Source organism: Butyricicoccus sp. AM05-1, from assembly GCF_003474415.1.
GTDB classification, from domain to species: Bacteria; Bacillota; Clostridia; order Oscillospirales; family Butyricicoccaceae; genus Agathobaculum; species Agathobaculum butyriciproducens.
The window spans coordinates 57475-148935 of record NZ_QUDG01000007.1 but is presented as its reverse complement, the minus strand read 5'-3'; the positions used below and the strand labels follow the sequence as shown (position 1 = coordinate 148935).

The 91461-nt window shown below is 56.1% G+C and carries 84 protein-coding genes, 3 tRNA genes, 1 other RNA gene and 1 pseudogene (1 of these 89 only partly in view); 24 read left to right on the top strand and 65 right to left on the bottom strand.

All coding sequences use genetic code 11. The features are described from left to right. The 6 genes from DW088_RS11015 to DW088_RS10990 all read right to left on the bottom strand — a co-directional run. Positions 1-755: 4-hydroxyphenylacetate 3-hydroxylase N-terminal domain-containing protein (locus tag DW088_RS11015; protein WP_279217337.1), on the bottom strand; the 755-nt coding region annotated here is incomplete at its 3' end. 294 nt (positions 756-1049) lie between these two features. Beyond that, positions 1050-2357 carry an acetyl-CoA hydrolase/transferase family protein gene (locus tag DW088_RS11010; protein ID WP_118360749.1) on the bottom strand — a complete coding sequence of 436 codons (1308 nt, stop codon included), beginning with the start codon at positions 2355-2357 and terminating at the stop codon, positions 1050-1052. Between the two features lie 18 nt (positions 2358-2375). Beyond that, a complete protein-coding gene (locus tag DW088_RS11005; RefSeq protein ID WP_118360748.1) occupies positions 2376-3497 on the bottom strand; it encodes a 4-hydroxybutyrate dehydrogenase in 1122 nt (373 codons plus the stop codon). A gap of 14 nt (positions 3498-3511) precedes the next feature. Continuing rightward, the gene (locus DW088_RS11000) at positions 3512-4303 is read right to left on the bottom strand and encodes a 5-deoxy-glucuronate isomerase (RefSeq protein ID WP_118360747.1); all 792 of its coding nucleotides are present in this window, start codon (positions 4301-4303) and stop codon (positions 3512-3514) included. A gap of 93 nt (positions 4304-4396) precedes the next feature. After that, on the bottom strand, positions 4397-6349 hold the full coding sequence (iolD, locus tag DW088_RS10995; RefSeq protein ID WP_118360746.1) for a 3D-(3,5/4)-trihydroxycyclohexane-1,2-dione acylhydrolase (decyclizing): 1953 nt from the start codon (positions 6347-6349) through the stop codon (positions 4397-4399). Between the two features lie 866 nt (positions 6350-7215). Further along, positions 7216-8088 carry an AraC family transcriptional regulator gene (locus DW088_RS10990; RefSeq protein WP_118360745.1) on the bottom strand — a complete coding sequence of 291 codons (873 nt, stop codon included), beginning with the start codon at positions 8086-8088 and terminating at the stop codon, positions 7216-7218. Between the two features lie 317 nt (positions 8089-8405). On the opposite strand from DW088_RS10990, the gene iolG reads away from it, so the two are divergent. From iolG to DW088_RS10975, 3 genes are all read left to right on the top strand, one after another. Continuing rightward, complete coding sequence (iolG, locus tag DW088_RS10985; protein ID WP_118360744.1) at positions 8406-9425, top strand: inositol 2-dehydrogenase; 1020 nt, start codon at positions 8406-8408, stop codon at positions 9423-9425. Positions 9426-9533: 108 nt separating this feature from the next. Beyond that, positions 9534-10919: an MFS transporter gene (locus DW088_RS10980; RefSeq protein WP_118360743.1), complete on the top strand. Its 1386-nt coding sequence runs from the start codon at positions 9534-9536 to the stop codon at positions 10917-10919. A 13-nt stretch (positions 10920-10932) separates the two neighbouring features. Then, complete coding sequence (locus DW088_RS10975) at positions 10933-11766, top strand: sugar phosphate isomerase/epimerase family protein (protein WP_243029887.1); 834 nt, start codon at positions 10933-10935, stop codon at positions 11764-11766. Positions 11767-12005: 239 nt separating this feature from the next. Here the strand turns inward: DW088_RS10975 and DW088_RS10970 are convergent, their stop codons facing one another. The 4 genes from DW088_RS10970 to DW088_RS10955 form a co-directional block, all read right to left on the bottom strand. After that, on the bottom strand, positions 12006-12413 hold the full coding sequence (locus DW088_RS10970) for a TRASH domain-containing protein (RefSeq protein WP_118360742.1): 408 nt from the start codon (positions 12411-12413) through the stop codon (positions 12006-12008). 21 nt (positions 12414-12434) lie between these two features. Continuing rightward, a complete protein-coding gene (locus DW088_RS10965; RefSeq protein WP_118360741.1) occupies positions 12435-13079 on the bottom strand; it encodes an L-fuculose-phosphate aldolase in 645 nt (214 codons plus the stop codon). A gap of 12 nt (positions 13080-13091) precedes the next feature. After that, complete coding sequence (locus tag DW088_RS10960) at positions 13092-14177, bottom strand: 2-hydroxyacid dehydrogenase (RefSeq protein ID WP_118360757.1); 1086 nt, start codon at positions 14175-14177, stop codon at positions 13092-13094. Positions 14178-14253: 76 nt separating this feature from the next. After that, a complete protein-coding gene (locus DW088_RS10955; protein WP_158574674.1) occupies positions 14254-16095 on the bottom strand; it encodes a response regulator in 1842 nt (613 codons plus the stop codon). 282 nt (positions 16096-16377) lie between these two features. On the opposite strand from DW088_RS10955, the gene DW088_RS15905 reads away from it, so the two are divergent. Both DW088_RS15905 and DW088_RS10950 read left to right on the top strand, forming a co-directional pair. Continuing rightward, positions 16378-16527 (top strand): hypothetical protein, encoded by a 150-nt coding sequence (locus DW088_RS15905; protein WP_158574371.1) that lies wholly within the window; start codon positions 16378-16380, stop codon positions 16525-16527. Positions 16528-16539: 12 nt separating this feature from the next. Continuing rightward, the gene (locus DW088_RS10950; protein WP_118360739.1) at positions 16540-18237 is read left to right on the top strand and encodes a recombinase family protein; all 1698 of its coding nucleotides are present in this window, start codon (positions 16540-16542) and stop codon (positions 18235-18237) included. A 54-nt stretch (positions 18238-18291) separates the two neighbouring features. Here DW088_RS10950 and ptsP read toward each other — a convergent pair whose 3' ends face one another. From ptsP to DW088_RS10875, 15 genes are all read right to left on the bottom strand, one after another. Further along, positions 18292-19941 carry a phosphoenolpyruvate--protein phosphotransferase gene (ptsP, locus tag DW088_RS10945; protein ID WP_118360738.1) on the bottom strand — a complete coding sequence of 550 codons (1650 nt, stop codon included), beginning with the start codon at positions 19939-19941 and terminating at the stop codon, positions 18292-18294. A 12-nt stretch (positions 19942-19953) separates the two neighbouring features. Continuing rightward, the gene (locus tag DW088_RS10940) at positions 19954-20211 is read right to left on the bottom strand and encodes an HPr family phosphocarrier protein (protein WP_118360737.1); all 258 of its coding nucleotides are present in this window, start codon (positions 20209-20211) and stop codon (positions 19954-19956) included. After that, the gene (locus tag DW088_RS10935) at positions 20198-20845 is read right to left on the bottom strand and encodes a PHP domain-containing protein (protein WP_118360736.1); all 648 of its coding nucleotides are present in this window, start codon (positions 20843-20845) and stop codon (positions 20198-20200) included. Before DW088_RS10935 ends, DW088_RS10940 begins: the two co-directional genes overlap by 14 nt. A gap of 33 nt (positions 20846-20878) precedes the next feature. Next, a complete protein-coding gene (locus DW088_RS10930; protein WP_118360735.1) occupies positions 20879-21046 on the bottom strand; it encodes a helix-turn-helix domain-containing protein in 168 nt (55 codons plus the stop codon). A gap of 18 nt (positions 21047-21064) precedes the next feature. Next, the gene (locus DW088_RS10925) at positions 21065-21871 is read right to left on the bottom strand and encodes a Cof-type HAD-IIB family hydrolase (protein ID WP_118360734.1); all 807 of its coding nucleotides are present in this window, start codon (positions 21869-21871) and stop codon (positions 21065-21067) included. Beyond that, a complete protein-coding gene (locus DW088_RS10920) occupies positions 21868-22683 on the bottom strand; it encodes a Cof-type HAD-IIB family hydrolase (protein ID WP_158574673.1) in 816 nt (271 codons plus the stop codon). The genes DW088_RS10925 and DW088_RS10920 overlap by 4 nt, the downstream gene beginning before the upstream one ends. A 13-nt stretch (positions 22684-22696) precedes the next feature. After that, positions 22697-22969, bottom strand: coding sequence for a hypothetical protein (locus tag DW088_RS10915; protein WP_118360732.1), 273 nt, complete (start codon positions 22967-22969; stop codon positions 22697-22699). A gap of 92 nt (positions 22970-23061) precedes the next feature. Next, entirely contained in the window at positions 23062-23883 is an 822-nt protein-coding gene (locus tag DW088_RS10910; RefSeq protein ID WP_118360731.1) for a PTS system mannose/fructose/sorbose family transporter subunit IID, read from the bottom strand. Positions 23884-23885: 2 nt separating this feature from the next. Further along, a complete protein-coding gene (locus DW088_RS10905) occupies positions 23886-24743 on the bottom strand; it encodes a PTS mannose/fructose/sorbose/N-acetylgalactosamine transporter subunit IIC (RefSeq protein ID WP_118360730.1) in 858 nt (285 codons plus the stop codon). Positions 24744-24783: 40 nt separating this feature from the next. Next, positions 24784-25278: a PTS system mannose/fructose/N-acetylgalactosamine-transporter subunit IIB gene (locus tag DW088_RS10900; protein ID WP_117489526.1), complete on the bottom strand. Its 495-nt coding sequence runs from the start codon at positions 25276-25278 to the stop codon at positions 24784-24786. Positions 25279-25316: 38 nt separating this feature from the next. Continuing rightward, positions 25317-25742 carry a PTS sugar transporter subunit IIA gene (locus DW088_RS10895; protein WP_118360729.1) on the bottom strand — a complete coding sequence of 142 codons (426 nt, stop codon included), beginning with the start codon at positions 25740-25742 and terminating at the stop codon, positions 25317-25319. Positions 25743-25943: 201 nt separating this feature from the next. Beyond that, positions 25944-27251, bottom strand: coding sequence for an extracellular solute-binding protein (locus tag DW088_RS10890; protein ID WP_118360728.1), 1308 nt, complete (start codon positions 27249-27251; stop codon positions 25944-25946). Further along, positions 27248-27925 carry a response regulator transcription factor gene (locus DW088_RS10885; protein WP_118360727.1) on the bottom strand — a complete coding sequence of 226 codons (678 nt, stop codon included), beginning with the start codon at positions 27923-27925 and terminating at the stop codon, positions 27248-27250. The genes DW088_RS10890 and DW088_RS10885 overlap by 4 nt, the downstream gene beginning before the upstream one ends. Beyond that, positions 27918-29210, bottom strand: coding sequence for a sensor histidine kinase (locus tag DW088_RS16345; protein ID WP_243029886.1), 1293 nt, complete (start codon positions 29208-29210; stop codon positions 27918-27920). Before DW088_RS16345 ends, DW088_RS10885 begins: the two co-directional genes overlap by 8 nt. 11 nt (positions 29211-29221) lie before the next feature. Further along, complete coding sequence (locus DW088_RS10875; protein WP_243029885.1) at positions 29222-30166, bottom strand: sugar ABC transporter substrate-binding protein; 945 nt, start codon at positions 30164-30166, stop codon at positions 29222-29224. Between the two features lie 295 nt (positions 30167-30461). Here DW088_RS10875 and DW088_RS15670 point away from each other — a divergent pair, with 295 nt between their 5' ends. Beyond that, positions 30462-30740: a hypothetical protein gene (locus tag DW088_RS15670; RefSeq protein ID WP_147356563.1), complete on the top strand. Its 279-nt coding sequence runs from the start codon at positions 30462-30464 to the stop codon at positions 30738-30740. Positions 30741-30846: 106 nt separating this feature from the next. Here the strand turns inward: DW088_RS15670 and DW088_RS10870 are convergent. From DW088_RS10870 to DW088_RS10860, 3 genes and pseudogenes are all read right to left on the bottom strand, one after another. Further along, positions 30847-31524 (bottom strand): annotated as a pseudogene (locus DW088_RS10870) (DNA/RNA non-specific endonuclease); the annotation flags it as partial. Further along, positions 31512-31928, bottom strand: a complete 417-nt coding sequence (locus DW088_RS10865) for a ribonuclease Z (RefSeq protein ID WP_118360724.1) — start codon at positions 31926-31928, stop codon at positions 31512-31514. The gene DW088_RS10865 and the pseudogene DW088_RS10870, both read right to left, overlap by 13 nt. A 12-nt stretch (positions 31929-31940) precedes the next feature. Next, positions 31941-33137, bottom strand: a complete 1197-nt coding sequence (locus DW088_RS10860) for a polysaccharide deacetylase family protein (protein ID WP_118360723.1) — start codon at positions 33135-33137, stop codon at positions 31941-31943. A 146-nt stretch (positions 33138-33283) separates the two neighbouring features. Between DW088_RS10860 and DW088_RS10855 the strand changes: the two genes are divergently transcribed. Beyond that, positions 33284-34351, top strand: a complete 1068-nt coding sequence (locus DW088_RS10855; RefSeq protein ID WP_118360722.1) for a branched-chain amino acid aminotransferase — start codon at positions 33284-33286, stop codon at positions 34349-34351. Positions 34352-34519: 168 nt separating this feature from the next. On the opposite strand, the gene yfcE is transcribed toward DW088_RS10855, so the two are convergent. From yfcE to nifJ, 16 genes are all read right to left on the bottom strand, one after another. After that, positions 34520-35065, bottom strand: a complete 546-nt coding sequence (yfcE, locus tag DW088_RS10850; protein WP_118360721.1) for a phosphodiesterase — start codon at positions 35063-35065, stop codon at positions 34520-34522. Between the two features lie 8 nt (positions 35066-35073). Further along, entirely contained in the window at positions 35074-36183 is a 1110-nt protein-coding gene (gene mnmA / locus DW088_RS10845) for a tRNA 2-thiouridine(34) synthase MnmA (protein WP_118360720.1), read from the bottom strand. Positions 36184-36278: 95 nt separating this feature from the next. After that, positions 36279-36355: transfer RNA gene (locus DW088_RS10840), tRNA-Pro, on the bottom strand. 27 nt (positions 36356-36382) lie between these two features. Next, a tRNA-Pro gene (locus tag DW088_RS10835) sits at positions 36383-36459 on the bottom strand. 86 nt (positions 36460-36545) lie between these two features. Continuing rightward, on the bottom strand, positions 36546-37364 hold the full coding sequence (locus tag DW088_RS10830; protein ID WP_118360719.1) for a purine-nucleoside phosphorylase: 819 nt from the start codon (positions 37362-37364) through the stop codon (positions 36546-36548). A gap of 12 nt (positions 37365-37376) precedes the next feature. Beyond that, complete coding sequence (locus tag DW088_RS10825) at positions 37377-38663, bottom strand: amidohydrolase (RefSeq protein WP_118360718.1); 1287 nt, start codon at positions 38661-38663, stop codon at positions 37377-37379. A gap of 18 nt (positions 38664-38681) precedes the next feature. After that, the gene (locus tag DW088_RS10820; RefSeq protein ID WP_117492218.1) at positions 38682-39173 is read right to left on the bottom strand and encodes a GNAT family N-acetyltransferase; all 492 of its coding nucleotides are present in this window, start codon (positions 39171-39173) and stop codon (positions 38682-38684) included. Positions 39174-39722: 549 nt separating this feature from the next. Beyond that, on the bottom strand, positions 39723-40427 hold the full coding sequence (sigE, locus tag DW088_RS10815; RefSeq protein WP_118360717.1) for an RNA polymerase sporulation sigma factor SigE: 705 nt from the start codon (positions 40425-40427) through the stop codon (positions 39723-39725). 13 nt (positions 40428-40440) lie between these two features. Continuing rightward, on the bottom strand, positions 40441-41265 hold the full coding sequence (locus DW088_RS10810) for a sigma-E processing peptidase SpoIIGA (RefSeq protein WP_118360716.1): 825 nt from the start codon (positions 41263-41265) through the stop codon (positions 40441-40443). A gap of 283 nt (positions 41266-41548) precedes the next feature. Beyond that, positions 41549-42553, bottom strand: coding sequence for a M42 family metallopeptidase (locus DW088_RS10805; RefSeq protein ID WP_118360715.1), 1005 nt, complete (start codon positions 42551-42553; stop codon positions 41549-41551). Continuing rightward, a complete protein-coding gene (locus tag DW088_RS10800; RefSeq protein ID WP_118360714.1) occupies positions 42550-43572 on the bottom strand; it encodes a M42 family metallopeptidase in 1023 nt (340 codons plus the stop codon). The genes DW088_RS10805 and DW088_RS10800 overlap by 4 nt, the downstream gene beginning before the upstream one ends. After that, positions 43569-44606 (bottom strand): M42 family metallopeptidase, encoded by a 1038-nt coding sequence (locus DW088_RS10795; protein WP_118360713.1) that lies wholly within the window; start codon positions 44604-44606, stop codon positions 43569-43571. Before DW088_RS10795 ends, DW088_RS10800 begins: the two co-directional genes overlap by 4 nt. Before the next feature lie 116 nt (positions 44607-44722). Next, positions 44723-46372: an S-layer homology domain-containing protein gene (locus DW088_RS10790; RefSeq protein ID WP_158574671.1), complete on the bottom strand. Its 1650-nt coding sequence runs from the start codon at positions 46370-46372 to the stop codon at positions 44723-44725. Positions 46373-46463: 91 nt separating this feature from the next. Continuing rightward, on the bottom strand, positions 46464-47300 hold the full coding sequence (locus DW088_RS10785; protein ID WP_118360711.1) for a hypothetical protein: 837 nt from the start codon (positions 47298-47300) through the stop codon (positions 46464-46466). A gap of 12 nt (positions 47301-47312) precedes the next feature. After that, on the bottom strand, positions 47313-48146 hold the full coding sequence (locus DW088_RS10780) for a hypothetical protein (RefSeq protein WP_118360710.1): 834 nt from the start codon (positions 48144-48146) through the stop codon (positions 47313-47315). A 425-nt stretch (positions 48147-48571) separates the two neighbouring features. Next, positions 48572-52132: a pyruvate:ferredoxin (flavodoxin) oxidoreductase gene (gene nifJ / locus DW088_RS10775; protein WP_118360709.1), complete on the bottom strand. Its 3561-nt coding sequence runs from the start codon at positions 52130-52132 to the stop codon at positions 48572-48574. Between the two features lie 318 nt (positions 52133-52450). Between nifJ and DW088_RS10770 the strand changes: the two genes are divergently transcribed. Next, the gene (locus DW088_RS10770; RefSeq protein WP_118360708.1) at positions 52451-53974 is read left to right on the top strand and encodes a YifB family Mg chelatase-like AAA ATPase; all 1524 of its coding nucleotides are present in this window, start codon (positions 52451-52453) and stop codon (positions 53972-53974) included. 304 nt (positions 53975-54278) lie between these two features. Beyond that, a complete protein-coding gene (locus DW088_RS10765) occupies positions 54279-55511 on the top strand; it encodes an S-layer homology domain-containing protein (RefSeq protein ID WP_118360707.1) in 1233 nt (410 codons plus the stop codon). A 946-nt stretch (positions 55512-56457) separates the two neighbouring features. On the opposite strand, the gene ssrS is transcribed toward DW088_RS10765, so the two are convergent. Beyond that, positions 56458-56652: non-coding RNA, 6S RNA (gene ssrS, locus DW088_RS10760), on the bottom strand. A 74-nt stretch (positions 56653-56726) separates the two neighbouring features. Further along, entirely contained in the window at positions 56727-56999 is a 273-nt protein-coding gene (locus DW088_RS10755) for a DUF1292 domain-containing protein (RefSeq protein WP_117492244.1), read from the bottom strand. Between the two features lie 395 nt (positions 57000-57394). On the opposite strand from DW088_RS10755, the gene infC reads away from it, so the two are divergent. From infC to DW088_RS10735, 4 genes are all read left to right on the top strand, one after another. Further along, complete coding sequence (gene infC / locus DW088_RS10750; protein WP_118360706.1) at positions 57395-57904, top strand: translation initiation factor IF-3; 510 nt, start codon at positions 57395-57397, stop codon at positions 57902-57904. 46 nt (positions 57905-57950) lie between these two features. Then, positions 57951-58154 (top strand): 50S ribosomal protein L35, encoded by a 204-nt coding sequence (gene rpmI / locus DW088_RS10745; protein ID WP_054327617.1) that lies wholly within the window; start codon positions 57951-57953, stop codon positions 58152-58154. A gap of 38 nt (positions 58155-58192) precedes the next feature. Next, entirely contained in the window at positions 58193-58546 is a 354-nt protein-coding gene (gene rplT, locus DW088_RS10740; RefSeq protein ID WP_110436155.1) for a 50S ribosomal protein L20, read from the top strand. A gap of 125 nt (positions 58547-58671) precedes the next feature. Continuing rightward, a complete protein-coding gene (locus DW088_RS10735) occupies positions 58672-59931 on the top strand; it encodes a hypothetical protein (RefSeq protein ID WP_118360705.1) in 1260 nt (419 codons plus the stop codon). 509 nt (positions 59932-60440) lie between these two features. Here DW088_RS10735 and DW088_RS10730 read toward each other — a convergent pair. The 6 genes from DW088_RS10730 to DW088_RS10705 all read right to left on the bottom strand — a co-directional run bounded on the left by DW088_RS10730 (position 60441) and on the right by DW088_RS10705 (position 64734). Continuing rightward, positions 60441-60516 (bottom strand) — tRNA-Gly (locus tag DW088_RS10730). Between the two features lie 167 nt (positions 60517-60683). Further along, entirely contained in the window at positions 60684-61697 is a 1014-nt protein-coding gene (locus tag DW088_RS10725) for an NAD(P)H-dependent glycerol-3-phosphate dehydrogenase (protein ID WP_118284960.1), read from the bottom strand. Position 61698: 1 nt separating this feature from the next. Then, on the bottom strand, positions 61699-62334 hold the full coding sequence (plsY, locus tag DW088_RS10720; RefSeq protein WP_118360704.1) for a glycerol-3-phosphate 1-O-acyltransferase PlsY: 636 nt from the start codon (positions 62332-62334) through the stop codon (positions 61699-61701). A gap of 12 nt (positions 62335-62346) precedes the next feature. Beyond that, entirely contained in the window at positions 62347-63675 is a 1329-nt protein-coding gene (der, locus tag DW088_RS10715) for a ribosome biogenesis GTPase Der (protein ID WP_118360703.1), read from the bottom strand. A 318-nt stretch (positions 63676-63993) separates the two neighbouring features. Continuing rightward, on the bottom strand, positions 63994-64179 hold the full coding sequence (rpmF, locus tag DW088_RS10710) for a 50S ribosomal protein L32 (RefSeq protein ID WP_110436149.1): 186 nt from the start codon (positions 64177-64179) through the stop codon (positions 63994-63996). Positions 64180-64224: 45 nt separating this feature from the next. After that, positions 64225-64734 (bottom strand): YceD family protein, encoded by a 510-nt coding sequence (locus DW088_RS10705; protein WP_110436148.1) that lies wholly within the window; start codon positions 64732-64734, stop codon positions 64225-64227. 175 nt (positions 64735-64909) lie between these two features. Here DW088_RS10705 and DW088_RS10700 point away from each other — a divergent pair, with 175 nt between their 5' ends. Continuing rightward, positions 64910-65878 carry an RluA family pseudouridine synthase gene (locus DW088_RS10700; protein WP_118284962.1) on the top strand — a complete coding sequence of 323 codons (969 nt, stop codon included), beginning with the start codon at positions 64910-64912 and terminating at the stop codon, positions 65876-65878. Between the two features lie 54 nt (positions 65879-65932). Here DW088_RS10700 and DW088_RS16550 read toward each other — a convergent pair whose 3' ends face one another. Together DW088_RS16550 and DW088_RS10690 are read right to left on the bottom strand one after the other, a co-directional pair. Beyond that, on the bottom strand, positions 65933-67669 hold the full coding sequence (locus DW088_RS16550; RefSeq protein ID WP_442861186.1) for an ammonium transporter: 1737 nt from the start codon (positions 67667-67669) through the stop codon (positions 65933-65935). 124 nt (positions 67670-67793) lie between these two features. Further along, positions 67794-69872, bottom strand: a complete 2079-nt coding sequence (locus DW088_RS10690) for a glutamine synthetase III family protein (protein WP_118360754.1) — start codon at positions 69870-69872, stop codon at positions 67794-67796. A gap of 475 nt (positions 69873-70347) precedes the next feature. Between DW088_RS10690 and DW088_RS10680 the strand changes: the two genes are divergently transcribed. The 9 genes from DW088_RS10680 (at position 70348) to DW088_RS10640 (ending at position 80428) form a co-directional block, all read left to right on the top strand. Then, positions 70348-71445, top strand: coding sequence for a class II glutamine amidotransferase (locus DW088_RS10680; protein ID WP_118360701.1), 1098 nt, complete (start codon positions 70348-70350; stop codon positions 71443-71445). Then, entirely contained in the window at positions 71445-72950 is a 1506-nt protein-coding gene (locus DW088_RS10675; protein WP_110436144.1) for a glutamate synthase-related protein, read from the top strand. The genes DW088_RS10680 and DW088_RS10675 overlap by 1 nt, the downstream gene beginning before the upstream one ends. Positions 72951-72969: 19 nt before the next feature. Next, complete coding sequence (locus DW088_RS10670; protein WP_110436143.1) at positions 72970-73698, top strand: glutamate synthase; 729 nt, start codon at positions 72970-72972, stop codon at positions 73696-73698. 275 nt (positions 73699-73973) lie between these two features. Continuing rightward, positions 73974-75293 carry a glutamine synthetase family protein gene (locus tag DW088_RS10665; RefSeq protein WP_118360700.1) on the top strand — a complete coding sequence of 440 codons (1320 nt, stop codon included), beginning with the start codon at positions 73974-73976 and terminating at the stop codon, positions 75291-75293. A gap of 37 nt (positions 75294-75330) precedes the next feature. After that, positions 75331-75903 carry an ANTAR domain-containing response regulator gene (locus DW088_RS10660; protein ID WP_118360699.1) on the top strand — a complete coding sequence of 191 codons (573 nt, stop codon included), beginning with the start codon at positions 75331-75333 and terminating at the stop codon, positions 75901-75903. A gap of 175 nt (positions 75904-76078) precedes the next feature. Continuing rightward, positions 76079-76924, top strand: a complete 846-nt coding sequence (gene dapF, locus DW088_RS10655) for a diaminopimelate epimerase (RefSeq protein WP_243029884.1) — start codon at positions 76079-76081, stop codon at positions 76922-76924. Next, positions 76921-78537, top strand: coding sequence for a CTP synthase (locus DW088_RS10650; protein ID WP_117489902.1), 1617 nt, complete (start codon positions 76921-76923; stop codon positions 78535-78537). The genes dapF and DW088_RS10650 overlap by 4 nt, the downstream gene beginning before the upstream one ends. Beyond that, positions 78527-79705 carry an LL-diaminopimelate aminotransferase gene (locus tag DW088_RS10645; protein ID WP_118360697.1) on the top strand — a complete coding sequence of 393 codons (1179 nt, stop codon included), beginning with the start codon at positions 78527-78529 and terminating at the stop codon, positions 79703-79705. Before DW088_RS10650 ends, DW088_RS10645 begins: the two co-directional genes overlap by 11 nt. A 72-nt stretch (positions 79706-79777) precedes the next feature. Further along, complete coding sequence (locus tag DW088_RS10640) at positions 79778-80428, top strand: ComF family protein (protein WP_118360696.1); 651 nt, start codon at positions 79778-79780, stop codon at positions 80426-80428. Positions 80429-80457: 29 nt separating this feature from the next. Here the strand turns inward: DW088_RS10640 and DW088_RS10635 are convergent, their stop codons facing one another. The 5 genes from DW088_RS10635 to DW088_RS10615 all read right to left on the bottom strand — a co-directional run bounded on the left by DW088_RS10635 (position 80458) and on the right by DW088_RS10615 (position 85730). Continuing rightward, positions 80458-81519: a helix-turn-helix domain-containing protein gene (locus tag DW088_RS10635; protein ID WP_158574670.1), complete on the bottom strand. Its 1062-nt coding sequence runs from the start codon at positions 81517-81519 to the stop codon at positions 80458-80460. 337 nt (positions 81520-81856) lie between these two features. Beyond that, on the bottom strand, positions 81857-83065 hold the full coding sequence (locus tag DW088_RS10630) for an aspartate kinase (protein ID WP_118360694.1): 1209 nt from the start codon (positions 83063-83065) through the stop codon (positions 81857-81859). Positions 83066-83119: 54 nt separating this feature from the next. Then, a complete protein-coding gene (gene thrB, locus DW088_RS10625; protein WP_118360693.1) occupies positions 83120-84010 on the bottom strand; it encodes a homoserine kinase in 891 nt (296 codons plus the stop codon). A gap of 15 nt (positions 84011-84025) precedes the next feature. Beyond that, positions 84026-85237 carry a homoserine dehydrogenase gene (locus DW088_RS10620; RefSeq protein WP_118360692.1) on the bottom strand — a complete coding sequence of 404 codons (1212 nt, stop codon included), beginning with the start codon at positions 85235-85237 and terminating at the stop codon, positions 84026-84028. Between the two features lie 52 nt (positions 85238-85289). Then, positions 85290-85730, bottom strand: coding sequence for an ACT domain-containing protein (locus DW088_RS10615; RefSeq protein ID WP_117489913.1), 441 nt, complete (start codon positions 85728-85730; stop codon positions 85290-85292). A gap of 229 nt (positions 85731-85959) precedes the next feature. Between DW088_RS10615 and DW088_RS10610 the strand changes: the two genes are divergently transcribed. Beyond that, complete coding sequence (locus tag DW088_RS10610; RefSeq protein WP_118360691.1) at positions 85960-87285, top strand: sodium-dependent transporter; 1326 nt, start codon at positions 85960-85962, stop codon at positions 87283-87285. A 360-nt stretch (positions 87286-87645) separates the two neighbouring features. Here the strand turns inward: DW088_RS10610 and DW088_RS10605 are convergent, their stop codons facing one another. From DW088_RS10605 to hpt, 6 genes are all read right to left on the bottom strand, one after another. Then, positions 87646-87846, bottom strand: a complete 201-nt coding sequence (locus tag DW088_RS10605; RefSeq protein ID WP_117490013.1) for a helix-turn-helix transcriptional regulator — start codon at positions 87844-87846, stop codon at positions 87646-87648. 2 nt (positions 87847-87848) lie between these two features. After that, positions 87849-88301 carry a hypothetical protein gene (locus DW088_RS10600; RefSeq protein WP_118360690.1) on the bottom strand — a complete coding sequence of 151 codons (453 nt, stop codon included), beginning with the start codon at positions 88299-88301 and terminating at the stop codon, positions 87849-87851. Between the two features lie 12 nt (positions 88302-88313). Beyond that, entirely contained in the window at positions 88314-88769 is a 456-nt protein-coding gene (locus tag DW088_RS10595) for a hypothetical protein (RefSeq protein WP_118360689.1), read from the bottom strand. A gap of 11 nt (positions 88770-88780) precedes the next feature. After that, on the bottom strand, positions 88781-89248 hold the full coding sequence (locus tag DW088_RS10590) for a hypothetical protein (RefSeq protein WP_118360688.1): 468 nt from the start codon (positions 89246-89248) through the stop codon (positions 88781-88783). Between the two features lie 151 nt (positions 89249-89399). Continuing rightward, positions 89400-91358 (bottom strand): ATP-dependent zinc metalloprotease FtsH, encoded by a 1959-nt coding sequence (gene ftsH, locus DW088_RS10585; protein ID WP_118360753.1) that lies wholly within the window; start codon positions 91356-91358, stop codon positions 89400-89402. A 37-nt stretch (positions 91359-91395) separates the two neighbouring features. Next, positions 91396-91461 carry the end of a hypoxanthine phosphoribosyltransferase gene (gene hpt / locus DW088_RS10580; protein ID WP_243022094.1) on the bottom strand. The gene runs 489 nt beyond the window's last position, so 66 of the gene's 555 nt are visible here — the last part of the coding sequence; the start codon falls outside the window, past its right edge; the stop codon is at positions 91396-91398.

The window sequence follows — 91461 nt, the reverse complement described above, 5'->3', positions numbered from 1 at the left end:
TAAACCTTGTTGCCGACATCAATGTCGTTGTATTCCTCGGTCTTGCGAGTGTCGCAGGACTGACGGCCCAGAATCAGGGTGATGCCTTCCGCATCGGTCGGGCATGCGAAGGAAATCGCGTAATCTTCGTCGCCTTCACGCATGGAAATGGTCGGCATGACGAGAACGTAGTGGCTGTTCAGATAGCCGGTTTGGTGCGCCTTCGCGCCGGTAACGTAAACGCCGTCAGCGGTGCGCTCGACAACGTGCAGGAACAGGTCGGGATCCGCCTGCTTGGACGGAGACAGACCGCGGTCGCCCTTGACGTCGGTCATGGCGCCGTCAACACCCCAGTCGTTATTCTGTACATCGGTCCAGAACTTGACAAAATTCTCGTGGTACTTGGTGCCGCACGCTTCATCGGTCTCGAACGTAGTCGAATAAACCGCATTTGCTGCGTCCATGCCGACACAGCGCTGGAAGCACGCTGCGGTCTTCTGACCGAGCAGACGCTGCATCTTTACCTTCTTAATGAGATCGTCCGTAGACTGGTGCAGATGGGTAAAACGGTTTACCTTTTTGCCGGTCAGGTTGGACGTTGCCGTCATCAGATCTTCGTACTGCGGGTCCTCTGCCAGCTCGTACGTTGCCGCAAACGAGTTGAGTGACGGACGAACGATCGGGTTGTCCACTACGTTCTCGACCTTCTTGCCGAAGCTGTACAGATTGAGGTGCAGCTTTCGCAGGGATTCGATGTACTGGTCTTTTGTCATCATGATATCATCTTCCTTGTCCTTTTTCTTTCTTTTCAATAGGAAAAAGCGCCGATTCACCGATTTTTATAACATATTTGAGGAGACATGAAGGGAATAGTCTTTGTAATGGAAAAGTTCGGTTTCTCGGCGCATATCCACAGAATTTATACGCCCATGAGCAGATGTGTGAGGTAAACACAGCAGCCGGAGAGCACGATCAGCAGCAGCAAAATCACATGAATATAGATGATTTGAAAACGCGAGAATGTCTTTTTCATCGTTATGACCTCCTGCTGTATGTTGCATTTTAATTGGTTACACCTTGAGTTTTTCACCGAAGCGCTTCTCGAATTCCTCGGCAAGTTCTTCTCGGAATTTTGGATGCGCAATGGCAATCAGACGCTTTGCGCGCTCGCGGAGCGTTTGACCGCGAAGCTGCGCCACGCCGTACTCGGTGACAATGTAATTGACATCGCAGCGGCTGGTAGTAACCGGACCGCCGGTGGTAATGGTTGTAACAATCTTAGACGCAGACTCGTCCTTGGTGGTTGAGTGCAGTGCAATGATGGAGCGACCGCCCTTGGACAAGTTTGCGCCGCGCACAAAGTCCATCTGGCCGCCAATACCGGAAATCTGGCGCAGACCGATTGCCTCGGCGCAGACCTGACCCTGCAGATCAACCTCAACGCACGAGTTAATGGAAACCACGTTGTCGTTCTCCGCGATAACCGCCGGATTGTTGCAGACATCCACCGGAAGCATGTTGATAATTGGGTTATTATCCACAAAATCATACAGCTTGCGCGTGCCCATCAGGAAGGTTACGCTCACCTTGCCGACGTCGCGCTGCTTGCGCTTACCGTTGATGTTTCCATTTTCAAGCAGCGGCAGCACGCCGTCCGAAATCATCTCGGTATGCAGACCAAGGTCGTGCTTGTCGCCGAGGAACGAGCAGACCGCATCCGGCACCGCACCGATGCCCAGCTGCAGGCAGTCACCATCACGCACGAGTTCAGCGATATATTTGCCGATTGCACGGTCTTCCTCACCGATTTTCGGCGGCGCGGACTCCGGCAGCGGCTCCCACGAGCACAGGAAGCCGTCAATCTCGGATACATGAACGAAGCTCTCGCCATAGGTGCGCGGCATGTTCGGGTTGACCTCGGCAATGACCGTTTTCGCGGATTTGACCGCCTGTGCGCCGTAGTCGCAGGACAGACCGAGCGACACATAGCCGCGCTCGTCCGGAGGCGAGCAGGTAAACGCAAAAACATCAACCGGCAGCGTGTTGTCGCGGAACATACGCGGCACGTCCGAGAAAAACGCCGGAGTGTAGTCTGCACGGTTTTCCGCGATCGGCTTGCGGGCCGGACCGCCGACAAACAACGCGTTGTGGCGGAAATGACTTTCCATGCCCGGCTGCAGATACTCGCCCGAGCCAAGGTATACCATGTGTGCAACTTCCACGTTATGGAACTGCTCTGCCATTCGCGCCATCGTGCGCTGGAATACAATGGGTTCGCCAACCGCGTGACCGAACACAACGCGGTCGCCGTCATGGATCACACCAACCGCCTGCTCAGGCGTCATCGTGTGCTCTTTATAGTATGCTCTCCAATCCATTTCTCGTCCCTCCCGCGCTCAAAATGCCTTGCGGTAGATGTCGAGCAGGTCGTCCTCGGTCAGCTCCACATAGTTGTTGCCGAGCAGGCGCTGCTGGGTTTCGATGACATTCTTTGCAAAGACCGGCAATTCATCAGCAGTTACCCCGTGTTCGTGCAGGGGATCCTTTTTCAGTACCTCGTCCATCAATTCGTACAGATTTTCGAGTGCAAATACCGGTTCAACATCCAGTTCTGCGCTCAGAAGTTCTTCCAGCTGATTCAACTTGCCGATGGGCTTCTTTTCCTGATACCTGCGCATTACGTCCGCGAACATCAGCTGATTTGCCTGACCGTGCGGAATGTGGTGCACGCCGCCGAGCGGATACGCCATCGCGTGAACAGCCGCACAGCCCGCGTGACCAAACGCGATGCCTGCATAGTTGGAGGCGCGCAGGAACTCAAGTGCATGCTTCTTCCACGCATCCTTGCCGCCGCTTGCTACCGCATCCTTCCAGCAGGACAGGATCAGGTGCAGCGCCTTTTCGGAGAACAGCTCGCTCAGTGCGCAGGCGTTCGGAGAAAGGTAGCTTTCGACCGCGTGGACCATAGCGTCAATGGAAGAAGTTGCAAAAACCGGATACGGCAGGCTGAGCAGCATGCCCGGCACGAGCGCCGCTTCGTCCGCAAACATCGCCGGAGACACCAGACCAACCTTGACGCCCTTAGTCGTACGGTTGATGATGGAAATGTTGGTAACCTCAGAGCCGGTGCCACAGGTAGTCGGCACGATGATCAGCTCATGCTCCTTCTCGAGGTTTGCCATGCGGTCGTACAGATCGTCCACACGGTCGGTGGACTTGGCAACGGTCAGCACCTTTGCGATGTCGATTACTGTGCCACCGCCGACCGCGATAATGCGGTCAAACTCCTTGCCGCGCAGGTCGTCGAGGATGGCGTCAACCATGACGTCGGTCGGCTCACCGCCGCCGAACTTTTCCTGAAAACAGGTGTGGCAGCCGAGGTTCAGCGCCGCGATTGTCGGATTGTAAATATATTCATTTGTCAGAATCAGGTCTTTCGCGCCGAGGCTTAATTCCTTCGCCAGCGTGCGAAAATCGACGTATTCTGCAATAGAAGGTACGATTTTGAAGGCTTTCATGTTATTTCACCGCCTTAAATATCCGGAAAATACTTCGCGTCGGCCTTAGTTACCCACTCATACTCGGGCACAACGGTCGTCACGATGTTCTTGTCGTCCTGCAGGCGGATGCACCACAGGTAATACTCCGCGTAGCCGGGAGCCGCAGCCTGAGAATGGGTCACGTTTTCCGGCATGCCGGTCAGGTCGTTGTTCTTTACCTTAAAGGCATCGTCGCCATATTCTGCCAGACCATAGCCGTTTTCCGGCAGGAACTTGTAGTAGTACAGCTCCGGTTCAACGTGCTGATGCGGCGGATAAGAGGACCACTTTCCGGGGAAATGCACCACTTCGCCGATGAAAAAGTTAGTCTCCGGGCAGTTGGAGCGGTCAAAGAAGGTGCGTACCAGACGGGTCGAACACTCGTTCATCTGACCGGCACCGCGCTCCTCATTCGCGCACAGGCAGTCCTCCGGACGCAGCAGACGAGCTGCGAAATCACGCTTATTTTCCGTGCGGGAAACGGCGATTTCCACGTCGCTTACGGCAGAAATTGTCACTTGGGTGTTCTGCGGAACGTGCAGCAGGATCGCACCCTCGTGGAACACGTCACGGCGGGTAACGGTCTCGGACTTGCCGTTCCACTCGAAGGTCACGCTGCCGCTCATCAGGTCGTAAACGACCTCCTGCGCGTAATCGAAGTGCATCACGTCGCCCGCTGCCATCTTGACAACACCGAACTCCATGCCCATCATTTCCGGGTTCTCGACTGCGGAGACCATGCCGTTGTAGCCCTTATCGAAGGGGGCCTTGTGCGTATATTTCATAATTCTTGCTCCTCTTTTCTTTGCTCGATACCTTATTATATAAGCGAAGCCGCTCGTCCGAAAACGGGCGGCTCATATTGAATCTGCGTTTAATTAGTACATGCGTGCTTCTGCAAGGTGATCGTCGATGCGCTTGCGTGCAGCCTTTACCTCGTCAGACTTGGAGGTGGACGCTACGCCGATGTGCCACCAGGACTCGTAGCCCTCAGCCATGGTCTTGGGCAGAACCTTTGCGTCGATGATGCAGGAAACACTTTCCTTCTTGGCGTCCTGAACGGCCTTGCGGAATTCGTCCGGGGTCTTGGCGTAGAACGCCTTCATGCCGAAGCCTTCACCGATCTTGCCGAAGTCGGTGTAGCAGTAATCGCCGTCCAGCTTGCCGGTGGTCTCGTTGCGGTGACGCATTTCGGTCGCCAGAGAGCCAACGCCGTTGCCCATCTGCAGGTTGTTGATGCAGCCGAACGCGCAGTTGTCGAATACAACAACGGTGATCTTCGCGTTCTCCTGCATTGCGGTCGGAATCTCGGAGTTGAGCATCATAAACGAGCCATCGCCAACGAGTGCGTATACTTCCTTATCCGGCTCAGCCAGCTTGGCGCCGAATGCACCTGCGATCTCATAGCCCATGCAGGATGCGCCGTATTCCATGTTGTAGGAGTTCGGTGCGTCGGTGACCCACAGACGCTCGAGGTCTGCCGGCAGCGAGCCTGCTGCTGCAACCACGATTGCGTCGTCGTCTGCCTCCTCGCGGAGAATGCCGACCGCGTTGGACTCAGTGATGGTGCCGCCGATCTGGGAAACGAAATCGTTCATGATCTTCTCGGTCCAGCTGGGAACGCACGGCACAAACTTGCCTTCACCAAAGCCTTCGCCCTTGTACTGAACGCCCAGAACACGCAGACGCTCCTCTTCCCAAACCTTGCGGATATCCTGAATTTCGGTGGTGTAGCCGGACTTATAGCCGTCTGCCTTGAGTTTTTCCATGATAGCCTCGAGCGTTACCTTTGCGTCACCGATGCAGCGGGTCGCGTCCAGCTTTTCCGCGTGGAACTCGGAAGTATTGATTGCCAGAACCTTAATATCCGGATTGCGGAACAGCACCCACTTGGAGCCGGTTACGAAGTCGTTGAAACGAGTGCCGACACCGATAACGAGGTCGCAGTCCTTGCAGAGTGCGTTCGCCGCCAGACCGCCGGTTACGCCGATGCCGCCGACAGCCAGTTCAAACGAATCCGGCAGGCAGGAGTGGCCGGCCTGTGTCTGAGAAACCGGAATGTTGAACGCCTTGCAGAAGTCCATTGCGGTCTGACCGGCCTCGGAGTAACGAACGCCGCCGCCTGCAATGAACATCGGCTTCTTGGAAGCCTTGATCATCTCAACTGCCTTCTCGATATCGTAGTCATCCGCTACGCGGCGTGCAACGTGATGTACGCGCTTCTGGAAGAAGTAATCCGGGAAGTCGAAGCTCTCACCCTGTACATCCTGCGGAAGCGAGATAACAGCGGTGCCGCAGTTTGCGGTGTCGGTCAGGACGCGCATTGCGTTGACCATCGCGCTCATCAGCTGCTCCGGACGAGAAATGCGGTCCCAGTACTTGGCAACCGGCTTGAAGCAGTCCGAAGCGGACATGGACAGGTCGTTCGGAACCTCAAGCTGCTGGAGAACCGGATCCGGCTGACGGGTTGCAAAGTAATCGGACGGGAACAGCAGCAGCGGGATGTTATTGATGGTAGCGGTCAGTGCTGCGGTTACCATGTTTGCTGCGCCAACGCCGATGGACGAGGTGCACGCGATGATCTTGCGGCGGTTGTGCTGCTTTGCGTAGCTGATGGCGGCGTGTGCCATGCCCTGCTCGTTGCGGCCCTGGTAAACTCTCAGGTGGCCCGGATCCTCTTCCAGCGCCTGACCGAGACCGACTACCATACCGTGACCGAAGATCGTGAACATACCGTCTACGAAGGGTTCCTCTTTGCCGTCCATCTCGATGTACTGCTGATTCAGGAACTTTACGATTGCCTGACCGACTGTCATTCTGGTTTTGCTCATTGTGTTTTCCTCCTCAAATGCTTTACTCTTTTTCCCTGCCGAGGCTCTTTCTTTTCGCTCCCGGCGGTGTTCTCTTTTGATGATTTAAGTTTAGCATTTGAGGGGTTGCTTTTCTTCTAACATCTTGAGAAATCGCCTTTTTTCTTATATTTTTACGCTACATACGAATATTTTCACATTTTATTATAGAATCCAGAACTTTTCTCTCTCCTACCGCATTGTTTTCCGTGTCTGCCGCTCCCGCCTGCGGCCTGCGTTTTGCACCTGTTTTTTTAATATCTCGCTATCGTGCGGAAAACGCGGCATACTGTCATTACAGAATTTCGCATTTTCCGTCCTAAACAACAAGCAAAAAAGCATATATCTCAATATTTTATAAAAATACGCAATCTTTCTCCCGCCTTTATTTTTCACTCACAGGCTGCATTTTCACCACTTTTTATAGGTTGTTGCTGCCGTTTTCCGCGTATGCTGACCGTCTGTGCCGGTCAAATTATAGATTCTTGCTCAACTCTATGAAATACAAGAAGTTAGAAGAAAAACCGCGTCCAAGGGACTACAATAGAATCATCAAAGGAAAGCCGAACGCAAACGGCGAAAGAACGGATAACGGAGGAATAAATATGTTATTCACCATTTTTCTGTAGTAGTTATCCTTGCAAACATGGTCTTTACGCAGACCGTGCTGTATAAATAAGATAATTATGCTCCGGCAAACGATCATCACACACACTCTCTAATTTCACACACATCCCCATTTCACCGGCGCAGCCGCTCTCTCTCGGCTGCGCCATTCTTCTATTTGTAAGTAAGATAGAAAAACACCGTGCCAAGCGTTACTGCTCTGCACGGTGTTTTCCGTTTTACTATTCCTCTTCTTCACTTTTTCCTTTTTCGCTGTGCGTGATGCTCTGCTTGAACGACTGCCGGAACTTACCGGGCGGTGTGCCGGTGTACTTCTTAAACATGGTGTTGAAGTGACAGATACTGCTGAAGCCGAGTGTGTCCGCAATCTCGGCGATCGGGATGCCGGTATTCATCAGAAAACCCTGCGCCTCACCAATCCGGCGCTTCATCACATACTGCATAGGCGGCACGCCGAACTCCTGCTTAAACACATGCGCCAGATAATACTCGCTCACGCGCAGTCGCTCCGCCACCATACGCAGCGTGATCGGCTCACAGTGGTGTGCATCCAGATAGCGCCGCACGCGGTGCGCCAGTACAGACGGCATTTCACGCTGCTGCTCCTGCTGGTGGATACGACTGCGGAGCAGGGAATCGGTCAGATTCAGCATTGCCTCTGCCAGACTGCAGCACACGGCATGCAGGTTTCCCGCATCGGCGCTGAGCAGATACAGCAGGTGCATGGTCTCGCCTACCTGCCTGGCAAGCTGTCCGCACGAGACGACCGGACACTCCCCTTCCGCGATCAGGCAGTTGGGCGGCAGACCTTCTACATTGACATCGGTAATTGCTACGCTGTACGACCGGATCTGCCGCACCTGATCAGGTTCCTCGCCGTGCAGCACACCCTGATTACAGATAACAATGTCGCCCTCTCCAATCGGATAATACCGGTTATCCACCATGTACTGTCCTTGTCCGCTGCACACATAGAACAGCTCCAGACGGTTGTCGTGCATATGCGGAAGTATAGACTGCTGGTTGTTGTAATTGCGATCGATCGAAATGCAGTTGAAGAATGTTCCGCTCAGTTTACAAGGCTTGTTTCCCATGTATGCTCCCTCCCAAGAATCGCAAGATTACGAAAGCCTTCCCTCGATTTTCTTTCTTACCCTCGGAAAATCCTGCTGTTTTTTCCACAAGAACACGATAACGCTCTCACGGACTTTGTTTGTATAATAATCACAAGAAAAGCGCAAATGATTCAAAAACAGCAGTTTATATCGTTATTATATTCGATATTTCAACGTTGTTCTTCTCTGTGTGCAATTATTATATCATAGAAGCACAGAAAAAAACTTCTAACATACTGCTTTTTGAGCAAACGCGTCAATTCAGGTTTCAGAGTAAAAAAGGAGTGCAAGAAAAAATGGCAAACAAGGTAAGAATCGGTCTGCTGGGTGCAGGCAGAATCGGCAAGCTTCACGGCGAAAATCTGGCACATGCAGTGCCGAACGCAGACCTCTACGCAGTGGCTGATCCGTTCATGAACGATGCGACCTGTGCATGGGCAGCGGACATGGGTATCGAGAAGTGCTACGATGATCCCGAGATGATCTTTGGCGATCCGACCATCGAGGCCGTGTTCATCTGCTCCTCCACCGCAACGCATGCAGACTTCATCATGCGCGCTGCGCAGACCGGCAAGCACATCTTCTGCGAGAAGCCGATCGACACCAAGCTGGCAAAGATCGAGGAAGCACTCGCTGCAGTAAAGAAGGCAGGCGTTAAGCTGCAGGTCGGCTTCGTGCGTCGCTTTGACCACAACCACAAGGCCGTCCGCGATACGGTCGCTTCCGGCAAGCTGGGCAAGCCTAATCTCATCAAGGTCACCTCCCGTGATCCCGATCACCAGCCGATGAGCTATATCAAGGTTTCCGGCGGCATCTTCATGGATATGACCATCCATGATTTCGACATGGTCCGCTATCTGGCAGGCAGCGAGGTTACCGAGGTTACCGCTTACGGTGCAGCGCTCTCCGGTGCAGGCTACGAGGAGTACGGCGACGTGGATACCGCAATCGTCATGCTGAAGTTTGAGAACGGCGCACTCGGCGTGATCGACAACTCCCGTGCCGCTCACTATGGCTACGACCAGCGCACCGAGGTTCACTGCGACCAGGGCTGCGTGCAGGTTGCAAACGATCTGAACAACACCGCCATGATCTCCTCCGCCGCAGGCGTCGAGGTTGCAAAGCCGACCTGGTTCTTCCTCGAGCGCTACAACAACGCATTCATCGCAGAGGCAAAGGCGTTCACCGATGCCGTTCTGAACGACACCGACACGCTGGTTACCGGCTTTGACGGTCTGCAGCCGGTCAAGATCGCAATGGCAGCAAACCTGTCCATGAAGGAAGGCCGTCCGGTCAAGCTGAGCGAAATCGAGTAATTTATCCCCGCATATCACAGGAAAAGAGAAGAAAAAGAGTTATTCGGCAAGCCGCCGCACTCGGCGGCGGCTTCCGTTTTTTGAGAAAAGAAAGAGGGGTTGCTCCTTATGAGTGAAAAGAACAACACTGCCTCCCTTGGCTGGGGAACCCGTATCTCCTATGGTTTAGGCGATACCGCCTGCAACATTGTGTTCGGTATGATCACCGCGCTGCTCACCCTGTTCTATACGGATTACTGCGGTATTCCGGTCGTTACCGTCGGTCTGGTCATGCTGATCTCGCGTATTTTTGATGGCTCGTCCGACGTTATCATGGGCATCATCGTAAGCAAGACCAAATCCAAATGGGGCAAGGCCCGTCCGTGGATCTTGTGGATGAGCGTACCGTATGTTCTGTGCGCGGTTGCGATGTTCTGTGTGCCGCACAGCAGCAGCACGACCGTTCAATTCTGGTACATTTTTGTTACTTATAACCTGTGCACCACCGTATGCTACACCGCAATCAACGTGCCCTACGGCACCCTGTCCACCATGATGACCCGCTCCTCGCACGAGCGCGACCTGCTGTCCGTTGTGCGTATGTCACTGTCTCCGATTGGCAAGATCATTGCCGTAACCTTCACCATGCCGGTCGTCAAGCTGTTCGGCAACGATCAGGCCGCCTGGATCAAGACCATGAGCATCTGGTGCGCCATCGCACTTGTTCTGCTTGTCATCTGCTTTGTCCGCTGCAAGGAAACCGTCAATTTCGAGGCCGCGCAGCAGGAGCAGCCCAAGGTTCCCACTTCCCGTGCGCTGAAAGCCCTGCTGGGCAACCCGTATTTCTGGGCAACGCTCATTCTGTGGACTGTCACCTGCGTACATACCACCATCATCGGCACCGATCTGCCGTATTACTGCAAATATGTTCTCGGCAACGATGAATGGTATTACAGCGTCATTTACACCTCCGAGATCGTCGCACTGATCGTTGGCGCGCTGCTGTGTCCAATACTGCTGCAGAAATTCAACAAGCGCAACCTGTCGCTCGCCGGCTGTATCGTAGTTGTTATCGCCCATGCACTCATTATGGTAAACCCGATGAGCTTCCGGTGGATTCTGGTAATGACCATCATCCGCTCGCTCGGTCAGGCTCCGCTGACCTCTCTGGTATTCGGCATGATGGGCGACGTTGTAGAGTACGGTCAGTGGAAGAGCCATCTGCGTCAGGAAAGCCTGATCTTCGGCGGCGGTTCGCTCGGCTTTAAGATCGGCACCGGTATCACCAGTGCGGTTATGACTGCCATGCTCGAGGGCGCAGGCTTCCTCAGCTCGGTTACCGGCGGTGCTATGCAGCCGACTTCCGCCCAGCAAATGATTTCCTCTATCTTTAAGTTCGGTCCGATTCTGGTCTGGATCGTTGCCATTATCGTCCTGCTGTTCTACAAGCTGGATAAGATTTACCCCACTATTATGAAGGAACTCACCGAGCGTGAAGCACGCGGTGAAATGTAAAGGAGACTGTCTTATGCTGAAACTCGGATATAACGAAGCAACCTGCAAGGAAAATTCCACAGTTGAAAACGACCTGCTGCTGTGTGAAAAGTACGGCTATGACTATATCGAGCTGCGTCTCGATATGCTGCAGGACTACCTCAAGACCCACACCACAGACGATCTCAAGGCGTTTTTTGCAAAGAGCCATATCAAGCCGTTTGCATTCAACTCCATTGAAAACATCAACTTCTGCACGCCGGAGGAGTGGGAAAAGCTTGTAGAGCTGTTCACCTTCGGCTGCAAGGTGGCTCAGCAGATCGGCAATCCGTACATTATTGTTGTGCCGACTGTTACCAACGAGATCTGCACCAAGAACGAGAAGGAGATCTTCGACGACTCGGTGAAGGTGCTGAACGAACTCGCTGACATTGCTGAGCCGTACGGCGTCAAGCTGTCCTTCGAGCCGATCGGTGACAAGAAATGGTGCGTCAACAGCGTTCGTCAGGCGCTCGAGATCGTAAACGCCGTCAACCGCGACAGTGTTGGCCTGACCGTGGACTGCATCAATGTTTACCTGCACGACAAGTGCGCGGACGTTGATTTCATCCGCAAAATTCCCAAGGGGAAGCTGTTCGTGTTCCACATCAACGACTGCGAGGACCTGCCGCTCGGCATCCTCGACCACTGCCACCGTCTGATGCCCGGTCTGGGTGCCATTCCGGTGCAGGAGGTTGCTGATGCGGTACAGGCAGTCGGCTACGACGGCCCTGCGTGCCTCGAACTGTTCCGTCCGGAATACTGGAGAATGCCTGCTGAGGATGTGATCCGCATGGGCGCGGAAACCACCCGTCCGTTCCTCGGTTAATTTTCCCGAATCGCAGATCAAATTCCACATTCAATTTATTCTCTCTTATTTATATTCAAGTCTCCAAACAGAATACAAATATAATTTTCTCCACAAAAGGACGGAAGGTACTTGGACCCTTCCGTCCTTTTGCTTTCCATCACATCAGACAATCCTGCAAAACCCCAAAGGGCGCTCCTTCGAGCGCCCTTTGGGGTTATGGAAAGATCTGACTTTCGCCAGACCGATCGCACTTGTCTTTACCGCAGCGTGAGCACCATCAGCACAACTGCCGACACGCTCAGCACAAGGCCGATACTGCGCGTCAGCCGCGTTACACCGCGGATGCTCATCGCGTGAAAGCTCTCAAACGAGGCGACCGGATACGGAAACGCGATAAACGCCAGTCCCGCAACAAGCTGACCGGCATACGCACCGATCATGCGCAGCGAACTGTCACCGCCGAAAAATGCACTGATAACAAATCCGATGCCGCCCAGAAAGACCAGAAGATACAGTGCGGTCTTGAATCGCTTATCCAGCTTGATATACTGTTCGGTCTTTGCCGCACAATCCGCGCAGCACACATCGAACGAGCGCGTGCGCACCTTTACCTTAGTCGGCTTTTCCGGCAGATCACCGCCGCAGTATACGCATTTTTCCTCCATAATGGTCCCCTCCTGCAAAATTTATTTCTGTCGGTAGGTCTGGAATGCCTCCAGCACCGAGTTGATCTGCTCGTCATTCAACAGCTTCGGCTCCTGACCGGCTGCCTTACAATTATAATAGAGCTGTGCGCAGAATTCGATCTGCTCGGACACATCCAGCGTGTAGCTGATATTGCCGCCGACGCACAGCAGACCGTGATTTCCGAGAATGCAGGCGTAATTATCGCCCATGCCGTCCAGCGCCGCCTGTGCCAGTTCATAAGTGCCGAACGGCACATACGGAATGCACGGCACCTCTCTGCCCGAATACGCCACCAGATAGTGCAGCGGCGGAATGCTCCAGCCGAGACACGCCAGCGTAGTAGCGTAGCGCGGATGCGTGTGCACGACCGACTTGATGCCCGGGCGCTTCTGGTAGAAAATACGGTGCATGTCCACCTCGGAAGATGGCTTGCGGTCGCCGTCCGCCTTTTCGCCGTCGAGCGTCATAACGACCACATCGCTTGCGTCGGTCTTAAAATAGTCCATACCGCTCGGACTGATGGCAAACAGGTTCTCCTTTTCGTTGTAAATGCTCAGGTTGCCGAAGGTGCCTGCGGTCAGACCGCGCTTGAGCATTTCCTGTCCGTATACAACGATTTTCTCTCTTTCTTCCTGCAAAAGCATTGCGTTTCCTCCTTACTCCAGTGTGATGGACACATGATTTACCACCCGATCGGTCACTCCGTCAGCCAGAAACCGATCAACCTCACGCATGAGCAAAAACGGCGCCCGCGGGATCGCGTCTACCGTGGTGCCCGCAATGTGCGGCGTGAGCAGCACGTTGTCCATCTGCAGCAGCGGATCGTCCACGGCGAGCGGCTCGCTGTCGTACACATCCAGTGCCGCGCCTGCCATGCAGCCCTGCTGCAGCGCCTCGACCAGTGCCGGCTGATCGACCAGACCGCCGCGCGCGGTGTTGATAAAGTACGCCGTTTTTTTCATGCGGGAAAAATACTGCATACCGATCATATGCTCGGTATCCGGTGTCAGCCGCAGGTGCAGCGATACAATATCGCCCTGTTCAAACAGGGTTTCAAGTGAATCGACCAGCTTGATTGCACCGAGACCGGCCTTTTCCAGCTTTTCCGGACTGGTGTATGCGTCATACGCGATCACCGGCACGCCGAGTGCCAGCAGACGGCGCGCCAGCGCGCTGCCGACGTTGCCGATACCGGCCAGCGCCACCGTGTGGCTGGAAAGCGTCATCAAATGGTCCGAGTTGTAAAAGCTCTTCATCCATACACCTTCGCGCATTTTGCGGTGCGATAGCGCGATATCGCGCGTCAGATCAAGCATCATGCCGAGGGCAAAGTCCGCGACCGGCTCTGCATTGCGGATAACGTTGAGCACCGGAATATTGCGCTCACTTGCAGCTGCAAGGTCAATGTGCTCCATGCCGCCGCGGCAGGTCAGGATGACCTTGAGGTTAGGCGCTTTCTCTATCAGCGCACGCGGCACCGGATTGAAATGCACGAGCAGAACCTCTGCCTCGCCGATCACCTCGTCCAGACCCTCCGCATACGGTACGGCTTCCGGACCGTTCCGCTCGAGTTTGAGCTGCCGCGAGGTGAATTCCTGCTTGTCGGAGCCGCCCCACATCAGCTTGGTGATCCTGCCGCAGCAGAGTGTGCTTTGCTGCACCGCCTGCTCCATCGTGTCCGGCGAAACAAAAGCATCACCGACCAGTACGATATTCTGCGGCTTTTGTGTCAGTTCCTTCATCTTTTCCTCCTCTTCGGAATAAAACAACAGCCGGTTGCGCTGCATTTGTTTGCAGCAGCAGCCGGCTGTTTTCAGTTTAGAAGCAATCGCTTAGTATGCCGAGTAAGCAGCAGCAGCGTTCTCCAGATAGCCAACGAAACGTTCCTTGTTCTTCTTGAACAGGAAGTACAGTACGAAGTATGCAATGACAACCGCACCGATGATGATCGGATTCTGAGACCAGAATGCGTAGAACAGACCGGCGATCAGCGGATGGCACATAATACCGCCGCAAAACCTGATACAGCCCGTCCGGCCGCACCGGCTTGGTAATGCAGTCGTTCATACCGGCATCCAGTGCCCGCTCGCGGATACCTCCCACCGCATCAGCGGTCAGCGCCAGCAGCGGCACGGCGCGATAGGTTTCCAACCGCCGCAGACGTTTTGCCAGCTCGTAGCCGTCCATATCCGGCATGCGAATGTCCAACAGCACCAGATCGTACACGCGCTGCTCCGCCAGCCGCAGCGCGTCTCCTGCACTTGCCGCCGTGTCCACCTGCAGGCCGAAGCTGCGCAGCAGCTCGCACTCCATCACAAGGTTGATCTCGCTGTCATCCACGAGCAGCACCGTCTTTTCCTCGTCCATCTCGGGTAAGCGTTCGCATTCCGACTCAAGAACCGGCTCTGCCAATGCAAGATCCATTGCAAACCGGAATGTCGAACCGAGGCCTTCCCTGCTCTCAAGTGTCAGCTTGTGCGTGCCCCTGCTTGCCGTTTCCACAATGCGCCGCGCGGCGTGCAGCAGTGCCGTCGGGTCGAACACGACCGCCTCAAACGTCAGCGCGCCTGCTTCGATCTTGGAAAAGTCCAAAATCTGATTGATCAGCTCCATCAGCGCCTCGGAGGAGGTGTACATGCTGCTGCAGTACCGCTTCTGCTGGGCGTTCAGCGGCGTACGCTCAAGCAGATACAGATACCCGGTCACCGCGCCGAGCGGTGTACGCAGTTCATGGCTCATCTGCGCGAGAAATTCACTTTTTGCCCGATTGGCACTGTCCGCTTCATCACGCGCCTGCCGCATCTGCTCCTCTGCTGTCCGGCGGTTTTCCAGTTCGCGTTCCAGTGTCGCCCGCAGGCGATTGAACATCTGTCCGAACCGGTACGGTTCGCTCGCGCCACACGGCATAACGCGCACCCGCATCCGGTCTGCTGCCGCACTGGAGAGCGCATCCGTGTACCGGCGCAGCGGCACGATATACAGCCGCATCAGCAGCCACAGCACCGCTGCAATCAGCACCAGTGAGCACAGCAGGCAGAAAATCTGCACCTCGGAGGCGGTGTGGCGTCCGACGGTTGCGCGTGCGACTTCGTTTTCTAAACGATCTGAGGTCTGCTGCCGGAACTGCTCGATGGGCGACATAATTTCATACTTGGCCCGCTCATACGCCGCATCGTACAGGATTTGACGGGCGGTTTCGCGCTTTTGCGCGGCAGAGAGCGCTGTATCTGCACCGGAAAGCGGTGTTTCCGTCACACGGGTGACGTAGCTGTGCAGCGGCCCGTCCGGAAAATCATCTGCATTTTGCCCTGCCGCGGCGAGAATCAGGTGCATGGAACGGGTCTCGGTGTCGATGAGCAGATCCGAGCAGCGCTTGGCCTGCGCCAGAAGCGCGGCTTCTTCATCCGGCAGCTGATCGTTTTCCAGTGTCTGAATTACCGCGTCTCGCTGTCTGGTGGCAAGAACCTCGGTCCAGTAGTTGTTCAAATGGGTGATATCCTCGGTTTCGGCATACGCGCGGACCTCATTTGTCAGCAGGTCGGATGCGTCGGCAAGCTGCTGCCCCAGCGCAATGAGAGACGCCAGTTCGTCCTTCGCCTGCGCCTCCTGCTGCACGCAGTCCGCCATGTAGCGATTGCTGCCCAGCAGAATGCAGAGCACCGCCGCAAACGCACAAATAAAAAGAGCAAAGGCACTGTGAAGCACCTTTGCTCGATTGCTGCATATCATAACCATATCTATGTGAAAAAGTCAAGTGCGTGCACAGTCACACAGTCCGCGCCGAAAACGGTTCTGCATAAGCCGAACAAGGTGAAAAACAGTGTCATGAAATACTTTCGAGACGTTTATCCATCGCGCCTTGTATTGATATATTATTTATGCATATTTATGGTTAAACCGCCCGCATCACGGCAATCCTAACTACCAGAAGGAGGAATTTCCATGACCAACAACTTTCAGTGTGCACAGATCTACCAGATTCTTGCGCTCAACGACGAAATGCTGAAGAGCGGCTGCATCACCCGCGACGAGCACGACTTTGTCCGCCATGTGCAGACGGACAAGCTGACCCGGCTGCACAGCACGCCGTAAGGAGGCCGCCCGATGGACGTCCGCAGACTGGACGAAATGCAGGCGCAGGGCCGCAGCATCTTCGATACCGAGCTTGCCGTGGCGTACTACGCCCGCGTTTCGACCGACAAAGACGAGCAGATCAACAGTCTCGGCAACCAGAAACGCTATTTTGAGGACTATATCGCCGCAAATCCGCACTGGAGGTTTGCTGGCGGCTACGTCGATGAGGGCATCAGCGGCACGTCTGTCGAGGGACGTGAGCAGTTTCTCAAGATGATCGAGGACGCGAAACGCGGCCGCTTTGACCTCATCGTCACCAAGGAGATCAGCCGTTTCGCCAGAAATACACTCGACAGCCTGCGCTACACGCGCGAGCTGCTGCGCTGCGGCGTGGGCGTGTACTTTCAAAACGACAACATCAACACCTTTGACAAGGATGCCGAACTGCGGCTCACCATCATGTCCTCCATCGCACAGGACGAGGTGCGCAAGCTGTCCGAGCGCACGCGCTTCGGCTTTAAGCGTGCACAGGAGAACAGCGTGCTGCTCGGTCAGAACAATCTGTTCGGGTACAACAAGGTTGACGGGCGATTGGAGATTGTCGAGCCGGAAGCCGCCGTCGTCCGTGAGGTGTTCGAGCGCTACGCTGCCGGAGACCTCGGTCTCCGCGCCATTGCCAACGACCTGGACAGCCGCGGTGTACGCGGACGGCAGGGCAAGCCGCTCACCTACTCCACGCTGTACGGCATGATACGCAACCCAAAATACAAGGGCTGCTATGCCGGTCGGCGGTACGCCTCGCGCGACTACCGCGACAAGCGCAGCTACCGCCTGAGTGCAGACAAATGGCTCGTGCATGAGGACGACCGTGTGCCTGCCATCGTGCCCGAAGCACTGTGGGAGCAGGCTAACCGTCTGCTTGCCTCACGCGGCAAGACCATGAAGGCGCACGCGCAGGCATCCCAGAATCGCTACGCCTACAGCGGCAAGCTGATCTGTGCTAGGCACGGCACAACTTTCCACAGGCATGTGTATAAAAGCAAAAGCCGCGGCGAAATGGAGTGCTGGAACTGCAGGCTGTACCGTGAAAAGGGCAAAACCGGCGGCTGCAATTCCCCGACGGTTTACAGCCACGAGCTGGACCGCATTTTGGAGCGCGTGTTCGAGCAGGTGACGGACGAGCGCTCAGCCGCCGTGCAGGAGTACATCGACAATCTCCGCGCCTTTGCCGCCCGGCAGGACAACGCGCCTGCGCTTGCTCAAGTCGAGCAGGAAATCGAAACGGTCACCCGCCGCAAGGACAAGCTGCTCGACCTCGCGCTTGCGGGTGCGCTCTCCAACGACGAGTTCAAGCAGCGCAATGAGACCTGCAACGAGCAGCTTGCCGCCCTCGAGCAGCAGCGAACAGAACTACAGAACGCAGACAAGAAACTGGAAGAACGTATCCGACGGGTGGAAAATCTGCGCCGCATCATCGAGGAACGGTGGCAGATGAGCTGCGGATTCTCGCGCGAGATGTCCAAGGCGCTCGTTGACCATATCATCGTGGACTCGGACGAGAGCAAAACCCATATCTCGCTCGATATTTTCCTCACCACCGGTGCAGAGCCGATCGTATCTGAAACGCAAACCTCTAACTCACAGCTGCAAATGAGCTTTCAGCGGGCGCGGTCCGGTTATCAGGGTGAGTATACGGCGACGTATCTCGTGCGCTGGCATTTGGAATAAAAAAGCAGTGATGCTGCCTTCAAAAATGAAGCGCATCACTGCTTTTATCCTTTTTTACAATTCCAGCGGAGCCAGTGTTGTCGTATCAATCGAGCGAATCGCCGACCGCAGCGGCAGCACCGCCGACGGCGAAACCGAAAGCTCGTCGATACCCATCGACAGGAAGGTTTCGGTCAACTCCGCGTCTGCGCCGAGTTCGCCGCAAATGCCGATCCAGATTCCGGCCTTGTGCGCGTTCTCGGCTGCCATGCGGAGCATACGCAGCACCGCCGGATGGTGCGCGTCAAAAAAACGGTCGAGACCCACACCCTGCCGGTCAACCGCCAGCGTGTACTGCGTCAGATCGTTCGTGCCGACCGAGAAAAAGTCCACCTCACGCGCCAGCTCTGCGCTCATCATGACGGCGGCCGGTGTCTCGATCATAATGCCGAGCTCGACCTTGTCCGCCATCGGTACACCTTCTTCCGCGAGTTCCGCACGGATGTTGCGGCAGATACGCTTGATCTCCTGCACCTCCCAGACCGAGGTGATCATCGGGAACATAATCGCGATTTTGCCGTAAGCCGATGCGCGGTACAGCGCCCGCAGCTGTGTGCGGAACACCTCCGGACGGGTCAGGCAGATGCGGATGGCGCGCAGACCCATCGCCGGGTTTTCCTCTTTGTCGAGGTGGAAATAGTCCGCCTGCTTGTCCGCGCCGATGTCCAGCGTGCGGATGATAACACGTTTGCCGCCCATGCGCTCCGCGACCGTCTTATAAGCCTTGAACTGCTCGTCCTCGGTCGGATAGTCGCTGCCCTGCAGGTACAGAAATTCCGAGCGGAACAGGCCGATGCCGCCGCCGTCATTCTGCAGAACCGCATCAATATCTGCCGGAGAGCCGATATTGCAGTAGACCATCACATTCCGGCCGTCCTTGGTCACATTCGGCTTGCCCTTGAGTTGATCGAGCAGTTCTTTCAGCGCCTTCTCCTTGGCCTGCTTTTTGAGCAGACGCTCGCGCTCGGCGTCATCCGGTTCCACGACCGCCTCGCCGGTCTGGCCGTCAATGATGGCGTACTTGCCCTCCATTTCCAGCTGCAGCGCATCTCCTGCACCGATAATGGCCGGAATGCCCATCGTGCGGGCCAGAATCGCCGTGTGTGAGTTCGCCGAGCCGCCTGCCGTGATGAATCCCAGAATAAGAGCCTTATCCAGCTGCACGGTCTCGCTCGGCGCAAGATCATCTGCCGCCACGATACACGGCACATCGGACACGATGCCGCTTTCGCCTTCGCCGGTCAGAATACCGATCACCCGCGCGGAAATATCGCGGATATCCGCTGCACGCGCCTGCATGTAGCTGTCGTCCATCGCAGCAAACATTTCCGCGAACTGTGCACCGGTGTCGCTGACGGCGGCCTCGGCGTTTACACGGTCGTTCTCAATCATACCCTCGATGCTCTCCACGAAATCCAGATCGTCCAGCATCATCTGGTGCGCCTCGAACAGCATTGCCGCGTCCTCACCGACTTCGGCGAGTGCCTTGTCATACAGCTTTGCGAGCTGCTCCTTTGCCGTCTCCCGCGCTGTGCGGAATCGCTCCAGCTCTGCCGCGGTGTCGCTCACCTCATGGCGCGGAATGACGCCGCTTGCTCTGCGGTAAAAGCTGATCGGGCCTGCCGCTACGCCTTTGGATACGCCTTTGCCGAAAATCTGCTCCATCTCGCTCACTCCTTACAGGTTCGCCTTGAAAAATGCCTCAATCTGCGCTGCCGCTTCCGCTTCGTCCTCGCCTTCCACTTCCACGCAAACGGTGTTGCCGTGCTTGATGCCCATGCCCATGATGGCGATCAGACGGCGTGCATCCGCTTTTTTATCGCCGAAATGCAGGAAAACCTTGCTCTTGAACTTCGCGGCCTCCTTCGCCAGCAGGCCTGCCGGACGTGCATGAATGCCAATGGAATCCGTAATGGTGTACTCAAATGCTGTCATGATGAAAACTCCTTTTTTCTTCATTCAAATGGTGGATTGCGGCGAGAAACGCCGCTGCAACCTGCGGTTCGTGTCCATAAAAATCCACTGCACCCGGTCGATACGGCGGCTTGTCCTCGCTGAGAAATCCGCTGCCGCCGGTGACGATCAAACCGTGTCTGCGTGCCAGTGTGTGATACCGCGCGGTATCTTCTCGGCTGTGACTGCCGTATGCTGCAATGCCGTCGAATGCCGCCACCGGAAAGGTGTCGTCCATCTCATTCGGCGGCACGAGCACGGCCAGTCCGCCTGCTTCGTGAATCGTGTGAATCGCCTGCTCGGCTGCAAACGACTGCACCGAATCGTTCCGCGTCCGCTCAATCTCGAGCAGCGCCGGACAGGTGATGTCAATGCCGATGCCGAGCGTGAGGAAATCCCGTTCCCGCCAGCGGCAGTCGAGTTCAATGCCGGGCACAATGCGCACACCGAGCTGTGCGCCGCGCCAGATACATTCCGGCACACCGCTGACCGCCCGCCGGTCGGTCAAAGCCGCCAGCGTCAGCCGTTCCTCACAGCAGCGTTCGGCCAGTGCACGCGGCGAGAGCTCACCGCCTGCGGTCAGGCTGCTGTGTATATGCAAGTCGGTTTGTGCCATGGAAAGACCTCCTGTTCAGGCGGTGCGGGATATTCAGGATACGGGAACCGTGTCCGGCGGACACGCCGCATCCTCCGGGATGAACCAGCGCTGATGCACGCGCACCGCGCCGAGTACCTCGTGCTTTTCGCAGAGCTCGCGCAGCTCGGCGGTGGGAATGTGCCACAGCACTGCGGCTTCGGGAATGGTCATAAACGGCATCGTGCATCCTCCTTTTTGTTATCCAAACAAATGATAGACCGCCTGTGCTACGCCGTCATGGTCACAGTCGGCAGTAACGTACTTTGCCAGCGCCTTGAGCGCCGGGTCTGCGTTGCCCATCGCGACCGGCATACCGACTGCGCGGAGCATTTCTGCGTCATTGTCGCTGTCACCGACGGCGGCCATCTCCGCTGGAGTTACGCCAAGCATCTCGCCCAGACGGGTCAGCGCGCGGCCCTTATCCGCACCAGCGGGAAGTATCTCGAAGTTGTCCGCGCCGGAACTCGTAATCGTGATGCCCGGCAGCGGCCGAATCTCTGCGAGCGCCTGCTCGAGCACCTCGCGTTCACCGAGAGCGTACACCTTGGTAACGCACAGGTGATTTTTGCGAATCTCCCCGGCAATGTCCTCGGTGACGATCTTGTTCGCGTGAAAGCCCTCCACACGGTAGTTTACGACAAAATCGCGGTTGGAATATTCGTTGATGTAAATTTTGCTGCCGACGTAGATCATCACGCGCACCGGGCGGCTCTGCACCGCCTCGACTACCTTTGCGCCGATCTCGCACGGCATCTCCCAGCTTTGCAGGATACGCTCGTCCGAGGCCGCCGCGATGGCTGTACCTCCCGCCGTGACCATCAGGTCATCGCAGGGCAGTTCGCGGGCGAACTCCGCCGCCTCGCCGACGATGCGGCCGGTCGAGAGCACAACGTGAACGCCGCGCTCCCTGACCCACTCAAGGGCCCGCTTGACGGCGGGCGTTACTTCCTTGCGGGAGTTGAGCAGCGTGCCGTCAAGGTCGAGCGCGAGTAAACGGTATTTCATGCCTGCACCTCCTCGATATGTCGGTAAATAGCGTGTGCCACGCCGTCCTCATCGCACGAATCCGTCACTTCGTCAGCCGCTGCCCGCGCCTCTGCCGAGGCGTTTCCCATCGCGATGCCCAATCCGGCGGCACGCAGCAGCGGCGCGTCAATATCGTGATCACCGAGTGCCATCACCTCATTGGGCGAGATGTGCAGCGAATCGCACAGCACATGCATGGCCGTGTTCTTGCCCGCCCCTGCCGGTACGACTTCAAGATATTCGTTCTTGGAGCGCACGAGCGTCATCGGCAGGTGCTTTGCCTCCAGTACCGGAAGCATTTCGTCAATCTGCGATTTCTCGCCCATGCAGAGCAGTTTGTGCGCGCTTGCGTCGCCCCAGTCTGCAAACAGAGTCTCCAACGGCGCGACGGTCGGCTGTACGCCGGTTATCTGCGCCTCGGCACGGCTCCACTCGTCCTCGGCGGCAATGAGCCAGTCGAGGTCGCGGTAAACGCTCAAGTGGATACCTCTCGCCTGCGTTTCCTGCAGGACAGCCTGCGCACATGCGCGGGTCAGGCGGCTGTCCGCCAGCCGGTTTTCGCCCGAGAGAATAAGTCCTCCGCCGCAGCACACCAGCGGTCCATCCACGCCGAGCGCATCCCGAATCGGGAACACCGCCCGCGGCGGTCGTGCGCTCATCAGGCAGATGGTCACGCCGTTCTTCGCCGCAAACTGCACAGCCTCGCGGTTGGCGAGCGGCAGCTTGTGCGCGGAATTCAGAAGCGTGCCGTCAATATCCATGCACAGCAACCGATATTGTTGTTGATTCATTGCATTTCTTCCTTTATGACTGCTCTGCCGCCGACAAAATGTTGGCGACATTGCGGTTTCCGTTGCGGATGCCCAGTCCGATCACAGCCGCGCAGACCGCGCACACCAGCGCGATAATTACGCCGCATACGCCGCCCGCAAAGCGCAATCCGCTGCCCGCGATGCCCCACCATGCCAGCACCGCCGCGCAGGAGGAGAGCAGCATAGCGATTCGCTTCCAGAGGGAAAGCTGCCGAAGGGCCTGCTGCTGCTGTCTGGCCTCGTGCAGTAATGCGGTCTTGTTCATTGAGAAAACTCCTTTCCTGTCCGGCGGCCGCTTAACGATTTCGTTCAGCGGCCAGAGGGGTGAAAGTGTGATATAGTCTGAGTGAAACGATTTTAGTATGCGAGCTGCGGATCAAAGAATCCAACCAGCACGCCGACCAGCGCAATGCCGACCAGCACGAGCATAACGGTCGTCGGTGCCATTTTCTTCTTACTCATCAGCCAATAACAGAGCATAACGGTAGCCAGCGGCAGCATCTTGGGGAATATGGTATCCAGCACATCCTTTTGGAGAGAAATATCACCGGGCAGGACAAGCGGCGTTGTAATCGAAATCCAGCTTGCGGCGACTGCGCCGATAACGACCGTGCCGAGCATGATGATGCTCTCGCGGATGGCGTTCGCCTTTTCGCCGACGATCATTTCAACCGCCTTGCCGCCGAGCTCATAGCCCTTGAAATACAGCAGGCGCATGCCGAGCGTCAGAATGACATTGTACGCGATGATGTAGAAGATCGCGCCGAGCGGAGAACCGCCAGAGGATAAACCGAGCGCAACGCCCAGCAGAATCGGAATCAGTGTGCCAACCAGCAGGCTGTCACCGATACCGGCCACCGGTCCCATCAGACCGGCGCGAATGCCGTTGATCATCTCACCGTCGATGTCCTCGCCGTTGGCCTTGGCTTCTTCCAGACCGGCGGTCATGCCGACGATGACGATGCCCAGCTGCGGCTCGGTGTTGAAGAATGCGGAATACGTCTTGAGGGCTTCGGTCTGCTCCTCCTTGGTGTCGTACAGCTCCTCTACCAGCGGCAGCATGGCGCACAGGTAGCCGAAGGTCTGCATATGCTCCTGCGAAAAGCAGGTCAGATGGCCGTAAAACCAGTTGCGGAACGATTTGTTCAGCGCTTTCTTGGAAAGTTTCTTTTCTGCCATGATCAAATCTCCTCCTCATCGTCGTCAAATTCCGCTGCGGCAGCAGATGCAGCTGCGGGAGCGGCTTTCTGCAAAGCAAGGATCTTGATGCGGTAGTTGATGACCGCAAAGAAACCGCCGACGATAGATGCCGCGATCAGGTTAAGGCCCATGCACGCGGCCAGCGTGAAGCCGAATACGAATACCAGAATATCAACCGGCTTGGTCGCAACCTGCTTGAGCAGGATGGCGATACCGACTGCCGGAAGCAGCGAGCCGACGGTGAACAGTGTTTTCATTGCAACGCCGTCCATTGGCAGGTAGGCCTTCATCAGATCTACCATGCTGGTGCCGACCTTGGTGATGATAAACGTCGGAATAAACGAGCACAGGATGTGGGAAATCCACGGGAGACCCATATCGACCACATACAGCTTGCGCAGATCACCCTTTTCCAGAGCGCGCCAGCCCATATGCTGCCAAACGAGGTTTACGGTAGCTGTTCCGTAAAACAGCACGGTGCCGATGGTGCCGACAGCCGAACCGAGCGTTACCGCCATTGCCTGTCCCTCAGCGGATGCGGGATTGAGACCCATGGAATGCACGGCAACCATGGAAAGCGGAATGCCGATGTAAGAGATCGCGCGAACGTCAGCGGAAACCGTGCCGCCCGGCGTTACCAGTGCGATGTATACGACCTGAATGGCCGCGCCGAGATAAATGCCCGTCTGTACGTCACCCATGATGAGGCCGACGATCAGACCCGCTACCAGCGGACGGCCCAGCGTGTAGTTGCCGAGCACCGTACCGCCCAGACCGGGCATGGATGCCAGACATGCGAGCAATCCGAACAATGCAGCCTGCCAAACTTGAACTTGCATAAGTTCTCCCTCTTTTCTTTTTTATTTTGTGAAATAGAATTTAGTAGCCGAACTGACCGCGGAACTTCTTCCAGTTGCCGATGGCGGCCTCCTTGATGAGCGCGAACTCTACTTCGTAGCCCTTCTGCATAATGGCCTCGAGTGCGTCCGCCTCCGGCTGGGTGATCGCCTGATTGTTGCCCAGCTTGGTCGCGCCCGGGCGGTCGTTGCACGGTCCGATGATAACCGTCTTTACCTCACCGGGATCAAAGCCGTCGTCCACGAGGATGCTCTTCATCGTGATCGGGTCCTTGGTGATGAGGAAGTAGCGATCCTTGCTGGCGAGCACCTTGCCGCACTTGGCGCGCCACTCGTCGAGCGTCCACACGAAGGTCTTTTTGTCGCTGGCGTTCTTGTACGCCGCCTTGAGCACCGGCGTGGTAGCCGCCTTGTCGTTTACGGCAATAAGGCCGTCGCACGGATACTCGAGCGCCCAGCGCGTGCAGGTCTGACCGTGGATCATACGATCGTCAACACGAATGAAAGAGATTGACATAACTTTTTCCTCCTTAATACTGCTCTTTACTATTTTTATTAAATATCGTCGTCTTCATCGCCGCCGAGGTCAAACCGCTTGATCTGGTCCTTGGCCTCGCCGGTCAGCTCCTGTTCCAGCTCATCGAGCGGTGTCTCCGCATCCGCGAAGGCCGCCGTCAGTACGAGCGGCAGGTTCATGCCGCCGATGGCAAGCGTTTTGCCCAGCAGACCCTTTTCGGTGAGCACATCGAGTGCAGTTGTCAGCGGCGAGCCGCCAATGATGTCCGCCGTGAGGATGATCTCGTCCTCTGCGGTAATGTCCTTAACCAGCTCTGCGAAGTTGCCACGGAAGGTGTCAACGTCCATGCCGTCGAGCAGGCTGGTCGAGCGGATGTCCTCGCGATCGCTGCCTGCCATCATGCCGAGTGCGTTGTGCAGACCCGGTGCAAAGGTGCCGTGACTGACCAAAATCAGATATCTCATTTTCCGTTCCCTCTTTCCTGTTTGTTGAGCATAGTATACCGGATTTGAGGGAGCGTGAAATCTGTATTTTGTCATGACCCTCGTGTGATAATCGTCCTGTTTTTCTATGACAAATGTCATGCTGATTATCAAAATATGCAAATAAAATACGCTCTGTCTGTGCGTGTTGCACAAACAGAGCGCGTATCGCGTTCGATATCGTCAGTTTTTCTGTAGATATTCCTGCACTTCGTGCTGTACTCTTTGCAGCTGGAGTGACAAATTATGCTCATCCTCCATCGCGGTCTGTACCAGCCCTTCGGTCAACAGCAGCGCCTGATCGTAATTACGGAACCGCGGCGCCGCCACCGCCTGCTCCATGACATCCGACAGCATTTCCACGCCGGACCGGCTTTCGCCTGGTGTGTCCTGCCGGAGAATTTGACGGGTTTTTTCCGAGTCAGTCACGCTCCGCAACGCGGACACGCTGTGCGAATCCGTAAACAGCATGGACTGATTGTCCGCATTGGCGGTCAGCTCGCGCAGAAACTGCCACGCGAGCGTTGTATGTGCCGAGCGGCTGCTGATGCCGGCCAGCACGGTGCTCAGCTCCGAGCTGTTGCTGCCCGCCGGACCGTGCGGCATCGGAATGCAGTCCCACGAGAAATCCGAGTAGCGCTTGATGCGCCACGGATACGGCTGATATGTCCGGTAATCCGAGAACAGGAACGGCCGGAACGCCACCCTGCCCTCGTCAAAGTCCCGCGCAGAAGGCGCGGTCTCTGCGGTGAGCTTGTCCAGCCGCTGTGCAAACGCCACCGCCTGCACGGCTCTCGGCAGAGAGATCAGACAGCTGCTGCCGCCCTCAGTGAACAGCGATGTGCCGTTCGCGATCAGCGCATCCTGCCAGGTATATCCATAGCAGCCAAACTGATCGATTTCGCCGTCACTATCCGTGTCGTGCGTGACCTTGGCGCAGATGTTGTAAAAATCCTCCCACGTCCAGTCACCGGACGGCACAGCAATGCCTTCGCTTTCGAGCAGCGTCTTGTTGACGCACATCAGCGTCGGTACGCACTCATACGGCAGCGCGTACTGCACGCCGTTCTCCGCGCCGCTCTGCAGCGCCGCCGGATAGAAATCCGTGTCGGACACCGCCTCATCCTGCGCAAGATAGCCGTCCAGCGGCGCGAGTGCACCGAGTTCGCACAGCTCACCGAAATCCTCCGGCAGCACGAGGAACACATCCGGCTCACTGCCGAGCAGGTACTGGTCGATAAGCCATTCCGAGTAATCCCGTTTGAGGATGCCGCTTGTGTAGGTGACGTGCACATTTGGGTGCTCCCGCTCGAACCGCTCGATCGCCGCGTCGATGACGGCATAGCAGTTTCCGTTCGGCGCGTCCCAGTAGCTTCCTGCCATAAAGCCGAGCCGCAGCTCGACCGAACGTGTGCGGCTGTACACGGTCGCAGTCAGGCACACCGCCGTGAGCAGGATAGCCGCCGTCAGACGCTTCGTCAGCCCCTTCACTGCGGACCTCCGAACGGCCGTCCGGCTACGCCGGTCTGCACCGCCCAGATGGCAAGCTGCGTGCGGTCGCGCAGCTCGAGCTTACTCAGGATGCTGCTCAGATAGTTTCGCACCGTGCCTTCGGACAGACACAGCGCCGCCGCAATCTCCTTGTTGGACAGTCCCGCGCCCACCTCGCGGATGATGCGCCACTCATTGTCCTGCAAATCCTCGGTCTGCTTTTCGTCCACGCCGATGGTGAGGTTGCCCTTGGCCATGCGCGCGAACATCTGCAAGGCTTTGCTTGCCACGTCCGGCGCGATAATGGAGCCGCCGCGCACGACCTCGCGCACCGCATTGGTCAAATCCGCGACAGATACGCCCTTGAGCAGATATCCGGACGCGCCGAACCGCAGAGCGTTGAACACATACTCGTCATCGTCGAACGTGGTCAGCACAATCACCTTGATATTCGGATGCGCCGACTTGATCAGCCGCGTACACTCTACGCCGTCCACCTCGGGCATGCGGATGTCCATCAGCACAACATCCGGCTTTTCGCTGCGCACCAGTTCGATGGCCTCACGGCCGTTTTTCGCCATGCCGACAATGGTAATATCGCTCTGTGCGTTCAAAACAAAGCCTAAACTTTCCCGAATCAGCTCCTGATCGTCTGCCAGCAGCACTTTAATCATATACATCACCCCATCTTAACGGAATTTCCGCGTGCAGCTCAAATCCGTTTTCACTCTTCACCTTTAACGTGCCATTTAACAGCTTAAGCCGCTCGCGCATGTGCCGCAGACCAAATCCCGGCTCAATTTTCGTGCAGCCGCAGCCGTTGTCCGTTACCGTTATGCCAAGCCGACGCTCCTCCGCTGCAATGCGCACACGCACCGCGGTTGCGTGTCCGTGCCGGATAGCATTCGTGATGCTCTCCTGCACGATGCGGTACACCGCGTCCTCCTCGTCCGGCGACAGCCGCAGATCCTCAGCCTGCAGATCGAGCATAATCTCCGCCTGCGAAGTCGCCTGCATTTCGGTGCACAGCTTCGCTATCGCATCTGTTAATTGCATGCGCTCAAGTGCATCCGGCCGCAGTGCCCGCACCGAACGGCGCACCTCATTCATGCCCTCACGAGCGGTAGCCGCAATGCGTTCCATCTGCTTTTTCGCCATCTCGGGCGAGATTTCCAGCATTTGCAGACATGCGTCCGCACCGGCGGTAATGCCGGTCAGCGCGTGGCCGAGCGTGTCGTGAATCTCGCGGGCAAGGCGGTTGCGCTCGCGCGTTTCGGCCATGCGTTCACTCTCGGCGGCGTAAGCCTTGAGCTGCTCGTTCATAACCGAAAGCCGATCGTTCGCCTGTTCCAGTTCGCCGTTGAGACGGCGTATTGCCGAATTTTCCTCGGTCCTCTGCCCGATGAGCACCACCATGTACACCACGAACAGGATAAGGTGCAGTGCGCCCAGCAAATCCACCGTGCTCTGCAAAAGCTGCCGCGTGTGCATGTCAAAATACAGCAGATATTCCGAAAACGGAACCGTGTGCAGCGCTCCCTGCAGGGCACCCAAACCGGTCAGCAGAAACAGCGCCGTCATGACGCCGAGAAACCGGCGGCGCGTTCTGCCGTGCAGGCCGTCGATCAAATCCACGACCACATACAGCAGCAGGCCGTTGTAGGCCAGATGCAGCGCAAAAATCACGCATAATGCGAACAGCGGCTCGGTCCAGCCGATGAAATTCTGTCCGCGCCGGCGCAGCACACCGGCCAGAATGAGCGCCGCCATGCCGAGCACGGCGATAACCAGCGTCCACGGTTTAGCCGGCAGCGCGCTCAAATTCTGTGCAAACGCTACGCCGTCCGACTGCCGCGCCGCCAGTACCGGCGTCATGCCGAACACCCACACAAGGAATGCGCCCACGGTCACGTTCAGCAGCAGCATGATGCGGCGGAAAAACTGCAAACTCTGTACCATACCGTCCCCTCCTACTGCCAGCCGTCCATGTCGTAGCCGTTTACGTTGTCCTTCGTTATCAGTTCGACCGGAACCGTAATCTCTTTTTCGTAGTCCTCGCCGTTCAGAATCGCGTAGACCGTCTGCGCGGTAATCTGCCCCAGCCGAATGGGGGACTGGGCCGCTGTCGCCGTCATAGCACCCTCGCTGATCATGCTTTTCGCTTCGGGAGCACCATCCACGCCGTAAACCGCCGTATCCTGCAGCATGCCATGCTCCTGCAGAGCCGCCATCGCGCCGAGTGCGCTCGGGTCGTTAAGTGACATCACGGCGTCCGGCACAATGCCCTGTTCAAGCAGCTTGTCCATCTCCGGCATGGCGACTTCAAGCTGACCGGCGCTGTCCGCGCGACCGATGATTTGATAGTTGACGTCGGATGCCAGCGTATCGCAAAAGCCCTGGATACGGTCTCGGCCGGACTTGGTAGATGCGTGCTCAAGCAGCACGACCTTCGCGGAATCACGCGTGTTCATCAGGTGCTCCGCGCAGAGCACACCCGCACCGTAGTTGTCGGACGCGATCGTGCACGCTACCAAATCCGGGTTGCTGACCTGCGAGTCGATAACCACGACCGGTACGCCCGCCTTCTGTGCCTCCTGCAGTGCCGGCTCGATCTCACGATAGTCCACCGGATTGAGCACCAGCAGGTCGATATCTTCATGCAGCAGATCGCGTATCTCCCCGTTCTGCCGCTCCTGATCGAGCGCCGGATCACGCGTCAGCAGAATATCGCCGCGGCTTTCGATCACCAACCGCAGTTCCTCGTCAATGACGCTGTAAAACGGGTTGTTCATCGTCATGTACGTCGTGCCAATGCGGAGCGGCTCGTCCGCCTGCGATACGGCCTGATGCGTCACGGCGGCAAGTCCGGCCGCCAACAGCAGCGCCGCTGCCGCAAGGATTGGTCTTGTGCGCAACGGTATCCCGCCTTTCCCCTTAGTAGTTGATACCATTATAGCATAAATTTTTCCGGTGAAAAAGACGGATGTGATGGGTTTCTTACGGCTTTGCTGCTCTATTGGTCAATCGCTTGATTTTCCCGGCCCATCTTGACAAATCCGTACTTTTACCGTACGATAAGCGCAGAAATTATCCTGAAAATCACATCCTTTCGTTTGACGAGATACACATCTCACAGGCGCAGGTATCCCGTTTGGAGAAGGGCGCACTGGAGCATATCCGCAAGCAAATTTAACAAATGGAGGATGGAGAATGAAAGAAACTGCCCAAAGGGCGGTTACAGCTTGTCGAAAAGTCAGATTTCTATTTTGTGCTTCGTGCGACAGCACGCATAAAATAGAATTTGCGCAGCAAATTCATAAAAACCGGGGGCGTGTACCTCGGCTTTTATACAAGGGAAGAAAAAATGTGTCCGGAGGACGCGGGTTTTCTTCAGCATTCGATCGAAAGCGTGGTTTCGATCGAGAGGCTGCTCGAAAAACGATAGTTTTTCGACAGCCTCAAACCGCCCAAAGGGCGGTTATTGAATAAACGCGCTTTGCGCGTTACCGAAATTCTCAATTTTCAATTCTCCATTCTCAATGAAAGAAAAAACAGCAAGTCCAACTGAACTTGCTGTTTTTCTTTACGCTGCCTGACTTTCGCCGGTGGCATAATCAATTTCCACGCCTGGCTGGACGTTATAGCAGTACACGTTGAAGCAAATGCCTTCGCCGTCGTCCTCGACCGACCATGCCTCCATCTGCACGCCCGAGGCAACAAGATTGCTGCCCTCAAACACCGGCGTAACCCGATAGAGCACATGGTTGCCGGTTTCCTTCACATAGTCAGCGACCATATTCTCAAACGGCAGCATACCCTCAATATTGAGGTATCGCGTGCCGGTGATCAGATTCTGCTTGTTGGCATTCTCAGCTGTAAGCTGCCAGCCGATCAGGTGACAGCGGTTATACAGGTATTTGCCGTCCACACAGTCATACTTGACGGTATGCCATCCGGTTGGCTTGACCTGACCGATCGAACCGCGTTTTTCTCCATCTGCGGGCATCAGATCCTGTCCGACATTGGCGTATGCCGTGCCGCACCGTCCGAGATAATCCAAATCCGAATATTCCTCAAACGCTTCGGTCTCCTGCTTGTCTGCGTCGGTGAAGAATGGCTGGTTGCCGTCGATCTCGACATAAGCAGAATCCGAGTAGGCGGGCAGCTCGTCCATCGAAACCATACTGCTCGACGGCATGGGCAGTGCACAGCCGGAAAGCAGCAGGCTGAGCACGAATACAATCGGCGCAAACGCGCGGGTCAATTTTCGCATTTAACAAATACTTCCTCTGTTATTTTTTCATGCGAGGAACCGGCAAATTCGGTCTCGCTCTGCTTTGTCCATCCGGTTTCCGGCAGGGTGAAATACCGGTCAGCGGGATAGACACGATTCCAGTGATATAATATCACCTGCTGTACCCTGTTTAAGTAGGGTGCAGGATCGTGCACCTCAGCGAAGCAGTAATCGTCCTCTGCCGCCCGCTCGAGGCAATCCTCAGCGATACAAAGCCGTACTGCCGTATCCGCTCCGAACAGCTTTGCGGTGTACGGACTTATCCACAGCCTGTGCATACCGCAGTGCATAAGAATGCGCTCATTCAGCACACGATCGCGGCTCTGGCGGCGATGGTTAAAGGCCAGGCCGCCTTTATCATCCACACATAAGATCAGCTTCATAGAGTCCTCCCTTCATCGGGTATCGGATGCACTGTTGACCGGCGTAACGCTGTATGTAATGCGTCCTGCCGAAATACCCTGCCGTCCGATATACGAGCACAGTGCTTCGGTCAGCCTCGGGGTTGCCTTGCTGTGGTGCAGCCGCACGACTACCACGCCGGACGTGGAGGCGAAATACTGTACGGTCTGCGTATACGCTTCCGCCGCATTTTTCTCGACATCGCCGCTGTCCAGACCGGCATCCCACAGGCGGTAGCCTGCACCGATGAGCACGCTGCGCTGTGCTTCGGTGAGTGCGTCGCTGCCGCTCTGGTTGGCGGCTATGCGGGCTGCCACACCGGTCAGCAGTGTCAGGCGCTCGTTCGCAGCGGCAAGGTCGGCCAGCATGTCTGCTCCTGTGGTTTTGCTGTCCGCCTGCAGCAGAAAGGCTACCGTATGTCCCTCCGCTGCGATTCGGCGAACCAGATCATCGTCCCATTCGGAGGTATCCGTCGGCAGGAAAAACGCCGCCTGCCTGCCTGCGTCATGCAGATTGTCCAGAACAGCCGCCGTGTTTTCGTTCGGCGCGCCGTAATAGGCAAGATACACGCGGACCGGCTTCTTCGCCGGCTTTTCCTCTACCTTCGGTATTTCGATGGTATCGTTGTCCACCGGCTTTGCCGGTGCCGGATTGGTATTCGTGTTATTGCTGCGGTCCGACCCGGAAGTGCTGCCCTTGTAGTTGTCGATCGTGTTTTCAATCACCCTGGTATGCGCTGCAATAAACGCCGAATCGCTCTGTGCCGAACCGTCCGCGACACGCAGCACATTTTCCCCCTGCAGGGTCAGTGAAGAATAGGTAAAGCCAAACTTCGCACAGCACAGCTTGACCGGCACATAAACCGTTCCGTTCATCTCATACGCGGGTGTGGAATAGCTGTTCAGATTCTGATCGTACACATAGCCTTCCGCAGTCGAAAAGCTGAGCGTTTCGCCGTTTGCGGAAAGATCGAGCACGCCGTCATTCTCCGAGGCAGACACACCGAGCGTGGTAAACACACTGTACGGCACATAGGTTTCGCCGCCGAGACGTGCAGGCATGGTGCTCTCGTCGAGCGGCAGGATGGAGTCGTTTACCGCTGTCAGCGTCACCGCATGCGCCGGTGCAGGCAGAAACGTCAGCAGCAGCGCGGCACACAGCACACAGCTGATGATTTTTTTGATACGCACTCACTCCTTTCAGCAATTCGTACGAACATATTATACCAAAGCACAGCGGGTTTGTCACCCTTTCTGCCGAAAAACACCTTGCGTTGTGAGAATCGAGTGCTATAATAAAAGAGTACAAATTCTTATAAAGAAAGAGTGAATCAACCATGCTGCAGATCACAACACAGCGCACCACTACTCCTAAGGCAAAGCCGGACGAAAGCAGCCTCGGCTTTGGTGTTCATTATACCGATCACATGCTGATCATTGATCACGATGAGGAACAGGGCTGGCACGATGCCCGCATCGTACCGTATCAGCCGCTTGAGCTTGATCCGGCAGCGATGGTTTTCCATTACGCAATGGAGTCCTTTGAGGGTCTGAAGGCTTACCGCACCCCGGACGGCTCCATTCAGCTGTTCCGCCCGGACAAGAATGCACAGCGCATGATCAACACCAACCATCGTATGTGCCTGCCGAGCCTGCCGGTAGAGGATTTCGTTCAGGCTGTCAAGGCCATTGTTTCCTTCGATCAGGACTGGGTTCCGCACGCTGAGGGCACCAGCCTGTACATCCGTCCGTTTGTCATCGCTACCGAGCCGCATCTGGGCGTTCGCACCTCCCGCACTCACAAGTTCATCATCGTATGCTCTCCGGTCGGCGCTTACTACTCCACCGGCATCAATCCGGTTAAGATCTTCGTCGAGGATGAGTATACCCGTGCCTGCCCGGGCGGCACCGGCTTCACCAAGTGCGGCGGCAACTACGCTGCATCCCTGATCTCTCAGGTAAAGGCACACGAGCTGGGCTACGAGCAGACCCTGTGGCTGGACGGCGTTGAGCACAAGTACGTTGAGGAAGTCGGCTCCATGAACTGCTTCTTCAAGATCGACGGCACCGTTTACACCGCTCCGACCGTCGGCACCGTTCTGCCGGGCGTTACCCGTATGAGCTGCATCGAGCTGCTCAAGCACTGGGGCATTCCGGTATCCGAGGAGCGCCTGCCGATCGCTGACGTTATGAAGGCTTCCCACGACGGCAAGCTGGAAGAGGTATTCGGCACCGGTACCGCTGCTGTTATCTCTCCGGTTGGCGAGCTGCGCTATGAGGGCGATGTTGCTTACATCAACAACGGTGAGATCGGCGAAGTTACCCATAAGCTGTACAACACCCTGACCGGCATCCAGTGGGGCAAGCTGCCGGATGAGCTGGGCTGGACTGTAAAAATCGACTGATTTCGATAAAAAGGCAAAGCCTTTTCATCGAGAGGGACGTACCGAGCCACAGGCTCGGATACGTCCTTACGGGATTCTGTACGAAATCCCGCCATGCGGACGCGGTTTGCAAGCAAACCGACATTCAATAAAAAAGAGGCTGACAGCTGTGAACTGTCAGCCTCTTTTTTACAATGCAAGCGTGTGATATGGTTCACCGCTCAGCGTTTTCCATGTAAAAACGCCGTTTTCGAGTGTCATATAGCCATGTGCGGTATCATTTTTCGGGATGGACACTGAACCCGGGTTCAGATACAGGTTTTCCCTGCCAAACGGCTCCCATGCCGGAATATGCGTATGTCCGTGCAGCAGCACATCGCCCTGACACAACGGAGGCGGTGTTTTCGTGTTGAATTGATGTCCGTGCGTGACATACACCAGCCGCTCCCCTGCCGGCAGGACGGCATAGTCCGCGAGGATCGGGAACGCGAGTACCATCTGGTCCACCTCGGTGTCACAGTTGCCGCGCACACATAGGATTATATCCGCCATGCCGTTCAGCATGGCAATCACCTTCTTTGGCGCATAATCGCGCGGCAGATCGTTTCTCGGACCGTGGTAAAGAATATCGCCGAGCAGCAGCAGACGCGCAGCCTGCTCGCGCTCGAACGCCTGCAACAGCTGTTCGCAGTAGTACGCCGAACCGTGAATATCGGATGCAATGAGAAATTTCATGCCGCGCCTCACCTGCCTGCCTGTCCCGGCACATCCACGATGGTGCCGCCGCCGACAACTACATCGCCGTCGTACAGCACCGCCGCCTGACCGATCGCTGCGGCTCTTTGCGGCTCATCAAACACCAGCTTGACACGGCCGTCCTCCATCGGAGAAACCGTCACCGGCTGCTCCGCATGGCGGTAGCGAATCTTCGCCTTGATGTGGATCGGCTCGGTCAGCTCCGGAATCGAAATCCAGTTCATGTCATCTACGATCACAGTGTCCGAGAACAGCGCTGCCTCCGGTCCGACCGAAACCGTGTTCTTCTCCATATCCTTGCCGCAGACGTACACCGGCTCTCCCATCGCAAGACCGAGGCCGCGTCTCTGGCCGACGGTATAGCGGACAGCACCCTTGTGCTTTCCCACCGGCTTGCCGTCTAAATCGAGGAAATCGCCTGCCGGATAGTGCTTGCCCGTGTACTGCTCCATGAACTTGACGTAATCGCCGTCCGGCACAAAGCAAATATCCTGGCTGTCGTGCTTGCGTGCGTTGCAGAAGCTGAGCTGCTCCGCCAGCTCGCGGATCTCCGTCTTGTTGCGGTCGCCCAGAGGAAATTTGGTGTGCGCAAGCTGCCGCTGTGTCATCGTGTACAGCACATAGCTCTGGTCCTTGCCCACGTCCACGCCCTTTTTGAGCAGCCAGCGACCGGTCTGTTCGTCCTGCTCAATGCGGGCATAGTGACCCGTGACAACATAATACAGGCCGTGCTGCTCGGCAAAATCCAGCAGCTTGTCGAACTTCATAAATCGGTTGCAGTCAATACAGGGATTGGGCGTGCCGCCTGCCTCATAAGTGCGGACAAACTTGCCGATGATCTTCTCCTGAAAATCCAGTGTAAAATCCAGTACCTCATACGGAATATCCAGCTGAAATGCAACCTCACTTGCGTCCTCGATATCCTTTTCCGAACAGCAGGTGCGGAAATTACATGCGCCGAGATCCTCGTTGCGGTACAGCCGCATGGTCGTGCCCATGCAGCGGAAGTCCGCCTGCCGCATCAGGTAAGCCGCGATCGAGCTGTCTACGCCGCCGCTCATCGCAATGAGTGCGGTCTTCTGTTCTGCGTTCTGCATCTGTGCCGTCCTCTCTTTCGATATATTAAGTGGTAAGTATAATTTTCATCAGATAGCAAAAAACTCCGAAAACCATGTGGTTTTCAGAGTTTTTGTGGTCGAGGTGACAGGATTTGAACCTGCGGCCTCTTCGTCCCGAACGAAGCGCTCTACCAAGCTGAGCCACACCTCGAAATATTGTTATTTGATTTGAAAAAAGTGGTCGAGGTGACAGGATTTGAACCTGCGGCCTCTTCGTCCCGAACGAAGCGCTCTACCAAGCTGAGCCACACCTCGAAATCAAGCTGCCAACGCTTTTCCGTGACAGCTTTATTAGTATATCGCAGAAATCGCTTTCTGTCAACACTTTTTTGAAATTTTCCTTAAATTTTCTCGAGCAGCTTTGCCACCAGACGGCGCAGCTCTGCGCCGCGGCGCTCGGCAGTCTCGTTGACCTCAGCGCCCGAGAGCGGCTGCATAAGCACGCCCGCCGCCATATTGGTGATCATGGCAATACCGACGAGCGGCAGACCGCAGTGCGCGGCCGCAATGACCTCGAACACGGTGGACATGCCGACCGCATCCGCGCCGAGCGTGCGGAACATGCGAATCTCCGCCGGTGTCTCAAACTGCGGGCCGTTTACGCCGCAGTATACACCCTGATGCAGCTTAAGACCGCAGTCCGCAGCGGCCTGCATGGCTTTTTCTTCCAGTTCGTGGCTGTACGCGAACGTCATATCCGGAAAACGAGTACCGAGTTCAGGATCGTTTTTGCCGGTCAGCGGACTTTTGCCGGTCATGTTGATGTGGTCAGTGATCAGCATAAAATCGCCCGCATGATAGCCGGTGTTGATGCCGCCGGAGGCATTCGTCACGACAAGCGCCTTCACACCCAACTCTTTCAGCACATAAACCGGATATGCCACCTCGTCCGGCGCATAACCCTCGTAGCCGTGCAGACGGCCCTGCATACAGATAACGCGGCGTCCGGCCAGCGTGCCGCATACCATGCGTCCTGCGTGGTCAGGTGCGGTGGAGACCTTGAAGTGCGGAATCTCGCCGTAAGGTACATACGTCGGGTTCTCCACCTCATCAGCCAGCGGGCCGATGCCCGAGCCGAGCACCAGTGCGATTTCGGGCACAAACGGCAGCTTTTCTTTAAGATATGCTGCAGATTCCGCTACATTTGCTTTTGTCAGCATAGGTCTCCCTCCTTACAGCCGGCGCAGGATAGCGTCCGTGCGCTTCTGCGTTTCCGCCTTTACCTTTTCAATGTCGATGGTCTTGAATTCACCATCGCGGTACAGCACCTCGCCGTCTACCATGGTCAGGCGAACGTCCGCGCCCTGAGCCGCATAGACCACGTTGCAGGCGGCGTCGGTCATCGGTGTAAACTGCGGTGTATCGGTGTCGATGACGCACAGGTCGGCCTTATATCCAACCGCCAGCTTGCCGCAGTCCGTGCGTCCCTGCGAAAGCGCACCGGCGCGCGTTGCCGTGTGCAGCACCTGTGCAGGCGTCAGCAGCGTAGAATCGTGATAGAAACCCTTGTAAACCACACCGAACAGGTAAATATCCTGCAGAATATTCAGGTTGTTGTTGGAGGCTGCGCCGTCTGTGCCGAGCGCGATATTGATGCCCTTCTCCAGCATTTTCGGGATGTTCGCGTAGCCGGATGCCAGCTTGAGATTACTTGCCGGACAGCAGGCGACCGAAACATTGTGCTTCTTGAGGATATCGAAATCCTCGTCCTCCAGCCAGACGCAGTGCGCCGCCGTGGTCGGAGAATCGAAAATGCCGTGCGCCTCCATATACGCCGCCGGCGTCAGGCCATGACGCTGCTTGCACTCCTCGTGCTCGGTCTGCGTCTCGGACAGGTGGATGTGGATACGCGCACCCGCGTCCTTCGCGTGAGCGGCTACCGCCTCGACCACCTTGGGTGTCGAGGTATACTCGCCGTGGATACACAGATCACCGATCAGACGGCCGCCCAGCTCGCCGTTCCACTCGTTCAGCAGGCGCAGATTGTCCTTGTAGGCGGCAAGGCTCTCGTAGTCGCTGTCGTCAAATACGGTCAGACCGCGGCTGAGGTTGCACTTGATGCCGCTCTCGCGTATCGCGGGCATCATGCCGTCGAAGAAGAAATACATATCCGAGAACGAAACCGTACCGCTCGCCAGCATTTCCGCGATGGAAAGCTGCGTGCCGTAGTACGCCGCTTCGTCATCGATCTTGTCCTCAAACGGAAATACCTTCTCGCCCAGCCAGCGCTGCAGTGGCAGATTCTCCGCGTAGCCGCGCAGCAGCGTCATCGGCGCGTGGCTGTGGACGTTGTAGAAGCCGCTCATCAGCAGACGGTGTCTGCCATCGTAGCGTTCGCCGTAGTCCTCCTGCGGCTCGGTGTCACCGATATAGGCGATCTTGCCGTCCTTCACGCCAACGTACTGCCCGCGTTTGAGCGCAAAATTCTCATCCAACAGATCAATGTTGCAAAAAAGCATTGTTTTCTCCTTTTCTCTTTACAGAACATGGTAATGCGGGATAATATCCTCGTATTCGCCATCCTTGTTCAAAAATCCGCCCGGAATCACACCAAGCTGTGTGAATCCCAGCCTTTTGTACAGCGCAAGCGCACCCGTGTTGCTCTTGACGACTGCGTTGAACTGCAGCACGCGGAATCCGCACGTTTTCCCCTGTTTCAGGCAGTGCGTAACGAGTTTTTCACCGATATGCTGTCCGCGCACGGTCTTTTTGACGGCGTAGCTAGCGTTGCAGATATGGCCGCAGCGGCCCACGTTATTCGGGTGCAGAATATACAGACCGACCAGCTCGCCGGTTGCCGCGTCGTACGCTACGCCGGTATAGGTCTGCTCAGTGAAAAAGGCATGACCGGTCACCTCGTCCAGCTTTTCCATCTGCGGAAAGGCTTTACCGTCCTCAACGACCTCGTTCCAAATTTCTGCTGCCTGTGCAGCATCACGCTGCTCGTACTGCCGAATTTCGATCTGCATGGTATCTCATCCCTTGGGTTTTCTCTTATTATAGCATAGTGCAGGAGAAAAGAAAACTGCTGCATCGGCTGCAAACCGAGGAAACGCGCTGACGCCGCGCGGGCGCATGTGCGCCCATTTCTCTACCTCTATGCAACGTCAGATACCTTACCGCTACACATGCGGGTTACTCTCCGCAAGCGCGGCATGCATGACAGTGTCGCGCAACTCGTTGGCCTGGAGAATATTCTGCACAGCATTTGTGAATTATCTGCGACTTGCCGAACGATACCCCATTGCGTTCTCTCCCCTCTCAACTTTTCACTCCTCACTCTTTCTTAAGGCAACACCGCACAATTAAAGCGGCGGCTCCTTGCGCAGGCTCCGGTCGCGCTGCCGCGGTGCTTTGCGGAAATTTTGTGTCCTGACTTTGGCTTCGGTTCCTTGCGCGAGTTCCGTCCGCGCTGCCGAAGTTTCACGGTAATACATCAAGTATTACCGCAAAACTGTGCCTCGTCAGTACGCAAAATTTACTCGCAAATCACTCTTGTTCAATTATGCGGTATTGCCTTAAAACGCCGAATACTTCAAAATATCTTTTCGCATTCGCGCGATAATCCGCTTTTCCAGCCTTGAAATATAGCTTTGCGAGATACCCAGCAAATCCGCGACCTCCTTCTGCGTCAGCGCCTTCGGCGTGCCGATGCCGAACCGCAGCGAGATGATCTGCCGCTCTCTCGGCGGCAGATGACCCAGTGCACGATGCAGCAGCATTTTGTCCACATCATCCTCGAGCGGCCGCATGACGCTGTCCGGCTCGGTGCCGAGAATATCACTCAGCAGCAGCTCGTTGCCATCCCAGTCCGAGGACAGCGGCTCGTCGATGGAAACCTCGCTCCGCCGTCCGGCAATCTTGCGCAGGTGCATGAGGATCTCGTTTTCGATACACCGCGATGCATATGTCGCCAGCTTGACGTTTTTGTCGCTCCGGTAGGTGCTCACCGCCTTGATGAGTCCGATCGTTCCAATAGAAATTAAATCTTCTGTTCCCACACCGCTCGACTCAAACTTGCGCGCCAGAAACACCACCAGCCGCAGATTGTGCTCGATAAGACAGTTGCGCGCCGCAACATCGCCCCCGCTGTTCGCCTCCACGGCAGCGGCCTCCTCCTCCGGAGACAACGGCGGCGGCAGAACATCGCTGCCGCCGATATAATGTACACCTTGCGCTCGAAACCGTCGTAAAATCGTCTTTAACCACTGCAGAAGCTTCATTTCACTCTCCCTTTCACACCCCGATAAGTCCCTCGTACGCGCCCTGTCCGATGGAGACCGCACCGACTGCACACACACAGTCGAGTGCCGCGCCGTCTGCTCTCAGCACGCTGTCCGGCCGGAAATACAGCAGCAGACCGCCATCCGTGCCGACCGCGTGAAACGGCAGCAGACCGCAGCGTGCAGCCAGATTTTCCGGCAGAGCCGCCAGCTGCGCGGACGCACTGCCGAACGGCAGTTTCGTGTCCAGCAGGCACTCGGCGGCCTTGCGCTCGAGCACCACGACCGGCTTTCCGGATACCGGTTCGATCAGGTCGTTGCCCGTGTCGTGCAGCACACGCACGGCGGTCTGCCGATTGCCGAACCGGATGGTCAGCGTTTCTGTTTCGCGGTGCAGCGCGCCGTGCTCCGCATCTCCGCACAGGAGTATCCCGCTTGCCGCATAGCCGACAGCTGCCGCCAGCACGAGCACCTGTATCGGCACCGCAAAGTAGTACCCGCACGAGAGCAGCAGCCTCCTGCCGCTTGCGGCACTCAGCGCCGCCGCCAGTCCTGCGAACGAGGCCGCGACCACGCCGTACAGTGCACACAGCCGCGCAAGGTGCCGCTCTCTGCCGAAAGCGACCATGCACAGGCCCAGTCCTGCAAGCAGGCGCAGCGGCGCGAGTGTCAGCACCGGCCAGACCGCACCCAGCACAGCATAGCCGCCGCCGAGTGCTGCTGAGAAAATCAGCCGCATTTTCCGCACCTGCACGCCGCCTAAGCGAGCTGCCGCAAGCAGTGTTGCACCATCCATCAGCGCGTTGACGGCAAACAGCACATCCAGATAGACGACCATACCTCACCTCCCGAACAAGATTCAGTATAGCACGGACAACGTGCACGTTTTGCCGAATAAAGAGCGTAAAATGCCCGAAGCCGCTCTACCATAAGGTAGAATGGCTTCAGGCAAAGAGTAGTATGTAAGTAAGATGTGGTCGAAATGAGAAAGGATATAAAAGAAAACAGCAAGAGTCCTGCACCTTTATCGGTATCAGCCCCCTTGCTGTGTCTTTATCATACTGCAAAATCGAAGATTTGTCACCTGTCGATTTTTACAAAATTCCTAGTAATTCTATCGGTTATTTTTGGAGTGCGTACTGTGCCAGCAACTTTGCTGCGTCCTCGACGTCGGAAACCGCACACAGCTCGCTCGGAGAATGGATATAGCGAGTCGGGATAGAGACCGCGCCTGCCTGCACGCCTGCGCGCGCCTTCTGCAGCGCTGACGTATCCGTGCCGCCGCACAGCAGGATTTCGCGCTGCGCGGATACACCGCAGTCCTTCGCCGCCTGCTCGAGCGCATCTACAACCGCCGGTGTGCAGATAACCGAGCGATCCATCACCTTGACTGCCGGTCCCTTGCCCAGCTCGACCGCCATCGCGGACTTCATCTCCGGCAGATCGCCGGTATCGGTCACATCCACCGCGATAGCCGCATCCGGCTCAACTGCGAACGCTGCCGCGCCTGCGCCGCGCAGGCCAACCTCCTCCTGTGCCGTAAACACGAAGTACAGATCGTTCTCGATTTCCTTGTCCACCAACTGCTCCATCATCAGCAGGAGTGTCACACAGCCGATGCGGTTGTCCAGATACGGGCCGCACAGCACGCCGTTCTGCTCGAACCGCGGTGCTTCGTACACGGCAAAATCGCCGATCTGCACCAGCTTGCGCGCTTCCTCGGCGTTTTTCGCACCGATGTCGATAAACAGATTATCCAGCGTCAAATCCTTGAGCGGCGTCTTTTCCTCGTACGAGATCACGCCGCGCGTGCCGTTGGCAAACTTCACCTGAATATTCAGCAGGTCACCGACATACAGGCCGCCGATCTGCGAAAAACGGATGAAGCCCTTGTCCTCAATATAGGTGGCAACCACGCCGATAGAGTCCATATGAGCGGCAAACAGCAGCTTTTTGCCGTTCTTTACGCCCTTTTTGCGACAAATAAGATTGCCGAGCGCGTCCGTTGTCACATCGTCGATATACGCGCCTGCAATCTCCGCGATGGTTTCGCGGACCGCATCCTCACGGCCGGAAGGGCCGAATGCACCCGCGACCGTGTTCCATAAATCAAAAATCTTGCTCATTCGTCGTTCCCTCCGAGTTCTTCCAGAAATGCGCGTGCGGCGGAAAGCACCGCTTCGCAGTCGGCTACTGCCGCCACCGAGGACGGCGAGTGAATATAGCGTACCGGAGCCGCGGCCACGCACACGCGCACGCCCGCACGGCTCTTGTGGATACGGCCTGCGTCCGTGCCGCCGGCTACGCGCGTTTTCGTCTGCCAGCGGATGCCGCGCTTGTCGCAGGCATTGCGCAGAAGTTCAAACAGCTCCGCATCGTAGATAGTCGCGCCATCCATGAACGGCAGAACAACACCGCCGCGTACGCGGCAAACGGCTTTGCCGCCTTCCACCTCTGCGAGATCAGCAGCTGTCGTACCCTCGAGCACCATTGCAAATCCCGGGTCGAGCGCATACGCCATGCTTGCCGCACCGCGCAGACCGACTTCCTCCTGCACAGTAAAGCAGAACCAGGTGTCGATCGGCGGCTCGTCCTCGATGAGCTTGAGGAGCGCAGCACAGCCGACGCGGTCATCAATCGCCTTGGCCTTGATAAGACCGTCGCCGAACTCGACAACCGCCGAGTCGAACACGCCGTAATCGCCAAGCGAAACCTTGTCCTCGGCTGCAGCTTTGCTCGCTGCACCGATGTCGATATACAAATCCTTGGTCTTGGGCATGGTGCGGCGCTCTGCTGCGGTCGTCAAATGAACTGCCTTGATGCCGATCACGCCCTGCACATCACCGAAGCGAACCGGTCGGCCGATGACAACACGCGGGTCCACGCCGCCGACAAAGCCGAACTTCAGCATGCCGTCGTCCGTAATCTGCTTGATGATAACGCCGACCTCATCCATGTGCGCGCACACAACGACCGGACGCTCGAGCGCCTTTTTGCCCTTTCGGAACACCATAATGTTGCCGATGGCATCCATCTTTATCTCGTCCGCGAACGGCTTTACCTTCTCGAGCACAAACTTGCGCACCGCATCCTCACAGCCGGACGGCCCCGGCAGTGCGCACAGCTGCTTCATCAGTTCGATCATGCGCCCACCTCCCCGTCAAATCCGCGCAGAAATTCCGCCATCAGGTCAGCAACCGCCTGCACATCAGACAGCTTCACAACCTCGACCGGCGTATGCATGTATTTTTCCGGAATGGACAGCAGACCCATTGCGATGCCGCGGCCGACGATCTGCATCGTCCACGCATTCGTGCCGGTGTTGCCCTCCATAATTTCAAGCGTATAGTCGATGTCGTTCGCCTTGGCGGTCTTGATGAGCGCCTTGGTAAAGCCGCGGTGCAGGTTCGGGCCCATGCCGACTGCCACGCCGCTGCCGAGGTCGAACACACCGTCCGACGGACCGTCCGGCGTTCTGCCGTGGGTCACGTCCACCGCGATGGCGTACTCCGGCTGAACCGTAAACGCGCCGGTCTGCGCACCCAGCTCGGTGACCTCCTCCTGCGTGCTGATGAGCACTGCGACATTGCACTTCAGCTTGTCCTTTGCCGCGTGCAGCTTCTCCATCGCCAGCAGGATGGCGGCAACGCCTGCGCGGTCGTCTAGGCACTTGCTGCAAAGCTGACCGCCAGCCAGCTTGATCGGCTGCTGCGCGAACACGATGGGCGTACCCACACGAATGCGGCTTTTGGCATCGAGCAGACCGGTGTCGATAGCCATCTGGTCGATGGGTACGGCCTTGTTCTGCTCACCTGCTTTGAGCAGGTGCGGCGGCATGCAGGATACCACGCCGTACAGCGGCTCGTCCGCGAGAATGGTCACCTCGCCGCCGAGCAGCATGCGCGGGTCCACACCGCCGACCGGCGCGAACCGCAGAAAGCCGCCGTCCAGCACCTCGGTGACGAGAAAGCCGATCTGGTCGAGGTGCGCGTCCAGAAGGACGGTTTTCGCGCCCTCTTTACCGCAGGACAAGCTGCCGATCACATTGCCGTTCTTATCCGCGTCCACGCTGTCGCAGTACGGTCGAAACAGCTCCGCGACGGCCTTTGCCGCCTGCATTTCAAAGCCGCTGACCGCCGGCAGCGCGCACAGCGTCCGCAGCGTTTGTTCTAACTGCAAGGAAATTCCTCCTTTTTCGTCTTTTGTCGTACAGGTTCTATTATAACCGTTTCATTGCTCGGTTACAAGGTACAGCAAATGAAAAAGGCACCGAGTCGGTGCCTTTTTCGTGTTTATCAGATTTCCTCACCGGTCGGGAGGTACAGCTTATCCATTACGCGGACACAGCCGTTTTCAAAGGTGGCTTCCATCGTGATTTCACCATCGTACTTAATGGTGCCAAGCGTCGTGCCGAAGCGGTCAAAGCAGGTAACGGTATGCTCATCCGTGCGGAGCGCATACACGCCTGCGCCGTCGGTCGGCAGTGCGCCCGGACGGCCGTTCGGGCACTTTACGCGGAACAGAACCTTGTTCGTGCCGTCCGCATCACAGCGGATGTATTCGTATTCGGTATTGCTGAGCCAATGGCTGTAAATGTTCTGACCAACCTCGTCAAACGCATTCTGATAGGTCTTTGTCAGCTTTTTGCCCTTAAAGTTGTACAGCGCATAGTAGCCGGTCGATTCTGCGGCGATGTAGGTATCGCTGTACTGATTCAGCTGCAGCGCGCGCGAGCTGGACGCAATGCGCTTGCCGCCTGCGATAATCGTGTACGAGGAACCGTCCCGATTTACAACAACAAAGCGGTCACCCTTGCCATCACCAGCAAGCAAAATTTCAACAGCCATCTTGCTGTGGTCAAACGCAAAATTCATGCTCCACAGAGTCTTGCCAGTCGTGTCGATTGCGGCAATGGTCTTGCTGTCCACGCGGACAACTGCCTTTCCATCCTTGAAATCGGTCAGCGCGTCATATGTCTGCGTGCTGCTCGTGCCATCGGCATAAATAATGCGGTCCTTTCCATAAACCTCACCGCCATTCTCCGGAGACGGACGCAGCCAGCCTGCCTGCTCGCCGTCCGTGCCGCTAACAGCGTAGTTTTCCAGTGTTTCACCGGTCTTCATGTTGTGCACATCATGCTTATAAGCCACGGTTTCTCGCAGCGTGACCCACTCACCGAACAACTCAATATCGTAAAATTCGCCCTTGGTGTTCTTGTAATCTGTCAGCAGGCGATTGCCCTTTGTATCCTCCAGATATACCTGCGAAACACCTGGGCCGACAGCCCCATAAGTAATCCGATATTTACTGCCGGTACCGCTCGTGCTGTCGTCCTTGACAGCATACTTGGTATCATACAGCCGCAGCATGGTCGCGATGGACTGCTCATGCGTATAGCTGTTATTCGGTGCAAAACGATTGCCGCTGACGCCGTTCATTACGCCCTGATTGTAGACCCAGTACACATCATTCCGCGCCCACGCCTGAATATCCGCGCCGTCCGCAAAAACGTGCGGCATACGGTCCTTTACGTTGTCCTTGGCATTCTTGCGCAGATTGCCCAGACGGTGCAGCATGCTTGCCGCCTGCTGACGGGTCAGCTGCTGCTGCGGTGCAAATTTGCCATTGCCAACGCCGTTTACCACACCCAGAGCCGCGCAGAGCAGCACATCCTCATCCTTGGTATCCGAGAAGGAGACCACAGCCTTATCAACGGATTTTACGTTGCCGCTCTTTTCCCAGGTGCGATAAACCGCTGCCGCCAGTGCACAGAAATCCGCTCGGGTGATGCTCTGCGTGTACGCCTGATCGACCTGCTCCGGCACAATGCCCGCGTTCCGCGCGGTATCCACCGCCGACTTCGCCCAACTGCTCGGCGCTTCCGCTGCCGCAGCTGCCGTTACAAGCATAGCCGCAGATAAAATCGCTGCAATCGTTCGTTTCATAGAAAATCCTCCTTTTAATTCAGCGGTCAGTGATGTGTTTTCTGATCGCTGCATTGTATTTGACGTTGGTATCTGCAAAAGGTTCCCAGATTTATCGGGTAATGTCAAAAAAATCATTGACGGTGCAGGTCTGCAGAATACCGTCCGGCGTGTAGTATTCATCCCGCAGGACACGCTGCTGCTCGTCATACCATATTTTCTCGGTTACGCCGTCCTCGCTGACGCAGACTGCGGTGCGCTCAGCGTCGTCATACGTCCACTCGTTGTCCTGCATCATTTCGTAATTCGGATCATGCACATCATTTTCCATGTGCAGCGTGGAGCCGCGTGCATCCTTCACCGTGATCCATGTACCGGTCAGCACACCCTCGAAAACCGTACTGGTTCTGGTCGTTTCTCCGGTTTTGGGATTGTATTCCGACACTGTCTGTGACTGCATGTTGCCTGCCGTGTCGCAGCTCTGCTCCATATACGGTTCTTCCTCGTCTCCGCGATAGGTGTAAGTCTCTATTCCGTCCGCATCCTCCGTGCGAACGATACGACCCTGCTCGTCATACTCTGTGTAAGAAACCGTTTTCACACCGCAGGTTGTGGAATACCATGTCATTTGGCTGCCGTTGTAAACCTTGCGTTCACTGGAACTCACACCGAACGGACGCTTGCAATTCAGTGACCAGATCTCGCGGTTCTGCGCATCGTAGCCGGTGATTCTGAGATAGGACCATTCCTTCTCATCCGGTATCACGCGCGTTGTCTTTTGCTGTTCAATCCGAGCAGCAGGCTGCATATACGCCAGAAGTGTCCAGTTTTCCGCTGTCGGACGGACATACCGCAGTCCGTTCAGCGATAAGCCGCCGAAAACAGCACCGCAGCAGACCGCAGTGCTCGCCGCCAGCATACCGGCTCGTTTAAGAATGTTCAGCTTCACCCAAACACCTCCTCAGCGGGTGACATCGGTGTAAGTTGTTGTAATCTCACGCGAAAAACCATCCTCCGAAAAGCTATATGCATTTTTTATCCAGCGTCCCTGTTCGTCATACCAGTATTTCTCGGTCGTGCCCTCCGCCTCGTCCACACAGGTGGCCGTGCGCGCGGCATCGTCATACGTCCACTGATAGTCACAGGTTCTCATCTGTCCGCCCGCGCTGACATGCACTTGCTTTACGATGTTGCCATGCGAATCCAGTATGCAGTACTGCGAGGCAAGATAGGTACCATCGTCCTCGTATATGTCCATATTGGTGACGGTACTGCCTGTTTGCGGGTCGGTTTCGGTGATCTTGCGGCCGGTCAACGCGCCCTGCGCGTTGTGCGTTTCCTCCAGATACGTTTCAGTCGCATCGCCGTGGTAGTAATACGTCGATATGCCGCCATAGTCGGTTTCCATACGGATAAGCCGTCCCTGTTCATCATACTGGCAAACCGAGTCCGCTTTTCCGCCCTGACCGAAGAAATACCGCGCCGATATATTGCCGATGTACACATCACGGCTGCTGCCGACCGATGCCAGCTTGCCGAATGTCGTGCGCGACCAAATCTCGCGGTTCTGTGCATCGTATCCGGTGACAGTGTAGGTCGGGTCGCCCTCACCGAAGTCCATAACGCACTGCTCGATGCGTTCCGCCGGTGCGACCCACGGCAGCAGCCACCAGTTATCTGCCGTTGGCCTCATGTAGCGTAAGCCATTCACCGCCAGCGCCCCGAAAACACCGGCTGTACAGGCGGCAGTTGCCGCCGTCAACATTCCCACACGTTTGAGCAGATCTCTGTTCATAAACATCCGCCTTTCTCTATCTAATTGTCCTGCCTGTCTTATCTGGTTTCAGTATAGCATAAATTTTTCCGGAAGGATATATCTCTTTGTATTTTGAAACAGAAATGTATCATGCAGCGGCAAAATCGTTTGTCCGCGCCCGGTTGGCGACGGTGCGGGAGCACAGTGTGCTCCCCCTACGATTGCGCGTGTGCAGATGAATTTACAGGTGCCGTCCGCTGCCATCAGACTAAAGAGTTGCAAGACACTGTTATCCCCCAAGAGACTTTTAGGCAAAATATATCGTGCAGGGCAGGGTGACCTTCCCCCGCCCTGCAATATAGCAGACACAATTCGCGTATGTTACGAAATGAACGCAAAAAAATCCCGCAGAGAAAACCTCTGCGGGATTTATTATGCTATTTCAGCAAGCGCTTTGCGCGATCTTACGCCTCGGGAGCGTACAGATCCTGCAGGCGCTTCAGGTGAGCGTAACGCTTGGTAGACTCTACCTCGGAACGCTCGAACAGGCCCTCTGCACGATCCGGGAATGCACGGGTCAGTGCGGAGTAACGAGCCTCGTTCATCATGAACTTGCGGTAATCCTCGGTCTTGGGCTCCTTGGACTCCAGAATGAACGGGTTCTTGCCCTCGTCAGCCAGCTGCGGGTTGAAGCGGAACAGGTTCCAGTAACCGCAGTCAACAGCCTTCTTCATCTCAGCCTGGCAGTTGGTCATGCCGCCCTTGATGGAGTGCATCTCACACGGAGCATAGCCGATTACCAGAGACGGGCCCGGATAAGCCTCAGCCTCAGCGATGGCCTTCAGGGTCTGAGCCGGGTTAGCGCCCATAGCTACCTGTGCAACGTAAACGTAGCCGTAGCTCATAGCGATCTCAGCAAGGCTCTTCTTCTTGGTGGTCTTACCGGAAGCTGCGAACTGTGCAACAGCGCCGATGTTGGTAGCCTTGGAAGCCTGTCCACCGGTGTTGGAGTAAACCTCGGTATCGAATACCATAACGTTTACGTCCTTGCCGGAAGCCAGAACGTGATCCAGACCGCCGAAGCCGATATCGTATGCCCAGCCGTCGCCGCCGAAGATCCAAACGGACTTCTTAGCGAGGTATTCCTTGTGAGCCAGAACATCCTTGCAGTCCGGGCAGCCTGCTGCTGCGCCCTTTTCGAGCTCTGCAACCAGTGCCTTTGCCGGCTCAGCGTTAGCAGCGCCGTTGTCCTTGGTATCCATGAAGGTGTTGACAGCGTTCTTGAAGTCGTCGGTAGCGTTCTCAGAGCCAGCCATAACCTCGAGCTTGGAGATCAGGCGCTCACGGAGAGCTTCCTGACCATAGTACATGCCAAGGCCGTGCTCTGCGTTATCCTCGAACAGGGAGTTAGCCCATGCCGGACCGTGGCCGTTTGCATCAACGGTGTACGGGGAGGTAGCAGCCGGACCGCCCCAAATGGACGAACAGCCGGTAGCGTTGGAGATGTACATACGGTCGCCGCAAACCTGAGTGATCAGGCGGGCGTAAGAGGTCTCTGCACAGCCTGCGCAGGAACCGGAGAACTCAAGCAGCGGCTTCTTGAACTGCGAATCCTTTACGGAGTTCGTGGAGATCATGTCGGCCTTCTCGGAAACCTTTGCTACGCAGTAATCAAATGCATCCTGCTGAGCAGCCTCGTCAGCCTGCGGAACCATAGTCAGAGACTTGGTCGGGCAAACGCCGATACATACGCCGCAGCCCATGCAGTCCAGCGGAGATACAGCCATGGTGTACTTGTAAACGCCCTTGCCCTTGCCTGCCTTGATGTCAACCAGCTTGGTGGAAGCCGGTGCTGCAGCAGCCTCTTCCTCAGTCAGAGCGAACGGACGGATGGTAGCGTGCGGGCAGACGTAAGCACACTGGTTACACTGAACACAGGTAGCCTCGTTCCACTGCGGAACAGTAACTGCTACGCCGCGCTTCTCGTAAGCAGCTGCGCCGTGCTCGAAGGAGCCGTCAACATGCTCGCCTGCGAATGCGGATACCGGCAGGGAGTCGCCGTCCATGCGGCCGATCGGCTCCATAACGTCCTTGACCATCTTGACAACTTCCGGACGACCCTGCAGATCGCGGGTATCAGCCTCGTCCTGTGCGTCAGCCCAGTCAGCCGGTACGTCGATCTTCTTGAATGCGGTAGCGCCGATGTCGATAGCCTTGTGGTTCATATCAACGATGTCCTGGCCCTTCTTCAGGTAGGACTTGGTAGCAGCGTCCTTCATGAACTGGATAGCCTGCTCGCTCGGCATTACCTTAGCCAGTGCGAAGAATGCAGACTGCAGAATGGTGTTGGTGCGCTTGCCCATGCCGATCTCGATAGCGAGGTCGATAGCGTTGATGGTGTAAAGCTGAACGTCGTTCTTAGCGATGTAGCGCTTCTCGGAAGCTGCCAGGTGCTTGCTCAGCTCTTCCGGAGTCCACTGGCAGTTGATGAGGAATACGCCGCCCGGCTTAACGTCACGCACGATCGGGAAGTGCTTGGTGATGTAGGACGGGTTGTGGCATGCTACGAAGTCAGCCTTGTTGATGTAGTAAGGAGAACGGATCGGCTTGTCGCCAAAACGCAGATGCGAAACGGTTACGCCGCCGGTCTTCTTGGAGTCGTACTGGAAGTAAGCCTGTACGAACTTGTCGGTGTGGTCGCCGATGATCTTGATGGAGTTCTTGTTCGCACCAACGGTACCGTCGCCGCCGAGACCCCAGAACTTGCACTCGGTCGTGCCTTCTGCTGCGGTGTTCGGTGCCGGCTTCTCCTCGAGGGACAGGTAGGTAACGTCGTCGTTGATGCCCAGGGTGAACATCTTCTTCGGCTCTGCCTTAGCCAGCTCCTCGTATACAGCGAATACGGAGGACGGGGGCGTATCCTTGGAACCCAGACCGTAACGGCCGCCGGTTACTACCTTATCGGTGATGCCTGCATCAGCCAGAGCGGTAACAACGTCCATGTAAAGCGGCTCGCCCTGGGAGCCCGGCTCCTTGGTGCGGTCGAGGACTGCGATCTTCTTAGCGGTCTCCGGGATAGCTGCGATCAACTTGTCAGCACGGAACGGACGGTACAGACGAACCTTAACCAGGCCGACCTTCTCGCCGTGTGCGTTCAGGTAATCGATAACTTCCTCTGCAACGTCGCAGATGGAGCCCATAGCGATGATAACGCGGTCAGCGTCAGCAGCGCCGTAGTAGTTGAACAGCTGGTAGTTGGTGCCGAGCTTGGCATTTACCTTGCCCATGTACTCCTCAACGATGCCCGGAACAGCTTCATAGAACTTGTTGGAAGCCTCGCGGTGCTGGAAGAATACGTCGCCGTTCTCGTGAGAGCCGCGCATCATAGCGTGCTCCGGGTTCAGTGCGCGCTTGCGGAATGCTTCAACAGCATCCATGTCGCACATTTCCTTCAGATCCTCGTAATCCCAAACCTGGATCTTCTGGATCTCGTGGGAGGTACGGAAGCCGTCGAAGAAGTTGATGAACGGAACGCGGGACTTGATGGTAGCCAGATGTGCTACTGCAGACAGGTCCATGACCTCCTGCGGGTTGGTCTCAGCCAGCATAGCGAAACCGGTCTGGCGGCAAGCCATAACGTCGGAATGGTCACCGAAGATGTTCAGTGCATGAGATGCAACGGTACGAGCGGAAACGTGGAATACACACGGAAGCAGCTCGCCTGCGATCTTGTACATATTCGGGATCATCAGCAGAAGACCCTGAGATGCGGTGTAGGTGGTAGTGAGCGCACCTGCTGCCAGAGAGCCGTGTACGGTACCCGCCGCACCTGCCTCGGACTGCATTTCGATTACCTTAACGGTAGTACCGAAAATGTTCTTCTGACCTGCGGCAGCCCACTGGTCAACGCTGTCTGCCATGGGGCTGGACGGGGTGATCGGATAGATACCCGCAACTTCGGTAAACGCGTACGATACGTGCGCGGCCGCAGTGTTGCCGTCCATGGACTTCATCTTTCTTGCCATGTTGATGTCCTCCTATAAAAAATTATAATTCTCAATCGGAATTAAAAGCCCTCGTTTTGGTGTATTTTAACCTAAACTAAGCCTTACCTGCCCCTCCATTGTAGCACTCACGCACAAAGTTGTAAACAGTAAATGTACTATTTTCCGCACTATTTTTCAAATTTTGATAAGCCGTTTCGTATTGTGAAACGCATGCAAACTTTTTATCATGGAATTTCTGTGTTTTTTCCGTGTTTTTTATTGCGTAATCTGATGACACATAGTATAGTATTAGATGTATAGTTATCTGGTTATGTCATACGTATCGGAGGGATCGGCATGGTATCTCGCGTATTCTCCGCAGGACTGAGCGGCATTGACGGCTACATTGTCACCGTCGAGTGCTTCCTCTCCGGCGGACTTCCCCGGCTGGATGTCGTCGGTCTGCCGACCGGCGCGGTATCCGAAGCCGGAGAGCGCGTCCGTGCCGCCGCAAAGGCCTGCGCCTTTGACTGGCCCGTGTCCCGACTGACCGTCAACCTCGCACCTGCCGACACAAAAAAGGCAGGAACAGCATACGATCTGCCCCTTCTGCTTTCCATTCTGGCGGCAGCGGGCGAGATCGACGCACCGCCCGACAACGCTCTCTTCTTCGGGGAGCTTTCCCTCACCGGAGAGCTGCGGCCTGTCTGCGGTGCGCTTTCCATGGCGCTTGCCGCGCGTGATGCCGGTTTCAAAACCGTGTTCGTTCCCGCGATGAATGCCGCCGAAGCATCCTATGCTTCCGGTGTGACGGTGTTTCCGATCCGTACATTAAATGAGCTGCTCGGACATTTGAACGGCAGAAAGCCGCTCACGCCGTGTGCTCCTCCGCCCAGGCCCGAGCCGCAGGACGATGCGCTGGATTTTGCGCATGTGCTCGGTCAGCACGCGGTCAAACGCGCGCTCGAGATCGCGGCTGCAGGCGGACACAACGTGCTTCTTTCCGGACCGCCCGGTTCGGGAAAGAGCATGGCTGCAAAGCGCTTTTCCACCATCCTGCCGCCGCTGTCCGACAGCGAACGGCTGGAGGTTATCCGTGTCTGGTCCGCCATCGGCAGAGGACAGGAGGCAGTCGAGCGTGCCGAACGGCCGTTCCGTGCACCGCATCATAATTCCTCGGCCAACGCAATGGCAGGCGGTTCGGGTGCCGCAGGGCGGCTGCCCGTCCCCGGCGAGATCACGCTCGCGCACCGCGGTGTGCTGTTTCTGGATGAATTTCCGGAATTCCGCCGCGATGTGCTCGAAACCCTGCGCCAGCCGCTTGAGGACGGCAAAGTTACCATCTCGCGTGTCGCCGGTCAGGTGACGTATCCGGCACGGTTTCAGCTCATTGCCGCGATGAATCCCTGCAAATGCGGCTGGTACGGCACTGAACGCTGCACCTGCACCAAGGCTGCCGTTCAGCAGTATCTGCACCGTCTGTCCGGTCCGCTGCTCGACCGAATCGACCTGCAGGTTGCTGTGCAGCCGGTTGAATACGCCGCGCTTGCCGCACGAGGTCAGGCCAGCGAGGAACACTCTGCCGACATTCGTGCCCGTGTGCTCGCCGCGCGCGAGCGGCAGTATGCCCGGCAGGGCGCCGACGTGTGCAACGCCGCCATTCCGCCGCCGCAGCTTGCCGAGCACTGCCCGCTGAGCGCGGATGCGTCTCGTATGTTTGCGGCCGCATTTCAGCGACTGGGGCTGACCGCTCGTGCGCATGACCGCGTACTGCGTGTTGCCCGCACGATCGCCGATCTGGCCGACAGCAATGTCATCGAGGCTGAGCATCTCGCCGAGGCTCTGCAGTACCGTTCACTCGACAGAGCCGCAGGTTCTTGACAGCTTGTGGAAAAGTCTGTGGATGATGTGTATAAATTTACAAATACTGTAACTTCGTCTAAATTCGACCATTTCGTTTTATTTAAGGCAATACCGCATAATTGAACAAGAGTGATTTGCGAGTAAGTTTTGCGTACTGACGAGGCGCAGTTTTGCGATAATACTTGATGTATTACCGTGAAACTGCAACAAAGTCAGGGCACAAAATTTCCGCAAAGCACCGCCGCTTTAATTGTGCAGTGTTGCCTTAACATACCGGTTTGTTTTATCAGCAAACCAGCAACCAGTCAGGAGGAAAAATTCAATGTCTCATCCTATCGCTCGCCGTGCCGGTATGCTTGCGCTGACTGCCGCAATGCTCATGCCAAGCGCGGGAGCATTATCCGATGTGTCCAGCTGGGCGCAGGAAGGCGTTGCCGCTGCGCAGAATGCCGGTCTGGCACCTTCGTCCCTGTCCAACAGTGCCGCTTCCGGCTCTATCACCCGCGCAGAGTTCTGTGCCGTTGCGCTGAACGCCTACAAGGCTGTCAGCGGCAAGGCTGTCTATGTTTCGGGCAAAAAGCCGTTTGAGGACTGCTCGGACCCCAATGTCACCGCAGCTTACCTGCTCGGCATTGTAAACGGCCGCACCAACGGCAACTTTGATCCGGATGCCAAGATCAGCCGTGAGGAAATGTGCACCATACTCGACAACATCCTCGCCGCTGCCGATATTGAAGCAACCGAGATCGCAGGTGATGCCTGCATCGAGGATTACCCCGATGTAAGCATGATCAGCGATTACGCAATGCAGCCGGTCGTTATCATGGTCGATCATTCGGTCATCAACGGCATCACCGATACCAGCACGGACACCACCATTCTGGCTCCGTCCGGCACCACCACCCGTGAGCAGGCGCTGATCATGGCAAACCGTTTCTGCACCGCCTTCAAGCCGGATAAGACGCCGATCGCAGCGGTTGACGGCTCCACTAACCTGCCGACCACCGCCGGTTCTTCCACCTCTGCCGCAACCACTATCGCCGGTCTGCCGAAGACCGAGGCTGAGAAGATGACCTACGTTTACGGCGCAGGCAACGGCAAGTACCAGTCCGCAGCTGAGGCTGAGGCTCACATGGTAGAGATCGTGGTTCCGGTATGGCATCTGCAGTCCAACGGCACCAAGGTGGCCTCCAAGGCTTATCTGCAGGTAAACGCTTCGCTGGCTTCCATCTATCAGGCAATCTTTGAGGAGATCTTCAACGGCTCCGAGAAGTTCCCGATCTATGATGTAGGCTGCTACTCGTGGCGCACCGGCGAGCACTCGCAGGGCACCGCAGTTGATATCAACCCGGACGAGAACATGGAAGCTACCATCAACTCGGACGGTTCCCTGTCTCCGACCTGCGGCACCCACTGGACGCCGTATATTGATCCGTACTCCATCCCTGAGGGCGGCGATGTTTACAATGCCTTCACCAAGTACGGCTTCACCTGGGGCGGCAACGGCTGGCGCACCAAGCGCGACTACATGCACTTCAGCTACTTCGGCCGCTAAGCACTACATACGAAATGGCAAAAGAAGGGACGGCTTATCGTTAGCCGCCCCTTATCTTTTGTGAAATTTGTGTAACTTTACAGGAATTTTATTTGCATTTTTAGAATAACATGCTATAATAATATATAGAGTACATTAGTAAGGAGGCATGACATCATGAGAAGACTTTCTATTCCGCAGAAGCCCGACCGTCCGGACATCGACGATCTGATCTTTGGTGATGACCATAAGACGCAGAGCGAAAAGTAACCGCACTTTTTGATCGGTTCCACGCAGGGCTTGCAGAGAAACAGCAGCCGCGTGGTTTTTTTATACCTGTTTTTGAAAGGAAACATATAAAAATGGAATCATCCAGTCCCGCGTCACGGACAAAAATGTAACACCCGAAGCATTTTTAATGCCTCGGGTGTTTTCTTTTCTGTTAGTCTAGAGATTACGAACAGCGCCTGCGAATGACATATACAGTTAAATGTTATCGTAGGGCGGGGTGCTCTACGGATATGATATAATATAAATTTCAAAGATTAAATCCGCAGGTGCTGTCTGTAATAACACGCTAACGAATTGTGCGGCACTGTTATCCCCCAGGGGACCCTCTCTTGCCCTTCGGGCAATTCACCTTGTGCCGCACCCAGCGTAGAGTTGCCCTTATGTGTAGCAGCAAAGTATCTGACACTGCGTATAGGTAAAGAAATGGGAGCACACTGTGCTCCCCTACGGTAATAAAAATCCTCTGCCGTTCCCCTATTTCGGAGCGGTCGCCGCTCTCCGATTTTCGCCAGGCTATCCCCAAGGAAAGGGGTGATTCACAAGAGGGTGGAAACCTTGGTGTCTACCCTCTTGTGCCCCTGCCGGGCAGGCAAGATTCGTTCGCTTCGCAAGCGACAAACCTTCGTATATAACGATTTAACAAACTCGAAGTTCGATTTCCGTACTCATGCAAAAATAAAACCCCACCCTGCCGATGCAGTCCAATTAGTAACCTGCACGACTCATGCAGGTGGGTCCTCTGTTTGATACCTCTGCGCTTCCAACTTCCGTGTATACCCGGGAGGCCTGCTGCTCAGTATCAAAACTTTCCGAAGTCCCGTACTAAAAATGTGGGTTAAAAAAGGACTGCTGTCGAACAGGGCAGGATCTTACCGAAATAAAATGCTTTGCTTCCGATAACGAAGCTGCGCTGTTTACTCTTATTTTATGCCATCGGCCGGAGAATTACTCCTCCTCTGCCTCGGCGCGTTCCATAACGATGTTGAACACTGCATCTGCGATCTCGTCATCCTCGACCGCCTCGAGCAGCTCTTCGCCGTTCTCCTCAACGATCTGCATGATAACGACCTCTGCATCCTCCTCGATGGAGATCTCTGCAGGGATAAACGCCAGATAGGTCACGCCATTATATTCCACGGTGTCGATATGCTCAAACTCGACCTCGTTGCCGTCCTCGTCGATCAGGGTTACAAAATCATTGCCGTATTCCTCGCTCATGGGTCCGGCACCTCCTTCAATTCATAGTAAAGGGGATCAATCAGGTGTTTCCTGTCCCTTGTATTAAGCATAACAAATTATGACGTATTTGTAAAGCCTTATGTTGTGCATTCAGCACTACACTTTACACGATCATAGTATGTCTGTTGCTGTAATAATCATACCAGTTAAAAAACGTGAAATAAAGCCTTGACTTTGCAAATTAATTCTGGTATAGTAGTTGAGGTAACAAGGAAGAAGGCAGGTCCTCACCCGCAGCGAAGCAAACGGGTCAATAAAGCACAGAAGCCGCTTTGCGCGCTCTGCGATTTTATTTGGAGGACGGTCTGAATGATCAGTCCTTTTTCTTTTTGTCTTAAACCGATTTCGTTTGGAGGTGCTTACCAATCAGCAGCATGGAACATCAAATCAATGAAGAGATCCGCGACAAGGAAGTTCGTCTGATCGGTGACGACGGCGAACAGCTCGGCATTCTGCCTATTCAGCAGGCACAGGATATCGCCGTAGAAAAGGGCATGGATCTGGTCAAAATCGCGCCGCAGGCTAAGCCGCCTGTCTGCAAGATCATGGATTACGGTAAATTCCGTTTCGAGCAGGCAAAGCGCGAGAAGGAAGCGCGAAAGAATCAGCGTGTCGTGGAGATCAAAGAGATTCGCCTGACGCCTAATATCGACATCGGCGACCTGAACACCAAGGTAAAGAACGCTTGCCGCTTCCTGCAGGACGGCAACAAGGTCAAGGTTTCGGTTCGCTTCCGTGGCCGTGAGGTCACGCACGCGTCGCTTGGTCAGGATCTGCTCCATCGCTTCGCGGAGCTGTGCTCGGAGTGCAGCACGGTAGAAAAGCAGCCCAAGCTCGAAGGCCGCCAGATGCTGATGTTTCTGGCGCCCGCAAAGGACAAGTAAAACCAACGCGCATATATAGCGCAAATTCAGAGAGGAGCAAAACCTTATGCCTAAGATCAAAACGCACAGCGGTGCAAAAAAGAGATTTTCCGTTACCAAGAACGGTAAGTTCAAGCGCGGTCACGTTGGCAAGCGCCACCTGCTCAACGGCCATGGCAAGACCACTAAGCTGAAGCGCCACCTCCGCAAGGAAGGCTTCGCAGATTCTACCAACGTAGCACAGCTGAAGCGTCTGCTGCCGTACAAGTAAGTTAGAAAACAACATCTTTCATATAGGAGGCAAACACAATGGCAAGAGTTAAGGGCGCAATGATGACCCGTAAAAGAAGAAAGAAGATCCTGAAGCGTGCTAAGGGTTACTGGGGTTCCAAGTCTACCCACTACCGTGTAGCCAACCAGGCTGTAATGAAGAGCCTGAAGTACGCTTACATCGGCCGTAAGCACAAGAAGCGTGACTTCCGTCGTCTGTGGATCACCCGCATCTCTGCAGCTTGCAAGACCTGCGATATCAACTACAGCCGTTTCATGAACGGTCTGAAGAAGGCTGGTATCGACCTGAACCGCAAGATGCTGGCTGACCTGGCTGTAAACGACCAGGCTGCATTCGCTGCACTGGCTGAGAAGGCTAAGGCTGCACTTTAATTGCATAACAAAAACGAGTCTGTGAAAACAGGCTCGTTTTTTTGCATTCAGCGTTCCGCTCGGAACGCTGTTTTCATATTCCGCGCTCCTCTGCCCTATACTGTGATGGTAAGGAGTGTGATGAAATGGGTCCGTCCATTTACTTAGGGGTACAAGGCTACGGCTGCGCCCGTGCCGAGGATAAAGATCGGTTTGCGCATCGGTTTCGGCAGGACGACAGCGTATGCTGCTATGCCGTGTGCGATAAAGGCCGATACGCCATCCAGAATCGCTTGCAGGAAGGTCATGCGTATCATTTGACCATCCGGCAGGAAACGGTGACACAGGCCGTTCTCAGCCGTCCGGATGCACAAGGCGTAATCAATGCCGTCAGCGGCAATTCCATCACGGTAGACGGCATGCACCTTCCCTGCCGCGCTGTGTTTGAAATCCGCACACGAGCCGGCGGCGCTGTCGTTCTGCCGTGCTTTCTCACCGGCCGGATCGCCGGAAGTTATGCACAGGTATTCGGCGGTGCTGCGTATATCCGGCCTGCTCCGCAGATGTACCATCCGCCGGTTCACGGCATTCCCGGTCGGCGCACGCTGCAGAACCTGCTCCGAACCGCCTTGATGCCCGTCGGCACCGCGCTGTACGTCTACGGCGGCGGCTGGAACCGGCAGGATACCGGCTCCGGTAACACCGCTATGCACATTGGTCTGCCGCAAAGCTGGATTGACTTCTTCGACTGTCAGAACGCCTGCTATACCTACCGCAGCGACAGCAATCCCGCGCACAGCTACTACCCGACCGGCGGCTGGAACCAGTACGGCTATGCCGGTCTGGATTGCTCGGGCTATCTCGGCTGGACGCTGTACAATACCCTGCATAGCGAGAGTGCGTCTGTCTCCGACTGTGACGGCTATGTCACGCCCGCCGCCGAGTTTGCCCATACGCTTGCCCAAAGAGCCTGGGGTACCCTTTCCCGTCAGGACTGCGGCAACGGCCTGCAAGAGCCGTCCTCGTTCCGTCCCGGCGATATCTTCAGCATGGACGGTCATGTGTGGCTGTGCATCGGTCCCTGTCGAGACAGCAGCATCGTCATCGCGCACTCTACGCCCTCGCCCAGCAAAACCGATTGCAGAGGCGGCGGCGTACAGCTCAGCGCGCTCAATCCCGCGAGTGATGCGGATAAGGATTGTCAGGCTTATCGGCTTGCAGAACGCTTTATGCAGCGGTATCCGCGCTGGAGTGCAAGATATCAGGCGCAGCTGCTGCCGTATTCAGTTTATGGGAAGCTGTCTGAGAATCCGCATGCAGGATTGTTTCGGTGGAATGATTTTCTCTCCGATAAAGAAGGTGTTCGGGAACAGTTTGCGAAGGAGATTCTGCAAATTGAGAATTGAAAATGGGGAATAGAGAATTACGCAATGGAAAAGCGTGGTGCAGGGCGTCCAGTGACACTCCTGTGGGATAGATTGTACCAATTATCGAATCCGCAGGCGCCGACCGTGGCCACCAAGCCAGCGAGCTGCGCGACACGGGTATCCCCCAGGGGACCCTCTCTTGCCCTTCGGGCAATTCACCTTGTGTCGCGCCTGCGTAGAGCTGCCGATATGTGTAGCAGTACGGAATCCGGCACTGCGCAGAGGTAAAGAAATGGGAGCACACTGTGCTCCCCTGCGGTAATAAAAATCCTCTGCTGTTCCCCTTTTTCGAAGCGGTCGCCGGTCTCTGATCTGCGCCAGACTAACAAACAAAAGGAAGTGGGAGTTAAGAGGGTAGAAACCTTGGTGTCTACCCTCTTGCCCCGCCGCAGGGTACGGCGACTTCCCGCCAAAGATTGGCGCCCATTCCTCAATCTTCAGCGAACAGAAAAAACAAAAAATCCACTTGCTTTCGCAAGTGGACTAACTGGAGCGGCTGACGAGGCTCGAACTCGCTACCTCCACCTTGGCAAGGTGGCGCTCTACCAGATGAGCTACAGCCGCATATTCCTTTCATCTCGCTTTTGGCTTACCGCCTCAAAGCAAGATTTATTATATCAGGTAATGTGTCCCCTGTCAACACTTTTTTCTCTTTTTCCGCAATTTTTTCCGAGCAGCAGAAAACCGGCAGTCTCCTGCCGGCTTTCCCTTCTCTTTTTCCTTTCAGCTTCTCAGTGCACCCAGACCTCTTCGTGCTCGCCGCGGCGCGGACGATTGAGCAGATGCCGAATCGCCTCCTGTGCAGGCATGCCGCCGTACAGCACAGCGTACATCGCTTCGGTGATCGGCATGGACACACCCTGCTGCTGTGCAAGGTGATAGCCCGCCTCGGTCGCGTAATAGCCCTCGACCGTTGCACCGACCTCCTTCATCGCCTCCTGCGCGGTCGCGCCCTTGCCGATCAGGATACCGGCACGGCGGTTGCGCGAGTGCATGGAGCAGCAGGTTACGATCAGATCGCCCACACCGGACAGACCCGCAAATGTCTCCTGCTTGGCGCCCAGCTTGACGCCCAGACGCGCAATCTCGGTCAGACCACGGGTCATGAACGCCGCCTTGGAGTTGTCGCCCAGACCCAGACCATCCGAAATACCGGCGCCGAGTGCGATAATGTTCTTGAACGCACCGCCCAGCTCACAGCCGATGATATCAGACGAGGTGTACACGCGGAAGTTGGTATCGTTCATGAACGCCGCCTGCGTCAGCTCAGCCGCCGCACGGCTCTCCGAAGCGGCTACGATAGCCGTCGGAATGCCGCGTGCAACCTCCTCGGCGTGCGTCGGACCGGTCAGTGCAACGACCGGATTGCTGCCGTTCATCGCGTTCGAGATGGTCTCGGAGAACCGGCAGTAGCCGTGTTTGGAGTCCAGACCCTTGCCGACGTTGACGATAACCGTATGCGGCGGCACGATCTTCGCCAGCTGCTCCGCCGTGCTCGCTACCGCGAAGGACGGCACCGCCAGCACGACCAGATCCGCCTTGGCAGCGCCGGACATGTCAGTCGTAATCTCAATGCCCTCCGGAATGACAACACCCGGCAGCAGCTTCTCGTTGCAGCGCTCGCGGTGCAGCAGGTCACACTCCTCCTGCAGATAGGTCCACGAGGTTACTTCATGTCCGTTCTGGTGCAGCAGCATCGCCAGTGCGATGCCCCAGCCACCGGTACCCAGTACAAAAACCTTCATGTTACTTCTCCTCTCCGTCAGGCGATGCTTCGATCGTCTTTTTGCTCTTAAAAGAGAATTTATTTTCCGTGCCGTGCAGGATGCGTCCGATATTCGAGCGATGCATGAAAACGACTGCCGCCGCCATGCCGAACGCCATTGCCGTCAGCACCGGATCGCGATAGAACAGCCATGTCGTGATCGGAAAGCTGACCGCGCCGAGGATCGAACCGAGCGAGATCCACTTCGTCAGCACGACCGACAGGATGAACAGCGCAAATGCAATGGCGAACACGCGCCAGTCAAAAAACGCGAGCATAACCGCACCGACCAGTACGCCTTTACCGCCCTTAAAGCCGAAATACAGCGGGAACATGTGGCCGAGGATAACGAAAATACCCGCTGTCAGCTTGCCGACCGGACCGCCGAGCGCCCAGCCGACCGAAACCGCTGCGGCACCCTTGGCAATGTCACCGAGCAGAACGAACAGCGTCTTTTTCGCACCCATCGTGCGGTACGCGTTCGTCAGACCGGCGTTGCCGCTGCCGTAGTTGCGGATATCCTTGCCAAGCGTCACCTTGCTGACAATGATCGCAAAGCTGAGCGAGCCGAACAGATACGCGCACACGGCAATGATCGCAAAATGCGTAAGTGTCATGTTGCCCTCTCCTTACTGCGACTTGTCGCTGCGCTCGCGGATGACCATGCGTACCGGCGTACCGGTCAGACCGAACACCTCACGGATCTGGTTTTCCAGATAACGCTGATAGGAGAAATGGAACAGACGCGCGTCATTGCAGAAGCAGACGAATGTCGGCGGGCAGGTAGAGGCCTGCGTCATATAGAAGATACGCAGACGGCGGCCCTTGTCCGTAGGCGGCTGCACGCGTGCGGTTGCCTCCGCGAGAATGGCGTTGAGTCGGCCGGTCGGAATGCGCATATGGTTCTGCTCATATACCTCATGGATGAGCGAGAACAGCTTGTCCACGCGCTGACCGGTCTGCGCGGAAATGAACAGCACCGGTGCATACGGCATGTATGCCAGACCCTCACGGACACGCAGCGTGTACTCCTTCATGGTGGAGCCGTCCTTCTCGACCAGATCCCACTTGTTTACCACGATGATGCACGCCTTACCGGCGTTGTGCGCCTCTCCGGCCACCTTGGTGTCCTGCTCGGTAACGCCTTCGGTCGCATCGATCATGATAACGCACACATCGGCGCGCTCTACCGCCAGCAGCGAACGCATAACCGAGAATTTCTCGATCTTCTCGTCCACCTTGCTCTTCTTACGGATACCGGCGGTGTCGATGAACGTAAACTTGCCGTGGGAGTTGTCCACATCGGCGTCTACGCTGTCGCGGGTCGTACCGGCAATATTGGAAACGATAACACGTTCCTCGCCGAGCACGCGGTTGAGCAGACTGGACTTGCCGACGTTCGGCTTGCCGATGAGGGCCACACGAATGCGGTCCGCGTCCTCCTCTTCCTCGTCTGCCGGCGGGAAGTATTCGTAAGCCGCATCCAGCAGCTCACCGACACCATAGCCATGCAGCGCAGAAATACCGTACGGCTCGCCCAGACCGAGGTTGTAGAACTCATAAAACTCCGCCGGAGGATCACCCGGCTTGTCGCACTTGTTGACAGCCAACACGAGTGGCTTGCCCGAGCGCAGCAGCATGGACGCAACGTCCTGATCGGCGGCAGTAATGCCGGTGCGCAGATCGGTGATCAGTATAATGACATCCGCATGCGAGATCGCGGTCTCTGCCTGAAAGCGCATGAACTGCAGAATCTCGTTATCGTTCGACGGCTCAATGCCGCCGGTGTCGATGACGGTGAAATCACGACCGCGCCAGTCGCTGTCAGCGTACAGGCGGTCGCGGGTAACGCCCGGCGTATCCTCAACGATGGAAAGCCGCTTGCCCGCCAAGCGGTTGAACAGCTGCGACTTGCCGACGTTCGGACGGCCGACGATCGCAACAATAGGCTTTGCCATAAATTTCCCCTCCTTTAAGGTCAGTTTAAGACATTTGCAAACAAATTGCAAGCAAGAAATTCGTTAAAACCGCGCGTCAGCGCGCATTCAATAGAATTTCCGCAGAAAATTCACAAAAAGCCGCAGCATGTATGTGGCTTTTGATACAAGAAAGCAAATCAGTATGCCCGCAAGGACGCGCTGATTTGCGCCCGGAACATATCCGAGCCGTGCTCGGTACGTCCCTCTCGATGCAAAGGCGAGCCTTTTCATCGAAACCTGAAAAAAAATGGAGAAAGCTATCCGGCCTTCTCCATTTTTCCTGTTCTGTTTTAAGGCTTACGCTTCCTTAACGGACTTAACCTCACGACCGTTGTAATAGCCGCAGGCCTTGCACATTCTGTGCGCCAGCTTCATCTCGCCGCACTTCGGGCACTTAGCCATGCCGGGCAGAGAGAGCTTCCAGTGGGAGTTACGACGCTTGTCGCGGCGTGCCTTAGAAATTTTACCCTTAGGTACTGCCATGTTGGATACACCTCCTACTCTATCGTCTTATTTTTCAATACGAACTCATTCGCCCTTGTCGGAATCGAGCAGGGCGCGCAGCGCGGCAAATCGCGGATCGATCTGCTTTTTATCGCAATCGCAGTCGGTCACATTGCGGTCGGCGCCGCAGTGCGGACAGAGGCCTTTGCAGTCCTCTTTGCACAGATAGGTCATCTGTACCTGCAGGATCAATGCCGGCACCAATACGTCCGCAGGATCCACGCTGTCGCTGGTCAGCACAAAAAGATCGTCCTCTTCCTCCGCCTCGGGGTCATCCGAGAGCATCATATCGGCCTCGGCTGAGAGCGGAATCTCGAGCGGTTTCAGGCAGCGTGCACATTCGGTGGAGTAGATCGTTTCGATCGAACCCGCCAGTCTCACAACACCGCTTTCATTAGAAACCACGCCTTTGATGTGGACAGGGCTTTGAAACGGCTTCGCGCCATAGAGCTTTTCGTCCGTCAGGTCGATCGTTTCATCGAACGGAATCGACGCATGTGCAGACGTGTTCAGCTTTTTTAAGTCAATCTTCATGTCAACCTCACATGGTACTAAGATAGTATACTACAAACAATCGGTCTTTGTCAACCAAAAAATCTACAAAACACGGTATTTTTCCGAACTGTCCGCCCGCACTTTTCTTTTTTCGGAAAATGCGGTATACTGGTTTCACCCAAACGGGCAAATCAACGGAAAAGGATACCCTGCCTTGAGAGAATATTATATCACAAAAAACGACAGCGGACAACGTCTGAATAAATTTTTAGAGAAAGCTGTGCCGCTTTTATCCGGCGGCATGATGCATAAATACCTGCGATTAAAGCGCATCAAGGTCAATAACAAGCGCACTGAAGCTGCCTACAAGCTCGCCGAGGGCGATTCCGTGCAGCTTTACCTCAATGACGAATATTTTGACGCGCCCAAGGAGGAAGAAGCCTTCCGCCGCATCAAAACACCGCGCGTGCGCGTCGTGTACGAGGACGAGCACATCCTGCTGGCGGATAAGGCGCCGGGCATGGTCGTTCACGCAGATGAGCACGGCGACACGGATACGCTCATCGCACACATTCAGGCGTACCTGTTTCAGTCCGGTGCGTGGAATCCGGATGATGCCGCATCATTTGCACCAGCCCTGTGCAACCGTATCGACCGCAACACCGGCGGCATCGTCATCGCGGCAAAGACCGCTGAAGCGCTGCGCATATTAAATGATAAGATCAAGGACCGCGAGATGGAAAAGCGGTATCTGTGCATCGTGCACGGCAGACCCAAGCCGCCCGAGGGACTGATCGAGAATTATCTCCGCCGTGATGAAAAGCGCAAGCAGGTCACGCTGCACAGGACCCGCGTGCCGGGTGCCAAGACCGCACGCACGCGCTACCGCACGCTCACGTCGCACGGCAGACTGTCGCTCGTGGAGTGTGAACTGCTGACCGGCCGTACGCACCAGATCCGTGCACATATGGCGTCCATCGGCTGCCCGCTGCTCGGCGACGGCAAATACGGCACGAACGAACTCAACCGTCCCTACGGCGAAACCGGTCAGGCGCTCTATGCCTATTCCCTCACCTTCCGATTCGCGCAGGACGCGGGAGCCTTGCAGTACCTTAACGGAAAAACCTTCACAGTCAAGGACATTCCGTTTGTGAAGAAGTATTTTCCGAACTTCAAGCCATGAGTAATTGAAAATGGAAAACGCTGAGCCGTGGCTCAGCGTTTTCCTTTATGCGATTTAGTTATCGTCCTGCAGGGCATCAAAGCCTTCTGCGCCGGTACGAACCTTTACGACGTTCTCCACATCGTAAACGAAGATCTTGCCGTCACCGATATGACCGGTATACAGAACCTTCTTGACCGTCTCAACAACGGTTTCAACCGGAACCTTGGATACAACAACCTCCATCTTCATCTTGGGCAGCAGGGTTACGTCAACCTCAGCGCCGCGGTAATACTCGGGAGCGCCCTTCTGTACGCCGCAGCCGACTACGTTGGTCACGGTCATACCGGATACGCCGATGGATGCCAGTGCTTCCTTCAGAACCTCAAACTTGGACTGCTTTGCAATGATAACGATCTTGCTCAGCTTGTGGCCGCCGGCAGCAGCCGTGCCCTCTGTGGTAACCTTGGTCACCGGAACAGCCTTTTCGACTGCTACCGGGATGGTATCCTTGATCTTTGCAGCGGTTTCGCCAGCCTTGGTGCCCAGAACAGTAGGAACGACCGGCATAAAATCTGCGTATGCGGAGGACAGGCCATGCTCAGGCTTATCCAGACCCATGATCTCCTCAGCCTCGCTTACACGCAGGCCGATGGTGTGCTTGATAACATTGAATACGATGGTCATGGTGATTGCAACCCATGCAATGACTGCAACGACACCGAGAACCTGAATGCCGAAGAAGCGGAAGCCGCCGCCGTAGAATACGCCGAGAGGCTCAACTTCGGTGCCATTATAGTAAGCGAACAGGCCGGTAAGAATCGTGCCCAGTGCACCGTTGATGCAGTGCACGCCGACAGCGCCGACCGGATCATCGACCTTGAGCTTCTGATCGACAAATTCTATACCGAATACAACAGCAAAGCCTGCGCAGATACCGATGATAACCGAACCGAACGGAGTAACCACATCGCAGCCTGCAGTGATGGCTACCAGACCTGCCAGAGAGCCGTTCAGCGTCATGGAAACATCAGGCTTCTTGTAGCGGATCCAGGTGATGCACATAACGGTTACGGTTGCAACAGCAGCTGCCATGTTGGTGGTTACAAATACACGGGATGCAACCTCAGCACCGCCGCCCGACAGTGCAACGGTAGAGCCGCCGTTGAAACCAAACCAGCAGAACCACAGGATAAAGCAGCCGAGTGCGCCGAGCGTCAGGGAGTGACCCGGAATTGCACGAGCCTTGCCATCCTTGGTGTACTTGCCGATACGGGGACCGAGGATGGCTGCACCGATCAGAGCGGCAACACCGCCGACCATATGTACCGCCGTGGAGCCTGCAAAGTCGTGGAAGCCAAGCTCTGCGAGCCAGCCGCCGCCCCAGATCCAGTGACCGGAAACCGGATAGATAACCGCAGAAATAATCATCGAGTAAATGCAGTATGCAGAGAATTTGGTGCGCTCTGCCATCGAACCGGAAACGATGGTCGCGGCAGTTGCACAGAATACGGTCTGGAAGATCAGGGTCGTCCAGTCGTAGCCCTCACCGACAACGCCGTCCGCGAAGAAATCAAAGCCGCCGAAGAACGGGCTTGCCGCACCGAACATGATGCCGAAGCCAAGGATCCAGAAGATCGGCGTGCCGAGCGAGAAGTCCATCAGGTTCTTCATAATGATGTTGCCGGCATTCTTTGCTCTGGTGAAGCCGGTCTCAACCATTGCGAAGCCCGCCTGCATAAAGAATACCAGTGCCGCCGCAACAAGCGTCCAGCCTACGTCCATCGACGTAGCAAGTTCCATGATATCCATTTTTAATGACCCCCTTGGAAATAGAAATGGCGTATATCTCCACCATCCCGGAAGGAACAGCGGAAATACACGCCATTGTGTATAGAAATATATTTTCTAACGAATGTAATTGATGTCTGCTCTATTAAACGTAGAACAGAATGTCGGAGTAGGTCGGGAACGGCCAGAACTTCTTGCCTACCAGACCCTCCAGCTTATCAGCCGGTACGCGAACCGCATCCATTGCGGAGATGACAACATCGTGGTAGTAATGTGCTGCCTTCTGGCTATCATCGGTTGGAACGGCTGCAACAGCCTCGTCGAGTGCTGCGCTCTTGGTGTACAGCTCCTCGGTCAGCTCGGAAACCTTGCCCAGCAGACCGACCTCCATGCCGCCGGTAACGCCTGCTGCCTTCTTGGCATTGACGGTGCCTGCCAGCTCGTTCTCAAATGCGATGCACGCCGGAGTGATCTCCTCGCGTACCATATCGCTCATGGTCATAGCCTCGATGTGCAGGATCTTGTTGTACTCCTCAAGCTGGGTCTCCATACGGGAATGGATCTCCTCAGCGGTGTAAACGTTGTGCTTTGCGAACAGGTCGAGGTTCTTCTGGTCAACGTAATGCGGGAATGCGTCCGCTGCGCTCTTGAAGTTGAGCAGACCGCGCTTCTCCGCCTCTTCTACCCAGGAATCATCGTAGCCGTTGCCGTTGAAGATGATGCGCTTGTGCGCCTTGATCTCGCGCTTTACGAGTGCCATCAGCGCCTTCTCGAAGTCCTCGGCGCCCTCCAGCTCGTCAGCGAACTGGCGGAGCTCCTCAGCGACTGCGGTGTTCAGCATAACGTTTGCGCATGCGATGTTGACCGCAGAGCCCAGCGAACGAAACTCGAACTTGTTGCCGGTGAAGGCAAACGGAGAGGTACGGTTGCGGTCGGTGGTGTCCTTCGGGATAGCCGGCAGAACCGCAGCGCCCAGATCCATCTTGGTCTTGTAAACGTCGGTGTAGTCCTCGCCGGACTCGATGGAATCCAGAATAGCCTGCAGCTCGTCGCCGATGAACATGGAGATGATCGCCGGAGGCGCTTCGTTCGCGCCCAGACGGTGATCGTTGCCGGCAGAAGCGACGGAAATGCGGAGCAGATCCTGATATTCGTCAACCGCCTTGATAACGGCGGTCAGAAACAGGATGAACTGGCTGTTTTCGCTCGGGTTCTTGCCCGGCTCGAGCAGGTTCTCGCCTGCATCGGTGGAAATCGACCAGTTGTTGTGCTTGCCGGAGCCGTTTACGCCTTCAAACGGCTTCTCATGCAGCAGGCAGGTGAAGCCGTGCTTCTGTGCCACCGTACGCATAACCTCCATGGTCAGCTGATTGTGGTCGGTCGCAATGTTGGTGGTGGAGAAAATCGGCGCCATCTCGTGCTGGCACGGCGCTACCTCGTTATGCTTGGTCTTGGAGAGGATACCCAGCTTCCACAGTTCCTCATCAAGATCCTTCATGAAGGCAGCTACACGCGGACGGAGTGCACCAAAGTAGTGATCGTCCATCTCCTGACCCTTCGGGGGCATTGCGCCGAACAGAGTGCGGCCGGTGAAGATCAGGTCCTTGCGCTTCGTGTAATCCTTGCGGTCGATCAGGAAGTACTCCTGCTCAGGGCCTACGGTGGTGGTTACACGCTTAACATCCTTGCCGAACAGCTTGAGGATGCGGCACGCCTGTGTGCTGATGGCGTCCATCGAGCGCAGCAGCGGCGTTTTCTTATCGAGGATCTGACCGGTGTAGGAGCAGAATGCGGTCGGAATGTAAAGGGAACCATCCTTTACAAATGCGTAGCTGGTCGGGTCCCATGCGGTGTAGCCGCGTGCCTCGAAGGTTGCGCGCAGACCGCCGGACGGGAAGGACGATGCGTCCGGTTCGCCCTTGATCAGCTCCTTGCCGGAGAACTCCATCATCACATGACCGTCGTCGGTCGGCGTGATGAACGAGTCGTGCTTCTCGGCGGTGATGCCGGTCATCGGCTGGAACCAGTGCGTGTAATGGGTTGCACCCTTGCTGATCGCCCAGTCCTTCATTGCCGTTGCAACAACAGCAGCAACATCAGCGTCGATCGCGGTGCCCTCGCGCATGGTCTTCTTCAGCTTCTTGTAAACGTCCTTGGGAAGACGTTCTTTCATCACAGTGTCGCTAAACACCATGCTGCCGAACAGCTCGGGAACATTCGTAATGCTCATGAATGGTTCGCTCCTTACATATGTTAATTTTAATAGCAAACAAACTGAATAAAACAAAACAGGCGCTGCGGGTCGTGTGCCCACAGCGCCTTTGCTGTTTACACTTTGCATTATAGCCGTCCTGCCTTGCTTTGTCAAGGGAGATTATGGTGTTTTTTTCATTTCCGGAAGATTTGCTACAACATACTTAATTTTCGCTTGTCCGCACCGTCACTTCCTGTGCAAAATGTGAAAATTCACTTTTTTATGTTCTTTGCGCTTGACGATTCCCGGTTCCCTGCTATAAAATATGAAGCGAACAAAGGTGTTCGCCATAGCTGAGGATTTCAGGCTTTTGATCCTCTGCTGCGGCGAGCACCTTTTTATTTTGTTAAGCAGCCGGTACATATCGCCTTCCATCGGAAAGCACCCGCCGAAGCCTGCTTCTCTGAATCCGTAATTTCAGCGCAATATATAAGGAGGAAGCACCATGTTACAAAAAGAAGGGCAAGTCCGCATCCCCGCAGGCTGCGCGATCTCCGGTATCTTCCACAAGGACGGCACCCGCGAGAACGGCACCCGCATTATCGACTCCATCCGCACCATGCACGATCGTTCCAACGGCCTGGGCGGCGGCTTCGCCGGCTACGGCATCTACCCTGAATACGCCGATTACTATGCGTTCCATGTATTCTATGATACGCAGGCGGCTAAGGAAGAGTGCGAGCGCGAGATCGAGCGTCACTTTGACATTGTAAACCTGTCCAAGATCCCGACCCGACGTCATCCGCGCATCACGGATGCTCCGATGATCTGGCGCTACTTCGTTACGCCCCTGCCGACCAAGCTGGCAGCCAGCCAGCTCGAGGAGCGTGAGTTCACCTCCCGCTTTGTCATCCGCATCAATCACACGCTGAACGGCGCTTACATCTTCTCCTCCGGCAAGAACATGGGCGTTTTCAAGGCAAACGGCTTCCCCGAGGACGTCGGCGAGTACTACATGCTGGAAAACTACGAGGCCTACTCCTGGACCTGCCATGGCCGTTATCCAACCAACACACCGGGCTGGTGGGGCGGCGCGCACCCGTTTGCACTGCTCGACACCACGGTCGTGCACAACGGCGAGATTTCCTCTTATGATGCAAACCGCCGCTTCATTGAGATGTTCGGCTACTCCTGCGACCTGCTGACCGACACCGAGGTCATCACCTACATTATTGATTACCTCGGCCGCAAGCTGGGCCTGACGTACAGCGAGATTGCAAATGTCATTGCGGCTCCGTTCTGGTCCACCATTGAAAAGCAGGAGCCGAAGGAACGCGAGCGTCTCACCTATCTGCGCAATGCCTTCGCTTCCCTGATGGTTACCGGTCCGTTCTCCATTCTGGTCGGCTACACCGGCGGCCTGATGGCACTCAACGACCGACTCAAGCTGCGCAGCATGGTTGTCGGTGAAAGGGACGACACCGTATACATCGCCTCCGAGGAATGCGCGATCCGCGTCATCCAGCCTGAGCTGGATAAGCTGTGGGCGCCCAAGGGCGGCGAGCCGGTCATCGTTAATCTGAAGAACGGAGGGAACCAGTAATGGCTATCGATTTCTTATATCCGCAGTATGAGGTCGTCCGCAACAACGACCGCTGCATCAACTGCCGCGCCTGCGAGCGTCAGTGCGCGAACGAAGTACACTTTTGGGACGCCGACAACAACCGCATGCAGGCGGACGAGTCCAAGTGCGTAGCCTGCCACCGCTGCGTGGCACTGTGCCCGACCCGTGCCCTCAAAATCGTAAAGACCGACCACACGTTCCGTGAGAACGCCAACTGGACCGGCAAGGCGATCTCCGAGGTTTACCGTCAGGCAGGCTCGGGCGGCGTACTGCTGTCCTCGATGGGCAACCCGGACCCGCACCCCATCTACTGGGATAAAATTCTCATCAACGCTTCGCAGGTTACCAATCCGTCCATCGACCCGCTGCGCGAGCCGATGGAGACCAAGACCTTCCTCGGCAAAAAGCCGGGCAAGATTGAGCGTGACGAGAACGGCAATCTGGTTCCCAATCTGGCGCCGCAGCTGGAGCTCAACCTGCCGATCATGTTCTCCGCAATGAGCTACGGCTCGATCTCCTACAACGCACATGCCGCACTCGCACGCGCTGCAAGCGCACTCGGCACCTACTATAATACCGGTGAGGGCGGTCTGCATCAGGACTTCTACCAGTACGGCCCGCACACCATCGTGCAGGTTGCATCCGGTCGTTTCGGCGTACATAAGGATTACCTCGAAGCCGGTGCTGCCATCGAGATCAAGATGGGTCAGGGCGCAAAGCCGGGTATCGGCGGTCATCTGCCCGGACTCAAGGTCGGCCCGGATATCTCCAAGACCCGTATGATCCCGGAAGGCACGGACGCGATTTCTCCGGCTCCGCATCATGATATCTACTCCATCGAGGACCTGCGTCAGCTGGTTTACTCGCTGAAGGAAGCTACCGAATACAAGAAGCCGGTTATGGTCAAAATTGCAGCCGTAAATAATGTAGCAGCAGTCGCTTCCGGCGTAGCCCGCTCGGGTGCAGACATCATCTGCATCGACGGCTACCGCGGCGGCACCGGTGCAGCTCCTACCCGCATCCGCGACAACGTCGGCATCCCGATCGAGCTGGCGCTCGCCGCTGTCGATCAGCGTCTGCGCGATGAGGGCATCCGTGATGAGGTTTCGGTCGTTGTCGGCGGCTCCATTCGCAACTCCGCCGATCTGCTCAAGGCCATCGCGCTCGGCGCGGACGCATGCTACATCGGCACCGCGGCTCTGCTGGCAATGGGCTGCCACCTGTGCCGCACCTGCCAGACCGGCAAGTGCAACTGGGGCATTGCAACTCAGCGTCCGGAGCTGGTCAAGCGCCTGAATCCGGATATCGGCTCCCAGCGTCTCATCAACCTGCTCACTGCATGGGATCACGAGCTCAAGGAAATGATGGGCGGCATGGGCATCAACTCCATCGAGGCACTGCGCGGCAACCGTCTTATGCTGCGCGGCATCGGCCTGACCGACCGTGAGCTGAACATCCTCGGCATCAAGCACGCAGGCGAATAAGCACAGGAGGTGCGCGAAAATGACAACTGTACAGGCAGGACTTACCTATTATAAACAAGTAAACGAGCAGATCCGCGCAGCGCAGGACAGCGAGATTACGGTTGAGAACGTGATCGGCCAGCGCTACATCGGCTGCGGCTCCACCGACCGCAAGATCACCGTGCACGGCACGGCAGGCAACGGTCTCGGCCAGTATCTGAACGGCTCCACCATTGAGGTCTTCGGCAACGCGCAGGAGGCCGTCGGCGACACCATGAACGCCGGTGAGATCGTTGTGCACGGCAACGTCGGCGACGCCTGCGGCTACGCGATGCGCGGCGGCAAGATCTATATCAAGGGGGACTGCGGCTACCGCGCCGGCATCCACATGAAGGCCTACCAGCAGCACTTCCCTGTTATGGTAGTCGGCGGCAAGGCAGGTTCATTCCTCGGCGAGTATCTCGCCGGCGGTCTCATTCTTGTGCTCGGCATCGGTCAGAACGGCGCGTATCCGGTCAACAATTTCTGCGGAACCGGTATGCACGGCGGCAAAATTGTGTTAAGATGTGATAAAGCACCGACCGATCTGCCGCGTCAGGTCCTCGTGAGCGAGGTCTCCGCGGACGATATGACTGAATTTGCACCTTATATTAAGGAATACGCGCAGCTGTTCGGCGCAGACGCGGAAAATCTGCTTTCGCAGAAGTATTTCGTCCTCACGCCGAACCCGGAGGCTGGGTATAAGCAGCTTTATACCTTTGAGGCGTAATCCCGCTTTGCGGAATGATCTCCATTCGTGAGATTTTCGCTTACGAAGCGAACGTAACCTGCCTACCCGGCAGGAGCACAAGGTGAATTGCCCGAAGGACAAGAACGGGCCCTCTGGGGATACCCGTGTCGCGCAACTCGTTTGTCCGGAGATTGCGGACAGCACCTGCGAATTCCATCTATCTGTCACCCCCTACCTTGCGCAATCTCTTCACTCTCAACTCTCCACTCTTCACTCTGAAGAAAATCTTCCATTCTTAAAGGAGGTATGACTTTATGGACACCACCATGAGCGAAGTCGTACAATTTATTCAGGAGAACGACGTAAAGTTCATTCGTCTTGCGTTTTGCGATATTTTCGGCAACCAGAAGAACATCGCCATCATGCCGACCGAGCTGGAACGCGCCTTCGAGCAGGGCATCCACTTCAACGCAGCGGCGCTGCGCGGCTTTCTCAATGTAGAAGCGTCTGATCTGCTGCTGTTCCCCGATCCGGCAACGCTTTCCGTTCTGCCGTGGCGACCGGCTCAGGGCCGTGTAGTGCGCTTTTACTGCGACATTCGCTATCCGGACGGCACGCCGTTCGAGGGCGACGGCCGTCATTTGCTGCGTGAGGCCAACCGCCGTGCGCGCCGCGCAGGCTACTCGCTGACCATGGGCACGGCAAGCGAGTTTTACCTGTTCGAGCTGGATGAAAACGGCCATCCAACCACCATTCCGCACGATCACGGCGAGTATTTCGATGTAGCGCCGCTCGACAAGGCGGAAAACGTGCGCCGTCAGATCTGCCTGACGCTTGAGGAAATGAACATCCAGCCGGAGTCCTCGCACCACGAGCAGGGTCCCGGCCAGAACGAGGTTGACTTCCGCTACGCCGAAGCCCTTGAAGCGGCAGATAATTTCGTCACCTTCAAGTGGGTCGTCAAGTCCATGGCGTCCTCAAGCGGCCTGTTTGCGTCCTTCCTGCCCAAGCCGCTCCCGCATGCGCCGGGCAGCGGACTGCATCTGTCTGTTTCGATAAACAAAAACGGCAAGAACCTGTTCCAGCCCTCGTTTGAAGAATCTGCCGAGGGCCAGAGCTTTGTGGCGGGCATTCTGCAGCGTGCCGCCGAGATGACCATCTTCTGTAATCCGCTCACCAACTCGTTCCAGCGTCTGGGTGAGTTTGAAGCGCCGAAGTACATCACATGGTCGCACCAGAACCGCTGTCCGCTCATCACCGTGCCGCTGACCGGTGATCACTCCGCCAACCGCATGAAGCTGCGTGCGTTCGACGGCTGCATTAACCCGTACATCGTATTTGCCCTGCTCATCCACGCCGGTCTTGACGGTATCGAGCAGGGACTGCCCCTGCCGCCCGCTTGCGACGAAAACCTGTTCACCGCTTCCAATGAAGTGCGTGCCAGGTACGAAGCACTGCCCGGCGCCCTGTGCGACGCGATCCGCATCGCCAAGGACAGCGACTTTATCACCAAGTACCTTCCCGAAAAGGCACGCACAGCCTTTTTCGCCGCCAAGCAGGCCGAGCACGACCGCATCGTACTTGCCGACGACCGCACGGCTGCCGAACGCTCCCTCTATTTTGAACGCTACTAATCCCGCATAATACCGTTTGAAAGGAGGAGCACACCACATGGAACGCATTCTTCTCGTTTCTGCAACCGAAAAATCCCGCACCATGCTTTCTCAGTTTTTAACGTCCTGCGGCGTACAGGCTCAGCTTACACCTGCTTCCTCCGGTGCGGAGGCTCGGCGCATGCTGGTGGACGGCTCGTTTGATCTAATTCTCGTTAACACGCCGCTGCCCGATGAATTCGGGCATGATATGGCGCAGCAGGCTGCGTCCGATACGCTTTCCGGCGTGATCCTGCTCGCTAAGGCCGAGATTGCGGACAGTGTTGCCGAAAAGGTCGAGGACGACGGCGTGTTCGTCGTACCCAAGCCACTCTCGCGCGTGCTGTTCATGCAGGCGCTCCGCATGACGCGTGCCGCACGCAGCCGTCTGACCGGCCTGCAGAGCGAAAACCGCCGTCTGCAAAAGCGCATTGAGGATATCCGTCAGGTAGACCGCGCCAAGTGTCTGCTCATCGAGTGCTGCGGCATGACCGAGCCGGAGGCGCATTCCTACATCGAGCAGCAGGCTATGAACCAGCGCCGCTCCAAGCGAGACATCGCCGAGGACATCATCGGCGGAAAAACGCCGTGATTTGTGCGATACCGCTTAAAAACATCTCATATCTCACGCGAAAATTTTTTCGGTTTTTTCGATTTTATAGAGAAATTCCCGACAGATTATGATATACTAAATGGTGTATGAGCAGAGAAGCTCTGTCTTTCCCTGCCTATATGCCATTTTGTTATTTTCTAAGGAGGGAATCCGTGTGAAGCTGGCTTTCACCAAGATGCACGGCTGCGGCAACAATTATATCTATTTTAATTGCTTCGACCAGACTGTGCCCGATCCCGAGTCGCTTTCGATCAAGCTCAGTGAGCCGCACTTCGGTATCGGCGGCGACGGCATTATCCTTATTTCTCCTTCCGACAAGGCGGATGCGCAGATGCGCATCTTCAACGCCGACGGCTCGGAGGGAAAAATGTGCGGCAACGGCATCCGCTGCGTGGGCAAGTACCTGTACGACAACGGCATGACCGATGGCCGCACCACCATCACCATCGACACGCTTTCCGGCGTAAAAACGCTTGAGCTGACCGTCAAGGACGGCAAAATGCAGTCCGCCCGCGTGGACATGGGTGCAGCCATTCTTGCTCCGCGGGAGATTCCCGTTGATATGGACGGCGAGAACGTCATCAGCGCACCCATCGTTGTGGACGAAAAGGTCTACCACATGACCTGCGTTTCCATGGGCAACCCGCACTGCGTTATTTTCCAGAAGGAAGATGTGGACGACCTCGACCTTACGCGCATCGGACCCAAGTTCGAGCATCATCCGCTGTTTCCGGAGCGTGTCAACACCGAGTTTGTCAATGTCCTGCCGGACGGCAGCCTGAAAATGCGCGTCTGGGAGCGCGGCTCCGGTGAAACATGGGCGTGCGGCACCGGCTCCTGTGCGACCGGCGTGGCAGCATGTCTGAACGGCCTTGCAAACAAAAACGAGGATATCGTCGTGCACCTGCGCGGCGGCGACCTCACCATTCGCTATACAGATGAAACCGTGTTCATGACGGGCGCGGCAACGACCGTATTCAAGGGGGAAATTGAGATATGACAAAGTACATCTTCGTGACCGGCGGCGTAGTTTCCGGTCTGGGCAAGGGCATTACTGCCGCATCTCTCGGCCGTCTGCTGAAAAGCCGCGGCCTGAAAATTGCAGCGCAGAAGCTCGATCCCTACATCAACGTAGACCCGGGCACGATGAGCCCGTTCCAGCACGGCGAGGTTTACGTTACCGACGACGGCGCAGAGACCGACCTCGACCTCGGCCACTACGAGCGCTTCATCGACGAGGACCTGAACAAGTTCTCCAACCTGACCACCGGCAAGGTATACTGGAATGTTCTGAACAAGGAGCGCGCCGGCGAGTACCTCGGTGAGACCGTGCAGGTTATTCCGCACATCACCAACGAGATCAAGTCTTTCATCTACTCGGTAGGCAAAAAGACCTCGGCTGACGTTGTTATCACCGAGATTGGCGGCACCACCGGCGATATTGAGTCCCAGCCGTTCCTCGAGGCGATCCGTCAGGTTGCTGCTGAGGTTGGCCGCCGCAACTGCCTGTTCATCCATGTAACGCTGGTTCCGTTCATCTCCGGCTCCAATGAGCCGAAGTCCAAGCCGACCCAGCACTCGGTTAAGGAGCTGCGCGGTCTGGGCATCTCTCCGGACATTATCGTAGCCCGCGTTGACCAGCCGATGGATGACGATATCAAGCGCAAGATTTCCATGTTCTGCACCGTGCCGGAGGACTGCGTAATCGAAAACCGCACCCTGCCGGTTCTGTATCAGGCACCGATGATGCTCGAGGAGAGCCATCTGTCCGACATCGTCTGCCGTGAGCTGTCCATCGGCGCAGGCAAGGGCGATATGACCGAGTGGCAGGAAATGCTCGAGCGCATCGCAGCCCGCAAGGACCATGTGAAAATCGCGCTGGTCGGCAAGTACGTCAAGCTGCACGACGCATACCTTTCGGTTGCAGAGGCACTGCAGCACGGCGGCTACGAGACCGGCTGCTTCGTCGATATCGACTGGGTAGACTCCGAGGAGATCAACGACTCCACCGTAGACAAGCTGCTCGGTGAGGTTGACGGCATCATCCTGCCGGGCGGCTTCGGCGCACGCGGCGTGGAAGGCATGATCTGTGCAGCAAACTATGCCCGCACGCAGGGTATCCCCTACTTCGGCATCTGCCTCGGCATGCAGATCGCGGTTATGAGCTACGCACGCAACGTGCTCGGCTACGCGGATGCAAACTCCAGCGAGTTTGACCCGGATTCCACCCATCCGGTCATCGACCTGATGGAGAGCCAGCAGGGCATCTCCAAGAAGGGCGGCACGATGCGTCTGGGCGCTTATCCGTGCAAGATCCGTCCGAATACTATCATGGCATCGGCGTACGGCGAGGAAATGATTTCCGAGCGTCACCGCCACCGTTACGAGTTCAACAACAATTTCCGCGAGGAGATTGAAAATAAGGGCATGCAGATCACGGGCACCTCGCCGACCGGCGAGCTTGTGGAGACCGTTGAGATCCCGAACCATCCGTTCTACATCGGCGTACAGTTCCACCCCGAGTTCAAGTCCCGTCCGAACCGCGCACATCCCCTGTTCAAGGCGTTCGTCGCGGCATCTCTGAAAAGGAGCCAGAACAACAATGCAGACTAACAAGAACTACGACAATCTCGAGCAGAGCTATCTGTTCTCCACCATCGCACGCAAGGTGCGTGAGTACTCCGAAACACATCCGGAGGCTGATATCATCCGTCTGGGCATCGGCGACGTAACCCGTCCGCTGGTACCGGCTGTTATCGACGCACTGCACGCAGCCGTTGAGGATCAGGCCAAGCAGGAAACCTTCCACGGCTACGGCGATGAGCAGGGCTACGGCTTCCTGCACGAGGCGCTGGTCGGCTACTACAAGTCCCACGGCGTAGAGCTCGCCACCAACGAGATCTTCATCTCGGACGGTGCAAAGAGCGACCTCGGCAATATCCTCGACATTTTCGGCACTGACAACACCGTTCTGGTTCCGGACCCGGTTTACCCGGTTTACGTTGATACCAACGTTATGGCGGGCCGCAAGATCGTATTCGCTGACGCAAACGAGGCAAACGGCTTCCTGCCGCTGCCGGACGAGTCCGTTCAGTGCGACATCATCTATATCTGCTCTCCGAACAACCCGACCGGCGCTGCTTACGACCGTGCAGGTCTGAAGGCCTGGGTAGATTACGCCAACAAGCAGAACGCCGTTATCCTGTATGACGCAGCTTACGAGTGCTTCATCGAGGATGAGACTCTGCCGCGCTCCATCTACGAGATCGAAGGCGCTAAGTCCTGTGCGATCGAGTTCTGCTCCTTCTCCAAGATGGCAGGCTTCACCGGCACCCGCTGCGGCTGGACCGTTGTTCCGACCGCTCTGCTGGACGGCAAGCTGAACAAGATGTGGCTGCGCCGCCAGACCACCAAGTTCAACGGCGTTCCGTATATCGTACAGAAGGGCGCTGCTGCCTGCTTCACCGAGGAAGGCATGAAGCAGATTAAGGAGACCCTCGGCTACTACAAGCAGAACGCTAAGGTTCTCGCTGCGACCCTCGATGAGCTGGGTATCTGGTACACCGGCGGCAAGAGCAGCCCGTACCTGTGGCTCAAGTGCCCGAACGGCATGGATTCGTGGACCTTCTTCGACTACCTGCTTGAGAATGCCAACGTCGTTGGTACGCCGGGTGCAGGCTTCGGCAAGAACGGTGACGGCTTCTTCCGTCTGACCGCATTCGGCGATCAGGCACGCACCAAGGAAGCTGCTGAGCGTCTGAAGAAGCTGCTCCAGAAGTAAGTTTCCGCAATATCGCATAATCAAAGAGCTGTCCCGCGCGGACAGCTCTTTTTGCATAGTTGAGGTGATTCGATGGGCATTCTTTATGGTCACAGGTGCGTTTTATGCGGCGCGGATTTTCCGGTGACGACCAGCCGCACGCTGCAGCTTTGTCCGGACTGTGCCGCTGCAGTCCGGCGGGAATACCGCTGCAATGAGGTCATCTCCATCGCCGGAGCGGACGGTACGATCGCTCCGCTGTATTACCGCGGCACAGTACGCAATGCCATGAAACGGTTCAAATTCAGCAGCGCCGCCTACTGTGCGGACTGGTTCGCGGCGCAAATGTCCGTGGCCCTCACGTCACAGTTGGACGACTGGCAGCCGGATTTGATTACCTACATGCCGATTGGATTGCTGCACTACCGCAAGCGCGGGTACAATCAGGCGGAGCTGCTGGCAAAGCTCATCGCAAAGCCGCTTTCCCTGCCGTGCGAGGCAACACTGCGCAAGCGATGGTTTGTTGGCAAGCAGTCCGCGCAGAAGGATTACGCCGCGCGGCAGAGCAACGCAAAAGATGCCGTTCTGCCGAAGGGCAGCGTGGATTTGACCGGAAAATCCGTTGTGCTGGTCGATGATATTATCACCACCGGTGCAACAGCCGCTGCCGCCGTCAAGACTCTGCGGGAGATGGGCGCAAGCCGTGTTTACGTCCTCGCCGCGACATTTACACCGAGGAAATAACAAAAAGACCGCTTTCGCGGTCTTTTTTGTTATTGGAAAAACTCACTGCTGTACACTCTGCCGTAATTGTCGGTAATCTCGGCTTTCATCTGGTACTGATCCAATCCACCTTCCATATTGCGCCAGTCAACCTGTGTATAATAATAAACGTCTCCACCGAATCCTGTTTCTATATTCTCTATCTTCTGTTCTTTGATTTGTTTTCCGTTCTGATACAGCAATATACGACCACTGACCGGTGTCACACTGTCATCGCCGCAGTAAATATACGTTGCCACATTGCCGCTGGCTGATGTGGTCTTACCATTAAAGCTAAAGCTACCGTTCTCCCACCACGCACGCACTTCGAGAGAAAAACGCTGCTTCAGGTCATACTCAGAGGCAACCATAATATTACGGATTTCTCCGTCCGTACTTGTCAGCGTCAAATAAACAGAAAACGTATCCACCAGCGGCACGCTGATTTCGCCGCTGTAACCGTTCTTGTTTTCTGCGTCGCACTCCCACGACTGATCGCCGCTGCGGACAACAAACTTTGCGGTTTCGCCGTCCCGCATTTCTTTCGGCACGGCGCTCACTGTGACAAGAAGATTTTCGTTGTGATCCGGGTCTACCTCGATATTCTCCGACCAGTCGGCTAAATCGCTGTTCTCAGCGCTCGTATTATCCGGATAGTAAATCGTGCTCGGCCCGCTCTGCAGCCGCAGCTGGTCAATCTGGTTCTGCATGACGATCACGCGCCACAGGCTGACCGCGCTGCATACCACACTGACGCACAGCAGTCCCGCCGCTGCAATCGCTGCGATTTTCCATTTGCGGTTTCCGTTCCTGACCGGCTGGTTCTCTGCACCCGGCCACGATTCATCCGAGTCCTCTGCCTTTGGCATTAGCTCCGCATCCGGACGCAGCAGCGTATCCACCGGAACGCCAAACAGCTTGCTCAGTTCCATTAAATTATCCATCGTGGGCACCGCCTGATCGGCCTCCCACTTGCTGACCGCCTGACGGCTGAGACCCAGCTTTTCGCCGAGCGCCTCCTGACTCATGCCCTGCTCTTTTCGCAGTACCGCGATTTTCTCACCTGTTGTCATCTCTGCCACCTGCCTTTCTTTTCTGTCTCCAGTGTGCCTGAAATGCCGCAAAAGCGCCACCAACCCATCGTTTCTTTTTGTCAACCGACGGTTGCGTACGTCTTTCCGGTTGCAAAAAAGTCCCGAAATGCACATTTCGGGACTTTGAGGCTATCTGGGAAAACACTTATGGGCATTACCACACGATTCAGCGGTGAGCGGTTGGCGAGTAAATTTCGCGTGCTGATGCGGCGCGGTTCCGCAGCAATACTTTGTGTATTGCAAGGGAACGCAACAAAATCAGCGCACAAAATTTCCGCCAAACGCCGCCGATGCAATCGTGTGGTATTGCCCCCAATTAAGCGTTGAAGAACTCCTCGTGGATAGCCTTAACAGCCTTCTCGCTGTCCTCCTCGTTGATGAGGACAGAGATCTTGATCTCAGAGGTGGAGATCATACGGATGTTGATGCCGGCGCTTGCCAGAGCCTCGAACATCTTGGAAGCAACGCCGGTAGCGGAAGCCATGCCTGCACCAACAATAGAAACCTTTGCGACCTTGGTGTTGATGGAAATATCCTCGTAGCCGAGCATCTCCTTCGCGTCGCGCAGGATCTTCTCGACGCGCTCTGCATCGTCCTGACGGATGGTGAACGAGATGGACTTCTTGTTATCGCGGCCTACGGACTGGAGGATGATGTCGATGTTGACATTGTGCTTCGCCATCAGCGAGAATACCTTGAATGCAGTGCCCGGCGTATCGTCCAGATTGATGATCGCTACACGCGCGCAGTTATTATCACGGGCAACACCCGAAACCAGCAGTTTTTCCATATTAGAACCCTCCTTGACTTTGGTACCCGGATTGCGGGTAAAGCTCGAAACGACCTCAAGATCGACATTGTACTTCTTTGCCATCTCAACCGAACGGTTGTGCAGCACCTGTGCGCCCAGAGATGCCAGCTCCAGCATCTCATCATAGGTGATGGCGTCCAGCTTCTTGGCATCCTTTACGATGCGCGGATCGGCAGTGTAAACGCCGTCTACGTCGGTATAGATCTGGCAGAGATCCGCGCCGAGCGTTGCGGCAATGGCAACTGCGGTGGTATCCGAGCCGCCGCGGCCGAGCGTGGTAACGTCGCCCATCTTGTTGATGCCCTGGAAACCGGCTACGATAACGATGCGGCCGTTGTCCAGCTCTGCCTTGAGGCGATCGCCTGCGATGCGCTTGATGCGGGCATCCGAGTAGTTGCTGTTGGTCTCCAGACCGATCTGCCAGCCGGTCAGGGATACGACCGGAAAGCCCAGCTTCTGGATGGCCATCGCCAGCAGAGACATGGAGATCATCTCGCCGGTGTTGAGCAGAACGTCCATCTCGCGCTTGGAAGGACGGTCGTTCAGCTCGGCAGCCTTTACGATCAGATCATCCGTGGTATCGCCCTGCGCGGATACAACTACAACAACCTGATTGCCTGCCTGTGCGGTCTTGGTAACAATGTCCGCAACATTCTTCAGTCGCTCGGTGTTGGCAACCGAAGTGCCGCCGAACTTTTGCACAATAAGACTCATACTAACTATGTTTCCTCCTTATATACACGGACGAGAGCACTCATCCGTCCCCTATTACAGTCGTTTTACGGTCGCACCAACCTCATCACAGCGCAGCTGCACGGCTTTCCAGTGCGGATAGTGCTTTTCGCACAGCTCCTGTGCACGGGTGATGTAGTCGCGGTCGCCCTTGTAGACGATCGCCACGATGGACGGGCCTGCGCCGGAAATGAAAGCGCCGAGTGCGCCCAGCTTCTTGGCCTCACGCACGATGTCCTCACCGTTTTCAATCAGACCGAAACGGTACGGCTGGTGCAGACAGTCACCGGTTGCCGCATCAAGGTTTTCCAGCTTGCCGGTGGTCAGGCTGCCCGCGAGCAGCGCTGCGCGCGCCAGATTGTAAACCGCATCGTGATGGTCGATGGTCTTGGGCAGCGCCGCACGCGCCTTTTCGGTGGACAGCTGGAAATCCGGGATGAATACCACGAAGTCGATCGCGCCGTGAACCGGCACGCGAACGTGATGCACATGGCCGTTTTCGAGCAGCGCCACGCAGAAGCCGCCGAGAATCGCCGGTGTGGAGTTATCCGGGTGACCCTCGATGGTAGCCGCCAGATCAATGACCGCGTTGCGGTCGAGCGGCTCACCGAGCAGCATGTTTGCACCCATGATACCCGCAACCGTGCACGCCGAGGACGAACCCAGACCGCGAGTCTGCGGGATAGCGCAGTCCTCAACGATGGTCAGACCGGAAAGCGGCTTGCCGCACTCGTCGTAGACGCGCTTCGCACACTGATAGATCAGGTTGCTCTCGTCCTGCGGAACATACTGACCGTTTTTATCCGAAATATCAATATGATCGTTCTCTGCGAGGTCGATCACGTTGTACAGCTCGAGCGCAATGCCGATGCTGTCATAGCCCGAGCCCATATTGGCGCTCGTAGCAGGAACGGTTACACGAACCATTGTATTTTCTCTCCTTTACAGAATACGCATTGCCGCACGAACTTCACCGCGTGCATTCAGCTTTTCGGCTGCGGCGTTCATCTCTGCGGTGGACAGCTTGCGGGTCTGAACCACGAATACGCCCTCAGCAGGCTCGGTCAGACTCTCAACCGGCAGCAGCTCCTCAACATCCTTCTGTGCGCCCTTGAAGCGAACGTACCATGCACTCTGCAGGGTATCCAGCGGACGGAGCAGATTCTTGGAGCCATCGCCCCAGAAGATACGGCGGCGGTTGTCCTTGTGCTCGATGCTGTCCAGCATATCGGCAACAACAGCGGAAGCGGTCGCCAGCTTGCCGGCGCCCTTGCCGTAGAACATAACCTCACCGGTCGCATTGCCGTCGATCATGATGGCGTTGAATACATCCTCAACAGCGGCCAGCGGGCTTTCCTTGTGGATGAGATGCGGTGCAACATAAGCGTAAGCGGTGCCGTCCTCGCAGCGGACCGAGCGGCCCAGCAGCTTGATAACGCAGCCCAGCTTATCGGCGTTTGCTACGTCCTCAAGGGTGATCTTAGTGATACCCTCGCAGGAAACCTGGTCCGGATCGAACTTATCGCCGTAAGCGAGGTCGGACAGAATGCAGATCTTGCGGCAGGCGTCGTGACCCTCGATGTCAGCGGTCGGATCCTTCTCGGCATAGCCGTTGAGCTGTGCCTGCTTGAGCGCATCCGCAAAGGTAACGCCGTTGTGGATCATCTGGGTGAGAATGTAGTTGGTCGTGCCGTTCAGAATGCCGCAGATTTCGTTAAACTCGTTGGCAGCCAGGCACTGCAGCATCGGACGGATGACCGGAATGCCGCCGCCGACGGAGGCCTCGAACATGTAGTTTACGCCGTGCTCCTCGGCAATCTTGAGCAGCTCCTCACCCTTGGTAGCAACCAGTTCCTTGTTGGAGGTGCATACGCTCTTGCCAGCCTCGAGGCAGCGCTTGGTGAACTGGTACGCAGCGCCCACGCCGCCCATTACCTCGGCAACGACTGTTACCTCGGGGTCGTTCTCGATGATAGAAAAATCGGTTACAAATTTATTGCCATACGGCAGAGAGGAGAAGTCGCGCAGGTCGAGGACGTACTTTACCTCAACCGGCTCGCCAACGGTCTTGGCGATCTTTTCGGCATTCATGTCGAAAACCTCGTATACGCCCGAACCGACGGTGCCGTGTCCCATGATTGCTACTTTAATCATATGCTGATTTCCTTTCATCAGTTAAATTAGCGTTCTGTATACCGTCGGACGGTCATTCAGATGCCAGAATTTCCACTTTGCTGACGCCTTCCATTGCTTCTGCGCGATGCACAAGCTCTTCGGATGAGTATTTCATCTCACCGGTGCGGGCCGAAATGGTGACCGATGCCATTCCTCTCATCGGAATGGACTGGTTCACCGTCAGCAGGTTTGCACCCGAGCGTGCCATCAGTCCGAGGATGCTCGACAGAACACCCGGCTGATCGTGCAGCATGAAATGGTAGGTGACGATACGGTCGGTGGTCGCCTCAAAGAAAGGGCGAACGCCGTCCTTATATTTGTAATACGCACTGCGCGACAGACCGGCGATCTTTGCCGCTTCGCTTGCCGTAGCCGCCTTGCCCGAAGCGATGGCTTCATTCGCTTCGATCACGCGCTGAAATACCTCCGGCAGCAGGGTGCGCTCCACGAGATAATACTTTGGTTTTATCATGCGATGTCTGTCCTCCCTAAAAAGACACTTGTCTTTTTCACGCTCATTTATCATACCATATCCATCCACCGAGCGCAAGAGAATAACTGATAAATTTCCCTAAATTCCGACGAGTGTTTTGTTACTTCTGTCAAAAGCTCCCGCTTTTCCTGTGAAAAGTGTAAGTGGCTTTTTGCTTTATTTTGTGTTATACTATGTTTACATCTGTAAACAATCGGAGAGTTTTATTATGCATCAGAAAAACGAAAACGGAACCTTTACCTCAAAAATCGGCTTTGTGCTGGCGGCGGTCGGCTCTGCGGTCGGCATGGGCAACATCTGGATGTTCCCTTACCGCACCGGTCAATACGGCGGCGCGGCTTTTTTAATCCCCTACCTGCTGTTTATCGCACTGTTCGGCTATGTCGGCCTGTCCGGCGAGTTCGCCTTCGGCCGTATGACCGGCACAGGTCCGATCGGCTCGTATGAATTTGCGATGAAGTCCCGCGGCAAAAAGGGCGGCGCCATCCTCGGTACGATTCCTCTGCTTGGCTCACTCGGTATCGCCATCGGCTACGCCATCATCGTCGGCTGGGTGCTGCGAAGCGCATTCGGTGCACTGACCGGCTCGCTGATGAGCACCGAACCGGAGCAGTTCTTCACGGAAATGAGCAGCACGAATTTTTCCAGTGTGCCGTGGCACACCCTGGTTATCCTGCTGACGGCGGCTGTGCTGATCTTCGGCGTGTCCGGCGGCATTGAAAAGATCAACAAGGTGATGATGCCCGCATTCTTCATCCTGTTCATCATTATTGCTATCCGCGTAGCCTTCCTGCCGAATGCGATCGAAGGCTACAAATACCTGCTCGTACCGCAGTGGGAATACCTGTTCAACCCGCGCACATGGATCATGGCGATGGGTCAGGCGTTCTTCTCGCTGTCGATCACCGGCTCGGGCATGATCATTTACGGCTCTTACCTGCCGAGAAATGAGGATGTTGTACATTCGTCGTGCATGACCGCTGTGCTCGACACCTGCGCCGCTATGCTGGCAGGCTTCGCCATCCTGCCGAGCGTGTTCGCGTTCGGTCTGGACCCGGCCTCCGGCCCCAAGCTGCTGTTCATCACCCTGCCGCGTGTATTCCAGCAGATGCCGTTCGGCCGTCTGTTCGCGTTCTTCTTCTTTATTTCCGTGCTGTTCGCGGGCATTACCTCGCTGGCGAACATGCTGGAAGCAGTCTCTGAAGCCGCGCAGACGCGCCTCAAGCTGAGCCGAAAGGCCGCTGTCCTGCTGTCGTGCGGCGCCGCATTGGCGGTTGGCCTGTTTATCGAGCGCGATACGCTCATGGGTACGCTGATGGACGTTATCACCATTTACGTCGTGCCGATCGGCGCTATCCTCGGTGCGGTTATGGCGTACTGGGTGCTCGGCATTAACAAGATGGAGCAGGAGCTGATGAACGGCCGCAGCAAGCCGCTCAGCCGCGCGTTTGCGCCGCTTGCGAAATATGTGTATATCTTCCTTGCCGCACTCGTCGTATTCTTCAGCTTTATTATCCCGGGCGGTATTGGGTAAATCTGTGCTATAAAAAAGGACTTCCTGCTGGAAGTCCTTTCAGTCTGTCAAAAAAATATTATTTTAATTTTTACGCTTCGTGCGGCAGCACGTATAAAATAGAATTTGCGAAGCAAATTCATAAATTCCGGGAGCATGTATCTCGGAATTTATACAAGGGAAGAAAAAATGTGCCCGTAGGGCGCGGTTTTTCTTCAGTATTCGCTCGAAAGCGTGGTTTCGAGCGAGAGGCTGCTCGGAAAACGTTAGTTTTTCGACAGCCTCAAAGGACTTCCTGCGGGAAGTCCTTTTTTCATGCAGGAATGGAGAATGGGAAATGCCCCATCTATACGTTCATTCTCCATTTTCAATTCTCAATTTTCACGATTCTTCATCGAGGAAGAATATACTCTCCACAGGCTGTTCCAGCAGCCGCGCGGTTTTAATCGCCAGCTCGAGGGTCGGGTCGTATTTATCGTTCTCCATCGCCACGATGGTCTGCCGCGATACCCCGAGCAGCTTTGCCATGTCCTCCTGCCGCAAGCCGCGTGCCTTGCGGAGTTCTTTAATATTGTTCTTCATCTTCAGCGCCAGAACTTCCATATCAAATCTGCGAATATCACGACCGGAATGAAAATACGCTTTACAATATCCCCGGCAAGCGCACTTTGGGACGGCGGATTTTCCTCGTCATCTTTTGTGGCACGGTAGGTTGCGATCGCTCTGTAAACGCCCTCGAACACCATGCACACAAACCACAGAATTGCAAACTCGCTCACATTTTTGCCGAATGCAATGATATCCACCAACATCACCACGAACAGTCCGACCGTCATCAAGCGATAGGCGATAATCGCACCATTGCGTGTGATCGTGTTCTGCATTTCGTCCTGCTCCCATCCGTTGGCCTTCGCGGAAGCGCGTGCACGAGCGGTTTTTCCGGCCTGTCCCCAGTCCTCCCAGAGCATAAAAGCCAGCCAGATTGCCGCAAAAACGACCATTACGACCACGCCGATACCGGTTTCGGTTGTAAACATAGGTGCACCTCCCTACATCCAGAAAACCTTCACCACAATCCACAGATACATCAGATTATTGAACACACTGTGTCCCATCTGTTTCCACATTTGCGTTTTATCCTCATCGCCCGCCATATTGCGAATGGTTTTGATGATAATAAACAGCACCTCAGCAACAATGGACACGATTGCCAGGACACTGAGTTCAATCGAGCGATAATCACGGAAAAAGCGGCTGTAACCAAGATAAATGATAACACCGGCCTGCAGCACACGGTAGCCAATCAAGCGACCCTTCACATTGACAGCGTGTGCCATCTCATCAATATTCCATTCCCAGTCTTTCATGATTTTTCTCGCTTGCGGCGATTGTCCTTCTTCTACCCAATCGTGCCACAGGCTCGCTGCAAGAATGACCAGCGGCAGCACAATCGCAACCATAACAACCTGCACCTTCTGTGTCATATCGTACATATCCCAGCTCATAAGCGCACCTCCTACCAGTTTTGCGTTAGAACCGTCATTCCGATGGCCAATCCGATCAGCACCGCACAGAACATCAGCTTTGCGATAAGGAAAGTCAGTCTCGGCGGATGCTCCTCGTCGTCCTTTGCTTTGCGGAACGTCTGCACAAGCATAATAGCCGCCTCCACCATGCCGGACACGACCAACAGCGCACACAACTCCATTGCCGCCTGCCCTTTTATCAGCAGCCGATAATACAGGCACGCCAGGATTCCCGTCTGCGTCACGCGGTATGCGACCACCTGTGCCTGTGTGATGATGGCGTGCTCCATCTCATCGGTCTTGCTGCCGAGTGCTTTGGCGGTCCTGCGGGCCTTTTTCGATCTTCCGGCATCCATCCAGTCTTTTACCAGCCATGCCGCCAGCAGGAGCACCGGCAGGCCGATGCAGACCCACAATACCTGCATTTTCTCGGCTGATGTGTATAAATCCCACCGCATAAAAGCACCTCCTACCCTTGATGCCGTTCGCTAAAATGTAAAGTTCTCTTTACATCTTAAAGATAACAGGCGGACAGCAAAATGTCAAGAATGTTTGACATTTCAGGCAAGGAAAAACCCCACAGAATTTTCTGTGGGGTTTTGTGAATGTTTACTGATCCTGCTTATCCGGGTCGAGATCCTTTTCGGCTTCTTCAACCTTGGCAAGCTCCTCTGCGGATTCCGCGGGCTTGCTTACCTTGGCGTGCAGCTCCTGCTGCAGCTCGGTCATCAGGTCCTCACCGACGATCTTATCCGGAACGATTTCGCCGTTATAGACCTTAACAAAGGTCTCGCCGTCCATCGTTTCGTTGCGGATGAGATACTCGGCAACGCGCTTCATCTCGTCCATGTGCTCGCTCAGCAGCTTTTCACAGGCGTGATATGCGTGCTCGATAATGCGGTGAATCTCATCGTCGATCTCCGCCGCCTTGACCTCGGAATAGCCCTTGCCGGCTGCCAGATCACGGCCGAGGAACACCTCGCCATTATCCGAGCCGTAGTCGATTGGGCCGATACGCTCGCTCATGCCGTAGCTGGTGACCATGGCGCGAGCCATCTGGGTTGCCTGCTTGATGTCGCCATAAGCACCGGTGGAGATATCCTCCATCGTCAGCTGCTCGGCCACGCGGCCGCCCAGACAAACGATGATGTACTCCTCCATATACTTCTTGGTGCGGTATGCCTGATCCTCCTCCGGCAGCGGCATGGTAAAGCCGCCTGCGCCGGACGAACGCGGGATAATGGTAACGTGGTGTACCGGATCCTGCGTCGGCAGAACGTGGAAGCAGATCGCGTGACCGACCTCGTGGTACGCGGTCAGGCGCTTGTCGTGCTCATTGATGATGTGGCTCTTCTTCTCCACGCCCATTACGACCTTGAGCAGCGACTCCTCAATCTCCTCCTGCGAGATCAGCTTCTTGTTGCGGCGTGCCGCAAGCAGCGCTGCCTCATTGAGCAGGTTTTCGAGGTCTGCACCGGTGAAGCCGGCGGTCGTCTTGGCAATTTCAGAGAACTTGACATCCGGGTCGAACTGCTTGTTGCGGGCATGTACCTTGAGGACAGCCTCACGACCCTTGACATCCGGTGCGCCGACATAGACCTGACGGTCAAAACGGCCCGGACGCAGCAGCGCGTTATCCAGAATATCCTTGCGGTTGGTGGCTGCGATGACGATAACGCCCTCATTTGCACCAAAGCCGTCCATCTCAACGAGCAGCTGGTTGAGCGTCTGCTCGCGCTCGTCATGGCCGCCGCCGAGACCCGCGCCGCGCTGACGGCCTACCGCGTCGATCTCGTCGATGAACACGATAGCCGGCGCGTTCTTCTTGGCCTGCTCGAACAGGTCGCGCACACGCGATGCGCCGACACCGACGTACAACTCAACGAAGTCCGAACCCGAAATAGACAGGAACGGTACGCCCGCCTCGCCTGCAACCGCACGCGCGATCAGGGTTTTACCGGTGCCCGGAGGACCGACCAGCAGCACGCCCTTCGGAATACGCGCGCCGATCTGCACGAACTTCTGCGGATTCTTGAGGAACTCGACGATTTCCTGCAGCTCTGCCTTTTCCTCGTCCGCGCCTGCCACATCATTGAAGGTGACCTTGCGCTTATCGTCCTGCGCCAGCTTTGCACGGGCCTTGCCAAACTGCATCGGACCTGCTCCGCCGCCGGACTGCTTGTTCATCATAAAGTACCAGAACGCGATCAGCAGCACGATCAGGATCACATACGGCAGGAACTGTGCCCACCACGGAATGGTCGCCGTGCGGTAATCGACCTTGGTCAGCGTGCCATCCCGCATCTGCTGCTGAATGGTCTCGCCCAGATCGTTATAGAACACGCTTCTGTAGTCACCCAGATCGTAGGTGTACGTCCGGTTTTCCTTTTTCAGATGCATGGTCAGCGTGGTGTCGTCCACGTCGTACTGGTCAACATCGCCATCCATAAAATAGTTGTAGATCTGATTATAGGACAGCGTTTCTGTCTGCTGTGTCTGGCTGACCACATAGCTGACGCCTGCCAACAGGCACACCAGTATGATCAGGTAAAGGCCGAAGCCTTTCATTTTGCCTTTCAAATCGGTTTAACACCTCTTCCCTAAATTACTCGCCGCCGTAAACATACGGCTTAAGTACACCGATATACGGCAGATTGCGATACTTTTCCGC

Coding starts and splice junctions, on each gene's coding strand:
- DW088_RS10925 (WP_118360734.1), bottom strand. CDS start 21,871: ATGAAATACCGTTTACTCGCGCTCGACCTTGACGGCACGCTGCTCAAC.
- DW088_RS10705 (WP_110436148.1), bottom strand. CDS start 64,734: ATGAAGATTGACTTAAAAAAGCTGAACACGTCTGCACATGCGTCGATT.
- DW088_RS10650 (WP_117489902.1), top strand. CDS start 76,921: ATGACAAAGTACATCTTCGTGACCGGCGGCGTAGTTTCCGGTCTGGGC.
- ftsH (WP_118360753.1), bottom strand. CDS start 91,358: ATGAAAGGCTTCGGCCTTTACCTGATCATACTGGTGTGCCTGTTGGCA.
- ptsP (WP_118360738.1), bottom strand. CDS start 19,941: ATGGAGCAGATTTTCGGCAAAGGCGTATCCAAAGGCGTAGCGGCAGGC.
- plsY (WP_118360704.1), bottom strand. CDS start 62,334: ATGACACTTACGCATTTTGCGATCATTGCCGTGTGCGCGTATCTGTTC.
- DW088_RS10820 (WP_117492218.1), bottom strand. CDS start 39,173: ATGCAGATCGAAATTCGGCAGTACGAGCAGCGTGATGCTGCACAGGCA.
- DW088_RS10855 (WP_118360722.1), top strand. CDS start 33,284: ATGCTGCAGATCACAACACAGCGCACCACTACTCCTAAGGCAAAGCCG.
- DW088_RS10640 (WP_118360696.1), top strand. CDS start 79,778: ATGGGCATTCTTTATGGTCACAGGTGCGTTTTATGCGGCGCGGATTTT.
- DW088_RS10635 (WP_158574670.1), bottom strand. CDS start 81,519: ATGACAACAGGTGAGAAAATCGCGGTACTGCGAAAAGAGCAGGGCATG.
- DW088_RS10905 (WP_118360730.1), bottom strand. CDS start 24,743: ATGCAAGTTCAAGTTTGGCAGGCTGCATTGTTCGGATTGCTCGCATGT.
- DW088_RS10980 (WP_118360743.1), top strand. CDS start 9,534: ATGAGTGAAAAGAACAACACTGCCTCCCTTGGCTGGGGAACCCGTATC.
- DW088_RS10825 (WP_118360718.1), bottom strand. CDS start 38,663: ATGCTTTTTTGCAACATTGATCTGTTGGATGAGAATTTTGCGCTCAAA.
- DW088_RS10920 (WP_158574673.1), bottom strand. CDS start 22,683: ATGAATCAACAACAATATCGGTTGCTGTGCATGGATATTGACGGCACG.
- DW088_RS10960 (WP_118360757.1), bottom strand. CDS start 14,177: ATGAAGGAACTGACACAAAAGCCGCAGAATATCGTACTGGTCGGTGAT.
- DW088_RS10595 (WP_118360689.1), bottom strand. CDS start 88,769: ATGAGCTGGGATATGTACGATATGACACAGAAGGTGCAGGTTGTTATG.
- DW088_RS10665 (WP_118360700.1), top strand. CDS start 73,974: ATGGACACCACCATGAGCGAAGTCGTACAATTTATTCAGGAGAACGAC.
- DW088_RS10680 (WP_118360701.1), top strand. CDS start 70,348: ATGTTACAAAAAGAAGGGCAAGTCCGCATCCCCGCAGGCTGCGCGATC.
- DW088_RS10765 (WP_118360707.1), top strand. CDS start 54,279: ATGTCTCATCCTATCGCTCGCCGTGCCGGTATGCTTGCGCTGACTGCC.
- infC (WP_118360706.1), top strand. CDS start 57,395: ATGGAACATCAAATCAATGAAGAGATCCGCGACAAGGAAGTTCGTCTG.
- nifJ (WP_118360709.1), bottom strand. CDS start 52,132: ATGGCAAGAAAGATGAAGTCCATGGACGGCAACACTGCGGCCGCGCAC.
- DW088_RS11000 (WP_118360747.1), bottom strand. CDS start 4,303: ATGAAATATACGCACAAGGCCCCCTTCGATAAGGGCTACAACGGCATG.
- DW088_RS10830 (WP_118360719.1), bottom strand. CDS start 37,364: ATGCTGACAAAAGCAAATGTAGCGGAATCTGCAGCATATCTTAAAGAA.
- DW088_RS11005 (WP_118360748.1), bottom strand. CDS start 3,497: ATGAAAGCCTTCAAAATCGTACCTTCTATTGCAGAATACGTCGATTTT.
- DW088_RS10940 (WP_118360737.1), bottom strand. CDS start 20,211: ATGACAGCATTTGAGTACACCATTACGGATTCCATTGGCATTCATGCA.
- DW088_RS10910 (WP_118360731.1), bottom strand. CDS start 23,883: ATGGCAGAAAAGAAACTTTCCAAGAAAGCGCTGAACAAATCGTTCCGC.
- yfcE (WP_118360721.1), bottom strand. CDS start 35,065: ATGAAATTTCTCATTGCATCCGATATTCACGGTTCGGCGTACTACTGC.
- DW088_RS10895 (WP_118360729.1), bottom strand. CDS start 25,742: ATGAGATATCTGATTTTGGTCAGTCACGGCACCTTTGCACCGGGTCTG.
- mnmA (WP_118360720.1), bottom strand. CDS start 36,183: ATGCAGAACGCAGAACAGAAGACCGCACTCATTGCGATGAGCGGCGGC.
- rpmF (WP_110436149.1), bottom strand. CDS start 64,179: ATGGCAGTACCTAAGGGTAAAATTTCTAAGGCACGCCGCGACAAGCGT.
- DW088_RS15905 (WP_158574371.1), top strand. CDS start 16,378: ATGACCAACAACTTTCAGTGTGCACAGATCTACCAGATTCTTGCGCTC.
- DW088_RS10615 (WP_117489913.1), bottom strand. CDS start 85,730: ATGATAAAACCAAAGTATTATCTCGTGGAGCGCACCCTGCTGCCGGAG.
- DW088_RS10755 (WP_117492244.1), bottom strand. CDS start 56,999: ATGAGCGAGGAATACGGCAATGATTTTGTAACCCTGATCGACGAGGAC.
- DW088_RS10675 (WP_110436144.1), top strand. CDS start 71,445: ATGGCTATCGATTTCTTATATCCGCAGTATGAGGTCGTCCGCAACAAC.
- DW088_RS10620 (WP_118360692.1), bottom strand. CDS start 85,237: ATGATTAAAGTAGCAATCATGGGACACGGCACCGTCGGTTCGGGCGTA.
- DW088_RS10970 (WP_118360742.1), bottom strand. CDS start 12,413: ATGGAGGAAAAATGCGTATACTGCGGCGGTGATCTGCCGGAAAAGCCG.
- DW088_RS10660 (WP_118360699.1), top strand. CDS start 75,331: ATGGAACGCATTCTTCTCGTTTCTGCAACCGAAAAATCCCGCACCATG.
- iolD (WP_118360746.1), bottom strand. CDS start 6,349: ATGAGCAAAACCAGAATGACAGTCGGTCAGGCAATCGTAAAGTTCCTG.
- DW088_RS11010 (WP_118360749.1), bottom strand. CDS start 2,357: ATGGATTGGAGAGCATACTATAAAGAGCACACGATGACGCCTGAGCAG.
- thrB (WP_118360693.1), bottom strand. CDS start 84,010: ATGGTTCGTGTAACCGTTCCTGCTACGAGCGCCAATATGGGCTCGGGC.
- DW088_RS10865 (WP_118360724.1), bottom strand. CDS start 31,928: ATGAAGCTGATCTTATGTGTGGATGATAAAGGCGGCCTGGCCTTTAAC.
- DW088_RS10885 (WP_118360727.1), bottom strand. CDS start 27,925: ATGATTAAAGTGCTGCTGGCAGACGATCAGGAGCTGATTCGGGAAAGT.
- rpmI (WP_054327617.1), top strand. CDS start 57,951: ATGCCTAAGATCAAAACGCACAGCGGTGCAAAAAAGAGATTTTCCGTT.
- DW088_RS15670 (WP_147356563.1), top strand. CDS start 30,462: ATGAAAGAAACTGCCCAAAGGGCGGTTACAGCTTGTCGAAAAGTCAGA.
- DW088_RS10900 (WP_117489526.1), bottom strand. CDS start 25,278: ATGTCAATCTCTTTCATTCGTGTTGACGATCGTATGATCCACGGTCAG.
- DW088_RS10735 (WP_118360705.1), top strand. CDS start 58,672: ATGGGTCCGTCCATTTACTTAGGGGTACAAGGCTACGGCTGCGCCCGT.
- DW088_RS10805 (WP_118360715.1), bottom strand. CDS start 42,553: ATGAGCAAGATTTTTGATTTATGGAACACGGTCGCGGGTGCATTCGGC.
- iolG (WP_118360744.1), top strand. CDS start 8,406: ATGGCAAACAAGGTAAGAATCGGTCTGCTGGGTGCAGGCAGAATCGGC.
- DW088_RS10930 (WP_118360735.1), bottom strand. CDS start 21,046: ATGCCGTTTATGACCATTCCCGAAGCCGCAGTGCTGTGGCACATTCCC.
- DW088_RS10670 (WP_110436143.1), top strand. CDS start 72,970: ATGACAACTGTACAGGCAGGACTTACCTATTATAAACAAGTAAACGAG.
- DW088_RS10950 (WP_118360739.1), top strand. CDS start 16,540: ATGGACGTCCGCAGACTGGACGAAATGCAGGCGCAGGGCCGCAGCATC.
- sigE (WP_118360717.1), bottom strand. CDS start 40,427: ATGAAGCTTCTGCAGTGGTTAAAGACGATTTTACGACGGTTTCGAGCG.
- DW088_RS16345 (WP_243029886.1), bottom strand. CDS start 29,210: ATGGTACAGAGTTTGCAGTTTTTCCGCCGCATCATGCTGCTGCTGAAC.
- DW088_RS10915 (WP_118360732.1), bottom strand. CDS start 22,969: ATGAACAAGACCGCATTACTGCACGAGGCCAGACAGCAGCAGCAGGCC.
- DW088_RS16550 (WP_442861186.1), bottom strand. CDS start 67,669: ATGGATATCATGGAACTTGCTACGTCGATGGACGTAGGCTGGACGCTT.
- DW088_RS10780 (WP_118360710.1), bottom strand. CDS start 48,146: ATGAACAGAGATCTGCTCAAACGTGTGGGAATGTTGACGGCGGCAACT.
- DW088_RS10800 (WP_118360714.1), bottom strand. CDS start 43,572: ATGATCGAACTGATGAAGCAGCTGTGCGCACTGCCGGGGCCGTCCGGC.
- DW088_RS10600 (WP_118360690.1), bottom strand. CDS start 88,301: ATGTTTACAACCGAAACCGGTATCGGCGTGGTCGTAATGGTCGTTTTT.
- DW088_RS10645 (WP_118360697.1), top strand. CDS start 78,527: ATGCAGACTAACAAGAACTACGACAATCTCGAGCAGAGCTATCTGTTC.
- DW088_RS10965 (WP_118360741.1), bottom strand. CDS start 13,079: ATGCTTTTGCAGGAAGAAAGAGAGAAAATCGTTGTATACGGACAGGAA.
- DW088_RS10975 (WP_243029887.1), top strand. CDS start 10,933: ATGCTGAAACTCGGATATAACGAAGCAACCTGCAAGGAAAATTCCACA.
- DW088_RS10605 (WP_117490013.1), bottom strand. CDS start 87,846: ATGAAGAACAATATTAAAGAACTCCGCAAGGCACGCGGCTTGCGGCAG.
- DW088_RS10935 (WP_118360736.1), bottom strand. CDS start 20,845: ATGGCACAAACCGACTTGCATATACACAGCAGCCTGACCGCAGGCGGT.
- DW088_RS10810 (WP_118360716.1), bottom strand. CDS start 41,265: ATGGTCGTCTATCTGGATGTGCTGTTTGCCGTCAACGCGCTGATGGAT.
- DW088_RS10725 (WP_118284960.1), bottom strand. CDS start 61,697: ATGAAGGTTTTTGTACTGGGTACCGGTGGCTGGGGCATCGCACTGGCG.
- DW088_RS10590 (WP_118360688.1), bottom strand. CDS start 89,248: ATGCGGTGGGATTTATACACATCAGCCGAGAAAATGCAGGTATTGTGG.
- DW088_RS10990 (WP_118360745.1), bottom strand. CDS start 8,088: ATGGGAAACAAGCCTTGTAAACTGAGCGGAACATTCTTCAACTGCATT.
- rplT (WP_110436155.1), top strand. CDS start 58,193: ATGGCAAGAGTTAAGGGCGCAATGATGACCCGTAAAAGAAGAAAGAAG.
- DW088_RS10790 (WP_158574671.1), bottom strand. CDS start 46,372: ATGAAACGAACGATTGCAGCGATTTTATCTGCGGCTATGCTTGTAACG.
- DW088_RS10770 (WP_118360708.1), top strand. CDS start 52,451: ATGGTATCTCGCGTATTCTCCGCAGGACTGAGCGGCATTGACGGCTAC.
- DW088_RS10630 (WP_118360694.1), bottom strand. CDS start 83,065: ATGAGTCTTATTGTGCAAAAGTTCGGCGGCACTTCGGTTGCCAACACC.
- DW088_RS10610 (WP_118360691.1), top strand. CDS start 85,960: ATGCATCAGAAAAACGAAAACGGAACCTTTACCTCAAAAATCGGCTTT.
- der (WP_118360703.1), bottom strand. CDS start 63,675: ATGGCAAAGCCTATTGTTGCGATCGTCGGCCGTCCGAACGTCGGCAAG.